This is a genomic window from Luteimonas sp. YGD11-2, from assembly GCF_004118975.1.
GTDB classification, from domain to species: Bacteria; Pseudomonadota; Gammaproteobacteria; order Xanthomonadales; family Xanthomonadaceae; genus Luteimonas; species Luteimonas muca.
The window spans coordinates 2,826,783-2,941,507 of record NZ_CP035376.1; the positions used below are offsets into that span (position 1 = coordinate 2,826,783).

Genomic DNA, 114,725 nt, shown 5'->3' on the forward strand with positions numbered 1-114,725 from the left:
CATTCTGCTGGCGATGTTCTTCGCCATGGTCGGCAACCCGATCCTGCGCGGCCTGCGGCGGCTGTACGTGCCGCGCTTCCTCGGCGCGCTGATCGTGCTGATCGGTGGCCTGGCGGCAACCGGCATGCTGGCCTGGCAGCTGGCGGGCCCGGTGCGGGTATGGATCGAGGAGGCGCCGCGGCAGCTGCGCTCGCTCACCCCGCGCCTGCAGCAGATGGCCAAGCCGGTGCAGTCGGCCAGCGCCGCGGCGGAATCGATCGCCCGGGTCGCCGATGTCGGCCCGAAGCAGCGCGTGCAACTGGTGGAGATCAAAAGCGGCGGCACGCTGGCGCTGCTGGCGGCCACGCCACGGATGATGGCGTCGGTGCTGGCGGTGGTGCTGCTGACGTTCTTCTTCATGGTCTACGGCGAGCGCCTGCAGCGGCATGCGATCGCGATCCTGCCCGACCGCCAGCGCAAGAAGCTCACCGTCGACATCATGTCCTCGATCGAGCGCGAGGTGTCGCGCTACATCCTCACCATCAGCATCATCAACACCCTGCTGGGCATGGCGCTCGCCGGCAGCCTGATGGCGCTGGGCGTGGGCGGCCCGGAGGCGCTGATGTGGGGCACGATCGTGGCGCTGCTGAATTTCGCCCCGTACGTCGGCGCCTTCATCGGCGCGTTCCTGATGTTGCTGATGGGCCTGGTGAGCTTCGACACGCTGGGCATGTCGCTGCTGCCGGTGGCGATCTATCTCGGCCTGCACACGCTGGAGGGGCAACTGATCACCCCGATCGTGCTCGGCCGGCGGATGGCGCTGTCGCCGCTGATCCTGATCATCGCGCTGATGGTGTTCGGGTTCCTGTTCGGCATCATCGGCCTGCTGCTGGCGGTGCCTCTGCTCGTCTGCGCCAAGATCGCGCTGGTGCGCGTGGAAGGCATGGACCGCTGGGCGCGACTGCTGGAGTAGTCCCCGGCGCGGGACGCTGCGTGCCTCACGGCACGGGTGCCGGTCAGCGGCCGCGGCCTACAATGGCCGCCATGGCTTTCGCCGTCCGCGCCATCACCCTCGACCTCGACGACACCGTGTGGCCGTTCGCACCGATCGGCGAGCGCATCGAGCGCGTGCTCGACGAGTGGCTGCGCACGCACAGCCCGGAAACCGCGAAGCGCTGGCCGCCGGAGGCGATGCGCGCGATGCGCGAACGGGTGTGGCGCAACAATCCGCACCTGGCCCATGACCTCTCCGCGCTGCGGCGGATGACGCTGGAAATCGCGCTGCGCGACAGCGGCGCCGACATGGCGCTGCTGGATCCCGCCTACGAGGCGTTCTACGCCGCGCGCAACGAGGTCGAGCACTACCCCGACAGCCTCGATGCCCTGGCGCGCATCAGCGCGCGGGTGCCGGTGGCGGCGCTGAGCAACGGCAACGCCGACCTCGCGCGGATCGGTATCGACTCGCACTTCGTGTTCCAGCTCGGCTCGCGGGAACACGGCAAGGCCAAGCCGTCGGCGTGCATCTTCCACGCCGCCTGCGCGCGGCTGGAATGCGCGCACGGCGAGGTGCTGCACGTCGGCGACCATGTGGATGCGGACGTCGCCGGCGCCTTCCGCGCCGGCCTGCGCACCTGCTGGATCAACCGCGACGGCCGCCGATGGACCAACCGCCAGCTGCGGCCCGACCTCGAATTCGACAGCCTCGCGGGGCTTGCCGACTGGATGGAAACGCACGACATCCGCGCTCCCGCCATCGCCCGCGCTGGCTGATCCATCACATCGCACCTCGCCGTTTTTTCAGGAGTCCGCATGACATCGACCGCCCCCACCCTGCCCGCCGGCCTGGTCGCCGCCACCGACGCCACGCAGCCGCGCCCGTTGCACGTGGTGCAGCGCGCCGATGTCGACAGCTGGCGCTCGCGCCAGGATGCGCGCACGCAGGCCTGGCTGGACGGCCACGGCTTCGACGGCAAGGGCTGGATCGCGCTGCCCGGCGATGACGGCCTGGCGGGCGCGCTGTGGGTGGTGGACGACGCCCGCGACCCCTACGCCTGGGCACAGGCCCCGACCGCGTTGCCGCAGGGCGACTGGACGGTGGACGTCGCCGACGACGCGCGCAGCGCCTGCGTGCTCGGCTGGGGGCTGGGGGCCTACCGCTTCACCCGCTACTGCAAGGGCGGCCGCGCGCCGGCGCGGCTGGTGCTGGACGGCGAGCATGCCGACATCCTGCACCTCGTCACCGCCTGCAACCGCGTGCGCGACCTGGTCAACACGCCGACCGAGGACATGGGCCCGGAGCAGCTGGAGCAGATTACCCGCGACATCGCCGCCGCGCACGGCGCAAGCGTGGAAAGCATCGTCGGCGACGAGCTGCTGGCGCGGAACTTCCCCGCGATCCACGCGGTCGGCCGCGCCTCGCACCGCGCGCCGCGGCTGCTGCAGCTGACCTGGGGCGACGCCGCACATCCGCAGCTGGTGCTGGTGGGCAAGGGCGTGTGCTTCGACACCGGCGGGCTCGACATCAAGCCGGCCGATGGCATGCGCAACATGAAAAAGGACATGGGCGGTGCCGCGCACGCGATCGCCATGGCCGAACTGGTGATGGCCCGCGCGTTGCCGGTGCGGCTGACGCTGCTGGTCCCGGCGGTCGAGAACGCCATCGGGCCGAACGCGCTGCGCCCGGGCGAGGTGATCGCCACACGCAAGGGTCTGAGCGTGGAGATCGACAACACCGACGCCGAAGGCCGCCTGGTGCTGTGCGATGCGCTGGCGCTGGCCGGCGAGCAGTCGCCGGACCTCATCGTCGACTTCGCGACGCTCACCGGCGCCGCGCGCATCGCGCTCGGCCCCGACCTGCCGGCGCTCTACAGCAACGACGACGGCGTGGCCGGTGCGTGGCTGGAGCAGGGCCTGGCCCACCGCGACCCGGTGTGGCGGATGCCGCTGTGGCGGCCGTACCTGCGCTATCTGCACAGCCGCATCGCCGACATGGCCAATGCCGGCTCGCGGATGGCCGGTTCGGTCACCGCCGCCCTGTATCTCGAGCGCTTCGTGCCGGAAGGCCAGCCGTGGGCGCACCTGGACGTGTATTCCTGGAACGACAGCGACCGCCCCGGCAAGCCCGCAGGCGGCGAGGCCCAGGGCCTGCGCGCGGCGTGGGCGATGCTGGAAGCGCGCTACCGCTGAACGGCACGCCGGAACAGCGCCCTCATCCGCCCCTGCGGGGCACCTTCTCCCGCAGGCGGGAGAAGGGTTGGTCCTGCCCCCCCCCGCCGGAGGGTAGGGCTTGCATGCCGCGCACACCGGCACGGGGGAGCAGGAATCAGTCGAGGCGGGCGGTGTCTCGACAGGCAAGGTCGCCCCCTTACGAGAGCCCCGCGACTGACAACCCTTCTCCCGCCTGCGGGAGAAGGTGGCGCGGAGCGCCGGATGAGGGCGGCTCGCCGGTCTGGTGGGTGACCCTGCCGCTCAGGCCGGCAGTTCCACCCGCAGGAGATCCGCCGGCCGTTCCGCTGCGGTGACCTCGGCCTGTGGATCCTCCTCACGATCCCACGCAAGCGCATCGCCAGCCGCCAGCGCGTGTTCGCCGATCGCGACGTTCCCGTGCAGCACCTGCAGCCACACCTTGCGCCCGGGCTTCACGTCGATCGCCACCCCCTCGCCCGGTGGCACCCTCGCCACCGAGATCCGCGCATCCAGACGCAGCGGCAATGCGTCCGGGTCGGCGTTGTCGGCATCGCCGGAATCGGCATCGCCAGCCGCCAGTACCTGCCAGCGTCCATCACGGCCCGTGCGGTCGAACCACGCCTCCAGCTTCCGCGGCGTGGTGTTGAGCACAGCCGGTTGCAGCCACAGGCGCACCATGTCGACCGGATGCTCCGCGGACGGGTTGTGCTCGACGTGGTCGATGCCATGCCCGGCGTCGAGCAGCTGCGCGCAGCCGCCATGCAGTTCGCCGGATGCGGTGCCATCGGACCACGCCAGCACGCCACAGCGCACCCAGGTCAACACCTGCATGTTGGCTCTACGTTGCGCCGGCAGCGCCACGCCCGCGCCGATGCATTCCTCGGCCAGTACGCGCAGCGCACCGAAGCCCATGCGGCTGCGATCGACAAAGCTGCCCGACGAGAAGCTGTGCACGCTGTCGATGCCGGCCTGCGCCAGGCGGCCGCGGGTGTGCGCGGGAAACAACACGGGCATGGAACCTCCGCAGACGAAGACGCCCCCGGGTCCGGGGGCGTCGCGATCTTACCGCTGCGCATCCTGCCGTTGCAGCGCGCTCACTCCGCGGCGACGCTGGCCTCGGTGGTGATGTGCAGTTCGATCTCGTCGGCCACGTGCGGCACGTGCATGCCCAGGCCGAAGTCGCTGCGCTTGATCGTGGCCTTCGCATCGAAGCCCGCGGTCGGCTTCCTGCTCATCGGGTGCGCACCGATGGTGTTGATGGTGGTGTCGAGCACCACCTCGCGAGTGATGTCCTTGATGGTGAGGTCGCCGGTGACCTTCAGCTTTCCCTCGCCTGCGGCTTCCACCGAGGTGCTGCGGAAGGTGGCCTGCGGGAATTTCTCCGCATCGAAGAAATCGTCGCTCAACAGGTGGTCGTTGAACGCCGGCACGTTGGATTCCAGCCCGGACAGCGGCAGGGTGACCTGGACGCTGGAGGCGGACACGTCGTCGGCGTCGTGGACGATGCGGCCCTCGGCATCGCCGAACAGGATCACCGGATTGGAGAAGCCGAAGTGGTTCCACTTCGCCACGACCGTGGTGTGCGACGGATCCATCGTGTAGGTGACCGGGGCGGCGAATGCGGCACCGGCGGCCACTGCCAGCGCGGCGACCAGCGCACTGCGTTGCAGGAACCTGCGGGAATGCATGTGCATGGCGGAACTCCTTGTGGCGGGATGAGTGCATGAGCCGGGTCGGTGGACCCGGCGGTCATGTCATGGGACACCGGATCACACGATCCGGCAGGCCTCGTCGAACGACAGCCGCGGCGAACGGTCGAAGATGCTGGCCGGGTCGCCATGGCCGATGTTGACGAGGATGTTGCTGCGGATGCTGGTGCCGGCGAAGAACAGCTCGTCGACCATCGCCGCGTCGAAGCCGGTCATCGGGCCGGTGTCGAGGCCCAGCGCGCGCGCGGCGAGGATCAGGTAGGCCGCCTGCAGGCTGCCGTTGCGCAACGCATGGTCGCGGCGTGCTTCCTGCGGGCCGTCGAACCAGCTCTTCGCATCGGTATGCGGGAACAGGTACGGCAGCTTCTCGTGGAAGTCGAGGTCATGGCCGACGATCACCACCACCGGCGCCGACAGCGTCTTCTCCCGATTGCCCTCCGACAGCGCCGGGGCGAGCTTCTGCTTCGCCTCGTCGGACCGTACGAACACGAAACGCGCCGGACACTGGTTGGCGCTGGTCGGCCCCCACTTCACCAGTTCGTACAGCCGCTGCAGGGTGGCGTCGTCGATCCCGCCGGTGAAGCGGTTGTAGGTGCGTGCGGTGCGGAAGAGCTGGTCCAGGGCAGTCGCGTCGAGCGCCTTCATCGTGCGTGGGTCCTTTGCGGCGATGCCGCGCGTGTGAACAGGCCCGCAGTGTAGAGTCCCGGCCGCAGGGCTGCCGAGCCCGGGTCGCAACGCAAGGTCATGCCACTGGAACGCACGCCCGCGCAATTCAAGGACCACGTCGTGGATGCGGCGATCTGGACCCTCACCGACGGCAACGCCGGCAACGTGCGCCAGGCCGATGCGCTGGCGGCCGCGCTCGGCGGGCCAACCCGCGGCTTCACGCTTGCCGCGCGCGCGCCATGGCGCGTGGCGGCACCGCGCATGCTGCCGCGTGCACGGGGTGCATTCGGCGATGCCTGGGCACAGGCGCTGGCGCAGCCGCCGCGGCTGGCGATCGGCTGCGGCCGCCAGGGCGCGCTGGCCACGCGGCTGGCCGGCCGTGCCGGCGCGCGCACCGTGCAGATCCTCGATCCGCGCATCGACCCGTGCCACTGGGACCTGGTGATCGCACCCGATCACGACGGTCTGCGCGGCGAAAACGTACTGACCGTGACCGGCAGCCTGCATCCGGTCGACGATGCCTGGCTCGACGCGGCCCGCGTTGCGCACCCCGCGCTGGGCGCGCTGCCCGGCCCGCGCACCGCGTTGCTGCTGGGCGGGCCGAGCCGGCATGTCGGGTTCGACGTGGCCGCGTTCGAGCGGCTGGCGGCGATGCTGCTGCCGCGCATCGCCGCCGAGGGCGGCAGCCTGCTGGCCACGGTGTCACGGCGCACGCCGGCCGACGTCGTCAGCGCACTGCGCGCACGCGTGGCCGATCTTCCCGGCGTGTGCTGGACCGGCCCCGGCGATGGCGCGAACCCCTATGCCGGACTGCTGGCCTGGGCCGATCGCATCGTCTGCAGCGCGGACTCGGTCAACATGCTGTCGGAGGCGAGTGCGACGCGGGCGCCGGTGTTCGTCGCCGAACCCGGGCGCGTGCGCGGACGTCCGCGGCAGTTCATCGATGCGCTGCTGTCGCGCGGGCGCGTGCGCGCGCTGGATGCGGCACTGGAACCATTCGACGCCGAGCCTCTGCGCGAGACCGCGCGCATCGCCGTGGTGGTGCGGGCACGCCTGGGGATCGACCCCGGCTGAGCTGACTGCAGGATCCTGCACGGAACGGATCCTGCGCAAGCGGATGCCTGGCAGCAGTCGTGCGGGGAGCGGCGTTTGGGCGATCGCGCTACCCGCAAGCCCGCCGTCACCGCAGGCATTTCGTGGCCGAAGCCGCTCCCACATGTCCATCCCAGGAGTACTCCATGGGTTCCCATGGGAGTTCGCCGGGCCGCTGCCGCGGGTGCTGCGGCCTTTGACGTACAATCGCCGCGCTTCAGGTGACCCGGCTTTGGCCGGGTTGGACACGCCAGTGTCCAACGGGAAGCCGGTGACGCGCGCGGAGATCTCCGCCGCCATTCCGGCGCTGCCCCCGCAACGGTAAGCGAGTCGAGGCGCCGCCTCCGCCACTGTGGTCCCGCGCAAGCGGCCCATGGGAAGGCGCGGCGCCGGGGCCGGTCCACGACCGGTCCACTCGCGAGCCCGGAGACCGGCCTGGAGCGGGCCCCGGCCCGAGCGGTTGCCGATGCGGTGGGCATCGAGGCTGCGCGATGCGCGTGCGCGTGCATCCGTGCCTCGCGCCTGTCTGTTGCGTGCACCCGTGCGGGTCGATCGCGGGCAGTCGCATCCAGCGCCTGCCTCCACACGACACGCGTGCGAGGGTGCGCGCGAGGAGTTTCCATGCACGTCCGACCGTTGTTCCTGGCGATCGCCGCCAGCGTCCCATTCGTTCCGATGACCGGCCACGCCGTGACTGCCGCGGCAGACCTGGATGAGATCGTCGTCACCGGCACCCGGCTGCCCGTCACGCTCGCCGACAGCATCTCGCCCACCGAGGTGATCGATCGCGCCGAGATCGAACGCACCCAGCCGCTGGACCTGCCGGAGCTGCTCCAAGGGCGTGCCGGCATCAACCTGGTGAACAACGGCGGGCCGGGCAAGCAGACCTCGCTGTTCATGCGCGGCGCGGGCTCCAACCAGATCCTGGTGCTGGTGGATGGCATCCGCATCGGATCCGCCACCGCCGGCCTGCCTGCGCTGCAGGACATTCCCGTCGAACAGATCGAACGCATCGAGATCGTACGCGGACCGCATTCCAGCCTGTACGGCGCCGATGCGATCGGCGGCGTCATCCAGATCTTCACCCGCCGCGACCGCGGTGCATTGCGGCCGCGTCTGCACCTCGGTGCGGGCAGCGACAACCTGCGCCGGGCCGGTGCCGGCATCGGTGGCGGCAGCGAACGTGCGTGGTTCGGTGCGGACGTCGCCTACACCCGCACCGATGGCATCAACTCGTGCCGCGGGCGCGGGCCGGATCCGGCTGATCCGTACGACTTCGGCGCCGGCTGCTTCACCGACGAACCCGACGACGACGGCTACCGCAACCTGTCGACCAGCGTGCTTGGCGGAGTGGCGCTGGCCGAACACTGGACCCTCGATGCGCATCTGCTGCGCGCCGAAGGAGAGAACGAATACGACGGCAGCTGGGCGAACTACTCGGAGGTCGTCCAGCAGGTGGCCGGCGCCACCCTGGACTATGCGCCGGCCAGCGGCTTCGGCCTCCGCTCGAGCGTGGGCCGCAGCACCGACCGGACCGACGACTACGCCGACGGCATCCACGTCGCCGAATTGCGCACCCGTCGCGACCAGGCCACCGTCCAGGCGAACCTGCCGCTGGGCACCACGCAGACCGCGGCGGTCGGCATCGACTGGCTGCGCGACCGGATCGACGGCACCTCCGGGTACGACGTGGCATCGCGGGACAATCTCGGCGTGTTCGCGGTCTGGACGGGCCGCTTCGGCGCACACCACATCGAGGCCAGCGCGCGGCACGACGACAACGAACAGTTCGGCGGCCACGCCACCGGCAGCCTCGGCTGGGGCCTGTCGCTCGCGCATGACCTGCGCCTCAATGCCAGCTTCTCAACGGGTTTCCGCGCTCCGAGCTTCAACGACCTGTACTACCCCGGCTTCGGCAACGCCGGCCTGCAGCCCGAGGAATCGAAGAACCTGAACCTCGGAGTCAGCCAGGCCCGCAACGCCTGGCACTGGGCGCTGGACGTGTACGAGAACCGCGTCGACGATCTCATCAGCTACGACGCCGCACTCGGCCTGCCCGGCAACGTGGCGAAGGCGCGCCTGCGCGGTGCCGAACTGGCCGGTGGGCTGGCACTGGGCGAGTGGCGCCTTGGCGCGCAGCTCAGCCACGTCGATCCGCGCAACCGCAGCGACGGGCCGGGCCACGACAACCTGCTCGCGCGGCGTGCGCGCAACACCGGCCGCGTCGACATCGACCGCGCGTTCGGCGCGCTGCGCGTGGGCGCAACGGTCAACGCCGCCGGCCACCGTTACGACGATGCCGCCAATCTCGACCGCGTCGGCGGCTTCGCCACCACCGACCTGCGCGTAGAGTACGCCTTCGCGCCCGCGTGGGCCCTGCAGGCGCGGGTGAGCAACGTGTTCGACCGCGACTACGAGACGGTGCGCTGGTACAACCAGCCCGGCCGCGGGTTCATGGTGACGCTGCGTTACGCGCCGGTACGCTGACCGCGCGACGCAGTTCCGCGTGCCCTTGCGGCCCGGGGAACAGTCGCGGCCAAAGCCGCTCCCACACCGCCTGTGGGAGCGCCTTCAGGCGCGAATGCCATCCGTGCGCAGGCATCGCGGCCAGGGCCCGACCGGCCCTTGCCTGTGGGAGCGCGTTCAGGCGCGACAGAGTATCCGCCGCCGGGCGACCGCCGCGGCGCCGCGCCTGGGTGCCTATGCCAGGCTCAGCAGTTCCTCGAAGCGGTCGAGCACCGCCAGGGCGCCGGCGCCGTGCAGGTCGAAGCTGCGCGGGTAGCCGTAGCTCACCAGCACCACCGGCATCGCCGCCGCATGCGCCGCGGTGAAGTCGGTTTCCGAATCGCCGACCATCAGGCACTGCTGCGGCGGCACGCCCAGCTGCGTGGCCAGGTGCAGCAGGGGACGCGGGTCGGGCTTGCGCCAGGCGAGGCTGTCGCCGCCCACCACCTCATCGAAAAAGCCGTCGATACCCATCGCCGCCAGCAGCGGCGGCACGAAGCGCGAGGGCTTGTTGGTGCACACGGCCATGCGCACGCCGCGTTCGCGCAGCGCCTGCAGGGTGTCGGCGACACCGTCGTACAGCCGCGGCGCCAGCAGCAGGCAGGCCTCGTAATGGACCATGAAGCGCGGATACACCTCATCCGCCGACAACGGACTGCCTGCATCGCGCAGCGCACTGGTGATCAGCTGCGGCGCGCCTTCGCCGATCCAGCCGCGGATGCGCGCTTCGGGCACGCGTGGCAGGCCGAGTTCGGCCAGCATGCGGTTGACCGCCTCAGCGATGTCGGAAGCGCTGTCGACCAGCGTGCCGTCGAGGTCGAACAGGACGGCGGGGAACGGAAACGTCATGGCGCTCTGCCGGTGCCGGCGGGCCATTCTCGCACCCGCGCGCGAGGGCGTCGCGCCGGCGACGTCAGTGCGCGGGACGCACCGCGTCGACGTCGCCGCGGATTGCATGCAGCACGCGCACCAGCTCGCGATAGCCGGCGGCCAGTTGCGCGAACAGCTCGCCATAGGCATCCCGGCTTGCAGCGGCCACGTCGCGGTAGGCGCCGCGGCCCAGGTCGACGAAGTAGTCCAGGCTGACCCGCCGGCGCTCCGCCAGTGCCGGATACAGCCCGGCGATCAGCAGGCAACGATCGCCGACATCGCGCAGCGCATCGGCACGCGCCCGCCCGAAGCATTCCTGCGCGTGCAGCCATTCCAGTGCCTGCGTGCGCGCCAGCAGCATGCCGTCGCGCTGGTGCCGCAACAGCACGAAGACCAGGTAACTCTCGCTTGCCTCGTCGAGCGGGCAACCGCCGCGCCGTGCGCCGTCGCGCACCAGTGCCTGGTAGAGCTCGGCCGCCGCGCCTTGGGTCAGGGTGTGCATGCATCGCCTCCTGTGTGTGTTCCGGGCAGCACCGACGCTAGCGCAACAGCTCGCGAAAACCTTGGCAGTCGCGCGGCGACGCTGCCAGTGCAGCGGAACACAGCTTCGCGCGCCGGCCCGTCCACGCCGGGTGACCGCGCGTTATGGTGCGGGCCCTGCAGTCCCCGGAGACGACGCATGTCCCAGACCACCTCCACCGCCGTCATCGCATCGCCGGATGCCGCACGCCTGCTGCGTACGCTGTGCAACCACTGGCGCCACAAGTTCGAGATCCGCCGCGACCATGACGGCCACGCCCATGTGCCGTTCACCGCCGATGGCGGCGCGGATTTCGACGTCGACGGCGAGCGCCTGCGCATCCGCCTGCAGCATCCCGACGCCGACGAGCGCGCGCGCCTGCAGCGTGTCATCGAGAACCACCTGCGGCGTTTCGAACGCGACGAGACGCTGGCCTTCGACTGGTCGCCCGACGGCGGCGCGTGACCGTCAGGCGACGCTGAACAGCTCGCGCTGGCCGGGCAGTTCCTCGCGTTCGCGAAAGCCCGACAGGCCCACGCCCACCAGCCGGTAGCGCGTCGTGGCCGGAAGCTCGACGCGGTGGCGCAGCGCGCTGGCGATCGTGGCGAGTTCCTGCGCCGAACGCGGCGGCATGTCCGGCGTCAGGCTACGGGTGAGGATGCGGAAATCGGCGGTCTTGAGTTTGAGCACCACGGTGCGACCGACCCGCTCCGTGCGCGTGGTGGCGGCCCAGGTCTTCTCCGCCAACCGCTGGATCTGCGACTCCAGTGCGTCCAGCGGCAGGTCCTCGGCGAAGGTGTCCTCCGAGGAGATCGACTGCACCGGCTGGTCGGGCTCCACGGGGCGCTCGTCGATGCCGCGTGCGCGCTCGTGCAGGCGCCGGCCCCAGGCGCCGAAGCGTCCGACCAGCTGCTCCAGCGGCAGCGCGCGCAGGTCGCCGACGGTGGCCACGCCGAGCTCGGCAAGCCTGCCCTGCATGACCTTGCCGACGCCGGGGATACGCCCCACCGGCAGGTCGGTGAGGAAGGCGGTGACCTGCGACGGCCGCACCACGAACAGGCCGTCGGGCTTGTTCCAGTCGGATGCGATCTTGGCGATGAACTTGTTGGGCGCCACTCCCGCCGATGCGGTCAGCGCGGTTTCCTCGCGGATCTGCGCGCGGATGCGCTCCGCGGTGGCGGTGGCACTGGGCGCGGCGATCTTCGGCTCGGTGACGTCGAGATAGGCCTCGTCGAGCGACAGCGGTTCGACGAGGTCGGTGTGCTGGTGGAAGATCGCCCGCACCTGCTTCGACACCGCCTTGTAGCGGGCGAAGTCGGGCGGCACGAACACCGCATCCGGGCACAGGCGCTCGGCGCGCAGCGCCGGCATCGCCGAGCGCACGCCATAGCGGCGCGCCTCGTAGGACGCGGCGCAGACCACCGAGCGCATCCCGCGCCAGGCCACCACCACCGGGCGGCCGCGCAGCGTGGGGTCGTCGCGCTGCTCGACCGAGGCGTAGAAGGCATCCATGTCGATGTGGAGGATCTTGCGCACCCGGCCATTATCCGCCGCGCCGACTGGCCATTTGCTGTCGGCGGCGTTTGCCCGGCGCCGGCGCCGGGAGCATCGCGCGTGAACGCTTTCACGGGCACGCCGGTGATGTCGTTCGCCCGCGGGCGGGCCTGGCCGCGGTTCCCCCGGCGCAGCAGCGCAACGGGCGTCCTTGACCTGCCGCTGACGTGCGGGGGGCGAGGATCCACCGGTACCGGGTGGATCCGCTTCGCGCACCGCCCGATGGCGTGGTGGCATCGGCCGCTCGCCCACCCACGCAATGCGGCGGCATCACGCGCCGCCGGAGATCAGGACCATGACCCAGCACACGCCCCAGCCGCAGCCCGACGCCGACGCCGACGAACAGGACCGCAAGGACCAGGTCGACGAGAACCAGGACGAGGCGCTGGAGGAGACCTTCCCGGCCAGCGACCCGGTATCGCCGTTCGTGCCGGCCAGGGTTCCGGAATAACGATCAGCAGGAACGCGGCGGTGGTGGCCGGGACCGGTCGCCACCGCCGCGGGGGAAGGGATCAGCGTTCCGGCGGCAACGGGCCGATCGGAAGCACCACACGCACCAGGGTGGCATCGTCGGGATCGGGCACCACCTCGAACCCCAGCTGCCGGCACATCGCGATCATGGTGCGATTCTCGCGCAGCACCTGGCCCTCGACCACGCGCAGCCCCAGCCAGTGCGCGTACTCGATCATCAGCCGCATCAGGCGCCAGCCGATCCCGTGGCCCTTGAGGTCGGAACGCACCAGGATGCCGTACTCGCCGCGGTCGAAGTCGGCATCCGCCAGCAGGCGTACCGCGCCGAGCATCTCGCCGGTGGCGGGATCGATCATCGCCAGCGCGATCGCACGCGCGTAGTCGAGCTGGGTCAGCCGGGCGATGAACTCGTGGCTGAAATGACGCACCGCGCTGAAGAAGCGCAGCCGGAGGTCCTCGGTGGTGACGTGGGCGAAGAACGCGCGGAACATCGCCTCGTCCTCGGGCCGCACCGGGCGCACGAACACCTCGCGGCCGTCGGCAAGCTCGACGGTGCGCTCCCATTCCTTCGGATACGGCCGTACCGCAAACCGCGGATGGCCGGGGCCCTTGTGCAGCGGCACGGTGGGCGCGATGCGCACCCGCGCATCGACGGCGACCACGCCGTCGCGATCGGCCAGCAGCGGGTTGATGTCGAGCTCGCGCACCTGCGGCAGGTCCGCGGCGAGCTGCGCCAGCTTCACCAGCACCAGCGCGACGGCATCGGTATCGGCCGCCGGCACGTCGCGATAGGCCCTGAGGATGCGTGACACCCGGGTGCGCCCGATCAGCTCGTGGGCCAGCCGCAGGTCGAGCGGCGGCAGCGCCAGCGCCTTGTCGTCGATCACCTCCACCGCGGTGCCGCCGCGGCCGAACACGATGACCGGTCCGAAGGTCGCATCGTCGGCGATGCCGCAGATCAGCTCGCGGGCCTTCTGCCGCACCACCATCGGCTGCACGGTGACACCGTCGATGCGCGCCTGCGGCTGCCGCTCGCGGGCGCGCTGCAGGATCCCGGCCGCGGCCTCGCGCACCGCATCGGCGCTGACCAGCCCCAGGCGCACGCCGTCGACGTCCGACTTGTGCTGGATATCGGGCGAGAGGATCTTCACCACGACTGCCTGGCCCTGGGCCAGCAGGTCTTCGGCGGCGGTTGCCGCGGCATCGGGATCGGCGGCGCGCACCACCGGCGTGATCGGGATGCCGTAGGCGGCGAACAACCGGCCGACCTGCAGCGGATCCAGCCACTCGCTGCCGGCCACCACCGCCTCGGCGATGACCGCCTGCGCCGCGCCGGCATCGGGTGCGAAATCCTCCGGCAGGCTCGGCGGCGTTTCCTTCAGCGCGTCCTGCGCTTCCTGGTGGCGCACCAGGTACATGAAACCGCGCACCGCGTCGGCCTCGGTGGCATAGGTCGGGATGTTGGCCGCATCCAGCGTGTCGATCGCATCCTGCTGCTTGCCCAGCCAGACCGCGAACACCGGCTTGTCGCCGGCGCGCCCGCGGCGACGACCGAGCACGTCGACCACCGCATGCGCGGCCTCGGACGCCGACGACAGCGCGGTGGGCACGTTCATCGTCAGCACCGCGTCGGTGGCGGGGTCGGCGAGCATGGCTTCCAGCGCGGCGGTGTAACGCGCGCCGTCGGCATCGCCGACGATGTCGACGGGATTGGCGCGCGACCAGGTGCCCGGCAGCACGCCGTCCAGGCGGGTGATGGTGTCTTCGGACAGCGTGGCGACGGTGCCACCCAGGTCCGACAGCGTGTCGACCGCGAGCACGCCGACGCCGCCGCCGTTGGTGAGCACGCCGAGGCGCCGCCCGGGCGTTCCGCGCACGTGGCGCAGGGTTTCCGCGGCAGCAAACAGTTCGTCGAGCGAGTGCACGCGCAGGAGCCCCGCGCGCCGGAAGGCGGCGTCGTAGACCGCATCGGAGCCGGCCAGCGCGCCGGTATGGGTGGCGGCGGCACGCGCACCGGCCGCGTGGCGGCCCGACTTCACCACCACCACCGGCTTGGCACGCGCCGCGGCACGCGCGGCGGACATGAACTTGCGCGCGTTACGGATCGATTCCACGTACAGCAGGATCGCGCGGGTGCGCGGGTCCAGCGCGAAATGGTCGAGCAGGTCGCCGAAGTCGACGTCGAGCGCATCGCCCATCGACACCACCGCGGAGAACCCGACCGAGCGCGCCAGCCCCCACTCGACCATGCCGACCGCGATCGCGCCCGACTGCGACACCAGGGCGAGGTCGCCCGGCGCGGCCGGGTTCGCGGCAAAGCTTGCGTTGAGCCCCGCGTGCGGCGACATCACCCCGAGGCAGTTGGGGCCGATCACGCGCAGGCCGGAGGGCCGCGCGGCGCTGGCGAGCTCTTCGGCGAACGAGCCCGGCCCCTGCCCGAGCCCGGCGGTGATCACGATCGCGGCCCTGACCCCGGCGGCCGCGGCCTCGGCCGCCACCCGCGGCACCATTGCCGGAGGCGTGGTCACCACGACCAGTTCCGGCACCCAGCCCAGTGCCGCGATGCTTGCCGCGGTGGCGATGCCGTCGATGTCCCGATGGCGCGGGTTGACCACGCCGAGTGGTCCGGCGAAGCCCCCATCGCGCAGGTTGCGCAGCACGATGCGGCCGACCGAGCGCTCGCGGGGGCTCGCGCCGACGACGGCGACCGACCGCGGATGGAAGACGGAACCGAGTCCGTAGGTGCTCATGTGCGTCCTCAGGATTGCCCGGGTCGACGATACACTGCCGCCCCCGCACGCCCGGCCACGCCGCTGACGATGCGCCACGCCGCAGGCGCGTCGAAGGGGGTGAGCAGCCCGCGCACGCGTGCTCGCGTACGCTGATCCGTTTCCGGGGATCCCACACGTCCATGGCTCCGCACGACCTTCTACGCGTCTTCGAGACCCTGCCCGGCCACGTCGCGGTGCTGCGCGTGGCGCCCGGCTTCCCGGTGGTGGCGATGAGCCGCTCGCTGCAGGCGATGTCGTCGGATCCCGACAACGTGGTGGGACGCCCGTTGTTCGAGCTGTTCCCCGAGTCGGAACAGTCGCGCGGAAGCATCGAAGCCCTGCAGGCCTCGTTCGAACGGGTGGTCCGCAGCCGGGCGCCGGAGCAGCACGAGCAGCGCTTCGACATCGCCGATCGCGCCTCCGGCCGCTTCGAGGAGCGCTACTGGCTGGTGGTCAACACCCCGGTGCTCGACGACGACGGCGCCGTGGAATACATCCTCCACCAGTCCGAGGATGCGGCGACCGGGCGCCGGCACGGCTCGATGGCCATCCTCGATGCGATGACCGAAGGGGTGTTCACCCTCGATCGCCAATGGCGTTTCAGCTACGTCAATCCGGAAGCCCACCGCATCCTGCGCGCGGAGCCCGGCTCGCTGGTCGGCGCGGTGATCTGGGAGCGCTTTCCCGGCTCCCGGAACTCCGCCTTCAGCGAGCACTACCGCCGCACCATGCATGAGCGCGTCGCCACCACGTTCACGGGTTTCTATCCCGGGCTGGAAGGCTGGTACGAGGTCACCGTCTATCCCGCACCGGAAGGCATCTCGGTGTATTTCCGCGACGTCACCGCGCGCGTGCTTGCCGAACAGGACCGCGAGCGGCTGGCCGCGGAATCCGAACACCAGCGCCGCGTCTACGAGACCGCGCTCGACAACACCCCGGACTTCGTCTACGTGTTCGGCACCGATCACCGCGCCATCTACGCCAACCAGGCGCTGCTGCGGGTATGGGGCGTGGACGACGTGCGCGGCAGGACCTGGCTGGACCTGGGCTACGAGCAGTGGCACGCGGACATGCACGACCGCGAGCTCGCCGAGGTGATCGCGACGCGGGCGCCGATCCGCGGCGAGATCCCGTTCACCGGCACCAACGGACGGCGCATCTACGACTACATCTTCGCACCGGTGTTCGATGCGTCGGGCGCGGTGGTGGCGGTTGCCGGTACCACCCGCGACATCACCGAACGCCAGGCGGCCGAGCAGATCATCCACGAGCACGCGCAGCGCCTCGCCGAGGCCGACCGCGCCAAGGACCACTTCCTGGCCACGCTGTCGCACGAGCTGCGCAACCCGCTGGCGCCGATGCGCTACGGGCTGGAAATCCTGCGCGCGAGCACCGAGCCGGGCGGCCAGCAGGCACGCATCCATTCGATGATGGAACGCCAGGTCGACCACCTGGTGCGGCTGGTCGACGACCTGATGGAGGTCTCGCGCATCACCCGCGGCACGCTGTCGCTGCAGGTGGAGCCTGTGCTGCTTGCCGAGGTCGTCGACAGCGCGGTCGAGGCGTCGCGACCGGTGATCGATGCCGGCCAGCACAGTCTTGTGCTCGACCTGCCTGCAACGCCGGTGGTCGTGCATGGCGACCGCGTGCGGCTGGCGCAGATCCTCGGCAACCTGCTCAACAACGCGGCCAGGTATTCAGCCCCGGGCGGCAGGATCGTGCTGCGCGCGCGCGTGGCCGGCGACGAGCTGACGCTGTCGGTGATCGATTCCGGCGTGGGCATGGAGCAGGCGGAGATTCCGCGACTGTTCGAGATGTTCAGCCGCGGCGAACACACGCGGGCGTCGCACCAGGGCGGGCTCGGTATCGGCCTGGCGCTGGCGCGGCGGCTGGCGGTGCTGCATGGCGGTTCGCTGGACGCGGTCAGCGGCGGGCCCGGCACCGGCAGCACCTTCAGCCTGGTCCTGCCGCTGCAGGGCACCGACGCGAGCCCGTCATTTCCGTGCGACGACCCCGATACCACCCGGCTCGGGTTGCGCGTCCTGCTCGCCGACGACGACGCCGACGTCGGCGGCAGCCTCGCCGAGGCGCTGCGGCTGTCGGGCGCCGAGGTGCATCTGTTCGACAACGGCGGCGACGCCCTGGCCCGGTTCGACACGGTCGATCCGCATGTCGCGATCCTCGATATCGGCATGCCGCACCTCAGCGGCTACGAGGTCGCGCGCGCCCTGCGCAGGCGCGGGGTCCGCACGCCCCTGGTCGCGCTGACCGGCTGGGGCCAGGCCCAGGACCGCGAGCGTGCGTTCGCCTCCGGCTTCGACCATCACCTGGTCAAGCCGGTGGCGATGCCGATGCTGGTGGACCTGCTCGCATCGATCGAAGGCGCTGCCCGGGCCGCACCTTCGCCAGGCACGCGCCATGACAGCGTGGCAGCGCCCGCCCCCGGCCCTTAGGCCCGTGGCACCCGGCGCCTACTCGACGGTGACGCTTTTGGCGAGGTTGCGTGGCTTGTCGACGTCGGTGCCGCGCGCCAGCGCGGTGTGATACGCCAGCAGCTGCACCGGGATGGTGTGCACGATCGGGCTCAGCACGCCGACGTGGCGCGGGGTGCGGATCACGTGCACGCCCTCGCTCGGCCCGAAATTGCTGTCGGCATCGGTGAACACGAACAGCTCGCCGCCGCGCGCGCGCACTTCCTGCATGTTCGACTTCACCTTCTCCAGCAGCCCGTCCTTCGGCGCGATCACCACCACCGGCATCTCCGCATCCACCAGCGCCAGCGGGCCGTGCTTGAGCTCGCCGGCCGGATAGGCCTCGGCGTGGATGTAGGAGATTTCCTTGAGCTTGAGCGCACCCTCGAGGGCGATCGGGTAGTGCACGCCGCGACCGAGGAACAGCGCGTTCGCCTTGGAGGCGAAGCGTTCCGCCCAGCCGGCGATCTGCGGCTCCAGGTTCAGCGCGTGCTGCACGCTACCCGGCAGGTGGCGCAGCGATTCGATGTGACCCGCTTCGTCTTCCGCCGACAGATTGCCGTTGAGCTTTGCAAGTGTCGCCGCCAGGGCGAACAGGCCGACCAGCTGGGTGGTGAAGGCCTTGGTCGAGGCCACGCCGATCTCGGCGCCGGCGCGGGTATAGAACACCAGCCGGCTGGCGCGCGGGATCGCGCTTTCGGGCACGTTGCAGATCGACAGCGTGCGCTCATGGCCCAGCGACTTCGCGTACTTCAACGCCTCCATCGTGTCGAGCGTTTCGCCCGACTGCGAGATGGTGACGATCAGGTGCTTCGGGTTCGCCACCGCCTTGCGGTAGCGGTATTCGCTGGCGATCTCGACCGAGCACGGCAGGCCCGCGATCGCCTCGATCCAGTAACGCGCAACTGAACCCGCGTAGTAGCTGGTGCCGCAGGCGAGGATCTGCACGCCTTCCACGCCGGCGAACACGTCGGCGGCATCGGCACCGAACAGCGTCGGCTCGAACGCCGCGGCGTCGATGATCGCCTCCATGGTGTCGGCCACCGCTCGCGGCTGCTCGTGGATCTCCTTCTGCATGAAGTGGCGGTACGGCCCGAGCTCGAGCGAGGCCAGCGACACGTCGGACAGGTGCTCGTTGCGCTGCACCGGTGCGCCATCGCCATCGAAGACCTCGACAGCGTTGCGGGTGACGCGCGCGGTATCGCCTTCCTCCAGGAACAGCACCCGGCGCGTGGCCTGGATGATCGCCGACACGTCGGAGGCGATGAAATTCTCGCCCTCGCCCAGGCCCACCAGCAGCGGGCAGCCCATGCGTGCGCAGATCATGGTGTCGGGCGCGTCGCGGCTGATCACCGCCAGCGCATAGGCGCCATCGAGCTCGCGGGTGGCGGCCTGCACGGCGGCCAGCAGTTCCAGGCCCCGGTCGAGGTGATGGTGGATCAGGTGGGCGATGACCTCGGTATCGGTCTGCGATTCGAAGCTGTAGCCGAGCTCCACGAGCCGCTCGCGCTGCTGTTCGTGGTTTTCGATGATGCCGTTGTGCACCAGCGCCACGCCATGGCTGACATGGGGATGCGCGTTGGATTCGGTCACCCCGCCATGGGTGGCCCAGCGGGTATGACCGATGCCGAGCGAGGCCTCGAAGCCCTCGGATTCGGCGGCACCGGCCATTTCGGAAACCCGCCCGGTGCGGCGCACCCGGCGCATCCGCCCCTCGGCCAGCACCGCGATGCCGGCGGAATCGTAGCCGCGGTATTCCAGCCGCTTCAGCCCCTCGACGAGGACCGGCACGACATCACGACCCGCGATGGCACCGACGATTCCACACATGGACTGACTCCGGACAGGGGCCGCACATTGTAGGACAGCGCCGTCGCGCGCCGGCTGCACCGCCGCTGTCCAATCCGGGCCGGCCATGCCTAGAATCGGGCGCACGCCACGGCCGGGGAAGCCCTGTGAGCGAACAACTGCAAGCCCTGATCGCCGCCGCCGGCAGCGCGGCGAATGCCCGTCGCTGGCACGACGCCGAACGACTGTGGTCGCAGGTGCGCGCGCTCGACCCCGGCAATGTGCAGGCGCTTTTCAGCCTCGGCGTGCATGCGCACCAGCGTGGCGACGCGGCTGGCGCCGTGGAGCTCCTGGAGGCCGCCCGCGCGGCCGCGCCCGGCGATCCGATGCTGGCGCTGACCCTGGCCGTCGTGCACCGCGATCTCGGCGACACCGCGCAGGAGTGGGCGGCCATCCACGCCGCACTGGCGCTGGACGCGTATTTCCTGCCGGCATTGCTGGCCAAGGCGGAATTCCTCGAACGTGAGCGCCGCGCCCGTGCAGCAGCGGGCGTGTTTCGCGACGCGCTGAAAGTCGCACCATCCGAGCCGCAGTGGCCACCTGCATTGCGCCGCCGCCTTGCCCACGCCCGTGACATGGTCGCCCGCGACACCGCGGAGCTCGAAGCCTTCCTGGCCCACGCGGTCGCCGCCCCGCGCCAGGCGGTGGCCCCGGCGGCCGGCGGGCGCTGGGACGAGGCGGTCTCCATCCTCGCCGGGCGGACGCGGCCCTATCCCTCGGAATGCAACCAGCTGCATGTCCCCAGGCTGCCGGCGCAGCCGTTCTACGACCGCGACCTGTTTCCATGGATCCCGGCACTGGAAGCCAGCACCGACGCCATCCGTGGCGAACTCGAGGCACTGGTGGCCGGCCAGCTGGACGGCTTCCAGCCCTATATCGCATTCCGCGCCGACCAGCCGGTCAACCAGTGGCAGGCCCTCAACCACTCGCGCGACTGGAGCTCCTTCCACCTGTGGGCGCACGGCGAACCGGTCGCGGAGAACATCGCGCGCTGCCCGGCCACGGCCGCGGCGCTGGCCGCGGTGGACGCGGTCTCGATCGCCGGCCTGTGCCCGAACGCGATGTTCTCCGCGCTCGCGCCGCACACCCACATCCCGCCGCATACCGGCGAAACCAATGCGCGGCTGGTCGCCCACCTGCCGCTGGTGGTGCCGCCGGACTGCAGCTTCCGTGTCGGCTACGACCGCCGCGGCTGGGAGCCCGGACGGGTGTTCGTGTTCGACGACACCATCGAGCACGAAGCCCGCAACGACAGCGACGCCCTGCGCGTGGTGCTGATCTTCGATGTCTGGAATCCGCTGCTGTCGCTGGAGGAACGGGCGATGGTGGAGACGCTCGCGCGGGCGATGCGCGATTACCGCAGCGCCGGCGACACCTGACCGTCGGCCGCGTCCGGCAGCTCCATGCCCGCCGCGCACAGCATCGCTTCCAGCGGCTGCAACTGCTCGTGGTAGCGGCGCCAGCGTCCCGACGCATCGGCATACAGCGGTTTGCGGACCTGCCAGGCGCTCGCGGTCTTGACCGTGTTGTCCAGGCGATGGAACCGCAGGCAGTCGGCATGCCAGGCCAGGTCCAGCTGCTCCAGCAGCGTGCGCAACGCGCGCTCCGGCGCGGCGACGAAGGCGTCGTAGTCGAACTCCAGCACGTCGCCCGGATACAGCGCGCGCCAGTGCGCGACCAGCCGCTGCTGCTCGAGGAAGTGGTGGCCGATCGCCTGCAGGTCCGCCGCCCATGGAAAGGCACGCGGGTTGAGGTGCTGCATCAGCACCGACAGCGCGATGTCGCGCGGATCGCGCACCGTGTGGATGATTTTCGCCTGCGGGAACAGCTGCTTGACCAGGCCGATCAACAGCACGTTGTCCGGTCGCTTGTCGGTCACCATCCTGCAGGCCGCGGCCTGCGGCGGCAGCCGCGCCATCAGCGCACGGTGGTACTCCGCGGCCAAAGCGTCCCGACCCCGGTCGTCGAGTCCGGCGACGGCCGCCGGGAACGGCGACAGCACGGTGGCGGCCATCCGCGGCAGCAGGTCCAGCTCGCCCGCCGCGGCGATGTCGGGATGCGCGGCAAGCACCTGTTCGAGCAGGGTCGAGCCGGAGCGGAACATTCCGCAGATGAACACGGGCGCCGGCTGCAGGCGCTGCGGACGTGCCAGCGCAGGCTGTGGAAACGCATCGATCAGCTGGCGCGTACGCGCTTGCGCTGCACCCGGGTCGTAGCCGCGGTGGCCGGCGTGCGCGAGCGCCTTGCCGGCAGCGAAGGCGGCGAATGCGGCAGTGGCGTCGCCGAGCGCATCGTGAGCCCTGCCGCGGGCGAAGCACAGGTTGGCGCGGGTCGCGGCCGGCACACGCGGGTCATCGGCCATGCGCCGCAGCTGCCCGAACAGCGGATCCTCCGCATGGCTCGGCGGCTGCAGCGAGGCCAGCCGTGCCAGCGCCTCGGCCGCCATGGGGTCGCCGGCGCCGCGTGCCAGCAATTGCCGGTAGCTGGTGACCGCGTCGTCGCGCCGGCCGCGCTCCTCGTGCAGGTTGCCGAGGTTGAGCAGCGCGTGCGGATGCGCTGGCGACAGCCCGAGCGCACGCTGCAGTTCGGCCTCGGCGGCATCGTCGCGGCGCAGGTGGTCGGCAAGGATCGCGGCACGGTTGACGTGGACCATCGCGGGGTCCGCAACGCCATGCCGCAGCGCCTGCTCGTAGGCGTCGATGGCCGCCTCGAACACGCCGGCATGCCGCAGCGCATAGCCGAGGTTGAACCAGCCATCGGCGTCCGCCGGCCGTCGCTCCAGCAGGCGACGACATGCCTCGACCGCGGCCGGCCAGTCGCGCGCGGCCAGTCGTTCGTGTGCATGCCGGCGCAGCGCCGCCACGTCGTCCCCTTCCCGCATGTGCGCTCCGCGCCTGCCGCGCCGACGCATACTCTATGCCAGCGCCACATCGACCACGCCGGAGACCGCGCAATGCCCAGTCGTCCCGTCCGCCTGTTGCCGTTGCTGTTCGCATGCGCCTGGCCAGTCGCGGTCTCCGCCCAGGGCACGGCCGATGGCGGCCATCCGTGTGCGGCCACCGTGGATCCCACGCAACGGCTGGCCTGCTACGACCGCGCCTTCCCGCCGCCACCCGCAGTGCGCGAAGCCGCCGCCGCGCGCGCGGTCGATGCCTTCGGCCTACCGCGCGCCGCCACGCCGTTGCGCGGTCCGGGCGCGTCCGCGGGGGATGGCGATCCGGATGCGATCGAGGCGCGCGTGACCGCTGTCGAACACGCGGGTGGCCGTCGCACGGTTCTGCTCGCCAACGGCCAGCGCTGGTCGGTGGAAGGCGGTGTCGCGGGCCCGCTGGCCGCGGGTGATCTGGTGACCATCCGCAAGGGCGCACTCGGCAGCCACATGCTGCGCACGCCGGGCGGCGTCAGCCTCCGCGCACGGCGCGTGCGCTGACCATGACGGCGCCGGTGGCAACGCGCGCGCTCACCCGCACGCAGGCGCAGCGTTTCCTCCAGGCCCAGGCACTGTTGCAACGCCGCGATGGCGCCGGTGCCTGCCGGATCGCGCGCACGCTTGCAGCCGAGGCGCCGGACGCCGCCGACGCGCAGCAGCTGCTGGCGATGTGCCTGGCCGACCAGGGTGATGCCGCGGGTGCGCACGCGGCGTTCGCACGCGCACGGGTGCTGGCACCGCACAGCGACGTCGTCGCACTGAACTTCGCCTCCTGGCTGCGCGGCAGCGGCAGGCTGCGCGATGCCCTGCAGGTGCTGGATTCGGCCCCGGTCACTGCGCAGACCCGGTTGCAGGCGGGCGCCATCCACCTGCAGCTCGGCGATGGCGTGGCAGCGCGCGCGGCGTTCGCGCAGGCGGTCGACCTGCAGCCGGGACTGGCGCAGGCCTGGCATGGGCTGGCCAGCGCGCTGCAGGCCGAGGGCGAGCTCGATGCCGCCGATGACGCCCTGCAGCGGGCGATTGCCCTGGCACCCGGCTATGCACCGGCGTGGGTCAATCGTGGCGCGGTGCTGCGCATGCTGGGTCGCCTCGACGCGGCCACCGGATGCCTGCGCCGGGCGCAGGCGCTGGGTCATGACACACCCGAGGTGCGCAACGCGTTGCTCGGCCTGCTGCAGGACCGCGGCGAGCCTGCGCAGGCACTTGCAGCCGCGCGCGACCTGGTCGCGGCTGCTCCCGACTTCGTCGCCGCACAGGAATCGCTTGGCCACCTGCTGTGGGAGCACGGCGATGCGCTGGCGCCCGGCGAGGACCCGTTCGCCGCCTTTCGCGAGGCCGCGCGCACGCGCCGCGGCCATCTGCCGCTGCAGCTTGCCTATGCGCGTGCGCTGCTGGAGGCGGGCCGCGCGGCAGACGCGCTGGACTGGCTGCAAGCGCTGCGTGCCGGTTGCGACGAGCCGGCGCTGGAGTGGCTGGTGGCGGATGTCCTCGACCGCCTCGACCGCCTGGACGAAGCCGGTGCGCTGTATGCACGCGTCGCCCGCCGGCTGGGCGACCGCCATGCCGGTTTCCTCAACGCGCACGCACGCCACGCCTTCCGCAGCGGCGACCCGGCGCTGGCGCGTGCCTGCGCCGAGCGGGCGGTGCGCTGCGATCCACGCAACCAGGAGGCCTGGAGCCTGCTCGGCACCGCCTGGCGGCTGGCCGGTGATCCGCGCGAGGACTGGCTGTTCGGCTACGAGCACCTGGTCGGCGTGGTGGAGATCGACACCCCGTCCGGCTACGAGGATCTGGCCACGTTCCTGCAGGCGCTCGATGCCCGGCTGGCCGCGCTGCACCTGGCCTCGCGGGCGCCGCGGGCACAGAGCGTGCGTGGCGGTACCCAGACCCCCGGCCGCCTGTTCGGTCGCGATGATCCGGTGATCGCCGCGGCGGAGCAGGCGTTGCGGGGCGCCGTCGAACGCTGGCTCGCGGGCCTGCCGCACGACGCCACCCACCCGTTCCTGTCGCGCCTGCGCCGCAGCGTGCGTTTCGTCGGTTCGTGGTCGGTGCGCCTGCGTGCCGCCGGGCACCACGCCAGCCACGTCCACGACGAGGGCTGGCTGAGCTCGGCGTTCTACGTGGCGCTGCCCGATTCGGTGCGCGACGCCGCGGAGGGCAGCCACGCCGGCTGGCTGCAGCTCGGCCAGCCGCTGGAGAGCCTGCGGCTCGACCAGCCGCCGCGCCGGCTGGTCCAGCCGCGGCCGGGCCGGCTCGCGCTGTTTCCCTCCTATCTCTGGCACGGCACGCTGCCGTTCGCCGACCCGCAGCCACGGGTCACCATCGCCTTCGACATGCAGCCCGCGGGCTGAGGCGGGGCACTCAGTCCACGACGATGCCGGCACTGGCCAGGCGATCGACCAGTGGCCCGAGACGATGCAGGTGCCGGCGCGAGCTGCCCACCGAGCGCGCATGCACCGGTTCGCGCACCTGCGCCGCGCTGGCCGTGGTGAACGCGGCGGCGGCCGGTGCGGTGCCGTAGGCGGCATCCGGATCCCAGGGCAGGCCGCACCACTCGAGCACGCGCCGGGCCTGGCCATCCGGATCGGCCACCACGTCCTCGTAGCGCACGTCGAGAATCGTGCCGGGCATCACCGCCTGCCAGTGCGCCATCGTCTGCCGGTACGCGAGGTAGTAGCGCGCCAGCTCGTCGAGATCGTAGGAGCAGTGGTAGGCGTTGAAGAACAGCGTCTTGTAGACCGCGTAGCAGCTGTCGAGCGGGTCACGCTCGAGGTGGATGATGCGTGCATTGGGCAGCGCCCTGCGGATCACCCCGCAGTACATGTAGTTCACCGGCAACTTGTCGATGAAACGCGGTGCGTCGGCGGCTTCGGCGACGCCGCGCATGTACTCGCGTCCAAGCGCCTGGAAGTCGATCCGCAGCGATGCGTCCGCTGCCGACAGGTCGGGATGCAGCGCGTGCGCGCGACGCGTATGCGCGGCGATCAGCTGGCCGAGATCGAGCGGCTCGCCGGCCGACTTCACCTGGCCGCCCTGCACGAGGATGCGCTCGACCAGCGTGGTACCGGTGCGTGGCATGCCGACGATGAAGATCGGCCCGGGTTCGCTGAATTCCACCACCGGGGCCTGCACGACTTCGGCGGTGTAGGCGGCGCGGATCGCGGCCTGTGCATCGCCTTCGGACTGGATGTCGTACTGCAGTGTCTGTCGCTGCAGGCGCGCGCCGGTCTCCAGCGCGTCGAAGGCGTCGTCGTGCTCGCCCAGGTCCTCCAGCTCCTTGGCCAGCGCATACCACGCCGCGGCCGCCCATTCCGGGCGGCCGAGACCCGCGGCAATGCGTGTGCGCAGCGCGTCGACGTGGTTGCGCGCAGGTGTCTGCCGCCGCAGCGTGCTGCGCAGGTACAGCGCATGCCCGGCCTGTGGTACCAGGGCCAGCATGCGGTCGAGCTGCTCTTCGGCCTCCTCGAATCCACCGGTGAAGAACTGCGCGACCGCAAGGTCGTACAGCAGGCCCGGCTGCGCACCCAGCAGCGTCAGTGCCTGCCGGTAATGGGCGATCGCCTCGCCGGGGCGGTTGCAGTTGGTGATGATGCTTGCCGCCTGCCACAGGCTGCGGCCATCGCCGCGCGCCTGCGCGGACGCAGCCGCTTCGAGCGCGAGCGCACGCGCGTCGTTGCGGCGGCGCAGATGCAGGTAGAGCCCGGCCAGCTTGATGCGCAGTGCATCGTCGCCACCGCTGGCGACGATCGCGCGCAGCATCGGGTCGACCGCGTCGTCGAAGGCACCACGTGCCACCGCGACCTCGCCGGCGAAGACCAGGGCATGCACGTCATCGGGGAACGCTGCCAGCAACTCCCGGGCAAGGTCCCCGGCATCCTCGATGCGTCCCTGGCGCAGCAGTTCGTACCCTTGCTCCGTCCGCGTACGTGCGCGCTCCATCACTGTCATCGAACCCGTCTCCCCCGGGGTTGGCGTGCATCGAGTCTAGCTGCTGGCGCCCGCCACGCATGCGCAGTGAGCCCGAAAAGCTTCTCCTTCCGAATCGGGGCGATGTCTCACGGCTGGCGTGCCTCCGGCGCGACGCATTGCTCATCGCAGCGCACGCCGGGCGTTGTCCTCGCTCTTCGCCACGCGGTGGTGGTGGCGCAAAGCCGGAGGGCCGAGTGTCGAGTGCCAGGTGCCAGGTGCCGGGTGCCGAGAGCTGGTGCCTCTTCGTTCTGAGCCGCGCCGCCCGTCGCGCGCACCGGGGGGCGTGCTCCCCCGGCCGGAGTCCGCGTCCAGTTACCACGGCCGGCCGCCGGCCATCCATGGCCGGCTGGGAGCACACCCCCCGGTGCACGCGACGGGCCTCCTGCATTCGCCGGCTCCGGCACGGAGAGCAACAGCGGTTGCTGCCGGCGTCTCCTGCAACCGGGCCACGCTCGTGCGCTCAGCGGTCTCCCGTCCTTCGCTTCTCAGGATCGGCACGTGAACAACGATGGCGGCAGGAAGTCGTCGACCGCCACGACGGTCCGACGTTCTTCGCCGTTGGATCTTCCCGAGCCGACGACGGTTCCGGGCCCGCCGTGGACGCAGGGGGATGTCCAGAGCCGGCCATGGATGGCCGGCGGCCGGATGTGGGAGCAGGACGCGGAGATATCCGGCTGGGCATCCCCCTGTGGACGCGGCGGGCCGCCCGCGCCCCCACCCGGCCCGTGCTCCGGCTCCAGCTCTGGCTCCAGCGCTGGCGCTGCTCTGGCTCCGGATCTGGCTCGTACCTGACTTCCGAGCTTCGCAGTCCGGGCACGAGGTTTCCGCGCTCGGATGGAACCCCTCAATCCAGAGAAGAACCAGAAAAAAACGGCGGGCCGAAGCCCGCCGTTCTGATCGCACGCGTTGCTGCCAGGCCTCAGAAATCGAACGCGAGGCTGGTGAACAGGTAACGGCCCGCCTGGTCGTAGCCACCCAGCGAGTTGGCGTTGGTCGGCGCCAGGTTGCCACCGATCATCGGCGGCTCCTTGTCGGCGATGTTGTTCACGCCCAGCGTCCAGGTGATGTTGTCACCGACCTGCAGCGAACCCGACAGGTCGAAGTAGTTGAACGCCTTCAGCTTGCCCGGGCCGCTCAGGAAGTAGTCGCCGGTCAGGTCGGTGCCGTCGGTGTCGCGGTAATCCATTTCGCCGATGTAACGCCAGCGCAGGCCGATGGTGAAACGGTCCAGCGCATAGCGGACGTTGGCGATGTGGCGCCACTCCGGCGTTGCGCAGATCGCGTTGATCAGGCCGTCGCAGGCGTAGTCCGCGGAGCTGTCGCCCGGCACCGGCTGGAACGAACGTTCGAGGATGTGGCTGCCGACGAACGACGTGGTGACCCGGCCGGGGCCGGCCTGGAAGTTGTACGAGCCGGTGAGGTCGATACCGCGGTACTTGCGGCTGCCGAAGTTGCCGTTGGTGTTGATCACCAGGCCCGAGCTGTTCGGGTCGCTGCCGCGGAACAGGTCACCGGTGGCGGCGTTGCGGCGGATCAGGTCGCACATCGCGTCCTGGCCGTTGGCGCAGAGGTTGATGATGGTGCGTGCGCCGATCGTGCCGATGACGTTCTCGAGTTCGATGTCGTAGTAGTCGACGCTGAGCTCGAGGTTCTCGATCGGACTGGCCGCGAAGCCGACGGTCCAGGTGTTGGCGATTTCCGGATCCAGGCTGGGGTTGCCGCCGATGAACTGGTTGTTCTGCCCCGCCGGGTTGGCGGCCACGTTGCCGTACTGCGCCGGGGTGATGCCGGTGCGCACGCACTGCTCGACACTGAACTCGGGATCGGGGCCCGCGCACGGGTCGTCGCCCACCCACAGCGCGATCTGCTGGTCGGCGAACAACTCGCCGACGTTGGCGCCGCGGATGGCGCGGTTGAAGCCGGCGCGGAAGCGGTACTGGTTGTCCATGAAGCCGGCACCCAGGCCCACCTTCCAGGTGTTGACGTTGCCCGAGGTACTGTAGTCGGTGTAGCGGTAACCCAGCTGCAGGTCGACGCTGTTGAAGCCGCCGCGGTCCGACAGCAGCGGCACGTTGGCTTCCGCGAACACCTCGTCGACGTCGTAACCGCCGGTGAGGTTGGTGGTCGGGCCACCGAGGCCGGTGAAGTTGCCGGTCTGCATGTTGGCATCGGCCACGCGACGGAAGCGCTCGTCGCGCTTCTCGTAGCCGATCACCGCGCTCACCGGGTTGTCCGCGCCCGGAATGCCGAAGCCGAGGTCACCGGTGGCGTAGGCGTTGAACACCTTCATGTCGGTCGTGTAGTTGACGATGCCCACGCCCTGCAGCGCCTGGGCCTGCTCCGGGGTCACGCTGTCGGACCAGACCTCGTACGGCACGCAGCCGTCGAAGGCGCCGGTCGGGCAGCCCAGCAGCGCATCACGCACGCGCGTGGTGATGAAGTCGTTGCGGTTCTCTTCCTTGACCGAGGTGCGCGCGTACTGCAGCGACGCATCCCAGGTCCAGCCGGAATTGAACAGCGCACCGGTGGCACCGGCGACGATGCTGTAGTTGGTGGACTCGTTGTCGGTGATGCGCGGGCCGCCCTCGACGTTGCGCTTGGCCACGTAGACGGTGAACTCGTCATCGACGATGCCGACGTCGGCACACATCGAGCCGATCACGTCGGTGTCGCAGTTGACGGTGATGTCGGTGAAGAACGCGCCCGACGGCGCGATCTGCGTGCCGCTGCGACGGTTGACGAACATCGTCTCCAGGTAGGGCTGGAAGTATTCGTTGACCTCGTACTTGACGCTGCTGCCGGCGGTGAAGCGCGTATCCGGGCGCTGGTAGTAGTTGACCGGCGCGTAGTTGTAGACATTGGGGCCATCGGGCAGGAACCAGCCCGATGCCGACGGCGCGACATAGGTGTACAGGCCCGAACCCGGTGCCACGATGTAGAAGTTTGCCGGATCGGCGGTCGGCGAGCCGCCGCAGGCGGTGCCGGCACCGTTGAGCGCACAGGCCGAGTAGTCGCGCTGGCCCTGCAGCAGGGCATTGCCCTTGCGCCAGGTGGCCCAGGCCATCGCGTGGCCGCCATCGCCGAACGCACCACCGATGGCGAAGTCGACGTTGCGGGTGGTGCCGTCCAGGCCGGAGCCACCGGTCGGATAGTCGAACCCGGCCTCGTCCATCAGGCCCTGGATGTAGCGGTTGTCGTTGTCGTGCTGGTAGCCGGAATAGCCGACGTTGACGCTGACGCCCTCGAACTCGTCGTCGAGGATGAAGTTCACCACGCCGGCGATGGCGTCGGAGCCGTACACCGCCGAAGCGCCACCGGTGAGCACGTCGACGCGCTGCAGCAGCCGCGCCGGGACGATGCTGATGTCGGCGGTCTCGAGCAGGCCCTTGGGGATGCGGCGGCCGTTGACCAGCGCCAGCGTGCGGTTTGGCCCCATGCCGCGCAGGTCGACGGTGGCGTAGCCGGTGGAGCCGTTGTTGAGGAAGTTGTCGAAGTCCAGCGCGAGCTGCGGGTACTGGTTGACCAGGTCCTCGACGGTCGTCGCGCCGGAATACTGGAACTCCTCGCGCGAGATTTCCGCGACCGGGCTCGAGGCCGTCATGGTCTGGCTGCGGATGCGGGTACCGGTGACGGTGATGCCGTCGAGGGTGGTGGCGGTGGGCGTGGGATCCTGCGAGGCCCCCTGGGCCTGGGCGAAGGCGGTGCCACTGCCTGCAATGCTCACTGCGCCTGCCGCGAGCGCGAAGACGATCGCGTCGCGCAGCTTGTGGGTCTTCAAACTCATCTCTCTCTCCAAAGTGATAAGGACCTGCTGCGACTGCTGTTGCGACTTCCCCCTGTGCCACGCCAGCCGGCGAACCGCCTGAATCGGCAAAGTGAACCGATACTAAGCGGACTTGAACCTGAAATAAACATATGTTTAACCCCGGATTCGCACTCCGGGGCGATCCCCTCCGCCCGGTGTGATCGGGCGCTGGCAGCGGACGTCTGCGGACGTCTGCGGACGTCCGCGAATGGGCTGCGGACACCCTTATTGCGCGAATAATTCGTTTGAATTCAGCTGGTTAGAAGTTGGCACGGGCCATGCTTGCCGATGGGCATCCACCGTTCCGGCCAGACCATGTCCCGCCCCACCCCCATCCGTGACACCTCCGCCCAGGACGCCCCCCGACCGGCCGGCGGGCATGCGCCGCTGCTCCGCCGCTGGCTGTGGCCGGGCGTGGCCGGCATCGCGGTGCTGGCGGTCGCCGGCTGGGTGGTGGCGTCCTGGGGCGATGGGGCGCGGTCGTACGACGCCTCGCGCCTGCGCATTGCCGAGGTCACCCGCGGCGACCTGGTGCGCGACCTCACAGCCGAGGGGCGCGTGATCGCCGCCAACAGCCCCACCCTCTACGCGATCGCCGGAGGCACGGTCACGCTGAAGGTCGTCGCCGGCGACCGCGTCGAGGCCGGCCAGGTGCTGGCCGAGATCGACAGCCCCGAGCTGCGCAGCCGGCTGGTGCAGGAGGAATCCACGCTGGCCAGCCTGCAGGCCGAAGCCGACCGCGCGACGCTGGACGCACGCATCGCCCGCGCCGAAGCACGCAAGCTGCTGGACCAGGCGCAGATCGACCGCACCGCCGCCGAGCGCGACCTGCAGCGCTACCAGCGCGCGTTCGATGCCGGGGTGGTCGCCCAGGTCGAACTGGCCAAGGCCGAGGACACCCTGAAGAAGACCGACATCGGCCTCGCCTCCGCGCGCGAGGACGCCGGCCTGCAGGGCCAGGGCGCGGGCCTGGATGCGCGCAACCGGCAACTGCTGGCCGATCGCCAGCGTGCGGTGGTGGACGAGGCGCGCCGGCAGGTGGAGGCGCTGACGCTGCGCGCGCCGTTCGACGGCCAGGTCGGCCAGGTGCAGGTCGCGCAGCACACCAATGTCGCCGCCAACGCGCCGGTGCTGGGCGTGGTCGACCTGTCGGTGTTCGAGGTGGAGGTCCGGGTGCCGGAAAGCTTCGCCCGCGACCTGGCCATCGGCATCCCGGCCGAGATCCGCTCCGGCAGCGAGGTGTATGCCGCGGCCGTATCGGCGGTCTCGCCCGAGGTGGTGAATGGCGAGGTCTCGGCGCGGGTGCGCTTCAGCGACGCGCAGCCGCCGGGCCTGCGCCAGAACCAGCGCCTGACCGCGCGCATCGTGCTCGATACCCGCCCCGACGTGGTGATGGTCGAGCGTGGCCCCTTCCTCGACCAGCTCGGTGGCCGCCATGCCTATGTCGTGCAGGGCGGTGCCGCGGTGCGGCGCCCGATCCAGGCCGGCGCCAGCAGCCTGTCCGCGGTCGAGATCGTCTCCGGCCTGGAACCCGGCGAACGCGTGGTCGTCGCCGGCAGCGAACTGTTCGACAACGCCGAACGCATCCGCCTTTCCGGAGAGTGACATGAACGCACCTGCCCCCGCCCTGCCGCAGTCCACGAACGCCTGCTTCCCCTTCGTCGTGCACTGGAATCCGCACCAGCTGGCCGATGCGGTGCCGCAGCGCCTGCACCGGCTCGACCTGCTGGCAGGACTCGATGGCACCGCGCACCACCCGCGCACCCTGCGCCAGGCCACGCGCCGCTACGCGCCGGCACCGCTGGCGTCCACCGACTTCCGCATCCACGGCTGACCGGCCGCCCGCCCTTTCCGGAGTGTTCCCATGCTGCACATGCAAGCCGTCTCCAAGGTCTACCGCACCGAGCTCGTCGAAACCCATGCCCTGCGCGCGCTCGACCTGCATGTGCGCGAAGGCGAGTTCGTCGCGGTTACCGGGCCCTCGGGCTCGGGCAAGACTACGTTCCTCAACATCGCCGGCCTGCTGGAGAGCTTCACCGGCGGCGAGTACCACCTCGACGGCGTCGACGTGAAAGGGCTCAACGACAACGCACGCTCGCGCCTGCGCAACGAGAAGATCGGCTTCATCTTCCAGGGCTTCAACCTGATCCCCGACCTCAACCTGTTCGACAACGTCGACGTGCCGCTGCGCTACCGCGGCATGCCGGCGTCCGAACGCCGGCTGCGGATCGAGGATGCGCTGGGCATGGTCGGGCTGGGCTCGCGGATGAAGCACTACCCGGCCGAACTCTCCGGCGGCCAGCAGCAGCGCGTGGCGATCGCCCGCGCGCTGGCCGGCAGCCCGCGCCTGCTGCTGGCCGACGAACCGACCGGCAACCTCGACTCGCAGATGGCGCGCAGCGTGATGGAACTGCTGGAGGACATCCACCAGCAGGGCACCACCATCGTGATGGTCACCCACGACCCGGAGCTGGCCGCGCGCGCGCAGCGCAACGTGCACATCGTCGATGGCATGGCCACCGACCTCGTCAGCGAGCCCGGGCTGGTGCGCCGCGAGCCCGCCGTCGCCGGCGCCGTGTAACGCGCGGACGACTGCGAACGCACGGATCCATCCACCAGGACGCGGCGCCCTTCCCGCGCTGCGACCGATCACGGAACCACCGCCATGTTCGGCTACTACTTCAACCTCGCGCTGCGCAGCTTCCGCCGCAACCGCGCGCTGACCGCGCTGATGGTGCTGGCGATCGCACTGGGGATCGGCGCCAGCGTGACCACGCTGACCGTGTTCCGCGTGCTGTCGGGCGATCCCATCCCGCACAAGAGCGACCAGCTGTTCTACGTGCGCATGGATCCGGGCACGCTGGACGGCTTCACCCCCGGCAACGAACCCGCCGAGCAGATGACCCGCTTCGATGCCGAGGCGCTGCTGCGCGAGGCACGTGGCGACCGCCAGGCGCTGATGTCCGCGGGCTCGGTGGCGGTGGAGCCCGACGCCGAAGGCCTGACCCCGTTCGTGCTGCAGGCGCGCTACACCTCGGCGGACTTCTTTGCGATGTTCGACACCCCGTTCCGGCATGGCAGCGGCTGGCAGCGCGGCGACGACGAGGCGCGCGCGCGCGTTGCGGTGATCTCGGGGGCGATGGCCGAGCGCCTGTTCGGCGACACCGACCCCACCGGTCGCAGCCTGCGCCTGGGGCGCACCGACTTCCGCGTGGTCGGGGTGCTCGACGACTGGCGGCCCGCCCCGCGCTTCTACGACGTGATCTCCGGCGAGTTCACCGAAGCCGAGGACGTGTACCTGCCGTTCTCCACCGCGCGCGACCTGCGCCTGCCCGTGCAGGGCAGCATGAACTGCTGGGCCGAGCCCACCGGCGAGGAAGGCTCCACCGGCCCCGATGCCCCGTGCACCTGGGTGCAGTACTGGGTGGAACTCGGCACCCCCGCCAAGGCCGCCACGTACCGCGCCTACCTGGACAACTACAGCGCGCAGCAGCGCCAGGCGGGCCGCTTCGAGCGGCCGGACAACAACGCGCTGACGCCGGTCATGGCGTGGCTGGCCGAACGCGAGGTGGTGCCGTCCGACGTGCGCCTGCAGGTGTGGCTGGCCTTCGGGTTCCTCGCCGTGTGCCTGCTCAACACCGTCGGCCTGCTGCTGGCCAAGTTCATGCGCCGCGGTGGCGAGATCGGCGTGCGCCGCGCGCTCGGCGCCAGCCGCCGCTCGATCTTCATGCAGTGCCTGGTGGAGGCCGGCACGGTGGGGCTGGCCGGCGGCGCGCTGGGCCTGGCGCTGGCGCTGCTGGGCCTGTGGGCCGTGCGCCGGCAACCGGCCGAATACGCCGAACTGGCACGCATGGACCCGACCATGCTGCTGGTGACCTTTGCGACGGCGCTGTTCGCGAGCCTGCTGGCCGGCGTGCTGCCGGCGTGGCGCGCGATGCAGGTCACGCCTGCCATCCAGCTCAAATCCCAGTAACGCTCCGCACGCGAAGAGACCTCCGCCATGGAACTCCGTCCGATCCTCTCCACCCTGTCGCGGCACAAGACCGCCGCCGCGCTGATCGTGTTCGAGATCGCGCTGTCGTGCGCGATCGTGTGCAACGCGCTGTTCCTGATCGCCGGGCGGCTCGAGCGCATCGACCGCCCCACCGGCGTCGACGAGCAGCACGTGGTCACCCTTCAGGCGCGCGGCCTGACGACCGACACCAGTGCCGATGCGGTGACGCAGACCGATCTCGCCGCACTGCGCGCGGTGCCCGGCGTGGCCAACGCCACCATCAGCGTGCAGGTGCCGTTCGGCAACTCGAACTGGAACAGCAGCGTGCGCACGACCCCCGACCAGCGCGGCGAAACCATGAACGCGTCGAACTACATCGGCGACGAGCACTTCATCGACACGATGGGCCTCGAGCTCGTGGCCGGGCGCAACTTCACCCGCGACGAGGTCGGTGACTTCGGCCGCATGCGCGCCGAAGGCGCGGTGCACTTCCCGGCGGTGATCCTCACCCGGGCCACCGCGGAGCGGCTGTTCCCGGCAGGCGACGCGCTCGGCAAGCCGCTCTACATCTGGGGCGAGGAGCCCAGCCGGGTCATCGGCATCGTCGAACGCCTGGTGAAGCCGAACGATTCCGGTTCGGCCGCGAGTTACGGCGAGTCGGTGCTCCTGCCGGGCCGGGTGCCCTATTCGAGCGGCAGCTATCTCGTGCGCGTGAACGATCCCGCACAGCGCGACGCGGTGCTGGAGCAGGCGCGCGAGGCGCTGATCGCACAGGGCCCCACGCGCATCGTCGATGCCGAACAGGCGCGCACGCTGGAAAGCATGCGCGACCGCTACTACCGCCAGGACCGCGCGATGGCGTGGATGCTGGTGGCGGTGATCGTCGCGCTGCTGGTGGTGACCGCGCTGGGCATCGTCGGGCTGGCCAGTTTCTGGGTGCAGCAGCGCAGCCGCCAGATCGGCATCCGCCGTGCGCTCGGCGCCACCCGCGGGCAGATCCTGCGTTACTTCCAGACCGAGAACTTCCTGCTGGCCACCATCGGCATCGTCATCGGCATGCTGCTGGCCTACGCGCTCAACCAGCTGCTGATGCAGCGCTACGAGCTGCCGCGGCTGCCGCTGTTCTACCTGCCGATCGGCGCCGTGGTGCTTTGGCTGCTTGGACAGGTCGCGGTCTACGGGCCGGCGCGGCGCGCGGCACTGGTGCCGCCGGCCGTCGCGACGCGCGGCGCCTGATGGCCAGCGCCGCCCGTTACGCGGTGGAGCTCGGCCTGCGCGGCCTGCTTCGCCACCCGCGCACCATGCTCCTCACCGTGATCCTGCTCGGCCTCGGGCTGGCCGCGGTGATGAGCATGTTGACGCTGCTGGCAATGCTGTCGGCCGATCCGCTGCCGGGCATCAGCGAACGCCTGCACCTGGCCTGGGTGGACTCGCGCGCCGCGCCCACCAGTGCGTCGGCGGCCGAACCCGATGCCGATGCGCCACCGTTTCTGTGGAAGCTCGCCGACGCGCAGGCATTGATGGACCTGCAGCCGGCGGTGCGGCAGACCGCGCTGGTATCGACACCGGTCACCGTGCAGCCCGGCGATGGCGACCGCAGCGACACCACCGTGGCGGTGCTGGCGCTGGGCCCGATGCCGTCGATGTTCGGGGTGCCGCTGCTGCGCGGCCGCTACTGGACCGCGGCCGAGGAGCAGGACCGCGTGCCGGTGGCGGTGATCGGCGACGCCACCGCGCGCGCACTGTTTGGCGACATCGACGCCGTCGGCCGCGACCTGCGCATCGGCAGCACGCTGTTCCGGGTGATCGGGGTGGCCGGCGCATGGGCGCCGCGGCCACGTTTCCATTTTCTGCAGGCCGGGCAGGCGGTGTGGAGCGAACGTTCGGAGTCGCTGTTCCTGCCGCTGCATGCGGCGCTGGATGCCGGTGTCGCGCCAATGGCCACGCGCGACTGCGATGGCCGCGGCGTCGGCGGTTTCGGCTTCGATTCGATCGACCTAGGCGCCTGCCGCTGGCTGGCGTTGTGGGCGGAGCTGCCGGACGAATCCGCCCGCGCGGCCTACGCCGATGCGCTGGCCGGCTATGCGCGCTCGCGCCACACCGCCGGCGTGTTCGAGCGCCCGGCGGCCAGCCGCCTCGACAGCGTGCCGGCGTGGCTTGCCGCCAACCGCGTGGTGCCCGACAGCGTGCTCCTGTACCTCTGGCTCGCGGTGGGCCTGCTGGCACTGTGCATGGTCAATGTCGCGGGATTGCTGGCGGCGCGCTTCCTGCGCCGCGGCAGCGAGCTGGGCGTGCGCCGCGTGCTGGGCGCGCCACGCCGTTCGGTGCTGGTGCAGTGCCTGGTCGAGGCACTCGCGGCCGGCACCCTGGGCGGTCTGCTGGCCTGGCCGCTGACGCTGTTCGGGCTGTGGGTGATCCGCCTGCAGGACCATGGCTATACCGACCTCGCGCGCTTCGAACCGCGGTTGTTCGCGCTGCTGCTGGCGCTGGCCATCGGCACCGGCCTGCTGGTGGGTCTGGTGCCGGCACTGCGTGCGGCACGCATCGAACCCGTCCTGCAGATCAAGAGTCCCTGAGGTGAGCATGCGCCTGCCCCTGCGCCCGATCGTGTCGGCCCTGCGCCGGCGCCCGTTGATGCCCTGGCTGGTCGCCGTCCAGGTGGCGGTCGCGGTGGCGATCCTCGCCAATGCGGTGTTCCTGCTGCAGCGGCAGGTCATGCCGCTGCTGGCCGACGACGGCATCGCCCGCGACCGCCTGCTGCTGGTCGACCAGATGGTCGCGCGACGGGGCAGCTGGACGGCGGCGCAGATCGATGCGGTCACCGCGCTGATCGATGGCATTCCCGGCGTGGAGGCGGCAGCGCCCGCGCTCGGGCTGCCGATGAAGCAGTCGATGACCTTCACCCTGTCGCTGCGCGGGCCCGGTGGCGAGAGCGTGGTCGCGAGCGGCTTTGCCGGCGAAGGCCTGCGCGAGGCGCTCGGCTTGGACCTCGTGCAGGGCCGCGACTTCGAGCCGGGCGAAGGCTTCCGCGTCGACCTCGCCTCCGGCGGCGTCGACATCCCCGCGGGCACCCCGGTGATCCTGACCGAAGCGCTGGCGCGGTTGTGGTTTCCCGATGGCGATGCACTGGGCGGACGGCTGGAACAGACCGACGGCGGGCGTCACCTGGTGGTGGTGGGCGTGGTCCGCCGCCTGCTGCGCTACCAGCTCGACGAGCTCGACGACGGCCGTGCGCAGTACTCGATCCTGCTGCCGGCGCAGATCGTGTCGGTGCCGGTGCTCAACTACGCGGTGCGGGTGGATCCGCAGCGTCGGGATGCGGTGGCAGACGCACTCCCCGCGATGCTCGAGAACGAGTACGGCGCGCTGATGCTGGCCGGCGTGCCGGTGCGGGTCGACAGTTACGAGGCGCTGCGCGATGCCGCGTTCCGCTCCCGGCGCGCCGCGGCCTGGCTGTTCGGCACGGTGATCGCGGTGATCCTGGCGGTGACCGGCATCGGCATCGGCGGGCTCTCGGCGTACTGGGTGGAAACGCGGCTGCGGCTGATCGGCATCCGCCGCGCACTCGACGCCAGCCGACGCGACATCATCGGCCACTGCCTCGCCGAGAACGCCGTCGTGGTCGGCATGGGCCTGGTACCGGGCCTGGTGGCTGCCTATGCGATCAACCAGTGGCTGATGCAGGCGCATGCGATGGCGCGCCTGCCACTGGCCTACCTGCCGCTGGCCGCGCTGCTGCTGTGGCTGCTCGGCCTGTACGCGGCCTCCGGCCCTGCGCGCCGTGCGGCGCGGGTGCCGCCTGCGATCGCCACCCGCAGCGCCTGAGCGCACGCGTGTGCCCATGCCGATAAGCTTCGATCACCGTTCACCGCCGGCCCCTGCGATGTCCACCGTCCTGATCATCGACGACAACCCGGCCGTGGCCATCGCGCTGGACGTGCTGTTCTCGCTGCACGACATCCGCACCGTGCATGCCGAGTCCCCCGAGGCCGGGCTGGCGGCACTGGAGAGCGGCGAGATCGACCTGGTGATCCAGGACATGAACTTCCGCGCCGACACCACCTCCGGTGACGAGGGCACCGCGCTGTTCGCGCAGATCCATGCACGACATCCGCAGCTGCCGGTGGTGCTGCTGACGGCATGGACACACCTGGAATCCGCGGTCGAACTGATCAAGGCCGGCGCCGCCGACTACGTGGCCAAGCCGTGGGACGACCACAAGCTGGTGACCACCGTCGGCAACCTGCTGGAGCTGTCGGCCAGCCGCCGCGAGCTGGGGCGACGGCGTGCACGCGAGCAGCGCGAGCGCCACGCGCTCGAACAGGGCCACGATCTGTGCGGCGTGGTGTGGGCCGATGCCAGCACCGAACGCGTGCTGGCGCTCGCGGTGCAGGTGGCGCGTTCGGAGCTGCCGGTGCTGGTGACCGGGCCCAACGGCGTGGGCAAGGAGAAGATCGCGCAGATCATCCACGCCAACTCGGCGGTGCGCGATGGCCCGTTCGTGGCGCTCAACTGTGGCGCGCTGCCGGCGGAACTGATCGAGGCGGAGCTGTTCGGTGCCGACGCCGGTGCCTACACCGGCGCCAACCGCGCGCGCGAAGGCAAGTTCGAGGCCGCCGACCGCGGCACGCTGTTCCTCGACGAGATCGGCAACCTGCCGCTGGCCGGGCAGATGAAGCTGCTGCGGGTGCTGGAAACCGGCCGTTTCGAGCGCCTCGGCTCCAACCGCGAGCGCCAGGTGCGGGTGCGCGTGGTCAGCGCCACCAACGCCGACCTGCCGGCGCTGATCGCCTCGGGCCGGTTCCGCGAAGACCTCTACTACCGCCTCAACGCGATCGAGCTGGCGCTGCCGCCGCTGGCCGAGCGACCGGACGACATCCTGCCGCTGGCCCGGCACTTCCTGCCGGCCGGCAGGCGCCTGCGCCGCGATGCCGAGCAGGTGCTGCTGCGCCACCGCTGGCCGGGCAACGTCCGCGAGCTGCGCAACGTGGTGCAACGTGCCGCGCTGCTGTCGGCCGGGGACGATATCGGCGCCGCCGCGCTGGGGCTGCCCGATGCCGCACCTGCCGTGGCTGCGGCCATGGACCCGGATCGCGCGCAGATCGAGGCGGCGATCGAGCGTGCCGGCGGCGTGCTTGCGCAGGCCGCCGCCGAACTCGGGCTGTCGCGGCAGGCGCTGTACCGGCGCATGGACAAGCTCGGCCTGCGCCCGGACTGATGCTGCTTCCGCGGCTGCCGATAAGCGTCCGCCTGACCGCGCTGGCGGCGCTGTTCGCCATCGCGTGCGCGTTGCTGGGCAGCTGGCTGACCCGCTGGCTGCTGCCGTGGGCCGCGGTGCTGGCCGCGGCCGCGCTGCTGCTGCCGCTGCTGGTCTGGCAGGTGCGGCGCCTGCTCGACCCCGTGCGTGCGCTGTTCCGCGCGCTGGCCGGCGCGGTCACCGCCTATCGCGATGGCGACTACAGCTTCGGCATCCGCTGGGACGGCCGCGGCGAGCTGGCCGAGCTGGTCGATGCCCACAACCGCCTCGGCGACGTGCTGCGCGAGCAGCGCAACACCCTCGTGCAGCGCGAACTGCTGCTCGACACCATCGTGCAGAACACGCCGGTGGCGATGGTGCTGCTCGACCCGGTGCGCCGCGTGGTGCTCGGCAACCTGGCCGCGCGCAAGCTGCTGGGTGGCGGCAGGCGCCTGGAGGGCCAGGATTTCGATGCCGTCATCGAGGCCGCGCCGGCCGCGCTGCGCGAGGCGCTCGCGCGCGGCGGCGACGGCATGTTCAGCGTCGGCGACGGCGAGGACCAGGAGGACATCTACCACCTGTCGCGGCGCGTGTTCCGCCTCAACGGCCGCCGCCACGAACTGGTGCTGCTGCGCCTGCTCACGGCCGAACTGCGCCGGCAGGAGGTGCAGACCTGGAAGAAGGTGATCCGGGTGATCAGCCACGAGCTCAACAACTCGCTGGCGCCGATCGCCTCGCTCGCGCACTCCGGTGCCGAACTGCTGCGCCGCGGCCAGGCCGAACGGCTGCCGGCGGCGCTGGCCACCATCGAGGAACGCGCACGCCACCTCGAGGGTTTCATCCGCGACTATGCGCGCTTCGCCAAGCTGCCCGCACCACGGCTGGAAACGGTGGAGTGGGAGCGCTTCATCGAGCGCCTGCGCGACCAGGTGGCCTTCGGCTTCGACGGCACCCGCGACGGCAATGCACGCTTCGATACCGCGCAGATGGAGCAATGCCTGATCAACCTGCTGCGCAACGCACACGAATCGGGCTCATCGGCGCAGGACGTGCGGCTGGCGCTGCGCCGGCTGCCCGATGCCTGGCGCATCGAAGTGCTCGACCGCGGCAGCGGCATGAACGATGCGGTGCTGGCGAACGCGCTGCTGCCGTTCTACTCGACCAAGCGCAACGGCACCGGCCTGGGCCTCGCGCTGGCGCGCGAGATCTGCGAAGCGCATGGCGGCCGCATCGCGTTGCAGAACCGCGACGGCGGCGGCCTCGCCGTCAGCCTCACCATCCCCCAATAGAGAACCGCGGCCCACGGCCGCCACCGACGTCCCTCTCCCGCCTGCGGGAGAGGGGGGGACCACCTGCAACGCAGGTGGTGGGGTGAGGGGAAACGCCGCAGCCAACCCCCTCATCCGCCCCCTGGCGGGGCACCATCTCCCGCGCGGGAGAAGGGTTTGCAACGCTTCTTCCAGGTTTCCAGCCCCTACTTCTTCTTCGGCCGCACCCAGCCTTCGATCACCGTCTGCCGCGCGCGCGCGACCGCGAGCCTGTCGTCCGGTACGTCGGCGGTGATCGCCGAACCCGCGGCCGTGGTCGCGCCTGCGCCGATGGTCAGCGGCGCCACCAGAGATGCGTTGGAGCCGATGAACGCGCCGTCGCCGATCACCGTGCGGTGCTTGTTCACGCCGTCGTAGTTGCAGGTGATCGTGCCGGCACCGATGTTCACCGACGCGCCCACGTCGGCATCGCCGAGATAGGTGAGGTGGTTGGCCTTGCTCGCCACGCCGATCGTGGTGTTCTTGGTTTCGACGAAGTTGCCGATGTGCGCGCCGTCGGCAAGCACGGTACCGGGCCGCAGCCGCGCGAACGGGCCGATGGTGACCGAACCTTCCGCGCGCACGCCATCGAGGTCGCAGTGCGCACGCACCTCGGTGCCGCCGCAGAGCGTCACGTCCTTCAACCGGCAGAACGGGCCGATGCGCACGCCATCACCCAGCTCGACGCGCCCTTCCAGGATCACGTCGACATCGAACTCGACATCGGTGCCGAGCACCACCTCGCCGCGGACGTCCACGCGTGCGGGATCGGCGAAGCGCGCGCCCTGCGCGCACAGCGCACGCACCGCGCGCTGCTGGAACGCGCGCTCGAGCTGCGCGAGCTGCCAGGGGTCGTTGGCGCCCTCGGCTTCCACCGGATCGTCGACCATCACGATGTCGGCGGGCGCGAACTCGTCGGCCGCCATCGCGAAGATGTCGGTGAGGTAGTACTCGCCCTGCGCGTTGTCGTTGGACAGTGCGCCCAGCCAGCGCTTGAGCGCGGTGGCTTCGGCGGCAACGATGCCGGTGTTGACCAGGCGGATGCGGCGCTGTTCCTCGTCGGCATCCTTGTGTTCGACGATTGCCGCGACATGGCCCTCGGAATCGCGCACCACGCGGCCGTAGCCGCGCGGGTCGTCGAGTTCGGCCACCAGCACCGCCAGCCGCGAGCCGCGCTCGCCGGTGAGCAGCCGCTGCAGCGTCGCCGCGGTGATCAGCGGCACGTCGCCATACAGCACCACCACCTCGGCGCCATCCGGCACCTCGCCCAATGCCTGCTGCACGGCATGCCCCGTGCCCAGCCGCTCCCGCTGCTCGGCCCACAGCAGGTCGGTCTGGTCGCCGAGTGCCGCGCGCACCTGGTCGCCACCGTGGCCGTAGACGACGTGGATCGCTGCCGGCGCAAGCTCGCGCGCGGTCGAGATCACATGCGTGAGCATCGGCCGCCCGGCGACCTTCTGCAGCACCTTGGGCAGCGCCGAGCGCATGCGCTTGCCCTCGCCCGCGGCAAGGATGACGACGTGGAGGGGAGCGGTCATGGAATCGCCTGTGCGGAGGAATCGCGGAATTCTAACGGGCGCGGCTGGTAGCATTCGCGCCGTGCCGCTCCGGCACGCCCACAGACCGCCGGTCCTCGCGTTGAGCATCGTCCGCCAGTCGCGCAGTTACCTGATGATCGGCGGCCTGCAGTGGGTGCTGGACTGGGCGGTGATGGTCGCGCTCAGCCACGCCGGATTGCCGGTACGCCAGGCCAACGTGGTCGGGCGCATCTGCGGCGCGCTGTGCGGCTTCTGGATGAACGGACGTTTCACCTTCGCCTGCGAGGACACCGCGGTGGGCCGCGTGCAGCTGCAACGCTTCCTGGTGATGTGGATCGCGACCACCGTGGTCAGCACCTGGGCGATCGGCCATATCGACGACTACCTCGGCCTCAAGTGGGCGTGGCTGGCCAAGCCGCTGGTGGAGATCGCGCTGGGCGTGGTCGGCTTCGTGATCTCGCGCAGCTGGATCTACAAGCGCTGACGTAGCACCTGCGCCGCGCAGCATCGGCAGCACACGTTCAAGCGGCAATGCGGGCACCTCGCCACGGTGGCCGCGCATGCCGTCGGCACGGAACATCGAGTTGAGGATCGCTTCCCCGGTCGCATCGGCGACGGCCACGAACAATGGCGTCATCGCCTCGTTGTCGAGCGTGGCGGCGCCCGCCACCGGCTGGCCGCGGATGCGGCGCATCGTCGGGGCGGTGGAGAACGCGATGACGTAGTCGCCCGAACCGTTGGACATCGAGGCACCCGTGCGCGCCAGGCCGACGATCGCGCGGCGTGCCAGCCGCTCGAGCTGGCGGGCGTCGAGCGGTGCGTCGGTCGCGACCACGATCATGATGCTGCCGTCGCCATCGGTGGGAGGTGCATCCGCCCCGGTCCGGGCGTCACTCCCGGGTCGCCACTGCGCCGGATCCGGCAGGCGTGGCCCCACCGGCACCCCGGCAATCGTCAGCGTGCCGCCGTAGTTGCTCTGCACCAGCACGCCGACGACGTGTTCGCCACGTGCATCGGCGACCACGCGCGAGCTGGTGCCGATGCCGCCCTTCCAGCCGAACGCGACCGTGCCGGTCCCGGCGCCGATCGCCCCTTCGTCGACGTTGCTGGTCGATGCGCCCGCCAGCGCCGCACGTACATGAGCCGCCTGCAGCGGACGTGCGCGGATGTCGTTGAGGAAGCCGTCGTTGGTCTCGCCGACCACCGGGTTGAGCGAGCGCACCGCCTCCATGCCCGGCCGCGCCAGCTGCCAGTCGACCAGTGCATCGGCGGCGGTCCAGACGCCGAGGGTGCCGGTCAGCAGGATCGGCGTTTCCAGTTCGCCAAGCTCGCGTACCTGGCTGATGCCCAGCAGCTTTCCATAGCCGTTGGCGACGTGGATCGCAGCGGGCACCCGCTCGGCGTAGAGGTTGCCGGCATGCGGAAGGACCGCGGTCACGCCGGTGCGCACCCCGTCGCCTTCGACCACGGTGGCGTGGCCGACAGCAACGCCGGCGACATCGACGATGGCATTGCGCGGCCCGGTGGGCAGGTTGCCGATGACGATGCCGGCGTCACGCGCGCGCGGCCGCTGCGAGGTCCCGTCCCTGGCGGCTGCCGTCCACGGTATTGCCACCGTCGCTGCCAGCAGTGCCAACAGCAGCGCGGCCCGCACGGAATCGTTTGGCATGTGGTGCTCTCCCGGAGAACAGCCATGACCCTAGGCTTGTGGGCCCGCGTCGGCAAGGGCGACGCGCCCGGCGCACAGGCAGTGCTCGGGTGCCGATCCTGCGCCAGCGCCCTTCCCTCGATGGCAACCCGTGCAGGCACGCGCAACGCTTTCCCGCACCGGCGTCGAAGCATCGAAGAGCATTCCCGGCCAGGGCCACCCCCATCCCGCGGGCGCGGGCCGAATGGAGCCGTCATCGAACCACCGGAGATCATCCGCAGCCTCGGCCTCGGGAGGGGCGGGCCGAAACGAGGAAAGCCGCCCGGAGGCGGCTTTCCTGGACGTGCAGGCCGGGACGCCTGCAGCGTGTGCACTCAGTGCTTGAGGTTCTTGCGCAGGCGCTCCAGCGCCTGCAGCTGCGCGGCCACCTCGGCCATCTTCTGCTGCGCCTCGGCGATTTCCATCGCCTCGCCGCGGCCGGCCAGCACGCGCTCGGCTTCTTCCTTGGCCTTGCGCACCGAGGCCTCGTCGATCTCGTCGGCGCGGATCGCGGTGTCGGCGAGGATCGTCACCACCTGCGGCTGCACTTCGAGCAGGCCGCCGGAGATCGCGAAGTCGAGCTTCTCGCCGTTGGCCTGGGTGATCACGACCTTGCCAGGCTTGAGACGGGTGATCAGCGGCGCATGGCGCGGCGCGATGCCGAGCTCGCCCATCTCGCCGGTCGCCACGATCAGCGTGGCCTCGCCGTGGAAGATCTCCGCCTCGGCGCTGACGATGTCGCAACGGATGGTGGTGGTCATGGACAGTTACTCTTCAAAGGACGCGTGGATCAGGCCTTCTCGGTCATCTTGCGGGCCTTCTCGACGGCCTCGTCGATGCTGCCGACCATGTAGAACGCCTGCTCGGGCAGGTGGTCGTACTCGCCGTCGACGATGCCCTTGAAGCCGCGGATGGTTTCCTTCAGCGGCACGTACTTGCCCGGCGAGCCGGTGAAGACTTCGGCCACGTGGAACGGCTGCGAGAAGAAGCGCTCGATCTTGCGCGCGCGCGACACGGCCTGCTTGTCCTCTTCCGACAGCTCGTCCATGCCCAGGATCGCGATGATGTCCTTGAGTTCCTTGTACTTCTGCAGCGTCGACTGCACGCGGCGCGCGGTGTCGTAGTGCTCGGTGCCGATCACGTTCGGGTCCAGCTGGCGCGAGGTCGAGTCGAGCGGATCGACCGCCGGGTAGATGCCCAGCGAGGCGATGTTGCGGCTCAGCACGACGGTGGCGTCGAGGTGGGCGAAGGTGGTCGCCGGCGACGGGTCGGTCAGGTCGTCCGCGGGCACGTACACGGCCTGGATCGAGGTGATAGAACCCGACTTGGTCGAGGTGATGCGCTCCTGCAGCACGCCCATTTCCTCGGCGAGCGTGGGCTGGTAACCCACCGCCGACGGCATGCGGCCCAGCAGCGCCGACACTTCGGTACCGGCCAGGGTGTAGCGGTAGATGTTGTCGACGAACAGCAGCACGTCCTTGCCCTTGCCGCTCTCGTCCTTCTCCTCGCGGAAGTACTCGGCCATGGTCAGGCCGGTCAGCGCGACACGCAGGCGGTTGCCCGGCGGCTCGTTCATCTGGCCGTAGACCATCGCCACCTTGTCGAGGACGTTGGAGTCCTTCATCTCGTGGTAGAAATCGTTGCCCTCGCGGGTACGCTCGCCCACGCCGGCGAACACCGACAGGCCCGAGTGCGCCTTGGCGATGTTGTTGATGAGTTCCATCATGTTGACGGTCTTGCCCACGCCGGCGCCGCCGAACAGGCCGACCTTGCCGCCCTTGGCGAACGGACACATCAGGTCGATGACCTTGATGCCGGTCTCGAGCAGCTCGGTGGACGAGGACTGGTCCTCGTAGGACGGCGCGGCGCGGTGGATTTCCCAGTGCGCGGTGGCGTCGACCGGGCCGGCCTCGTCGATCGGGCGGCCCAGCACGTCCATGATGCGGCCGAGCGTGCCGGCGCCGACCGGCACCGAGATCGCGGTCCCGGTGTTGGTGGCGACCAGGTTGCGCTTGAGGCCATCGGTCGAGCCGAGCGCGATGGCGCGCACGATGCCGTCGCCGAGCTGCTGCTGCACTTCCAGCGTGATCTCGGTGCCGTCGACCTTCAGCGCGTCGTACACCTTCGGCACTTCGTTGCGCGGGAACTCCACGTCGACGACGGCGCCGATGATCTGAACGATCTTGCCCTGACTCATTTTGATTTCCTCGGACTCTAGATTTTTCCGCGACCCGGGTCGCTGGTGTGTTTCTTTCGGAAGCCCGCACGTGGACGTGCGGGCTCTTGCGAGGGACTCGCTATACGGCCGCGGCGCCGCCCACGATCTCGGAGATTTCCTGAGTGATCGCGGCCTGGCGGGCCTTGTTGTAGACCAGGTTCAGCGTGTCGATCAGCTTGGTCGCGTTGTCGCTGGCGGCCTTCATCGCCACCATGCGCGCGGCGTGCTCGGAGGCGACGTTCTCCATCACCGCCTGGTACACCAGAGACTCGACGTAGCGGGTCAGCACGTGTTCGAGCACCGACTCCGCGTCCGGCTCGTAGATGTAGTCCCAGTCGTGCTTGACGATGGTCTCGTCGGATGCCGGCAGCGGCAGCAGCTGGTCGAACGCCGCACGCTGGGTCATCGTGTTGACGAAGTCGTTGTAGGCCAGGAACACGCGGTCCAGCGAACCCTCGGTGTAGCCATCGAGCATGACCTTGATCACGCCGATCAGCTGCTCGACCTCGGGGTTGTCACCGAGGTGGGTGACGCTGGCCAGCATGCGCACCTTGAGGCGGCGGAAGAACACCGTCGCCTTCTGGCCGATGGTGACCACGTCGACCTCGACGCCCTTCTCCTGCCACTGGCGCATTTCCACCAGCAGCTTGCGGAACAGGTTGTTGTTGAGGCCGCCGGCCAGGCCGCGGTCGGACGAAACGATGATGTAGCCCACCCGCTTCGGCGCCGGGCGCTCGATGAGGTAGGGGTGCTGGAACTCCGAGTTCGCCTGCGCCAGGTGCCCGATCAGCTGCTTCATCGCCCGTGCGTACGGGCGTGAGGCCTTCATCCGGTCCTGCGCCTTGCGGATCTTGGAGGCCGAGACCATTTCCAGCGCACGCGTCACCTTGCGGGTGTTCTGCACGCTCTTGATCTTGGTCTTGATTTCTCTGCCGCCAGCCATTGCTCGCTCCGCTGCGGTGATCCGGTCGGGGAAGCCCGGTTGCCCGGTCTGCCTCCCCTCGCCTCACCTGTGTCGAATCACCAAACCATCAGACAAGCCAACCGGTTCAGAACGAACCGGTCTGCTTGAAGTCCGCGATGCCCTTCTTGAAGACCGCCTCGATCTCGTCGTTCCACGCACCGCTCGCGTTGATCTTCTCGATCAGCGCACCCTCGGTGTTGTCGAAGTGGGCGTGCAGGCCCGATTCGAACGCGAGGATCTGGTTGACCGGCACGTCGTCGAGGTAACCCTCGTTGACGGCGTAGATCGACAGCGCCTGGTGGGCGATCGACATCGGCAGGTACTGCTTCTGCTTCATCAGCTCGGTGACGCGCTGGCCGCGCTCGAGCTGCTTGCGCGTGGCATCGTCGAGGTCGGACGCGAACTGCGCGAACGCGGCGAGCTCACGGTACTGCGCCAGCGCGATACGGATGCCGCCCGAGAGCTTCTTGACGATCTTGGTCTGCGCCGCGCCACCCACGCGCGACACCGAGATACCGGCGTTCACGGCCGGGCGGATGCCCGCGTTGAACAGGTCGGTTTCCAGGAAGATCTGGCCGTCGGTGATCGAGATCACGTTGGTCGGCACGAACGCGGAGACGTCGCCGGCCTGGGTCTCGATGATCGGCAGCGCGGTCAGCGAGCCGGTCCGGCCCTTGACCTCGCCATTGGTGAACTTCTCCACGTACTCCTCGGACACGCGCGCGGCGCGCTCGAGCAGGCGGGAGTGCAGGTAGAACACGTCGCCCGGGTAGGCTTCGCGGCCCGGCGGGCGGCGCAGCAGCAGCGAGATCTGGCGGTAGGCCACGGCCTGCTTGGACAGGTCGTCGTACACGATCAGCGCGTCCTGGCCGCGGTCCATGAAGTACTCGCCCATGGTGCAGCCGGAGTAGGCCGAGATGTACTGCATCGCAGCCGACTCGGAGGCGGTGGCGGCGACCACGATGGTGTGCGCCAGGGCGCCGTTCTCTTCCAGCTTGCGCACGATGTTGGCGACCGTCGAGGCCTTCTGGCCGATCGCGACGTACACGCACTTGATGCCGGTGCCCTTCTGGTTGATCACCGCGTCGATGGCCATCGCGGTCTTGCCGGTCTGGCGGTCGCCGATGATCAGCTCGCGCTGGCCGCGGCCGATCGGGATCATGGCGTCGACCGACTTGTAGCCGGTCTGCACCGGCTGGTCGACCGACTTGCGCCAGATCACGCCCGGCGCCACGCGCTCGACCGGTGCGGTCTGCGTGGCGGCGATGGGGCCCTTGCCGTCGATCGGCTCGCCGAGCGCGTTGACCACGCGACCCAGCATTTCCGGGCCCACCGGCACTTCGAGGATGCGGCCGGTGGTCTTGGCCACGTCGCCCTCGCGCAGGTGCTCGTAGTCACCCAGGACTACGGCGCCGACCGAATCACGCTCGAGGTTGAGCGCGAGCGCGAACGTGTCGTTCGGCAACTCGATCATTTCGCCCTGCATCACGTCGGCCAGGCCGTAGATGCGCACGATGCCGTCGGACACGGAGGTGACCGTGCCCTCGTTGCGCGCCTCGGCGGCCAGCTTGACCTTCTCGATGCGGCTCTTGATCAGTTCGCTGATTTCAGAGGGGTTGAGCTGGGTGCTTGCCATTTCCGGATCCTCGGCGCGCCGGATTCGACGACGCGCGGTCAATGAAACTGTGGTGGGCGCGGGCGCCTGTGGGCGGCGTCCGCGTCCTGGTTACTGGCTCAGCGCCGACTGCAGGCGTGCGAGCTTGCCGCGCAGGGAGCCGTCGATGACGACATCGCCGGCGCTGATGACCGCGCCACCGATCAAGGCGTCGTCGACCGCGACCGACAGCTGCACCTCGCGGCCGAAACGGCGTGCGAGGGCGGCGCGGATGGCGTCGAGTTCGGTTGCCGGCAGGTCGGTCGCCGAGGTCACCGTCGCGCGCACCACCTGTTCGGCGTCCGCACGCAGGTCCTCGTAGAGGCCGGCGATCTCGGGCAGCAGCGCCAAGCGGCCGTTGCGGGCGAGCAGTGCCAGGAAGTCACGGAAACCTTCCTGCGCACCTTCGGGTGCCAGCAGCGCCACCGCGTCTTCGCGGGCCAGGCCCGGATGGCCGAGCAGCGGCTGCGCCTGCGGATCCACCGCCACGCGCGCGGAGAACGCGAGCGCGTCCGACCATGCAGCGAACGCACCGGCGTCGCGGGCAAGGCCGAATGCGGCACGCGCATAGGGACGGGCGAGGGTGATCTCCTGGCTCACGCTCAGATCTCCGCGGCCAGTTCGTCGAGCAGGGCCCTGTGGGCGTTGGCGTCGATCTCGCGACGCAGCAGCTTCTCGGCGCCGGTCACCGCCAGCATCGACACCTGGCGACGCAGGTCCTCGCGGGCACGGTTGGCCGAAGCCTCGATCTCGGCCTCCACCATCGCCTTCTGGCGCGCGGCCTCGGCCTGCGCCTCGGCGCGCGCCTGCTCCACGATCTGGTTGGCGCGCTGGTGGGCCTGGTCGATGATCTCGTTGGCCTTGGTACGCGCCGTCCTGAGTTCTTCGTTGACCTGTTCCTGCGCCTGCGCCAGCGCACGCTGGCTGTTGTCGGCGGCGGCGAGGCCTTCTGCGATCTTCTGCTGGCGCTCCTCGATGGCCTTGAGCAACGGCGGCCAGACGTAGGTCGCGATCAGCCAGATCAGGCCGGCAAAGGCCAGAGCCTGGGCGATCAGGGTCAGATTGATGTTCATGGGTGTGCCACTGCCTGTCGTGATGGTCCGGGCATGCCGTGCATGCCAGCTGTCATCCGGGAAGCGGGCGGCCGCTCACGGCTGCCCGCTTTCCTGCGGCTGGATCAGCCGCCCAGCTGTGCGGCGACCGGGCCGATGAACGGCGAGGCGAACGCGAACAGCAGGCCGACGGCGACCGAGATGATGAACGCGGCGTCGATCAGGCCGGCGGTGATGAACATGCGGACCTGCAGGACCGGGATCAGCTCCGGCTGGCGGGCGGCCGACTCGAGGAACTTGCCGGCCATGATGGCCAGACCCAGACCTGCGCCCAGCGCGGCCAGGCCGATCATGATGCCGATGGCCAGAGCGGTCGAAGCCTGGATCTGGGCGAACGAGGTCAGAGCGATTTCCATGGTTTTCTCCGGAACGGATGTTGCGAGGGTTGGATGTTGAGGGTGAAGCGGAAAACGGGACGCGTGCCTGCCGTCAGTGGCTGTCCTCGGCGAGGCTGAGGTAGACGATCGACAGCATCATGAAGATGAAGGCCTGCAGCGGGATCACCAGAATGTGGAAGATCATCCAGCCGAGGCCGAACACCGCGCCGCCGAGCAGGCCCAGAAGGCCGGCACCGCCGAGGACCCAGATCAGCAGGAACACGATCTCGCCGCCGAACATGTTGCCGAACAGTCGCATCGCCAGCGAAATGGGCTTGGACACCCACTCGACGATGTTGAGGATGAGGTTGAACGGCATCATCCACTTGCCGAACGGCGCGGTCAGGAATTCCTTGGTGAAGCCGCCCAGGCCCTTGGAACGCAGGGCGAAGAACAGCATCAGGAAGAACACGCTGATCGACAGGCCGAGCGTCGCGTTGACGTCGGCGCTCGGCACCGGCTTCCAGTAGTTCACGCCCAGCCAGCCCAGCGGCACGGCGAAGAAATCCGCCGGGATGAACTTGAGCATGTTCATCAGCAGGATCCAGAAAAACAGGGTGATCGCGATCGGCGTCACCAGCTTGCTGGACCCGTGGTAGGTATCGCGCGCCTGGCGGTCGACGAACTCGAGCAGGATCTCGACGAACGCCTGCCACCTGCCCGGCACGCCCGAGGTTGCCCTGCGGGTGGCGATCCAGAACAGGAAGGTCACGATGAGACCCATCGTGACCGAGGTCAGGATGGTGTCGAGGTTGATCGACCAGAAGCCGTCGGTCGCGGTCGACCCACGCACGCCGCCAGCCTCGCTGTAGACGAGGTTCTGGAGATGGTGCTGGATGTAGCTGGTGGGGGTTTCCGCCTCGCCGGCCATGTGCCTGTCCGCCTCTGACTGTCTGTACGTGTTCGAATCAACGACTGGCCATGGCCAGCATCTGTGTCACCAGTGCCACGATGACGCCGACTCCGACCGCGACGGGTGGCAGACCGCCCACACCCACTGCCAGCACCAGCACCACCAGCACGACCGCCCACTTCGCCAGCGCCCCGACCAGTACGCGCGCAAGCGCGCCACCTGCCGGTGCAACCCCGCCACCCAGCGCGATCGCGCTGTGCAGCCAGCCACCGAGCGCGACCGAACCACCGCCGGCCAGCGCTGCCAGCGCCCAGGGCCACCCCTTGACGAGGAAGGCCAGCGCGGTCAGCGCCACCGCGACCGCCTGCCAGGCGAGTGCGCGCTGCGCCAGCCGCCGACCCGCAGCGAAGGAACTCAACACATGGGGGTCCTGTGACGATGGACGGCCCGGGCCGATGAAACCGCCCGGCGAAGCCGCAGAAGTATAGCAGTGGGCAGCTTTGAGGGACAACCGGCGGAGGTCCCGGGGCCCCGTATCGTTGCCGCACAACAGGCTTGGCCGGCCGTGGCGCGCATTCAGAAAATTCATGCGGATTTCCGGGAACTCCGCGCCGGACCCGCAGTCCGACCTCCCGCGCGGCCTGCCTCTTCCTCGTCGATCCAGCAGGCCCCACCGAAGCCCCGGCATGCCGGGGCTTCCCCTTTTCCGGGCCCCTGGCAGCCCTGCAAGCGGGCCTTCCGGCCGCGCAGCGCAGGTGCGCGGCCGCGGTCGCTTGCGTTCCATACGCCACCGTCTTCACGGCAGGAAGACCCTGTGTGAACGGACACTGCCGCCTCGCCGCCGGTCGTGGCGGCGCTTCCGTCCCCCAGAACGCATAACGAGACCCACGATGTCCGCACCCACCCCCCGTCTGCTTGCCATCGCCCTGCTCGCGGTCGCCACGGGCGTGGCCGCTTCCCCGGCCCACGCCCAGCAGTCCGACAGCGAGGAGCGCTTCACCCTGCGCCTGAGCGCATTCAACCCGGAAGCGCAGCTGCGCTTCACCGGCGACGGCGTCGCCACCAACGGCACCGAGACCGAGGACTTCTTCGCCGCCGAGACCTTCGATGTCGGCAGCGAATGGCGCCCGCGTGGCGCGATCGGGTTCCGGCTGAGCGAGCGCCAGGCGCTGGTCGGCAACTATTACGACTACAGCCGCGACAACGACTGGGGCTTCGAGGGCGACTGGCTGAACCCGGGCGGCCTCCTGCGCGGTATCGGCGTCGACGTGCCCGATGAACTGCCCGATGGCCCGGTGGAACTGCCGGAAGTGGACCTCTCCGGCCGGGTCAAGTTCTCGCTCGCCAGCCTCAACTACGAGTACGCGGTGGTCTCCACCGAGACCTTCGAATGGGGCCTGGGCCTGGGCGTGACCTATGCCGAGCTTGAGGCCCGCGCCAACGGCAGCTGGACCGCCACCGCCGAGATCGATGCCGGCGAGGCCGAGTACCAGTGGAAGAAGTCCGGCTGGTCGCCGGGCCTGCACACGCGCCTGTCCTGGCGGCCGGCCGAGCGCTGGAGCGTCGGCCTGGAAGGCCAGTATCTCGACACCGAATGGGGCGACTTCCTCAACGAGCGCGGCCACTTCGAGCGTGCCGGCCTGGTGGTCGAGTACATGGTCAACGAGCGTGTCGGCGTGCATGTCGGCTACGACTGGTTCCGCCTCAAGCTCAAGGACGATTACAACGCCCGCTTCGAAGGTGCGTCCGAACTCGACATCGACCCGGTCGACGTCAACGGCGAGCTCAGCGGCCAGCTCAAGGTGCATGGCCCGATGGCCGGCGTGACCTTCCGCTTCTGATCCGGCACATCCGTGTGTGACACGAAGGCCCCGGCACATGCCGGGGCCTTCTGCGTCGGGGGTCAGTTGCGGATCTGCACGTCGTCGATATAGACGTTGACGTCGTAGCTGGTCTGCGCACGCTGGATCCAGATCGCGTCGAGGGTGACGCTGGCGGCATCGATCGCCCCGTTGGCGGTGCCGGCCCAGGCGTTCCACTGCGCGGCGTCGGTGAGGCTCCACTCGACATAGGTCCACTGGTTGGCCGGCACGCTGCGCACGGTGGAGCGTTCGGTGCCGCCGCCGTCGTCGATGCCAACGCCCACGCTCATGCCGCTGCCGCCGGTATAGACCCAGAAGCCGATGCGGCCGTTGGCGCGCGACAGCGTTGTGTTGCTGCCCGGGTTGCCGGTGCCCGACAGCAGCCGCACGGCCCAGGCCGCCGATGACGATGCGTTGTCCTTCAGCAGCACGCGCAGCGAACAGCTGCCGTTGCGGCGGGTGGCGCAGTCGCGCGTGGCGGTGGAGGCGCTCGAGATGCCGGTGGTGCTGCCGGAGTAGGCCGGCGGGGTGTTGAAGTGGCCGACGCTGCCCTCGAACGAATCGAGGATGCGCGTGCCGCCGCCGCTGCCGGGGTTGAGCAGGCCGTAGTAGTGGCTCCAGTTCCAGTTGATGCCGGGATCGGTGTGGGTCTGCCCGCTGAAGTGCTGGTGGCCCTTGATGCGCACGCTGTCGGGCTGCACGTTGATGCCGCTGCTGGCGGCGCCGCGGTATGCGCTGGCACAGCTGATCGCGCTGTAGCGCGAACACCAGTGCCGCACCAGCGCGGCCGATGCGTTGTACATCGCGCTGGTGTACCAGCTGGCGTTGTTGACGTAGCCCTCGTGCTCGATGCCCAGCGTGTAGCCGTTGTGGTTGCGCACGTGCCAGGCGGTATGCGCCTCGCGCACCATCTGGGTGACCTGGCCGTCGGAACTGCGGATCACGTAGTGCGCGCTGACGTTGGAGGACGAATTCCTGAACCAGCTGATGGTGCCGGCGTAGCTGCCCTGCGCGGTATGCAGGGTGACCGCGCTGACGGCGGCACTGCGCGACGCGTTGTAGTTGCTCGAATGCGCCGGATTCCAGATCGCCGGGCCGTAATCGGTGCTTTTGATTCCGGCATCGATGCTCGTGCCGGCGTCGCGGCGGACCAGCTGCTCGCTGACCGGATCGATCGCATGGCTGTCGGTCTCGATGCTGTCGGTGGCCACATCCAGGCGCACGAACGGCGCCTGCAGCCGCACCAGCTGGCCGGCATCGAACGCGGTCTCCCACGCCACCGGGCGCACCGGCACGCGCACGCCTTCATCGTCGACGCCGCGATCGAGCGCCAGCAGCACGTCGAAGGCGAACGCGGCACGCGCATGGTCGTCGATCGCACTGGTGCCCTGCGGCGTGCCGAAGCCGGCATAGCGCGCGAGTGCCTGTGCGAGCACGGCATCCTCCTCTGCATCCAACCCGCGCAGCTCGCGCGCAAGCAGCGCAGCCGCGGCCAGGATGTTGGCGGACGGATCGCGCCTGACGCGGTCCGCCGGCAACCCGGTCAATGCCGCCGCCTCGCCGACCTGGTCGGCAAAGCCGTCGCCGGCATACAGGCCCATCGGGCCCCAGGCGGTGGGCATGTGGTGGTGGCCCGCATCGCCGTCGACCGCCGCTTCAAGCGGCTGCCAGCGGCTCTGCGCCCAGGCCACAGCCTCCAGTGTGCCGCGCGGGATCTGCGGATAGGCGCGATAGGCGCGCGCGAACAATGCCGGATAGCGCGCACGCTGGCGCAGCAGTGCATCGCGCTGGGCGCTGCGCTGCAGCTCGATGCGTGCATCCACGCCACCCTGGGTGACCGGCTCGACCGCGCCGGCATTCCATGCCATTCCCGCAGCGACGGCGAGCGCCGCTGTCCAATGCATCCTTCCCATGAATCCTCCCGTGGCGCGTGGCGCCGGTGCGGTCCCCCCTGCAGGGCGCGAGCCCTGTGGACGGCTTACGCCTGCACAGGAGGTGCCACAACCCGGGTAAACCCGCGTCCGCGCGGAATTGCAGACGTGCGCACACGCGAAGCGGATGGCGGTCGCGGATGGGAGCAACGGACCGGTGGGGCATGGGGGTGGAGTGGCGCGGCCGCGACCCTTGCCCGCCCGCGACCGGAAGGTCGGAGCGGGGGCTGCGGGGCCCCCATCCGCACACGGCGGGAGGGGCCGGGACACGCAGCCGCGACGCCTGGAGCTGCGGCGCGGGCGCCGGGGGGCGGCCCGCCCGAAGCCCTACTTGCGCCTGGGCAGGTAGAGGTCGGTGATCGTTCCGTCGTAGACCTCGGCGGCCATCGCCACCGATTCGCCGAGCGTCGGGTGCGGGTGGATGGTGTGGGCGATATCGGCGACTTCCGCGCCCATCTCGATGGCAAGCGCGGCCTCGGCAATGAGCTCGCCGGCGTGCACGCCGACGATGCCGGCACCGAGGATGCGATGCGTGGCCTCGTCGAACACCAGCTTGGTGAACCCTTCGGTACGGTCGAGGCCGATCGCGCGGCCGCTGGCGGCCCACGGGAACTTGCCGACGCCGACCTTGAGCCCCTTGGCCCTGGCCTCGTTCTCGGTGACACCGACCCAGGCGATTTCCGGGTCGGTGTAGGCGACGGACGGGATGACCCGTGCCACCCATTCCCGGCTCTTATCAGGATCGCCTTCGCCGGCGGCCACTTCGGCGGCGAGCTTGCCCTCGTGCGTCGCCTTGTGCGCCAGCATCGGCTGGCCGACGAGGTCGCCGATGGCGAAGATATGCGGCACGTTGGTGCGCATCTGCCGGTCGACCTCGATGAAGCCGCGCTCGGTGACTTCGACGCCGGCCTTGTCGGCAGCGATCTTCCCACCGTTCGGGCTGCGCCCCACGGCCACCAGCACGCGGTCGAACCGCGTTGCCTGCGGGACGTTCTCGCCGTCGAAGCTAACCTCGATGGCCTTGCTGGCGGCCTTCGCCTCGACCACCCTGGTCTTCAGGTGCACCGACACGCCCTGCTTCTTCAGGCGATCGGCCAGCGGCCTGACCAGGTCACGGTCGGCGCCAGGCATCAGCTGGTCGGCCAGCTCCACCACCGTCACTTCGGCGCCCAGCGCGCGGTACACCGTGGCCATTTCCAGGCCGATGATGCCGCCACCGACCACCAGCATCCGCTTCGGGACCTCGGCCAGCTGCAGTGCATCGGTGGAATCCATGATCCGTGGGTCGTCCCACGGGAAGCCGGGCAGCTTCAGCGCCTGCGAACCGGCGGCGATGATGCACTGCTCGAAGCGCACGAGCTGCGTATTGCCATCGGCGCCGGTCACCTCGAGCTCGTTGGGCGACACGAAACTGCCGGTGCCGGCCACCACCCGCACCTTGCGCTGCTTGGCCATGCCGGCCAGCCCCCTGGTGAGCTGGCCGACGACCTTGTCCTTGTAGGCGCGCAGGCGGTCGAGCTCGATCTTCGGCGTGCCGAAGTCGACGCCGTAGACGCTGGCGTGCTGCGCCTGGTCGATGACATCGGCAGCGTGCAGCAGCGCCTTGGACGGAATGCAGCCGACATTGAGGCAGACGCCGCCGAGGTTGTCGTAACGCTCGATCAGGACGGTATCGAGGCCGAGGTCGGCGGCACGGAAGGCGGCGGTGTAGCCGCCAGGGCCGGAGCCGAGCACGACGATGCGGCACTCGACGTCGGCCTTGCGGCCGCTCGAAGGCGCCGCGGTGGACGGCTTCGATTGCGCACGCCCAGCCTTCGCATCGGCGGGCTGCGACGTGCTGCCGTAACCCTTGGCGGTGCTGCCCTCGCCCGACGCGCGGCGCGCGTCGACCTCTCCCGCAGGCGGCAGAGGTGTGCCGCCTGCTTTGCCGCCGTCCGATCCAGCCGCGGCATCAGGCGCACCGCGTGGGTTGCCCGCGTCACTGGCTTCGGCCGCCTCGATCACCGCGACCACGCTCCCTTCGGACAGCGTGTCGCCGACCGCGACCTTCAGCTCGCGCACCACGCCCGCCACCGGGGACGGGACCTCCATCGTCGCCTTGTCGGATTCCAGCGTGACCAGTCCCTGGTCCTTCGCCACGGTGTCGCCGACGGCGACCAGCACTTCGATCACCGGTACATCGGCCTGGCCGCCGATGTCGGGCACCTTCACTTCCTGGGTCTTGGCCATCACAGGTCTCCGCGCATCACAGCAGGACACGGCGCATGTCGCCCAGCACCTGGGCGAGATACGCGGTGAAGCGCGCGGCGGCGGCGCCGTCGATCACGCGGTGGTCGTAGGACAGCGACAGCGGCAGCACCAGCCGCGGCTTGAACTTCTCGCCATTCCAGACCGGCTTCATGGCCGCCTTCGACACGCCGAGGATCGCCACCTCCGGTGCATTGACGATCGGGGTGAACGAGGTGCCGCCGATGCCGCCGAGCGAACTGATCGAGAAGCAGCCGCCGGACATGTCGGCCGGGCCCAGCTTGCCTTCGCGCGCCTTCTTCGCAAGCGCCGAGGTCTCCTGCGCGATCTCGATCACGCCCTTGCGGTCGACGTCGCGCACCACCGGCACCACCAGCCCGTTGGGCGTGTCGGCGGCGAATCCGATGTGGAAGTACTTCTTCAGCGTGAGCGTTTCGCCCGAAGCATCCAGCGAGGCGTTGAACTCGGGGAAGGTCTTCAGCGCGGAGGCGCTGGCCTTGATCAGGAACGCGAGCATGGTCAGCTTGATGCCGGCCTTCTCGTGTTCCCGGTTGAGCTGCACGCGCAGGTCTTCGAGCGCGGTGATGTCGGCATCGTCGTGCTGGGTGACGTGCGGGATCATCGCCCAGTTGCGCGCGAGGTTGGCGCCGGAGATCTTCCGGATCCGCGACAGCGGCTTTTCCTCGACCTCGCCGAACTTCGAGAAGTCCACCTTCGGCCACGGCAGCAGGTCGAGCCCGCCACCGCCCGCGCCCGCCTTGCCGGCCGGCTGCGTAGCACCTCCGGCGAGTGCGCCCTTGACGAACTTCTGCACGTCCTCGCGGGTGATTCGGCCACCGCGGGCACTGCCGCTGACCTGCGCGAGGTCGACGCCAAGCTCGCGCGCGAACAGGCGCACGGCCGGACTGGCATACGGCACCTTGCCGGGCATGACGGCCTCGGCGTCGAAACGCACCGGCGGCTCGGCACGACCGGCCGGGCGATGGTCCATCGAGGCGCGCGCGATATTGTCCGGGCGGGTGCCGGGCGAGGCCGGCTCCACCACCGGATCGTCGCTCTCCTCGGGCGCCTGGGCCTGCGGCTGCGCCGGCCCCCTGTCGGCCGGGGCGGTGTCGCCGCCCTGGCCTTCGATCCGCGCGACCACGCTGCCGGCGGACACCGTGTCGCCGACCTTCACCGTCAGCTCGACCACGGTGCCGGCGAACGGTGCCGGGACTTCCATGGTCGCCTTGTCGGATTCCAGCGTGACCAGGCCCTGGTCCTTCTCGACGCGGTCGCCCACCGCCACCAGCACCTCGATGACCGGCACGTCGTCCTGGCCGCCGATGTCGGGCACCGCCGCATCCTGGACGCCGGCGGACGCGCCCGCATCGGGCGTACCCGCAGCCGGCGCTGCGGAAGGTCCGGAGGGGGCGGGCGCGGACGCCTGCGACTTCGGCGCTTCGGCCTTCGATGCGGCAGCGGGCGCGGCCTGTGCGGGCGCTCCGTCCGCTGCATCGGGCTCGATCATCGCCACCACCGTGTCCTGCGAGACCCTGTCGCCCTCCTTGACCCGGAGTTCGCGCACCGTGCCCGCGAACGCGGCCGGCACCTCCATCGTCGCCTTGTCGGACTCCAGCGTCAGCAGGCCCTGGTCCTTGTCCACGCGGTCGCCCACCGACACCAGCACTTCGATCACGGGCACATCGTCATAGCCGCCGATATCCGGCACACGTGCTTCTTTGAGGTCGGCCATGCGGCGCTCCGCGCAAACATAAGGGGGTGGCTATTGTGTCCCCCCGCGCTGCCCCCGCCAACCGCGCTCCGGCGCGCGGCCGCGTACATGCGCGTATGGCCGGGCGGCCGCGGCCTCCGCAACCCAGGTGGTGCCGGGTGGAAAATGCTGAAGTGCCTGTGAAGCCGTTTCTGTCGATTCACGAAATGGCACAGGGCGGTTCATCCGCCCGTCGATAGGGTGGCCGCGCCCTCTCCCCGGGGCGACAGAACAAGATCGAGGAGATACCCATGACCATTTTCCGCAGCCTGACGCTTGCATCCGCACTGGCCCTTGCCGCCACCCCCGCCCTCGCCCAGGACAGCGACACCGCCTCCGGCAAGCGCTTTTCGGTGGTGGGCGGCGTGACCGTGCTCGACCCGCATTCCGATCCCGCCACCGGGCTGGACATCGACGGCGGCCCCGCGCCGACCCTGAGCGCCACCTGGCACGCCACCGACAACTGGGGCGTCGAACTCTGGGGTGCGGCCGACAAGTTCAACCACCGCGTGCGCGGCCCGGAAGGCAAGATCGGCACCATCGAACAGCAGCCGATCGCGCTCAGCGGGCAGTACCACTTCGGTGAGGCCGACAACACCTTCCGGCCGTTCGTGGGCCTGGGCGTGTTCGAGTCCAACATCAGCAACGAGGACATCGCCGGCGGTGGCGACCACGTCGGCCTGACCACCCCGCGCGGTGCGATCGGCACCGTGGGCGTGGACCTCAACATCACCCCGACCTGGTTCGCCCGCGCCGACGCACGCTATATGCGCGCACGCTCCGACGCCCGTGTCGGCAGCACCGGCGAGACCGTGGCCGAGGATCTGAAGCTCGATCCCTGGACCGTCGGCGTCGGCATCGGCGCGCGCTTCTGACCCTCCAACGACGTTTCATCCACACGCGGACGGACCCTTCGGGGTCCGTCCGTCGTTTCAGCGCCCGCGCGGCCGTGGGCGCAGGACGCGGCCCTCGCGCAGCCGCCAGCGCAGGCCCCACGCGTAGCCCAGCGACTGCCCGAGCACCAGCCCGCCGAGTGCGAACAGCGTCGCCCGGGTGGCGCGCCAGGTTTCCAGCGGGATCGCGCCCTGCCAGGCCTGCCACCCCTGCCAGAGCGTCCACACCACTTTCGCCGTGACCAGCAGCGACAGCGCCAGGGCGATCCAGCGTTCCGGCGTGTACCAGCGCAGGCCATCCGGCGACCGGCCGACGCGAGTCATCGCCATCCGCACCGCGCCGATCGCGATGCCGGCAAGCGCGCCGGCGGCCGCCCATGCCGTTGCGGCCGGTGCCCACCACTGCTGCGCAACCCAGGCGCCGAGCAGCAGCATCGGCAGGGCCGGCAGCAGCAGCCACGCCTGCAGTGCCAACTGCCAGTCACGCACCGGCCGCAGCGCCGGGCCGGTGCGGTAGCGCCACCACAACGACAGCGGCCATGCCGCCACAACCAGTACCGGCAGCAGCAGGATCGCCAGCGGAATCAGCAGCCAGGGCATCGTGGCCGGGCTCCGGTTGCGGGCATCAGGGCGGCGGGCATCAGGGTGGCGTGTCCGCGGGGCCGGAGGCGAGATGGTCCTGCGCGCGGATGCGTTCGCGGCGCAGCAGGTACAGGCCGCTGGCGATGATGATGGCCGCGCCCAGCCAGGTCATGCCATCGGGCAGCACGCCCCAGACCGCGAGGTCCAGCAGCACCACCCAGAGCAGGCCGGTGTATTCCAGCGGCGCCAGCTGCGAGGCCTCGCCGAGGCGGAAGGCATGGGTCATCGCCACCTGCCCCAGTGCACCGCTCACCCCGACCACCATGATCGGAAGCAAATCGCGCATCGCGATCGGCTGCCAGTCCGGCAGCGCCAGTGCGCCGGCGCCGACCGCGATCATCGCCAGGAACCAGAACACCATCGACTGCACGCTGTCGCGCTGCGCCAGCATGCGCACGGTGATCGCCGCGCCGGCATAGCAGGCGGCCGCCAGTACCAGCACCAGGCCGGCGCCGGTGGCGATGCCGTCGGCCGTGGGGCGCAACACCACCAGCACGCCGGCCAGGCCGACCACGATCGCCGCCCAGCGCCGCGGCCCGACCTTCTCGCCGAGCAGCGGCACGGCCAGCGCACTGACCATCAGCGGCGACACGAACACGATCGCGTAGGCGGTGGTCATCGGCATGCGCGCAAGGCCGTAGACGAAGCCCCACATCATCAGCACGCCGAGCACGCCGCGCAGCAGATGCAACCGCCAGTGCACACGCAGCAGACCGCGCACCGCGCCGCTCCAGACCACCCAGGCGAACACCAGCGGCAGGGCGGCCGCACCCCGCAGCGCGGCCACCTGCAGCGGCGGATAGTCGTCCGACAGCCACTTCATGCCGCCATCCATCAGCGCGAAGAGGCCGACCGCCAGCAGCATCCACAGCGTGGCGCGGGTGGGATCGAACTGCGACGCGGTGGCGTTCGACGCGGAGGCGGCAGGCATGCGGGGCAGCGGCGTGGGCGGGCCAGCTTAGCGCCGGCCCGCGCGCCTGCGCTATCGTGCGCCGCCCGTACGAGCCCACCATGATGTCCGACGCAGCACTCCCCGCAGACCCGATCGCCACCACCCGCCGCTGGCTGGAGCGTGCGGTCATCGGTCTCAACCTGTGCCCGTTCGCGAAGGCGGTGATGGTCAAGGAACAGGTGCGCTTCGTGGTCAGCGCGGCCACCACCGGGGAGGCGCTGCTGGAGGATCTCGCTGCCGAACTGCTGCATCTGCGCGACACCCCGGCCGAGGTCACCGACACCACCCTGCTGATCCACCCGCAGGTGCTGGGCGATTTCCTCGAATACAACGATTTCCTCGCCATCGCCGAGGCGCTGGTGGCCGAGCTCGACCTCGAGGGCGTCTTGCAGGTGGCGAGCTTCCATCCGCACTACCGCTTCGACGGCACCGCCGACGACGACATCGCCAACTACACCAACCGCTCGCCGTTCCCGACCCTGCACCTGCTGCGCGAGGACAGCGTCAGCCGCGCGGTGGATGCCTATCCGGATCCGGACGTGATCGTGGAGCGCAACGTGCGCACCCTCGACCGGCTCGGCCATGACGGCTGGCGGGAGCTGTTCGCCGAGGCCGCGCCGGATTCGCCGCGCTTTCCTCCTGTCACGCAGGAGTGAGAGAGGCAAGGGTGAGGGCGCCGTTGTCCGGCGCTCCCAGCAACCATCGTGCGTGTGCGGATTTGCGGGTCTGCGAGCAATCGAGGGAGATGTTCGAAGGAGTCCCGGCGGCCCGCCGCGGCCACAGGGGGATGCCCAGCCGGATATCTCCGCGTCCTGCTCCCACATCCGGCCGCCGGCCATCCATGGCCGGCTCTGGACATCCCCCTGCGGCCACGGCAGGCCCCGAACCGTCGTCGCGTCCGGAGGAAGTCAACGGCGAAGAACGTCAGGCCGTCGTGGTGATCGACGACTTCCGTATGCCACCGCTGTCGACCTCCATTCCGGAACTGCCCAATCCACAGCGCGGTCGGCTGCAGGCGACACCGCCAGCACCGCTACTGATTTCCGTACCGGACCCGGCGGATGCCCGGTCCCGTCGCGTGCATCGGGGGGTGTGCGGACAGCCGGCCATGGATGGCCGGCGGCCGGCCGTGGTAGCTGGACGCGGACTCCGGCCGGGGGAGCACACCCCCCGGTGCACGCGACGGGCGGCGCGGATCACAACGAAGCGCCCACCCGCTGCCCCAATCGCATCCGGTCGCCCCGGAATCCGGAGAGCACCCCCTGTTCTTCGTTACTTGAGGAGCAGTCCCGGCGCCCTGTCCCGCGTTGAAACATAAACATATGTCGATATCATGGCGGCGACTGCCCGAGTTCCGCTGACCATGACCCACGACCCCGACCACCCGCATCGGCCCTGCACCGCCGCGGCATCGCCGTGCGGTGGGACGCACGGACACGCGGCTGGCGGCGATCACCACCACCCCGCGAACCATGCGCACCCCGGCCACGACCATGGCCATGCCCACGCCGTGTCGGCACGCAACGAGAAGGTGGTGCTGACGGCGCTGGCGCTGACCGCGACCTTCATGGTGGTCGAAGTGATCGGCGGGGTGGTCTCCGGCTCGCTGGCGCTGATCGCCGATGCCGGCCACATGCTCACCGACGCCGCCGCGCTGGCACTGGCCTGGGCGGGCTTCCGCATCGGTCGCCGCGCGTCGGATGCGCGCCGGACCTTCGGCTACATGCGCCTGGAGGTGCTGGCGGGCCTGATCAACGCACTGACCCTGTTCGCGCTGGTGGCATGGATCTTCCGGGAAGCCTTCCAGCGCCTGCGTGACCCGGGCGAGGTGCTGGCCGGGCCGATGCTTGCGGTCGCCGTGGCCGGGCTGCTGGTGAACCTGGCGGTGTTCGCGATCCTGCACCGCGGCGACCGCGACCACGTCAACATCCGCGGCGCGATGCTGCACGTGCTGGGCGACCTGCTCGGTTCGGTCGCGGCGATCATCGCCGCACTGGTGATCCACGCCACCGGCTGGATGGCGATCGACCCGATCCTGTCCGCGCTGGTCTGCCTGCTGATCCTGAGGAGCGCATGGTCGCTGCTGCGCGGCGCGTTCCACATCCTCATGGAGGGTGCCCCGCCGGACATCGACGTCGACGCGCTGCGCGCGCACCTGCTCGCCGCGGTGCCGGGCGTGGCCGAGGTGCAGCACGTGCACGTGTGGTCGATCACCTCCGGGCGGGTGCTGGCGACGCTGGAACTGGGCCTTGCCGACGGTGTGGACCCCGGCGCCAGCGTGGCCGCGGTCAAGCACGAACTCGCCGAACGCTTCGGCATCGGCCACGCCACGGTGGAGGTGCTGTGCGAACCGCGCGCCGGCTGCACGCTGGAACGTGCGCGGCCACCGACGGAGTGCGGGCATTGATCGCGACCGACGACAGCCGCATCGGGACCATCGCCGCCACCTACCGGCTGCTCGGCGACCCCACCCGCCTGCGCGTGCTGCTGGCCTGCCTCGATGCGCCGATCTCGGTCGGCGACATCGCCACGCGCACCGGTGCCTCGCAGCCGCTGGTCAGCCACCATCTGCGCCTGCTGCGCGGTGCGCGCCTGGTACGCGGCGAGCGCCGCCAGCGCCAGGTCTTCTACACCACCGCCGACGCGCATATCCGCGACATGCTCATCGACATGCTCGAGCACGCGGCCGAACCGCAATAGGGGAAGGCCGGCCAGGCGTTGGGACGCATCGGCAGCAACCCGTTTCCGGGGTTCGTTGCGCTTACTGCGGGCTGCATGCAGCGGCGTGCGTGGCCGATCTCCACGGGCGCTTTGCGCGCACTGCACCAAGCTGGGGCGACCAACGCCCCGCGAGCATCGTCATGTCGATCGTTCCCGCATTGCAGCCCTGGCCCTCGCACCCGCTGGAGGGGCGCGTCGTGCTCGTCACCGGCGGTGCGCAGGGCATTGGCCGCGCGATCGCGCAGGCGGTGCTTGGTGCCGGCGGCCGGGTGGCCATCGGGGACCTCGATGCGGATGCCGGACGTGCGTGCCTCGAGGAATGGAACGCCGGCGATGACGCGCTGTTCCGGCGCGTGGACGTGATGCGCGAACGCAGCGTGGAGCGTTTCGTGGATGCGGCGCTGGCCCGCTTCGGCCGCATCGACGGGCTGGTCAACAATGCCGGCATCGTCGACCCGGTGGTGCCGCCACTGCCGCAACTCGATTTAGCCGAATGGAACCGGCGGCTCTCCAGCCTGCACGGCGCGTTCCTGTGCAGCCGGCATGCGCTGCCCGCGCTGGCGCGCAGCGACGGTGGCGGCGCGGTGGTCAATATCGCCTCGACCCGCGCGCACCAGTCCGAGCCGCATGGCGAGGCCTATGCGGCGGCCAAGGGCGGGCTGGTGGCGTTCACCCATGCGCTGGCGCTCAGTGCCGGCCCGCAGGTGCGGGTGAACTGCATCAGTCCCGGCTGGATCGCCACCGATGCGTGGCGGGCCCCGTCGCGGCGGCGGAAGCCGAAACTCTCGCGCGGCGACCATGCGCAGCATCCGGCCGGCCGGGTCGGCACGCCCGAGGACATCGCCGCGCTTGCGGTGTACCTGTTGGCGCCGACGCTGTCGGGCTTCACCACCGGACAGGAATTCATCGTCGACGGCGGCATGTCGCGGAAGATGCGGTACATCTGAGCGCTGCGTCCCGCAAGTCCGGCGCCGCACGCGGTCATGTGCGTGATGCCGTGGGCATCGGCGGTCGCGTCGTCAGCAGCGGCTCCAGCAAAGCCTGCGCATGGGCCAGCGAATCGACGATGCGATGGCCCAGCGCGCGCACTCCGTCATCCGGCGCCAGCAGGTCCGGGACCTGCACTGGCGTCATCCCGGCCGCCAGCGCGGCGCGCACGCCGGTCGGCGAATCCTCCAGCACCAGGCAGTGCACAGCATCCACGCCGATGCGTCGTGCCGCCAGCAGGTAGACATCGGGTGCAGGCTTGGGCCTGGCGACATCGCTGCTGGTGCACACCACGTCGAACCGCCACAGCAGGTCCGCCGCCTCCAGCTTGCGCAGCGCCAGCGGGCGGCGCGTCGACGTGGCGACCGCGCGCGGGATGCCGTGCGTCGCCAGCAGCTCGAGCAGCGTGACGATGCCCGGCCGGTGCGCGATGCCGGCTTCGGCCGCCGCGATATACAGCGCATGCCCGCGTGCCAGCACAGCGCTCGCGGCCTCCTCACCGATGAGCGCCCCGAGGCGTTGCCGGCAGACCTCGTCGGAATGACCGATCAGGCCCAGCCACCAGTCAGGGTCGATGCGCGCACCGTGCTCGTGCGCGGCCTGGCGCAGCGCATCGATGATTGCACGCTCGCTGTCGAGCATCAGGCCGTCCATGTCGAAGATCACCGCCGCCGGCAGGCACGGCAGGGGCGCCACCGTGCTCATCGCGACGCGAACAAGGCCTGGATGTCGTCGGACGTGAGTGCGCGCCAGTGGCCTTCCTCGAGGCCGTCCAGCGCCAGGCCGCCGACGCGCTCGCGGTGCAGCGCGACCACATGGTTGCCGACCGCGGCGAACATCCGCCGCACCTGGTGGTAGCGGCCTTCGTGCAGCACCAGCCGCGCCTGACGCGGCGCGAGCACCTCCAGCTCCGCGGGCAGCAGCGGCTTGTCGTCGGATTCGAGCAGCAGCGTGCCGCTGGCGAAGCGCTCCACTTCGTCGCCACGCAGGTCCGCGTCGAGCGTGGCGACATAGACCTTTGGCAACGCCGACTTCGGCGAGATGATCCGGTGCAGCAGCGCGCCGTCATCGGTCATCAGCAGCAGCCCGGAGGTCTCGCGATCGAGCCTGCCGACCGGAGACAGCACCGGGTTGCGCAGGCGGAAGCGTGGCGGCAGCAGGTCGTAGATCACCCGCCCGGGGTCCTTTGTCGAACAGGTGTAGCCGACCGGCTTGTGCAGCATCAGCGCCAGGCCCTGCGGCGGGTCCAGCGGCTCGCCATCGACCAGCACGCCGGCCGGATCGACGACGTCGTCGGCATACAGCACCTCGCCGGCGGCATCGGTCACCCGGCCCTGGCGGCACAGCAGCATCGCCTGCTTGCGGCTGCCGTAACCGAGGTTGGCAAGCAGGCGCAGCAGCTTCATGCGCGACGCCTCGCGGTGATCACCTTGAACGCGCCGCGTCCGGCGACGCTGCGTATATCGGTGAAGGCATCCGCCAACACCTCTTCGTACGGCAGCTGCCGGTTGGCGACCAGCCACAGCTCGCCACGCGGGCGCAGCGCCTGGGCCGCGGCGCGGATGAACGCCTGGCCGAGTTCCGGTCGCGGCTGCCGCTGCTGGGCATGGAACGGCGGATTGCTGACGATGACGTCGTAACGCCGCGGCAGGCCGGTGGTCACGTCGTGCCAGTGGAAGCCCAGGGCGGCGCGTTGCGCATGCGGCGCGAGATTGCGTTCGGCCAGTGCCAGCGCGCGCGCGTCCGCCTCGTACAGATCGACCGCGCGCACCGCGGGGCAGTTGCGCAACAGCGCATCGGCGATCACCCCGCTGCCTGCACCCAGATCGGCGACCTCGCCGGCAAGCGTCGCCGGCAGGTGTTCGATCAGCAGTGCGGTGGCGGCATCGATGCGGTCCCATGCGAACACGCCGGGGCGGCTCCACCAGCCGGGCGCGACTTCACGCACGGCGTCGGCCTGGCGCCAGCGGGCGGCGAGTCCGGCATCGCCACCGGCACCGGCACGCGCCCAGAACACCCGGCACTTGTGCTTGGACAGCGAGGCGACCGGGCCGGCGACGCGCGCGAAATCGGCTTCGGCCGACTTCGCGCCCTCGTCGTTGGCCACGCTCACCACCACCGTGGCGCCATCCTCGGCCAGCGCCAATGCCTGCGCGTACAGCGCGCGCGCCTCGTCGCGCTGGCGCGGCGGCAGCAGCAGCACCAGCGGCCAGCGACGCGATGCGTCGGCTTCCAGCGACACCACGAAGCCGTCACGCTCGAGTGCCTGTGCCCGTGGCCGGAACGCCTGCACGCAGGCCAGCCCGGGCCACTGCGATGCATGCAGCGCCACCCCCGCGCGCGCCTGCAGGAACAGCGCGCCGGGCACGCGCGCGATGCGTCCTTCGGCGAACGGCAACATCAGCGCATCGAGGGCGGAATCACTGGCCACGCGGGCACCGGCAGGCGGAAGAGGCCGCACATTCTACGCGCCGGTGTGACGGCACCCGCACCGCAACGCGGCCTGCGCGCCGTTTTCATCGTTCGGCAACGCCAGCGCCGGCACCCTGCAGCCATCCAACACGGAGACTGCATATGCGCGCTCTTTTCGTCGGCGGCACCATCGACAACAGCGAGGTCGACATCGAGTCCGACTCCCCGCCGACCCACTATCCGCCGGACACCGGCACCGGTACCCAGCGTTACCGCCTGCGCCGCATCGGGCGCCACGACGGCATCATCGCCTACGCGGTCTACGGTGCGCAGGAACTGCCCGACGAGGAGGTCGAGCGCGTGGCCGACGAGCGCGCGTACGCACGGCGCTTCGAGGCCGAGGAGGCCGCGGTGGAGGGCTGAACCGGCACGGATGGGGTATCCAGCACATCCACCAGGATGCGCTTCGCCTATCCGCGCGGGCTCGCCGTTGCTGCGCTCAACCCTGCAGTTCGCGCAGCGTCAGCGCAGGGGGCACGTCGACCACCCGCCGGGTGGCGATGAGCCCGGCCACCAGCGTCACCACCATGCCGAGTGCGCCGCCGACCGCGGCCATCGCCCAGTTCGGCTCCCACGCGAGGTCGAACACGCGGGTGGCGACCACGCCCGACAGCACCGAGGCCGCGATCGCCGCCACCAGCCCCGACAGCAAACCGATCGCGGCGAACTCCGAGGCCTGTGCCGAGCGCAACTGGCGGCGGCTGGCGCCGAGCACACGCATCACCCCGCCTTCGAGCAGGCGCTCGTCCTGGCTGGCGCTGACCGCCGCCAGCAGCACCAGGACGCCGGCGACCATCGAGAACCAGAACACCGCCTGCACCACCACCGAGACCTGGTCGGCGGTGGTGCGCACCTGTGCAAGCACCGCGTCGATGTCGATCACCGACAGGTTGGGGAAGGCGCCGACCAGCTCGGCGGTGAAGCGCAGATCGTCCGCCGGCACGTTGACCGCGGTGATATGGCTGGCGGGGAAGCCATCGAGCGTACCCGGCGATGCGAGCACGAAGAAGTTCGGCCGGAAGCTCTCCCAGTCGACCTTGCGCAGGCTGGTGACCGGCGCCTCCACGGTGCGCCCGGCGATATCGAAGGTGATGCGGTCGCCGACCTCCCAGCCGAGCTGGCGGGCGAAGTTCTCCTCCACCGAGAACTCGGGCGCCGCGGCGTCAGGCGCCCAGATGCGGCCCTCGACCACGCGGTTGTCGTCGCGCAGTGCGGCCGCCATCGACAGGTTGAACTCGCGTTCTGCGCGCCGCCGGGTCTGGCCGTCCTCGTCGGCGTAGGTTTCGGGCGTGACCGCTTCGCCGTTGCGGGCCACGAAGCGCGCGCGGACCATCGGGAACAGTTCGGGCGCATCCAGCCCGCGCTCGGCCATGAACGTGCGTACCGGGTCGAGCTGCGGCGGCTGCACGTTGACGATGAAGCGGTTGGGCGCGGTTTCGGCCAGTTGCAGCTGCCAGCGGTCGAGCAGATCGGTGCGCACGAAGGTCAGCAGCAGCAGCGCCATCAGCCCGAGGCCGAGCGCCGACACCTGCGCGATGCTGGTGCCGGCGCGGCGGCTGACATTGGCCAGCCCGTAGCGCAGCCCGCCACGCAGGCGTCCGCGCAGGCGGCGCACGGCGAGGATCAGCACCCATGCCAGCAGCGCCAGCACCGCCAGCGTGGCGACGATGCCGGCCAGCATCGCCGCGGCGAGATCCGCCGAACCCGCCTTCCACCACAAGATCGCGCCAAGGCCGCCGAACCCGGCAAGCGCGACCACCAGCGCCGCGGGTTCCACCGGGTCGAGGTCGCGGCGGATCACCCGCAGGGCAGGCACCCGGCGCAGCGCGAGCACCGGCGGCGCACCGAAGGCCAGCAGCACCACCAGGCCCACGCCCAGGCCCTGCAGCGCCGGCAGCAGGCTGGCCGCGGGCAGATCGAGTTCGAGCTCACGCGCGATCCAGCCGCCCACCAGCCACTGCAGCGCGAACGCCAGCGCGATGCCAATGGCGCTGGCGAGCACGCCCAGCAGCACCAGCTCGCCGACATGGATGCCGACCAGGGTGCGCTGGCTGGCACCGAGGCAGCGCATCACCGCCGCACCCGAGAGGTGGCGCTCGCTGTGGCGACGTGCGGCCATCGCCACCGCCACCGCCGCCAGCACCACCGACACCAGCGCGGCGAGGCCGAGAAAGCGCCCGGCACGGTCGAGGCCGGAACGCACTTCCGGGCGCGCGTCCTGGATGGTCTCCAGCCGCTGGCCGCGGCCGAGGTTGTCGCGCATCGCGCTGGCGAAACCTTCCACCGCGGCGCTGTCGCCGGCGACCACGAGGCGGTAGCGGATGCGGCTGCCTTCCTGCACCAGGCCCGTGGCGGGCAGGTCGGCAAGGTTGAGGAACACCTTCGGGGCGACGTTGAAATAGTCGATCGATGCGTCCGGTTCCTGCGCCACCAGTGCCGCCAGGCGGAACTGCGCCTCTCCCAGGGTGACCGTGTCGCCGACCCGCGCATCCAGGGTGTCGGCTCCGGCGCGACTCAGCCACACGCTGCCGGGCTCCGGGATCCCGGTGGCATTGCGCTCGGCGCCGCCTGCCGCATCCACCAGCCGGAATGCGCCCCGCAGCGGATACCCGTCCCCGAGCGCGCTGAGGTCACCCAGCCGCAGGTCGTCGCCGACGCGGATCATGCTGTCGAGCGCGACGGTCTCGGTCTGCTGCAGGCCGGCGGCGCGCGCGGCCTCGCGCACGCTGTCGTCGATCGGTGCATCGGAACGCAGGATGGCGTCGCCGCCAAGCAGGCGGTTGGCCTGTTGCGCCAGCGCGCGCTCGGCGCGGTCGGTGACGAAGCCGACCGCGGTCACCGCCAGCACCGCCAGCACCAGCGCGGCGAGCATGATGCGCACCTCGCCGGCGGCAAGGTCGCGGGTGAACTGGGTCCACGCCAGCCGTGCGGTCCTCATGCCACCAGCCGCCCGCTGTCGATGCGCAGCACCCGCGCGCAGCGGCTGGCGAGATGGTCATCGTGCGTGACCAGCACCAGCGTGGTACCGGCGTCCTGGTTCATCGCGAACAGCAGGTCGATCACCGCCTGGCCGGTGCGCGTATCCAGGTTGCCGGTGGGCTCGTCGGCGAACAGCAGCGACGGCCGGGTCACGAAGGCGCGCGCCAGCGCCACGCGCTGCTGTTCGCCACCCGACAGCTGCCGCGGATAGTGCTGCAGGCGCTCGCCCAGCCCGACGCGGGCGAGTTCCGCCTCGGCCGGGCCGCGCGCATCGGCATCGCCACGCAGCTCCAGCGGCAGCATCACGTTCTCCAGCGCGGTCAGCGAGGGCAACAGCTGGAAGTTCTGGAACACGAAGCCGACCTTGTCGGCGCGAACGCGGGCGCGGCCGTCCTCGTCGAGGCTCGACAGCACGGTGCCGTCGAGTTCCACGGTGCCGGAAGACGGTACGTCCAGGCCGGCCAGCAGCGAGAGCAGCGTGCTCTTGCCGGAGCCCGAGGCACCGACCACCGCCACGCTGTCGCCGCGGGCGATGTCGAAACCGATGCCGTCGAGGATCACCAGCTCGCCTGAGGCCAGCGCAACGCGTTTGCCCAGGCCCTGCACGCGCAGGACCGGACCGGCGGTGGTGGTGGACGGCGGGACGGCGGAAGGCGACGAATCGGGCATGCGGGATCCTGTGATGCGGCGCGGCTGCATGCGCGCGGCACGAAATGCGGGGGCGTCGAGTGTACGGGCGGCTGCGCACGGCCATGCATGTGCCACATGGGATGGAGCGGACCGCATCGCCGTCCACGCGCGGTTGCAGGCAGGGCCACTACGCTGTGCCGGCCCCAGCTGAATGGAACGACCCGGATGTCCCGACGCCTCACGCCCATCGCCTTCCTGCCTACCCGCTGGCTGCTGGCCGCCTGGCTGCTGCTGGCCGTGCTGCCGGTGCAGGGATTCGCCCAGGCCACACCCGCGGCCGTGCCGCCACCGCCCACCCGCACGCTGCTGGTGATGGGCGATTCCCTGTCGGCCGGCTACGGCATGGCGGCGAACGAAGGGTGGGTCGGCCTGCTGGCCGACCGCCTGCGCGACAGCCATCCGGACTGGACCGTGGTCAACGCCAGCATCAGTGGCGAGACCTCGGCCGGCGGCTCGGCGCGCGTGGTCGACGAGGTGCTGCGCCACCGCCCCGCGGTGGTGATGATCGCGCTCGGCGCCAATGACGGACTGCGCGGACTGCCGCTGCGCGAGATGCGCCGCAACCTCGCGCGGATGATCGGCGCATCACAGTTCGTCGGCGCCGAGGTGCTGCTGGTGGGCATGCGCATGCCGCCGAACCTGGGCGCCGATTACACCCGCGGCTTCGAGGCCGTCTATCGCGACCTGGCGAAGCTGTTCGACGTGGAACTGCTGCCATTCCTGCTCGAGCCGGTGGCGCTTGAACGCGCCAGCTTCCAGCCCGACAACCTGCATCCCACCGCGCAGGTGCAGCCGGCACTGCGCGACCACGTGTGGCGCTCGCTTGCTCCGATGATCGGGCGCGCGGACGCGGCGATCGGCGAATGAACCCGCCGACAACCACGCGCCGCGAAGCGTTGGCAGTGCGCCCGGATCGCTTGAAAGGCCCCTGCCCCGCTCGCACACTGCCTGCACCCACCCGCCGGAGCGTCGCGATGAAACCGCCCGCCTTCCTGCATGCCGCAAAGCCCGCGTTCATCCTGGCCTTCGCGCTGTTGCTCGCCGCCTGTGCCGGCACCCCGCTGCGCGACGTCACCGATCCCGATGCCCCGCGTTCGCTGCCCGGGACCTCGCAGGTCGCGGTGTCGTGGAACGACCCGGCAGGCTTCTCCGACCTGCGTCGCAGTTCCAACCGCTGGGAATCCAGGCGTGGCGACTGGGTGCGCGATCTCGCCGCCTACCTGCAGCAGTCGGTCGCCCGCGCGCTGCCGCCCGGCGAACGTGCCGAAATCACCATCACCGATATCCGCCGCGCCGGCGAGTACGAGCCCTGGCACGGCCCGCAGATGGACGACGTGCGGATCATGCGCGACATCTACTGGCCGCAGATCACCCTGCAGCTGCGCCGTACCGATGCGACGGGCCGCGAACTCGAGGGTGGCGAGCGGGTGCTGCGCGATCCTGCGTATCTCACCTCCGGCGTGCGCTCGCCGCGTGGCAACGAGGCGCTGTATTACGAGAAGCGGCTGGTCGACGACTGGGTGCGCCGCGAGTTCGGAGCGCGTTGAGCGGCGGATGGCGGTCTATGTCGATGATGCGGTCACCCTGTGGCGCGGCCGCAGGTGGGCGCACCTGATGGCCGACACCCTCGACGAACTGCATGCGTTCGCGGCCAGGCTGGACATCCCGCGCCACGCCTTCCAGAACCGCACCAGCGGCGCGCACTACGACGTGCCTGCGGAACTGCGCGAACGCGCACTGGCGTTGGGGGCGGTGGCGATCTCGCGGCATCGCGACCGCGAACAGGTGCGCGCGGTGATCGCTCGTGCGCGTGCACAGGGGCGCGGCGAGGCGCCCTGAGCATCGACCCGCCGCGAGCCGCGGTCCCCAGCCGGTATGCTGCCCCGGCCATGGCCGCACGCACCATCCACGTCACCCGCTACGTCACCCCGCTGCGCGAAGGCGGCTCGATGCCCGCCGTCGTGGAGGCGGACGATGACGGCCTCTACGTGCTGAAGTTCCGCGGCGCCGGGCAGGGTGCCAGGGCGCTGGTGGCGGAGTGGATCGCCGGGCGGCTGGCGCAGGTGCTGGGACTGCCGATGCCGGACCTCGTGTTCGCCGAGCTCGACCCGGTGCTCGCCCGCACCGAGGGCGACTCCGAGATCCAGCACCTGATCCAGGCCAGCGCGGGCCTCAATCTCGCCCTCGACTACCTGCCCGGCGCGATCAACTTCGATCCGCTGGCCTGGCAGCCCGACCCGGCACTGGCCTCGCGCATCGTCTGGTTCGATGCGTTCATCAGCAATGTCGACCGCACCGCACGCAATCCCAACCTGATGCTCTGGCACCGCAGGCTGTACCTGATCGACCACGGCGCCTCGCTGTACTTCCACCATGGCTGGGACGGCGACGCGGCAGCGGCCACCGGCGCGTTCCCGCTGGTGCGCGACCACGTGCTGCTGCCGTGGGCCGATGACCTCGACGGCGCTGACGCCGAACTCTCCGCGCGCCTGGACCGCGCCACGCTGCGGGCGATCGTCGATGACCTGCCCGACGCCTGGCTGCAGGGCCCGGATGCCTTCGGCGCCCCGGCGGCGCAGCGCGACGCCTATGTGGAGTGGCTGTGCCGGCGCCTCGACGGACGTGCGGCCTTCGTCGCGGAGGCGCGCCGTGCACGCGCCTGAGACCTACGACTACGCGGTCGTACGCGTGGTCCCGCGCGTGGAGCGCGGGGAGTTCATCAACGCCGGGCTCGTGATGTCGTGCGAGCGCCGCGGCTGGCTGCAGGCGCGCATCGAGCTCGACCACGGCCGCCTGCGCGCGCTGTGGCCGGACGTCGACGTGGAGGCGGTGGAGCACGCGCTTTCGGCGATCCCGCGGATCTGCATCGGCGGCGCCGACGCCGGCCCGATCGGCCTGCTGCCACTGCGCGCGCGCTTCCACTGGCTGACCGCACAACGCAGTGCGGTCATCCAGACCTCGCCCGTGCACATGGGCCGCTGCGCCGACCTCGACGCCACGATGGAACGCCTGCTGCAGCGGATGGTCCGGACCTGACGGTTCCACGGGCCGTGCTCATCCCGCGTTCGGAAGCGTGAAGGCCGGAAGCGTTTACCGTTCATGCTGCGCGCCGTGCGGTCACGTGCCTTGAACGGCGGGAGGGAAAGACTGGCTGCACACATTCGCAGCACAAGGAAACCGCCATGAACCGCACTCCGAAGACCGCACTCGCCCTGGCCCTTTCCGCCGGCCTGGTGTTCGCCGCCGGCAACGTGATGGCCGATGACACCCGTGCGCAGAACACCGACCGCCTGGCCGCGGCCGACTCCGACCAGCCGGTCAACGACACCTGGATCACCACCAAGGTCAAGTCGAGCCTGCTGGCCGACAGCGATGTCGCCGGCATGGATATCCGCGTGGTCACCAACAATGGCGTCGTCGGCCTGTCCGGCAATGTCGACAGCCAGGCCCAGGCCGATCGTGCCCGGCAGATTGCACAGGACATCGAGGGCGTCGCACGCGTGGATGATTCCGGCCTCACCGTCGGCAGCGCCGCCGGCAATCACGGCAATACCACCGGCGACCGCGCCAACACCACCAGTGACCGCGCCGGCGACCGTGGCAACACCACCGGCCACACCGGCCACGGCAACACGCGCGACGGCAACAACGCCGCCACGCGTGACACCACCGGCGACAACTGATCGCGCACATCACCGCGCCCGACGGGCGCTGTGGAGCAGTACCCGGCGCGGCGCCCCCAAGGGCGCCGCGCTGCTGTTCGGGTCCTGGTCGTCGGGAATCGGACCTGCGACCCGGAGCACCCACCGCCGGGCACCGGCGGCGCGCCCGGCCGGCGACGCGGAGGCCGCGCCCAGCGCATGCGCAGCAGTCAGCGCGGGCCTTTTCGCAGCCAGGCTGCATGCCACGTTCACGCGCCCTGCCCATCGGCGTCGCTAGCGTGTGACGGCGCCTGCAGTTGGCGCGGGGACAGCACGAGGACGACCCGACCACGATGCGGCGACACCACCGCTCCTTCCTGATTGCGTGCGCGACGCTCGCGCTGCTGGCCGCATGCGTGCAGGGGCCACAGTCGACGCTCGACCCTGCTGGCCCCGCCGCCGAGGGCATCGCGCTGACCTGGTGGGTGATGTTCGGGCTGTTCTCGGCGATCTGGCTGCTGGTGATGGTGCTGGTGTGCTGGGCGCTGTTCCGCGGCCGCAACACGCGTGCGCTGGGTCGGCCCACCCACCTGATCGTGGCCGGCGGGCTGCTGATGCCGCTCATGGTGCTGACCGGCCTCCTCGTCTGGGGCACCGCCACCAGCGGCCGCGTCACCGGGCTGGACGAGACACCCCGGCACGTGATCGATGTGATCGGCCGGCAATGGGAGTGGGAGTTCCGCTACCGCGACGACGAGGGCCGCGTGCGTGCCACCAGCGACGTGGTCCTGCACCTGCCGCGCGGGGAGATGGTGGAATTCAACATCACCAGCGAGGACGTGATCCACAGCTTCTGGATCCCGCGGCTGGGGGGCAAGCGCGACGCCGTGCCCGGACGGATCAACACCCTGCGCCTGCGCGTGGACGACGACGGCGGTCGCCCGCTGCGCGGCCAGTGCGCGGAGTTCTGCGGTCTCGAGCACACCCACATGATCTTCGCCGTCGAGGTGATGGAGCCCGATGCGTGGCGCGCGTGGCGCGACAGCGGTGGCATGACCGCGGGAGGCCTGCGATGACCACGGCGCACGGCCCGGGGCGCATCGACGAGGCCGAGAACCGCCGTCGGCTCGACCTGCTGTCGCGCATCTGGGACTCGGAACGCAGCTGGCGCGGCCAGCTGACCGTGGTCAACCACACCACCATCGGTCTGCGTTTCATCGTCGCCGGGCTGGCCTTCATGCTGGTCGGCGGCATGCTGTCGATGTTCATCCGCCTGCAGCTGGCCTGGTTCGGCATGGAGGTGCTGGACCCGCAGCGTTACGCGCAGTTCGTGACCATGCACGGCACCACGATGATGTTCCTGTTCGCGGTGCCGATCATGGAAGGCTTCGCGATGTACCTGGTGCCGAAGATGCTGGGCACGCGCGACCTGCCGTTCCCGCGCATGTCGGCGTTCGGCTGGTGGTGCTACCTGTTCGGCGGCCTGTTCCTCTACTCCAGCTTCCTGTTCGGTGCCGCGCCCGACGGCGGCTGGTTCATGTACGTGCCGTTGACCGACAGCACCTACTCGCCGGGCCTGGGTGCGGATTTCTGGCTGATCGGGGTGACGTTCGCCGAGATCGCCGCGGTCACCGCCGCGGTGGAGCTGATCGTCGCCATCCTCATCACCCGCGCACCGGGCATGGGACTGCAGCGCATCCCGCTGTTCTGCTGGGCGATCCTGGTGATGGCCTTCATGATCGCGTTCGGCTTCCCGCCACTGATCCTGGCCAGCATCCTGCTGGAGATCCAGCGCGCGTTCGACTTCGCCTTCTTCGACGTGCCACGCGGCGGCGACCCGCTGCTGTGGCAGCACCTGTTCTGGCTGTTCGGCCACCCCGAGGTCTACATCATCTTCCTGCCGGCCTCGGGCGTGGTGTCGATGCTGGTGGCCACGTTCGCGCGGCGCCCGATGGTCGGCTACACGTGGATCGTGCTGGCCTATGTCGGCACCGGCTTCCTGAGCTTCGGGCTGTGGGTGCACCACATGTACACGGTGGGCATCCCGTTGCTGGCGCTGGCGTTCTTCAGCGCGGCGAGCATGGCGGTGGCGATCCCGATGGGCATCCAGGTGTTCGCGTGGATCGCCACGCTGTGGGCGGGGCGGCCACGGTTCCGGCTGCCGATGCTGCACCTGTTCGGGTTCTTCTTCGTGTTCGTGCTGGGCGGGCTCACCGGCGTCATGCTCGCGTTCGTGCCGTTCGACTGGCAGGCGCACGACACCCACTTCGTGGTCGCGCACCTGCACTACGTGCTGATCGGCGGGCTGATGTTCCCGATGTTCGCCGGGCTGTACTACTGGTTGCCGATGGTCAGTGGGCGGATGCCGTCGGAGAGCATCGGCCGCACCGCGTTCTGGATGGTCTTCATCGGCTTCAACCTCGCGTTCCTGCCGATGCACCTCACCGGCCTGCTCGGGCTGCCGCGCCGGGTGTACACCTACCCCGCCGATCTCAATGTCGAGTGGCTCAACCTGATCTCCACGGCGGCCGGCTTCGTGCTCGCAGCCGGCATCCTCGCGATCCTGGTCGACCTCGGGCTGTCGTTCCGCCTCGGCCGGCGCGCACCGCAGCGCAACCCGTGGGAAGCGGGCACCCTGGAGTGGGCGCTGGCGTGGCCGGTGCCGACGTACAACTTCGCCTCGATACCGGTGGTCGACGACCGCTACCCGGTGTGGTCGCGCCCGGCGCTCATCGACGAGACCGCGCGTGCGGAGGGCCTGCTCGGCGACCCGCGCGACGGCCGGCGCGAGATGCTCGGTACCGGCATGCTGGGCGCGGAGCCCGAGCAGGTCATCCGGATCTCGCATTCGACCTGGTGGCCGCTGCTGGCGGCGATCAACATCGCGGCGCTGCTCGCGTGTTTCATCGCCAAGGTCTACTGGGGCGCCGCGCTGCTGGTGCTGCCGCTGCTGGGCATGTTCGCCGGCTGGCTGTGGACGACGGGGGACCGCCACGCCACGGCCATGGTGGACATCGGCGACGGCCGCCTGCTGCCGACCCAGTACAGCGCGCGCAACGCGCCGGGCTGGTGGGCGCTGGTGATCAGCCTGCTGATCGACGGCTCGCTGTTCGCGTCGCTGGTGTTCGCCTACTTCTACCTGTGGCTGGGCACCGAAGCCTGGCCACCGGCCGGCATCGCGCTCGGCGGACTGGCGCTGCCGCTCATCGCCCTCGGGCTGCTGCTGTTGCAGGGCGCGGCCACCTGGTGGGCCGGGCGCGCATTGCGAGCCGGCGCCATCGCGCGGGTGGTGGTCGCGATGCTGGCCGCCGCGGCGCTCGGAACCGGATTCATCGTGGTCGAATCCTGGGCGCTGGCCGGACCGGTGGGTACGCCGCAGGCGCATGCCTACGCCTCGGTGGTGTGGACCCTGGCCGGCTTCCACATGCTGCACGTGGCGATCGCGGTGCTGATGTCGGTGTTCGTGGCCGCGCGCGCGCGGGCCGGCTACGTGACCGCGGCCCGCCCGCTCGAACCACGCGTGGTCGCCGGGTTCTGGCGCTACACGGTGGGCATCGGGCTGGTTGCCTGGGTGGTGATCCACGTGTTCCCGAGGGTGATCTGATGCAGGCCCTGTCGCCGCACCGGCTGACCGGCATCGCCGCCCCGTGGGCGGTGTGGGCGGTGCATTTCGTCACCGTCTACAGCCTGCAGGGCGTGGTGTGCGCCGAGGAGGTGTTGCGGCGCGACGTGGCGGGTGTGGAGATCGCCACCTGGATCCTCGCCGCGATCGGCATCGTGGCGGTGGCGGCCACTGTCTGGCTGGGCGTGCGTGGGCTGCACGCGTGGCGGCACGCGCGTCGCGACGTACAGCCCGACGTGGCCACCCGCCGCGAGCGCTTCGCGTCGGCGATCACCGCGCTTTCCGGCCTGCTGGCCAGCATCGCGATCACCTTCACGACAATTCCCGTCCTCATGCTGCCCCCCTGTGCCTGATGCGCAAGACCCTCGAACAACCCAAGCCCAGCACCACCACCCACTCGGTGCGCAGCCGGGTGGCGATCGCCAAGCATCCGCTGCATCCGATGCTGGTGGTCTATCCGGTGGCGCTGCTGAGCCTGGTGTTCCCGGCGGACCTGCTGTCGCTGTGGTTCGACACCGTGTTCTGGTCGCAGACCGCGTTCTGGTTGAACGCGGTGGGCCTTGCGATCGGCATCGTCGCGGGCATCGCCGGCACCGCCGACATGTTCCTGATCCGGGTGGTGCGCCGGCACGTCTCCGCATGGAACCACTTCATCGTCGCGGTGATGGTGCTGGCGATGGCGGGCCTGGGCGTGTGGCTGCGCGCCCCCGACCCCGCCGCCGCGGTGTGGCCCTGGGGCCTGCTGCAGTCCGGCGTGCTGCTGCTGCTGGTGATGATCGCCGGCTGGCTGGGCGGCACGCTGAGCTTCCGCCATGGCATCGGCGTCTACGGCGAGGGCAATCCACACGAGCACGAGGCCGACGACAGGCCGCCGGCGGAGTGACCCGGCGGCCGTTCCGGCGCGCCCCCGGTGCTGGCATAGTCGGCGCCATTCCCACCTGCATGGATCGCAATCATGGAAGTCTCTTCCGGCCCCGGTCTCTGGCTCATCCTTCTGAATTTCGTGCCGGTGCTGCTCGTGCTTGGCGCGCTGTGCCTGGCCGTACTGGTGGTGATGGCACTGGTCCGCCTGGTGCAGGCACAGCAGCGCACGGCCGCGGCCGTCGAACGCATCGCCACCTCCCTGCAGGACCCTCGCCGATGAGCCTCATCCTGCTGATGGTGCTGGCCTGCCTGCTGGTGCTGGGCAACAGGGTGGTGCACGCACAGCAGCGCATCGCCGCCGCGCTGGAATCGATCGCGGTGCAGCTGGAGAGGCGACCGGATTGACGACGGCTCTCCCTCCCGCGCCTTTCCGTTGCCCCCGCGCAGGCGCGGCCATGATGGGCGGAATGAGCGTCTGATTGTTCTCCAGACCGGGCGGCGTTCCGGTCGAACCGGCGGCGTTTTCGACTGGAACCGGGGGTCGGTTTCGACTGGAACCGGCGGTCGGTTTCGACTGGAACCGGCGGTCGGTTTCGACTGGAACCGGCGGTCGGTTTCGACTGGAACCGGCGGTCGGTTTCGACTGGAACCGGGGCGGCCCGCCACGGCCACAGGGGGATGCCCAGCCGGATATCTCCGCGTCCTGCTCCCACATCCGGCCGCCGGCCATCCATGGCCGGCTCTGGACATCCCCCTGCGTCCGCGGCGGGCTCCGACCTGTCGTCGCGTCGGGAAGAAGGTCAAGGGCGAAGAGCGTCAGGCCGTCGTGGCGGCGACTCTCGGGCCGACACCCTTGTCGGAACGGCCGAACGCACGAGCGTGGCAGCCGCTGGCGACGACCGCGCCAACCGCCGTCGACTTTCGTACCGGACCGACGAATGCCGGAGCCCGTCGCGTGCGCCGGGGGGTGTGCTCCCAGCCGGCCATGGATGGCCGGCGGCCGGCCGTGGTAGCCGGACGCGGACTCCGGCCGGGGGAGCACACCCCCCGGTGCGCGCGACGGGCAGCGTGGACTACAACGGAGCCCCCGATCCTCCGTGCATGGGTTCCATCGGCGGAGCCCGGAGTCCAGCGTGGAAGCGGGTCCTTCACGCCTGCGACCGGGCACGGCTCGCTGCAATCAGGGTGGACCGCGCCCACCCTGGAGCTCAGTCCTCGCGGTCGACTCCATGCATTGGCGGGGGCGGCAGGTCGCCGAGGGTGCGCGGCTTGGCGCCGGTGATCGCGGCGATCGCCAGCAGCAGCAGCAACGGCACCCAGCCGAGCGTGCGGAAGAACCATGCGCCGTGGCGGTCGTTGCCCTTGCCGAGCTGGTACAGCAGCAGCCCGAAGTAGAGGTGGAACAGCACCGCCACCGCGACCACCGTGAGCTTCAGCACCAGCCATGCACCATCCGGGCGCCATGCGATCAGCACCAGCCCGAGGGTGATGGTGACGATCGCCGCCGGCGTGGCGATGCGGAAGAACAGCACGTTGGCGACGGGGTTGAAGTACGCCGCCTCGCCGTCGGCCTCCTTGCGCTGGAACGCCACGAACAGGCGCGGCAGGAAGAACAGCCCGGTGAACCAGATGGCCATCGCGGCGATGTGGAAGAACTTCAGCCAGAAGTACATGGGGTCTCCGGAAAGCGCGTGACTGGCGGAACCTTCATGCGGGCCGTCCTCGCCTCGCCCCGGCCTTCGCCGGCGGCAGTCTTCCCGGCACGCGTGAAAAGCGCGGGAACCACCGTGGGCATCGGCTGCAGTCGATCGACGTCCTGCGCCGGAACCGTTGTGGAAGTGGAAGCGTGCCGGTGTGGTCCGCTTCCGGCATGCACGGCCGGGAACGTTAGTGCATCCACCGCCGGTGCCACGTGTACGCGCCGTGCACAGGGTGAAGCCGACCGGATTGTTACCGTGTTGCGCATGCCTCGACCCCTACGCGCCGTGCCGTTTCCGGTGACTGCCGCCCTTGCGTTGTTGATGCCGGGAGCGGCGTTTGCGCATGGCAGCCACGCCCATCCGCCCACCCTTGCGCAGGCGTGGACGCTCTCGCCGATGGTGCTGGTGCCGTTCGTGCTGCTGGCGGTGCTGTACGCGGTGGGGCTCGCCGGGTTGTGGCGGCAGGCCGGCATCGGCCGCGGCGTCAGCATTGCCGGCGTCGCCGGTTTCTGGGCCGGGATGCTGGCGCTGGCGCTGGCGGCGATCTGGCCGCTGGATGCATACGGTGCCTGGTCGCTGGCCGCACACATGGCCCAGCACATGCTGCTGCTGGCACTGGTGCCGCCGCTGCTGCTGGCCGGCAAGCCGTTCGCGGTGGTCGCCTACGCGTTGCCGCGACGCTGGTCGAGCGCCCTGCACGCCGGCCTGCATGCGCCACTGATGCGGATATCGGCCTGGCTGGTGCCGGCCGCGGTGGCCCACAGTGCGGTGATGTGGGCCTGGCACCTGCCCGGTGCGCTCGAGGCGGTGCTGGCCAGCGAACCGCTGCACCACCTGATGCATCTGTCCTTCCTGCTCGCCGGCATGTGGTTCTGGGCGGCGGCGTGGCGGCGGCTGCGTGACCCCGGCAGCGGCGCCGGCGGCGGGGTCGTGGCGCTGCTGGCGGTGATGATGCAGATGGGTTTCCTGGGCGCGCTGCTGGCGTTCTCGCCACGCACGCTGTACCCGGTGTATGCCGTGCGCGCACCTGAAATCGGCCTCGCCGCGCTGGCCGACCAGCAACTGGCGGGCATCCTGATGTGGGTGCCGAGCTGCATCCCCTACCTTGCGGGCGGGCTGTGGCTGCTGTGGCAGGGGCTTGCACGCAACGAGCGACGCAGCCCGACCCGGGACGCCGGGCCGTGAACCTCGGCTGGCTGCGCTTCACCGGCTGGATCGCGGCGTGGATGGCGCTGGTGCTGCTGCCGATGGCGATCGCGCTGGCAGGCGAGCTGCCGGCCACCCGCACCCGGTTGAAGGAAGCCGCCGCACTGCTCGGCTTCGTCGGCCTGGGCCTGCTGGCGATGCAGGCGGTGGTGTCGGGCCGCCAGCGCTGGTTCGCGCGCGGACTGGGGCAGGACGACCTGCTGCAGTTCCATCGCCGCACCGGCGAGACCGCATGGCTGCTGGTGCTGGTGCATCCGCTGGCGATGTTCGCCGCCGATCCATCGCAGCTTGCCTGGCTGGACCCCCGCGAGGACCTGCTGCGGGCGGGATCGCTGTGGTTGCTTCTGGCCGCGGTGAGCCTGCTGCTGGCGACGTCGCTGTGGCGGCAGCAATTCGGGCTTTCGTACGAGCGCTGGCGTGCACTGCACGGCGTGCTGGCCTTCGGCGTGGTGGCGCTGGCGCTGGGGCACGTGCTGCTGGTGGACCACTACACCGCGCAGGCCTGGAAGAAGGTGGCGCTGGTGGTGGTCGTGGGCAGTGCGCTGTGGCTGACCGTCGAAACCCGGCTTCGGCGCCCCTGGCAGCGACGCAGGCGGCCCTGGACGGTCGTGGACGTGGCGCCGGAACCCGGCGCCGCCACCACCCTGCGGCTGCGCCCGGACGGCCACCCGGGGCTCGCCTTCGTGCCCGGCCAGTTCGCCTGGGTGACCCTCGGCGATTCGCCATGGCGGATGCAGCAGCATCCGTTCTCGATGACCTCGCCGGCGGACCAGGCCGAAATCTGGTTCACGATCAAGCCGGCGGGCGACTTCACCGGCGGCATCGCCAGCACCCGGATCGGCAGCCGCGCCTGGATCGAGGGGCCGTACGGGGTATTCACCTGGCAACCCGGCTTCGCCCCGCACGGTGCGGTGTTCGTGGCCGGCGGCGTCGGCATCACCCCGTTCCTGTCGATGCTGCGCACCGCGCGCGCGCGCCGTGGCCAGGACCGCCTCTGGCTGTTCTATGCCAACAGCGATGCCGACAGCATCATCGCCCGCGAGGAACTCGATGTCCTTGCACGCGAGCTGCCGCTGCGGGTCGTCCACGTGCTGGACGATCCACCCGACGGATGGACCGGCGAGGCCGGCCACATCGACGCGGACATGCTGGAACGCCACCTGCCGGCCGAGGTCGGCACGATGCTGGCCTATGTGTGCGGTCCCGCCCCGATGGCCGACGCGGTGGAACCCGTCCTGCTCGAACGCGGCATCCCGGCGAAGAATCTCTATTCCGAACGCTTCGACATGGTGTGACCGATGATGCATCGACATGCCCGCCGCGCAGGCACCATCGCCAGCCTGCTGCTGGTCGCCATTGCAATCGCGGTGGCCTGGCTGCGCTGACCGCCTTCACCGCGCAGTTGCGGACGGGGGCCGAGGATCGGGGCCTGTCCCGGAGGAGCTTTCCATGCGCCTGCTTGTGCTGATTGCCGCCATCGCCATGCCGGTGGTGGCGTGGTTCTCCAACCAGGGCACCTTCGGGCCCGACCAGGCGGAGATCTCCGCGCGTTATCCGCTGCTGGTGCAGCCGGCCGGCTATGCATTCTCGATCTGGAGCCTGATCTTCCTGCTCGACGTGGTCTACGCGCTGCGCCAGGCCACCGGCGTGCGCAAGCGCGACCGGCTGCTGGCGCGGATCGCCCCCGCGACCGCGCTGGGCTTTGCCTGCACCGCGGTATGGATGCCGGTGTATTCGCAGGAATGGCTGTGGCTGTGCGTGCTGCTGATCTTCATCGCGCTGGGCACGCTGCTGTGGGCCGCCTGGACCGCATACCGTGGCAATGCCGACCTGTGGACGCGCACCGCGCTCGGGCTGCATGCCGGCTGGCTGTCGATCGCGGCGATCCTCAATCTCGGGCAGGCCCTGCTGGGTGCAGGCGTGCTGCCGGCCGACAACCAGCTGGACTGGAGCTTCGGCCTACTGGCGGCGGCGGCCGGGCTGGCCTTCGCCGCGAATGCGGCGTTGCGCGGCGCCTTCAGTTACGCACTGGCGGCGGCCTGGGGCTTCGTCGCGGTGACCGTGGCGCTGGCCCGTGGCGATGACGCACCCACCGCAGGCTGGGCCGCGCTGGCGCTGGCGATCGCGCTGGTGGTGCAGACGGTATGGCTGCGCATGCGCGGACGGGGTCGCAATCGCGGCTTCGCGCGCTGACCGGCCCGCCCCCGGATCGCGCATACGGAAATGCCCGGCGCTGGCCGGGCATTTCCACCATCGACCCGGTGAGGCGTCAGTCGATGCGTTCGTGCAGCACGCGTCCGTCGGTGGGCGCGATACGCAGGTTCAGCTTCTGCCCCTGCGCATTGCGTGCCTCGGCCTTCCAGATGCCGTCATCGAACTCCACGTCGTCGATGTGCTGGTAGCCGCCCGCGGTGAGCCGGGCGCGCACTTCGTTCTCGGAGATCCGCGCGGTGGCGTTGTCGGGGAAGACCTCGCCGCTGGCCGGATCGAGGTAGACGTCGATCTTGTTGCCGTCGGCGCTGTCGACATCCGCGCTCCACAGGCCGTGTTCGAACTCGAGGTCGCGCACGTTGCGGAAGCCCTCGCCCTCGAGCGCGGCGCGCACCTGCGCCTCGGTCATCGTGGCCTGGTGGGCACCGTGATGGCTGGTATCGGCCTGCATGGCGCCGGCATTGCCGGTCTGCTGGGCGACGGCGGTGCCGGCGGCCGACAGCGCCAGCGCCAGCAGCGCGACGCGGACGTGGGGGACATGACGTTGCTTCATCGAAGTCGCTCCTGGGTGGGGTGACCGGAGTGTCCTCCCGCCCCCGGCAATCCACGGTGAAGCCGCACGCTGCGATGCCCGCGAGGGCATCCCGGCCGTACGGCGGCTGCCTGGGACGCCGGCAATCGCGCCAGCACGGGTGGCAAAGCACGGCCGCCGGCGCCACTACGGCGTGGCGCCAACCCCCACCAGCAGGCGCAGGTCGTCGACGAAGCCGGCATACGCGGCCTCGCGTGCGCCCGGGTCCGGCTGGCGCAGCACCCAGGCGGGGTGCACGGTCGCGAGCCCGCGCGCGGCCTCGAGTGGAAGCCAGCGTCCGCGCGCTTCCATCAGCCGGAAGCCGCTGCCGAACACCGCCTGCGCCGCGGTGGCGCCCAGGCAGACGACGATGTCCGGCTGCAGCGCCGCCAGCTCCTGCTGCAGCCACGGCCGGCACGCACGCACGTGCGCGACATCGGGATTGCGATGCAGGCGACGCTTGCCGCGCGGCTCGAAGCGGAAATGCTTGACCGCATTGGTCAGCCACAACCGCGAGCGATCGATGCCGAGCTCGCCCAGCGCGCGGTCAAGCAGGCGCCCGGCGGGGCCGACGAACGGGCGCCCGCTGAGGTCCTCCTCGTCGCCGGGCTGCTCGCCGACCACCACCACCCGTGCGTCGTGCGGCCCCTCGCCGAACACCGTGCGCGTGGCCGGCTCCCACAGCGGACAGCGCCGGCATGCGGCGGCGGCGTCACGCAGGGCGTCGAGGCCCTCGATCACCTGCAACGGTTCCGGCGCAGGCGCGGGGATGCGCCGCCGCGGCGGCTCCGGCGCGCGTTCGGCCATTGCCTGCACGCGCGGCCCGGCCTCGCGCAGCAGCGTCGGCAGCAGCGCGGCCTCGGGCAGGTGTTTCCAGTATTTCTGCGGCATTTCCGACCGCATCATCGTCGGGTTGAGTCGCGCGGGATTGAAGATGCTGGCGTAGTAGGTGCGCCACAGCGCCTCCTGCGCGTCGTCGGCCGGCGCGTCGCCACGGGTGGCACCCGCCGCGAACGCCAGCGCCTCGCCCTCCCAGGCCACGCTGCGGTACGGGGTGAGGATCGCCCAGTGCATGCCGGCGAAGCGCCGGGCGAAGAACGGCGCGACGCGATCGAGGATGCGATGCGCCGGCTCGAACCAGGCGATGTAGTGGTTGTCGCGCCCCGGCACCTCGCGGAAGCGCACGAACGCCTTCATCTTGTGGCTGTCGCGGCGCACCGCCTGTTCCAGCATGCGCACCCGCTGCACATCCGGATCGCTGGCGCGCTCGAGCAGCCGCGGCTGGCCCGAGGCCATGCGCCACAGCAGCCGGTACAGCAGGGCGAAACGCTGCGGGTCGGTGTGGCAGGCGACCGCTGCGGCCAGCGCGGGAAAGTCCGCCGCCACGCGCGGCGGCGGACGCGTTGCCGGCAGCGCCTGCAGCGCAGGGCCGGCCGCCAGCATCGCCTGCGGGTCGCCATCCCAGACCAGGTCTTCCGGAGCGAGGCCGGCGCACCACGCCTGGCGCGCCAGCGTGCGCCACGCATCGCCATCCCAGGGTGGATCGACGACCGCCTGCACCGCGCCGGCCGCGAGCACCGCATCGCCGAACAGGTCGCCGCTCACGCGAACAGGTCCGCCTGCCGCGGCGGTGGCGCCAGCTGCGCACGCAGCCGTGCAGGGTTGTCGAGGCCGCCGCGCGGCACATGGTCGGGCAGCAGCAGGAATGGAAGCGCCTTGCGCAGCGGCACCCGCAGCCGCGTCAGGTCGTCCACCCGCAGCGCGCCGGTGCGACGCGAGGCGACGATGCGATCCACGTTGCGCGTCCCCAGCCCCGGCACCCGCAGCAGCAGTTCGCGCGAGGCGCGATTGACGTCCACCGGAAACTGCTCCGGATGGCGCAGTGCCCAGGCGAGCTTGGGGTCGATATCGAGATCGAGCATGCCGCCGGCTTCGGCGGGTGCGATGTCGTCGACACCGAAGCCGTAGAAACGCAGCAGCCAGTCGGCCTGGTAGAGGCGATGCTCGCGTACCAGCGGCGGCGCCTGCGACGGCAGCCGGATCGAGGCATCGGGGATCGGCGAGAACGCCGAGTAGTACACGCGCTTCAGGCGGTAATTGCCGTAGAGGTTGTCGCTGGTGTGCAGGATGCTGCGGTCGTTGGCACCGTCGGCACCCACGATCATCTGCGTGCTCTGCCCGGCCGGCGCGAAACGCGGCGGCTTCGCACGCAGCAGCTTCTGTCCGCGGTGCTGCTCGCGGTTCTCCTCGATGCGCCAGCGCAGTTCGCCCATCGCCGCACGGATGCCGGGCAGCTTCTTCTCCGGCGCAAGTTCGGCAAGCCCGGCCTCGGTCGGCAGTTCGACGTTGATGCTCAACCGGTCGGCGTAGCGCCCTGCGGCCGCCAGCAGTTCGGGCGCCGCGTCGGGAATGGTCTTGAGGTGGATGTAGCCGGCGAAGCGATGGTCCTCGCGCAGGCTGCGCGCGACTTCCACCAGCTGCTCCATGGTGTAGTCGCTCGAGCGGATGATGCCGCTGGAGAGGAACAGCCCCTCGATGTAGTTGCGCTTGTAGAAGTCGAGCGTGAGCTTCACCACTTCATCGGTATTGAAGCGGGCGCGGCGCACATTGCTGCTGACGCGATTGACGCAGTAGGCGCAGTCGTAGATGCAGAAGTTGGTGAGCAGGATCTTCAGCAGCGAGACGCAACGCCCGTCCGGGGTGTAGGAATGGCAGATGCCCATGCCTTCGGTACTACCGATGCCGCCGGTGCCGAGCGAATGGCGCTTCGACGCGCCGCTCGACGCGCACGACGCATCGTATTTGGCGGCATCGGCCAGGATCGCAAGCTTGTCGACGGTTTCCACCGTGCAAGGGTGGCGGCTGCATGTCTCAGTCCGTGAGACAGGCGGCGCCGTTCATCCGACTGAACACGTGCGGCGCGCAAACCGCTGATTCCACGCGGTTTTTCACACCGCCGTACACACCCCGGGGTAGCTTGGGACACGCGCCGCGCCCGCCTGTCATCCGTGTCACACGGCCAGTCCCGCGCAGCGCGACCAGATTCCCCGCCGGGCCGATCGTTGCCACCATCGCGCCCGATGCCCTGCAACAGAGGTTTGTCATGTCACGCCCCGAACTCGATCGCCGCCTGAGCGATCTCCACCAGCGCCTGCCGCAGATGCGCCAGCAGAACCCCCACGACAGCGACTTCTGGGCCGCGTTCTCGCACGAGACCCGCTCGTTGTTGCGCGGCAAGATGTCGCCCGAAGACACCAGCTGGCTGCAGAACCGTATCGTCTCGATCCTCGCGGCGCCCTGAGGTCCAAGGGGCGCTTCGCGCGCCCGCCGCGTCCGGCGCCCTGTGCTGCTGGAATCGCGCAGGGTCCGCCCCCACCATGCGGGGATGACCAACCCTCTGCTCGACTTCTCCGCTCTGCCGCGCTTCGACGCGATCCGCCCGGAACATATCGCGCCCGCGATCGATACCCTGCTGGCGGATGCCGATGCCGCCGTCGCCCGTGCCACCACCACCGCGGCAGTCACCTGGGACGACTTCGTCGAACCCCTCCATGACGCCACCGAACGTCTCGGGCGCGCTTGGAACCAGGTCGGCCACCTCAACGCCGTGGTCAACACGCCCGAACTGCGCGAGGCCTACAACGCCGCGTTGCCGAGGGTCACGCGCTTCCACAGCGCGCTGCAGCAGAACCAGGCGCTCTACGAGCGCTTCAGGGCGCTGTCGAACGCGCCCGAAGCAACCGGCTGGAGCCCGGCGCGCCGGCGCGTGGTCGACAACGCCCTGCGCGACTTCCGCCTCGGCGGCGCCGAGCTCGAACCCGACGCAAGGGCGCGCTTGGCGCAGGTCCAGCAGGAACTGGCGGAGCTTTCGGCGAAGTTCTCCGAGCACGTGCTCGATGCCACCGATGCGTGGTCATACACCACCACCGACGAAGGCGAACTTGCCGGCCTGCCGGACGATGTCCGTGCGCAGTGCCGTGCCGCCGCGGACGCCGCAGGCGAAGCCGGCTGGCGCCTCGGCCTGAAGATGCCCTGCTACCTGCCGGTGCAGACCTGGGCCGACAACCGCGCCCTGCGCGAACGGCTGTACCGCGCCTATGGCGTGCTTGCCTCGGAAACCGGCCCCGCCGAACTGGACAACGGTCCACTGATCGACGCGATCCTCGCGCTGCGTGCCGAGCAGGCGCGACTGCTCGGGCATGCGCACTACGCCGAGCTGGCACTCACCACGCGGATGGCGCGCACCGCCGACGAGGTGCTGGCGTTCCTGCGCGACCTCGCCTCGCGCGCGTTGCCGCATGCGCGCCGCGACCGTGCCGAACTGGAAGCCTTCGCCCGCGACAGCCTCGGCATCGACACCCTGCAGCCTTGGGACCTCCTCGCCTGGGCATCGCAGAAGCTGCGCGAGGCGCGCTTCAGCTACTCCGGGCAGGAGGTCAAGCGCTACTTCACCGAGCCGCGCGTGCTGGCCGGCTTGTTCGACGTGATCGAAAGCCTGTACAGCCTGCGCGTCGAGCAGGACAGCGCACCGGTCTGGCATGAGGACGTGCGCTTCTACCGGCTGGTCGATGGCGCTGGACGACTGGTCGGGCAGTTCTACCTCGACCTCTACGCGCGCGAAGGCAAGCGTGGTGGTGCCTGGATGGACGACTGCCGCAACCGCCGCCATCGCGCCGACGGCAGCACGCAGACGCCGATCGTGTATCTCGTCTGCAACTTCGGGCGCGGCGTCGACGGCGCACCGGCAACGTTCACCCATGACGAGGTGACGACCCTGTTCCACGAGATGGGCCACGGCCTGCACCAGCTGCTGACCGAAGTCGGCGAACTGCCGGTGGCCGGCATCAACGGCGTGGAATGGGACGCGGTGGAACTGCCCAGCCAGTTCATGGAGAACTTCTGCTGGGAATGGCCGTGGGTGGAGGCGATGACCGCGCACGTCGATACCGGCGAGCCGCTACCGCACGCGCTGTTCGAGCGCATGCTCGCCGCGCGCAACTTCCAGAGCGGCATGCAGACGGTACGCCAGCTGGAATTCGCGCTGTTCGACATGGAGCTGCATGCCGGCGAGCCCCCGGCCGACGTGCTGGCGCTGCTGGAGCGCATCCGCGAGGAGGTCGCGGTGAACCGGCCGCCGGCCTGGCACCGCTTCCCGCACCAGTTCGCGCACATCTTCGCGGGCGGCTACGCGGCGGGCTATTACAGCTACAAATGGGCCGAGGTGCTGAGCGCGGACGCCTATGCCGCGTTCGAGGAGCAACCCGATGCGCTGGCCGGCACCGGCGCGCGCTTCCGCCGCGAGATCCTCGCGCGTGGCGGCAGCCGGCCCGCACTGGAGAACTTCCGCGCCTTCCGCGGCCGCGACCCGCAGATCGACGCGCTGCTGCGGCACAACGGCATGGCGGCCTGAGCGGATCGCGCCAGGCCCATTGCGCCGCATACCCGATCGCGCGCGCGCCCACGGTCACCAGGCGTCGCACCCTGGCCTGCGGGCGGCACGCCCGGGCTTCCGGTCGGGTCGCGCCCGCCTGCGCGCGATGCCCGCCGGCGGATCGAACAGGCATTGACAGGGCCCGGCCTAGACTCGGATGGCATCACCCGCGATCGCGGACCCATCATCTCTGGAGGCCCTGCCATGACCATGCCCCGCTACAGCCTCGCCCTCCTCGCGCTGCTGCCGCTTGCGGCCTTCGCGCAGACGCAGACCCGCCCCCTGCCGCAGGCAGACAACGCGCCGGCCCGCGCCAGCGCGCAGGGCTCGCAGACCGGTATCACCACCTTCGGAAACCCCGGCGAGCAACAGGTCATCGTGCGCTCGTACGAGCCGGACGCGGTGCTGCGCGACCAGTACCGGGTCGACTTCGACGCGCTCGACAGCAATGGCGATGGCTATCTGGACCGCCGGGAGGCCGCCGCCCATCCGACCCTGGCGGCGGAGTTCGCCGGCGTCGACACCGATGCCGACGGGCGCCTGGGCCGCGAGGAACTGCGCGGCTGGATCCGTTGAGGCAATGCGCGGGTGTGGCGCGGGGCGCCCCCGCGCCGTCAGCGCTCGTCGTCGACGGTGCGTATGTGCGCGGGCAGGTAGCTCTGCACGCGCTCGAAGAACCGCGCATAGAACTCCGCATCCTGCACGGTGCTGCTGGCGACGCGCACCAGCGAATCCTCGGTGCTGCCGATCGGCAATGACACCGACCCCAGTGCGCTGACGCCCAGGCTTGCCGAGTTGGCACTGCGGCGCAGCGCATAGCGGTCCTGCAGCGCGCTGACGAACACCAGCGCCTTGCCTTCCTGCGGCACGCACGACACGCGCACCGCGAGCTGCAGGTGCGAATCCGATTCCGGCTGGAAGTTCTTGCTCGCCTCCACCGAGGCGGCCTCGGCGCGACCGACGGCGTAGCCCTGCCCCAGCAGCGCGCGGCGCGCGGCCTCGCAGGCCACCTCCGGCCGGGTGGCGAAGACCCGCGAGTACATGTCGTCGAACTCGAAGGTCTCGCCGAGCAGGGCCGGCCGGGGCTTGCCGGCCTGGCCGCCACCACAGGCGGTGAGCACGGACGCGACGAGGCAGATCGGCAGGACAAGGCGCAACAGGGAGTAGGGCATGGCAGATGATCCGGGACGACCGCATAGCTTAGGACGGCGCATCCCCGCCGGATGGTGAATGGCGGCGCGCCGGCAGCGGCGGCAGTGCACGTCGCCTGCACGCCGCGGTGGCGGACAGTGGCAACGACCCCCATCCAGCGAGCCCCGCCATGCGCGACAAGCACACGCCCCGCCAGCCCGACGCCAACCGTGACCCGATCTCCGGCGCCCCGGGCGCACATCCCGGCGGCGTCGCCGCGGGCGGGACCCTGGGCGCGGTCGCCGGCGCCGCGGTCGGCAGCCTGTTCGGCCCGATCGGCACCCTGGTGGGCGGCGCGATCGGCACCGTCGGCGGCGCTGCCGGTGGCAAGGCGGTCGCCGAACGCGTGGACCCCACCGTGGAGGTCGAGTACTGGCGCGACAGTGCCCCGACCCGCGACTACTACCGCGGCGACGCCGACTACGAGCGCGACTACGCGCCCGCATACCGTTACGGCACCGAGGCACGCAATGCGGATATCCGCGCCTTCGACGAGGCCGAGCCGGAACTGCGCGAGCGCTGGGACACCGCGCGCGGCGCGTCGATCCTGTCGTGGAACGAGGCACGTCCCGCGGTGGCCGACGCCTGGCAACGCACCGACCAGACCTGGCGCACCTATACCGACGTCGACGCCTATTACGGCGAGCACTACAGCCGCGCCGACTACTACAGCGACGACTACAGCTATGACGACTACCGCGCCGCCTACCGCTACGGCACCCGGGCGCGCGCCACCGACCGCGATGCGCGCTGGGACGAGGCCACCGAGGCCCGGCTCGGACGCGACTGGGAACGCGAGCGCGGCGGCTCGCGGCTGTCGTGGGAACAGGCGAAACACGCGGTGCGCGATGCCTGGCACCGCGTCGAGCGCGCCCTGCCCGGCGACGCCGACCGCGACGGCCGCTGAGGCGCCGTCAGCACCAACCGGCGGCGGATCGGCGACGCGCCCCCGGCGGTCACGCGGCTTTCCGCCGCGGACGGGGACGCGGCACCGCTGCATCGCGCCATGACCGCGCGGTGGGTCAGCCCGCCGCCTCGAGCGCGCGCAGGCGCCGTGCGTCGTGGCGCGCCCAGGCATAGAGCAGCAGTCCCGCCACCGCGGTGGCCGCACCGACGTAGCCGGTCGAGGTCCAGCCCCAGCCGGCGTTGATCGCCAGCCCACCCAGCCACGGGCCCAGCGCATTGGCGGTGTTGAAGGCGGAATGGTTGGAGGCGGCGGCGAGCGTCTGCGCACCGCCGGCGACATCCATCAGATGCGCCTGCAGCACGGTGGCCAGCGCCCCCATGCTGCCCACGGCCACCACCGCCAGCAGGATCGACCACGCCGAGCGGGTCGCCAGCGGGAACAGCAGCAGCACCACCAGCGACCACACCAGCACGATGCCGGCGGCGCGGAAGCGGTAGCGGTCCGACAGCCAGCCGCCGACCAGGTTGCCGACGATCGCACCCACGCCGAACGCCACCAGCCCCAGCGGCACATGGCGTGGGGCGATGCCGGTGACCTCGATCATCGTCGGCGCCAGGTAGCTGAAAACGCAGAACATGCCGGCGAAGCCGATCGCGCCGATCGCCAGCGCCAGCCACACCTGCGAGCGGTTGAAGTCACGCAGTTCGCGGCGGATGTCGTGCCGGGGTTCGTGCGGGTCGGGCGGCAGCAGCCGTGCCACCAGCACCATCGTCAGCACGGCGAGCACCGCCACCAGCGCGAAGGTCCAGCGCCAGTCCGCCACCTGCGCAAGCCAGGCCGCGAGCGGATTGCCGACCAGCAGCGCCACCGACAGGCCCAGCATCACCCGCGCCATCGCCGTGCCGCGGCGACCGGGGGGGCTGATCGAGGCGGCCACCAGTGCGGCCACGCCGAAATAGGCGCCATGCGGCAGGCCGGCCAGAAAGCGCATCGCGGTCAGCGACAGATACCCCGGCGCCAGCGCGCTGGCCAGGTTGCCGAGCACGTACAGCGCCATCGTCGCCAGCAGCAGCGCGCGCCGCGACAGGCGTGCACCGAGCACCGCCAGCAGCGGCGCGCCGACCACCACGCCCAGCGCGTAGGCGCTGATGGAGTGGCCCAGCTGCGGTTCGCTGACGCCGAGGTCGGCGACCATGTCCGGCATCATCCCCATCGGCGCGAACTCGCTGGTGCCGATGGCGAAGCCGCCGATCGCCAGCGCGAACAGCACCCGGCCCTGCTGGCGCGGGTCGAGTGGATGGTGGTGGTGGGCGGTCGGGGTCATCGCAGCGGCATCGGACGGCCGCATTATTGTGCGATGCAGCACCGGCGCTGCCTACCCGCGTCCCGTCCGGCCGCAGGCGGGGTTCAGCCCACCGGATGGCTACCGCTCAGCCGTCCTGCGCGGCGTCGCTTGCGACAGGGTCGGCCAGCTCGCGGTGCGCCTCCTGCAGCAGCGACCGCAGCAACGCGATATCCGGCGGCTTGGTCATGTGGTGGTCGAAGCCGGCCGCCTCGGTGCCGGCACGGTCACGCGCCTGCCCCCAGCCGGTGATCGCGATCAGGCGCATGTCCGCGGCACCGGGCACCGCACGCAAGCGCTGCGCCACTTCCAGCCCGCTCAGCTCCGGCATGCCGAGGTCCAGCAGCGCGACATGCGGCAGGTGCATCTGCGCCATCGTCAGCGCCGCGTGGCCGTCGTGGACGACGATGGTCTCGGCACCGAATGCGCTCAGCCACTCGCCCATGCTTTCCGCGGCGTCGCGGTTGTCGTCGGCCACCAGCACACGCAGCCCGGAGAACGGCTTGGCGGTGCCATCCGCGGGTGTCGCCGCGGCCTGACCCGGCGCGTGCAGCGGCAGGCGCACGATGAATTCCGCACCCTGCCCGCGGCCTTCGCTGCGTGCGGTGACATTGCCGCCGTGCATCTGCACCAGGCTGCGCACCAGCGCCAGGCCGATGCCCAGCCCGCGGGTGTCGGCACTGTGCTGGCGGTCGACCTGGGTGAACAGGTCGAAGATGCTCTGCAGGTGCTCGCGCGCGATGCCCATGCCCTCGTCGCGTACCGAGACCACGGCGTCGGTGCCCTCGGCGCTGGCAACCACGCGGATGGTGGTGTTCTCGCGGCTGTAGCGGGCGGCGTTGTTGAGCAGGTTGATGAACACCTGGCCCAGCCGCACCGGGTCCGCGCGCAGCCACAGCGGCTCCGGCGGAACGTCGATCTGCAGGGATTGCCCACTCTGGGCGAGGGTGGGCTGCACGCTCTCGGCGGCGTTGCGCAGCACCGAGGCCAGCGGGATGTCGACCGCACGCAGCTCGATGCGGCCACGGGTGATGCGCGAGACCTCGGTGAGGTCGTCCACCAGATGGGTCAGCTGGTCGACCTGTCGCATCAGGATGTCGAGCATGCGGGTGGCCGTTTCCGGGTCCTGGTTGAGCTTGAGCACGTACAGCGAGGTGCGGATCGGCGCCAGGGGATTGCGCAGCTCATGGGCCAGGGTGGCGAGGAACTCGTCCTTGCGCTGCTCGGCATCGCGCAGCGCCTGCTCCTGGCGGCGGCGCGCGGTGATGTCGGTGAACAGCAGCGCCACCGTGTGCCCGGCGGGGTCACCGATGCGGAACGCATAGACCGAGAACCAGCGCCCCATGGCGTCGGAACCCTGCTCGAAGCGTTCCGGCTCGCCCGACATCGCCACGCGGCCATAGATCTCGAACCAGTGTTCCTCCAGGTCGGGCAGCATCTCGCGCGCGGTGTGCCCGACGGGGTCGGCCAGCCCGGTATGGCGGGAAAAGGCCGGGTTGACCTCGAGGAAGCGGTAATCACGCGGTTGCTGCCTGCCATCGAACAGCACCTGCAGGATGCAGACGCCCTCTTCGATCGAATTGAACAGCGCGCGGTAGTTGTCCTCGGAGCGGCGGCGGTCGTCGATGTCGATGACCGAGCCCGCGAAGCCGGCGAAACTGCCGTCGTCGGCATGGCGCGGGTTGGCGGCGTCCAGCGCCCAGCGGTAACCGCCATCCCGGCAGCGCACGCGGTAGTCGAGGGCGAACGCCTTGCCGGTACGGCTGGCACGTGCGAAGCGCGCCCGCATCGCCGGACGGTCGTCGGGATGCAGGGCTTCGAGCCACCCGTAACCCAGCGCTTCGGCCTCGTTCTGCCCGGTCATCTCGTACCAGCCGCGTGACAGGAAGGTGCACTGGCCGCTGGCGTCGGTTACCCACAGGATCGCCGGCGCGGTGTCGGCAAGCCGGCGGAATTCAAGGGACTCGTTGGGGCGCATACCGGATCCGGTGGGGCCGCTGACATCCGTAACGTGACCGCTGCAGCGGCATCGCCGGGCGTGTGGCAGGACGGCCAATGTAGCCGACCGTGCCGGGCGCGGCGAGTACGCGCCGCGCCCTGCCCGCTTCGCCGCAAGCCGCGCACACCGGGCCGCGACGGAGCATGCCGGATACGTGCATCTGCGCTATACATCGGCGTCACCCTGTTCCGGGAATGTGCGTATGCGTGATCTCCGCCGTCGGCCGTTGCCCCTGGCCTGCAGCCTGCTGGCCCTGCTGCTGGCATCCACCGTGGCGCATGCCACCACGCCGGTGGCATCGGTGCGGATCGCCTTCGACCGCGACCACGTCACCGATGTACGTACGGCTGGACATGCGGATCTGCAGGCGGGGCGTACGGTCACCGCCGACGACCCGGTGCGCATCGCCTCGATCTCCAAGCTGGTGGTCGCGCTTGGCGTCATGCGCCTGGTCGAGGCCGGTGCGCTGGACCTCGACGCCGACGTCTCCACGCTGCTCGGATGGAAGCTCCGCCACCCCGACCATCCGGAGGTGCCGATCACCCTGCGCCTGCTGCTGTCGCACCGCGCCGGGCTGACCGACGATGCCGGCTACTGGCAGGTGCCGCTGGACGGCGCGCTGGCGGATCTGCTCGCCGATCCGCGCGCGTGGGACAGCGCACATGCGCCCGGCCGGTACTTCCGCTACGCCAACCTCAACTTCCCGGTCGTCGCCTCGGCCATGGAACGCGCCACCGGCGAGCGCTTCGACCGGCTGATGCAGCGCCTGCTGTTCGAGCCCCTGGGATTGTCGGCCTGCTTCGGCTGGTCCACCTGCGACGATGCGCAACGCTCACGGGCGGTGATCCTCTACGACACCGGGCGCGAATCCGGCACCGACGACACCCGCAGCGCGCGTCCCGCGTGCCCGGTGCGCGCGGCCTCCGACGGCAGCTGCGACCTCGCGCAATGGCAACCGGGCCGCAACGGTGCGCTGTTCTCGCCGCAGGGCGGCCTGCGCATTTCCGCGCGCGACCTGGCAACCATCGGCCGGCTGCTGCTGGGCGAGGGTGAGGTCGACGGCATGCGCCTGCTGTCACCGGCCTCCGTGGCGACACTGCTGGCACCCGCCTGGGTGCGCACCGGCGACAACGGCGTGACCGCCGAGGAGGACGCCAGCGGTCAGTCGCGCGAGGGTTTCTTCTGCCGCTACGGCCTGGCCGCGCAGACGCTGTCCACCCCGGTGGAAGGGTGCAGGGACGACCCGTTCGGTGATGGCCGCGAGCGCGTCGGCCACGCAGGGTCGGCCTATGGCCTGCTGTCGGGGCTGTGGGTGGACCGTCCCGCCGGCAGCGGCGTGGTGTATTTCGCCACGGGGATGCAGGACGCACCACCCGGGACACGCTCGGCGTTCACCGCCATCGAGGAACAGCTCGCCGCGGGCGACCTGCCGGCGGCAACCGTCACGGCCACCGCGGACCCGTAAGCCGCGTCAGGCGAGGCCTCCGCGGGCAACACCCGCGGAGGTACCTGGTCGCCTTACAGGATCGGCGTGCCGCCGGTGACCGCATAGCGCCCGCCGGTCATGTAGCTGGCCTCGTCGGACGCCAGCAGCACGTAGATCGGCGCGCACTCCGCCGGCTGGCCGGGGCGCTTGAGGGGCACCTGCTGGCCGAAGTCCTTGACGGAATCCGGCGGCAGCGTGGCCGGGATCAGCGGCGTCCAGATCGGGCCCGGCGCCACCGAATTCACGCGGATGCCCTTCTCCGCCAGCATCTGCGCGAGCCCCGCGGTGAAGTTGGCGATCGCACCCTTGGTGGCCGCATACGGCAACAGGCCCGGGTTGGGCTTGTCGGAGTTGATCGAGCTGGTGTTGATGATGGACGCGCCAGCCTTCATGTGCGGCAGCGCGGCCTTGCACAGGTGGAACATCGCGGTGACGTTGACCTGGAAGGTGTAGTCCCATTCCTCGTCGGGGATGTCGTCCAGCGATTCACGCGACATCTGGAAGGCGGCGTTGTTGACCAGCACGTCGATGCGGCCGAATGCATCCACCGCCTGCTGCACCACCGAGCGGCAGTGCGCGGGGTCGGCGAGTTCGCCACGCACCAGCACACAGCGGCGCCCGGCCTCCTCGACCCAGCGCTTCGTCTCTTCCGCGTCTTCGTCCTCGCACAGATAGCTCACCAGCACGTCGGCGCCTTCGCGTGCATAGGCGATGGCCACCGCGCGGCCGATGCCGCTGTCGCCACCGGTGATCACCGCGACCTTGCCGTCGAGCCTGCCGCTGCCGCGATAGCTCTTCTCGCCGTGGTCGGCGGGCGGGTCGAGTTTCTTCTCGACGCCGGGGACTTCCTGCTGCTGCTCGGGCTGGTTCATGTCGCCTCCGGACGGTTGGGGGGCACCACGCTAGGACCGCCGCCGTCCAGATCCCGTGAGCCGGTGGATCCGTGCATCGCCGCGAACGGGCAGCCGGTGACGAACGGGCCCATCCGGTCCTCGCGGAACGCCTGCGAGCGCTCATAGGTGCGCCGGCGCAGGCGCATGATCTGCCCCAGCGGACGGTGCGCCTGCACGCCGAGCCACGGGCTGAAACCCATGCCATCGTCGATCACCGCACTGCGCGCCTCACTCCAGGCCGTCTGCGGTGCCACCCGCACGGTGGCGATGGTGCGGTAGGGGCTGCGCCGGGTATCCCATTCGGCGCTGGCATCCTCCACCGGCATCTCCTCGAGCGAGGTGCACAGCTGCGCACGCAGTTCCCACTCCGCGCCATGGCGCGCGAAGTAATCGCCGAGCGCTGCGCGCAGGGCGTCGTCATCGGCGAGGTCGATGGCGTCGCCGGCAAGCGCCTGCATCGCGGGCGTCACCGGCACCAGCTGCAGCCTGGCGATGTGCGCGCCGAAGCGGTGCGGCACCTGGGTGAAGTAGGTCTCGCCCAGCGGATGCACCGGCGGCTGGCCGCCCATCGCCTTGAGCGCGCTGCTCTCGCCGCCCAGCGTCTCCAGTGTGCGCTCGGCGCCACGCGCGATCGCCGACACCAGTTGCTTGGTGCGCGGCACGCGGTCGGTGGTCTTCGCCAGCAGTCGCAGGCTGCGCAGGAAGGCATGGCCATCGGGTGCGTTGAAGCGTGGCGCGTTGACCAGCAGGAAGTCCTGGCTGCGCAGATGGTGGGCGCCGTCGAGTCGCTCGCCGGGAACGTCGAACAGCCGCAACGCGATGCCGCGCGGCGTCGATACCCGATCGGGCAGCAGATCGCCGGGGGTAGTCGAAATCCGGAGTACCGCGCGGTAGCACGCCGGCGTCGCGAACACGCCCTGGGCGAGCTCCGGCGGCAGCGCCGGCACTTCAACTTCGGCTTCGAGCAGCGCATGGCTCTTGGCATGCACGGCGCGCAGTGCGCGACCTTCGTCCTGCCAGGTCGTGCGCACGATCTCCATCAGCACATGGCCGAGTTCGAGCTCGAGTTCCGGCTCGTCCCCGCGCGATTCGGCCATGCGCTCGTCATAGCGTGCGTAGCGATCCGCATCGGCTGCAGGCATCGGAGTGCTCCTCGGGGGGTGATCACAGAGTGCTGCGCGACCGGTCACGGGATCGTGCACGTCGGAACCGACGACGACCGCCCATCGCCAAAGAAGCCGCGCAAGCAAAGGGCGATGCGGCGTCGGTGGCGGGGTATGCGGATAGCAGGCCATGGATGGCCTGCGGCGGCGAGTCAGACATGGATGTCTGACCGGGCCGAGGTGCAGGCCCCGCCACCGACGGCGTCCACACCGGAGCCCCGGGGCTGACGTCTTGACCTGCTCGCACGATCGCCGAAATGGGGAACGGGCGCCACACGTGGCGCCCGTTCGGAACCGCTGACCGTTGGATCAGAACGCGTATTCGGCGGTCAGGCCCAGCAGTGCGGTGGAGCGCTTGGGCCCGTCGAAACGCACCCCGGTCACCGGGTCGCGCACCTCGCCGGACTTGGCGCGGAAGTAGTCGTAATGCACGCCGACGCTGAAGTTCTCGGTGGCGTTCCAGCCGGTGCCGACGCCGGCATACCAGCTGTTGCGGCCGTCACTGCCGCCGCTCTCCAGGCCGAGGTCCTGGCCGACCGAGTTGTAGTAGTCGAGGTTGTTGTCGGATGCGCGGAAGTAGCCCCCACGCGCACCCACGTACCAGGCCGGGGTCACGTTCCAGCGTGCATTGCCGCCGACGTGCCAGCCACGCAACGCATTGGTGTCGTCGCGCTGGTTCACCTCTTCGTCGCTGCGGAAGGCGTTGCTCACCTTGATGTTGCCGAGGTCGGTGTAGCCACCTTCCACGCCCAGGCCGAAGTTGGGGCTGAGCTTCCAGCGGTAACCCGTCGCGAGCCCGTAGCCGGTGCGGCGGCCATCGCGGCTTTCGAACACGTTGAAGTCGCCGCTGCCGAAGGTGTCGGCCGTGCCGCCATCGGTGCGGCCGACATTGCCGGCAAGGAACCAGTTCCCCTGGCCCACGGCCAGGTCGGGACGATAGGTATCGCCACCGCGCGATTGCGCGAACGCGGCGGGGCTGAGGGCGACGGCCGCAAGTGCAACGGGGAGCAGGGCTTTCTTCATCGGGACTCTCCTGATTTTTATGACGCGACCCGTTGGGGGATGGACGGGTCGGGCGGAGGCGCATGCAGGTGGCCATCCGCGGCCGCAGTTAAGAGGGCCCGAACTGAAGCGCGTCACAACGTTCACACCTCCACCACGCAGCGCTAACAGGCAGGTTCAAGGCGCATTCAACGTGATGAGCAACCGGTGAGCACCGGCCCATGCCCCGGCGTGACCGGCGACACATCACTGGATCCGGCATGTCGCGGTTACGATGCGCGCCCGTCATCCGATTGCCTCCATGCGCCGATACGCCGGACCCCTGGTCACCCGCGACATCGCGTCCGCGCTGATGGCGGCACGCGCCGCCGGCAGCTGGACCGGCTCCTTCGACCTGGGTCGCAGCGAAGACACCGTGACGCCGTGCGCCGAACACTGGGTGTGGCGCGGCCAGCCACAGCCGTATCCCGGTGCATTGAAGGACCGCACGATCTACCTGCGCGAAGGCGACGAATGGTTGCCGGTGTCGCGGTACGCGCGGTCGCTGATCAAACTGGTGCCGACGCCATGGGGCGTGCCGACGTTCGAGATCGACGGCATCAAGATGCTGCCCACCGCCCGCGAGTCGCCGCTGGCTGATGCGCGCCGCAAGGTCGCGCTGGTGGCACCACGCGGCAAGGTGGTACTCGACACCTGCGGCGGGCTCGGCTACTTCGCGGCGTGCTGCCTGGAGGCGGGCGTGTCGCGTATCCATTCGTTCGAGAAGAACGAGGACGTGCTGTGGCTGCGCAGCATCAACCCGTGGTCGCCGGATCAGGCGTCCGCCGATGCCGGTGGTCGCCTGCAGCTGCAGCATGCCGACGTCACCGCGGCGATCACCGCGTTGCCGGATGCCTCGATGGATGCGGTGCTGCACGATCCGCCGCGCTTCGGCATCGCCGGCGAGCTGTACTCGAAAGCCTTCTACGAACAACTTGCGAGAGTGCTGCGCCGCGGCGGGCGCCTGTTCCACTACACCGGCAGCCCCAACCGCCTGACCAGCGGCCGCGACGTGCCGCGCGAGGTGGTGCGCCGCCTGCAGGCCTGCGGCTTCGAGGCGCGTCCGGAACTCGACGGCGTGTTCGCCACGCGCCGCTGAACCGCGGCAGCGTCAGCGCTGGAACATCACCCGTTCCGGTTCGTGCAGGGCAAAGCCCTGGCCGTAGTCGACGCCGAGTTCGTCGAGCACCCCGCGCGCCCCGTCGTTGTCGACCCATTCGGCGACCACCTTCAGGCCGCGCTGGTGGCCGATCTGCACGATCGCGCTGACGATGGTGCGGCTCATCGGATCGGTATCCACCTCACGGATGAAGCTGCCGTCGATCTTGATCACGTCCACCGGCAGGTTCTTGAGGTATCCGAACGACGACATGCCCGAGCCGAAGTCATCCAGCGCGATGCGGCAGCCGGCGCTGCGCAGGCGCTCGATCACCCGGGTCACCCGCAGCAGGCTGCGCACCGCCACCGTCTCGGTGATCTCGAGGCAGACCCGGTGCGCCGGCACCCCGTGGCGCGCGATGCAGTCGAGGATGAAGTCGGCAAGATCCTCGTCGTCGATGCTGGCGCCGGACAGGTTGATCGCGCAGGTCTGCAGCTCCGCCCCGGCCGGGTGCAGGCGCGCGAAATTGCCCAGCACGGTGCCGATCACCCAGCGGTCGACGGTGGGCATCAGCCCATAGCGTTCGGCCGCGGGCATGAAGGCGCCCGGCAGCACCACCGCACCGGTCTCGTCGCGCAGGCGCAACAGCAGTTCGATATGCGGGCCGTCGGCGACGGCCGTGGTCAGCGCCACCACCTCCTGGTAGTCGAGCAGCAGGCGCCCCTGCTCGATGGCGCTGCGCATGCGGCTGGCCCACTCCATCTCGCTGCGGCGGCGCGTGCTGTCGTCGTCCTCGCGGTACAGGTGCACACGGTTGCGGCCGTTCTCCTTGGCCTGGTAGCAGGCGCTGTCGGCCCAGGCCATCACATCCTGCAGGGTCGCGCCGGCACGGTCGGACATCACCACGCCGATGCTTGCGCTGACCGAATGCGTCCGGCCCTGCCAGACGAAGCGCACGCTGTCGATGCAGCGGCGCAGGCGTTCGGCAAGCGCAAGTGCTTCCGTCTCGTTGACGCCATAGGCGAGCAGCCCGAACTCGTCGCCGCCCAGGCGCGCGAACAGGTCGCCCTCGCGCAGGTTCTGGCCGATCGCCAGCACCATCTCCACCAGCATCTGGTCGCCGGCCCGGTGCCCGGACAGATCATTGACCAGCTTGAACTGGTCGACATCGAAGTACAGCAACGCGAACGGCGGCGTCTCCGGGTGCGCGCGGCGCCCGGCCAGTGCCAGCGCCAGCTGCCGCTCGAACTCGCGGCGGTTGCACAGCTCGGTCAGCGCATCGTGCGAGGCCTGGTAGCGCAGGCGCGCGTTGAGCTCGCGCTGCTCGCTGATGTCGGTGGCGGTCAGCAGCATGTGCGGCTGGCCATCCACGACCACCGGCGCCAGTGATACGCGCGCCCAGAAGCTGCCTTTGCCGGTGGTGATCTCCATCTCGCGCTCTTCCCAGCCCGCCTCGCGGCCGCTGGCGTCGGCCACCGCCATGCGCGGGCCCGGGTCGCTGTACAGCGCGTCCAGCCGGGTGCCGACCACGTCGCCCAGCCGCCGGCGTGCGAACTGGTTGGCATAGGTGATGGTGCCGTCGGCGTCGGCCAGCAGCACCAGCGCCGGCAGCAGTTCGTTGAGGGTGCGGAAGCGCGCCTCGCTCTCGCTGAAACGCGTGCTCATCCGCTGGCCCAGCGCCAGCGCACGGCGATGGGTGCCGGCGATCGACCACAGCAGCAGCGCGGCGAGCACGCTGATCAGCGTGCCGAGCATGATGATCGACCGCGAACGGTTACCGTCGGGCGGCGGCGGCAACGGCTGCATGCGCAGCTCCCAGCGGCGGTCGCCGAACTCGAGCACGCGGGTGTATGCCGGTGCATCCGCCGGCGGCGACCCGCTCGCGAAGACATGGCCGTTCCCGGCGGCGCCGAGGTCGCGCAGGCCGACGTGCATGTATTCGAGGATCCGCCCCTGCAGCGCGTTGCGCACCAGCGGTTCCAGCCGCAGGCTCATCGCCAGCGCACCGGTTTCGCGGGCACGGCGTTCCTCGACGGTTTCCGGAACGCGCCCGCGCGAGTACACCGGCAGCCGCACGGTGATGCCGAGTCCGGCGTCGCCCGTGTCGCTGAACTGCGTGAGCTGGAACGGCGCCGACATCGACGGCTGGTCGGCATCGCGCGCACGCTCCAGCGCGGCGAGGTTGTCCGGCTGGGTGGTGATGTCCAGCCACAACAGCATCTCGTTGCCCTCGAGGGGGGCCAGCAGCTCGTAGCGGTACAGCGGCGTGCCGTCGGCGGCGGTCACCGCGTGCCGACGCGCGAACGCGGTGGCGAGATACCCGGGCAGGTCATCCACCGCGCGCAGGTTGTCGTGGTAGTGGGCATAGGTGGTCTGGTCGAGGTCACCCGCCGACAGCAGCACCGTCTGCATCGCCCGCAGCGCCACGGCGGCGGTGTCGAGCGCATCGTCGAGCCGCACCTGCGCGGCATCGGCGAGCGAGTTGTAGAGCATGTCGGCGCGCTGCCGGCTGTCGCGCAGGTCGCGCCGCGCCAGCTCGGCGGTGAGCAGCAGGCCGGCCACCAGCACCAGCAGCGCCCAGGCCAGTGGCGGCAGCGCCTGGAACACGCTGCGGCGGTCCTTGCGCTCACCGGCCGGCGGGGGGACCGGCGGATCGTCCTGTGTGTCCTGGGTACGCATGCGTCACTCGATCGGCAATCAGGCCGACCCGTCGCTCCTGCGGCCACCCGCGGGCCGTCGCCATGGCGGTATCGGGACGAACAGGACTTTCTTGATCATCGGCAGGGTTCTCCGGAAGCAGGGGCGGACGACATCGGCACCCGCCCCGCATCCTAGCCCGCGCCCCGTGGGCGGGCGCGCGCCTTCCGGCGTTGGATGCCCGCCGGGCTGAACACGCGGGTCGTATTCCGGCCTGCACGCGCGGGCTTGAGCGGCGACTAAACGCACCCGTGCGAAGTCACGTCGGGATCACCGCCCCCGTGCCCATTCTGCGCACCCATCCAACACAAGGAGGCCGACATGGGACTCTTCCGATTGATCGCAGCGGGCGCGGTGGGCATGGTCGCCTACCGTGCGTGGCAACGCCGCCAGGGCAGCGGCGACTCGATGTTCTCCAGCAAGGGCAGCAGCACCGATCGTGGTGACCGGACCCCGCCGCATGGCGATCCGGTCGGTGACATGGAAGGTTCGACCTACGGCAAGTCCGGGTCGTCCTCCGGCAATGGCGGCCAGTCCGCCAGCAGCATGGGCGGCAGCAGCAGCACGTCTTCGGGCGGCATGGGTGGCTCCGGTTCCTCGGGCGCCAGTTCCGGCGGCTCGGGCTCGGGCTCGGGCGGCAGCATGGGCTCCGGCAGCTCCGGCGGCATGGGCTCGAGCGGCGGCATTTCCGGCGGCAGCGCGTCGGGCGGCGCGGGTACCAGTGGCCTGGGTGGATCGGGTGGTTCGGGCAGCAGCGGCTCGTCGGGTGGCTCGACCGGCGCCGGTGGTTCGATGGGCTCCAGCGGTTCCACCGGCTCGGGCGGCGCCATGGGCTCCACCGGTTCAGGCAGTTCCGGCAGCTCCGGCAGTTCGAGCAGCTCCGGCGGCTCGAGCTCGACCGGCTCCAGCACCAGCGGCGGCTCCAGCAGCACCGGCTCCGGCAGCCGGATCTGAGTGCCTGTCACCTGCCCGGCGTGTGCCGGGCAGGTGCCGTCGGGCGGCGCGCGTTGCGCTCAGCCGCCGTAGTTCCAGCTTTGCACCTGTCCGCCGTGGTCGCGTACGCGCCACAGGGACCGCGACAACTCTCCCTTCGAGCGGCTGCGCGTCAGCAGTCTTCCCGCGATCCGTGCGGTGGCGGTCGCCTCCACGATCGCCCGGCGTCCGCCGGGTGCGATGTCGATCCGGGTGATCTCGTAGCTGAAGTCGATCCCGACCAGGCCGCCGGTCTGGTTGTGGAGTACGCGCATCAGCGCCAGCGCGTCCTCCATCTGCCGGCAGCCCGTGGTGCGGTCCAACGTGTGCCGCAGTGACCTGCCGTCGAGGTGCTCGACACTGCGGACCGCGTAGTCCGCCGCCATCGGTTGCAGAGCGCTTCGCTGTCGAAGTCCGTGAGTGCCTGCATCTGCTGCCGGTAATGCGCGTGCACATCGGCTTCCGAGATGCGCCCGCCATGACCCGGTGAATGCCGTCGTGAAGGAAGTGTGAGCCCGAACCCGCGACCCTCCGCACCTTCCGCCGCGCCCGCGGCCCGCCGTGCCCCGCCGGCCGGTCCTGCGGCCGCCTACCAGTCGATCATGTAGCCGACGCCGCGCACCGCGCACCGCGCGCAGCGGGAGCGGATGCTTCGACGCTTGTTCGCACTTGCGGCGCAGCCGGTACACCAGCATGTCGAGGCGATGCGGGTCGAAGGCCTCCACATCCGCGGTCAACCGTTCGATCAGGCCGCTGCGGTCCACCGGCTTGCAGGCGTTGGCCACCAGCTGGATGCCGAACCCGCGTGAGACCCGCGCCGGGCTCAAGCGCCAGCGCACCATGCGTTCGGCCGACCGAGCAGCAGGCCATGGGGCGAGCCCCAGCTGACGCCGGCACGCCCGGGTGTGGCCGACTGCAGGCGCAGGGGAGCACTCACGGGAAGGGATATTCGATGAACAGGTTGATGATGTCGGCGGTCGCCATTGCGCTGCTGGCCGCGGCAGTACCGACGGTCGCGGAGGAACGCGCACCGACCGCCACCGGACTGCGGCTCTTCGAACGCGAACGCCAGGATGCACAGGCGCTGCAGGCGCGGCAGCGCGCGCAGTACCCGCTCTACTTCCGCCGCGCCTACGAGCGCTTCCCGGAAATCCCGCGCGGCGTGCTGGAAGCGATCGCGCTGGTGGAAACCAACTGGGTGCACGTCGAACCCGATGCCCACGGCAATGCCGGCCACCACCATATGCCCGCCTCGTACGGCGTGATGGGCCTGTACCGCGGCGGCGGCTTCGACAACCAGGTGGCGGATGGCGCTGCGTTGCTCGGGGTCGGCGAAACGCTGGTGCTGCGTGACCCGGAAACCAACATCCTCGCCGCGGCCGCACTGCTGGCGCGCGCGATGCAGCGCGACGGCACGCGCACCTCGCGCGACGCCGGCGTGGAAGCGGTGTCCGGTGCGCTGGCGCGTTACGCGGGCTACGGCCGCGGCGACGGCAACATCGAAGGCTTCGCGCGCCAGAGCTTCGCCTACGAGGTGCTGCAGACCCTGTCGCGCGGCGCCGATGGCAACGGAATACGGGTGCCGAAGCTGCCGATCGAGATGCAGCAGGCGTTTCCTGCCGAACGCCTGCGCCTGTTGAGCGCACCGGCACTGAAGCTGGACCACGCCCGCGATGCGGTGTCCGCAGACGACGACGCCGTGGCGCGACCTCCCGCCGTGCAAGGCACCGCACGCACGCCCGATGCCGCGATCCAGGCACTCGATTTCGGCGAGGCGCTGTGGAATCCCGCGCACGGCAGCAATTACAGCACCGCCAACAACACCCGCTCGGCGGTGATCATGCACACCATCGAAGGCAGCTACGCCGGCGGCATCTCGTGGTTCCGCAACCCGTCGTCGAACGTATCGGCGCACTACGTGATCCGCCGCTCCGATGGCCAGATCACCCAGATGGTGCGCGAGCACCACCAGGCCTGGCACGCCGCGTACCACAACCACTACACCATCGGCATCGAACACGATGGCCGCGCCGGTGATGCCGGCAACTGGACGGCAGCGATGGTCAACGCATCCGCGCGCCTGGTGCGCAGCATCTGCGCACGCCAGCCGGTCAACTGCGCGTCGGCCTGGCGGGGGCCGGGCTACGACTACTGGAACGTCGTGCCCGACAGCGTGCGCATCAAGGGCCACGGCATGCTGACCAGCAACCAGAACCGCTACGACCCCGGCCGCTACTTCCCGTGGGCGAGCTTCTACACCCTGATCAACAACGGCGCGCCGCCACCGCCGGCCGCCACGCCCACCTACTGGGTGGACACGTTCGCCAACGCACCCGGCTTCCCCTCGTCCACCAGCACCACGCAGAGCGGCACGCTCAACACCGGCCGGCACTACGTGTACTGCAAGACCTGGGGCCGCGAGATCCGCAGCGGCGCAAGCTTCAATCGCTGGTGGCTGAAGACCGACCTCGACGTGGGCCCCGCCAACCAGTTCGTGTCCGCCTACTACCTGTCGCGCTGGGGCAACGACGAGGCGCGCGACAACGACGGCTACGACCTGCCGCGCTGCGAGGTGCTCCCGCATGGCGAGATCGGCCGCAAGTACTACGCGATGGGCGGCGTGCGCAGCCACCTGGGCGTGCCCGAGTTCGCCGAGGCCGCCGCGCAGCTGGGCGGGCGCTACCAGCAGTTCAGGAACGGCATGATCCTGTGGCATTCGCGCACCGGCGCGTATGCCGTCAACGGGAAGATCCTCGAGCACTACCGCGCCACCAACTCCGAGACGCGCTGGGGCTTCGCGTTGATGGACGAGCTCGATGCCGCACCGTCACCGGTCTCCGGCCAGCGCGGCAAGTACCAGTACTTCGAGAACGGCCTGTTCCTGTGGACCCCGGCCACCGGTGCGCACGCCGTGCATGGCGCGATCCTCGCCCACTTCGAGACCAACGGCCGCGAGGCGGCGCTGGGCTACCCCAAGACCGACGAACAGGCCCACGGCAGCACCGGCCGCAAGCAGCAGTTCGAACGCCGCACGCTGTACTGGACGCCCGAACGCGGCGTGTGGGCGGAGTGATGCGTCGCCCGTGACCTGTGAGCGGACGGCAGCCGGCGCGTGCCGGCTGCCGTCTCGCGCCGCATCCAACGCCTGCAACGATGCAGGGGACGCTACAGGCGTACAGGCCCCCCCGGCGCTGCTCGCCGTACGGCAGGAAAGACCGCGCCGGGTCCCGCGGAAGCCACCGGCCTGCCGCCGCTCTCAGGGCCGGTCCTGGCCACTGGGCCGGCTCTAGGGTCCGCCCCAACTGGGCAGCTGCGTACGACTGCGGACAATCGGGATCAATTCCCGAACACCGTGAAGACCATGACCGAAATCCAGCAGAAGGCCGCCGAGATCCTCGATGTCGGTGTGCGTTGGGGGCCGATCACCGACAACTATGAGCAGCGCATGGATGTTTTCGCGCAGGAACTCGAAAAGCTGTCCCCGCAACAGCGCGACGACCTGTTCGCCGAAATCCTGTCGCAGGATCGCGGCGCGCTGAATTCATGGCTCACCGTGGATCGCCTGAACACGCTTGTTTCCGAAGGCACGATCACCCCGCGCGAGCGCGACGCGATCTTCGACGCCTTCGGCGAGGCGTACGTCAACGGATCCATCAGCTACGAGCAGGCATTCGTCTTCGTCAACGTGTTGGGCGATGCCACCGGGCCTCTTGCCAACGAGGACAACATCAACGCACTGCTCGATACCCTGACCGGTGCCAACGGCCCCAATTCCAGCGCCTTCATCGAGAAGTTCGCCGGGGAATTCCTGGCCAACCATGTGCTCCTGGACAACATGCCGGAACCCTGGGCGCGCGCTGGCTGGGGCGCGATGGTCCTCAATGCGCTGGAGCAGTCAGGCGGCACGCAGTCGGTGCAGAACGTGCTCTCGGGCCTGACCGCCGAACAGCGCGCCGACCTGCGTAACGCCATGTCGGAGTACGGCGCCAAATACGACGCGGCGAATGGCGGCCCCGGCGACGTGCGCGATCCGATGGCGATCCTGATCGACACCACCTCGGCCCACGGCAGCACCGACGAGGTCATCGACCTCATCCACTACATCAATGACCACGCCACCGGCAATGGGCCAGGTAACCACTACTACACCCATGACAACCGCCCACTGGGCGAACGCGCCGAGGCGCTTGCGGGCCTGTTCCTCAACCACTCCGATGCCGTCCTCGACCGCCTGACGTTGCCGAGCCCGACCCAGACACCCGGCGCCACCAACGAGGGCAGCACACTGGTCGGCGAGAACCTCGCCGCGCTGTCCAACCTGGTGCGCATGACCGCCCTCAATCCTGACAACCCGCGCGGCGGCGAGGTGATGGACCGCATCAGCGCATTCACCAGCGAGAACATCCGTGTCGGCAGCATGTCCGACGCGACCGACGTGAACGGCGATGGCGTGGTCGACGGCGACGACAAGCGCGCGGTGGATGCCGGCGAAGGACGCACCGCGATGATCGGCGCGGTCATGCAGGACGCCGTCTCTTCCGGCTATGTGGACCTGCGCACCGACATCGCCGCACGCGATGCGTTCGTGGGCTTCCTGCTCGACACCGCCATTTCAGCCATCCCGGTGGGTGGCAAGCTCGCATCCGGTGCAATCTCCGAAGCAGTCTCCGATGCCCTGGGCGGCCTGTCCGAGGAAGTGCAGGAGGCCATCACGAAGAAGCTGACCGAACTCGGCACCAAGGCCCTGACCGATGCGCAGGGTCGCCTGACCGCCGAGGCGAAGTCGGCCATCATCGAGGCACTGCCGGAGGACTACGCGTATCTCGAAGGGATCAAGAGCGAATCCAACAGCTTCATCCAGACCGTGATCCTGAACTCCAGCAGCTTCCCCTACGAGTTCACCGAAGCGATGTCGGACTACGGCAGCTATATCGACGCTGCGAAGAACGCGCCGTAGCAGGCCCGGACGTTTCCGGATTCATCACAGAAAAAGGCGGCCCATGGCCGCCTTCTTCTTGCGCAACAACTTCGGTCAGACCGAGATCGGATTCGGCTTGTCGCTGTCGATCCGGTACAGCTTGATCGCCCGCGCCACGTCCTTCGCCGTCATCTTGCCGTCCTTGGCCAGCGCGTCGATCGCCGCGCGGGCGATGTGGAAGCGGTCCACCTCGAAGTGGCGGCGCAGATTGGCGCGGGTGTCGGAGCGGCAGAAGCCGTCAGTGCCCAGCACGGTGTAGGTCATCGGCACGATGGCGCGGATCTGGTCGCCCACGGCGCGCACGTAGTCCGTCGTGGCGATGGCCGGCCTTGGCGGCCTTCAAGCAACTGCGTCACGCACGGCGTGCGCTGTTCGCCTTCCGGGTGAAACAGCTGCCTCTCTGCATCAAAGCGATCCCGTCTGGAATTGGTGAAGCTCGGCAGAACCAGATTCAGTACACCGATCTAATCAGACTGAGTGCAGCGGAGGCTATGGAACCCGCCTACTGCTTTCGCCTGAACAGACGATCTCTCAAAGAAAACACCAGAAAGGGCTGCGGAACCAACACGAAGCCCAAAAATATAATGAGAGCAGCCTCCCAGCCTTTGGTCATTAAGTATGACATGGCAGCGATGCTTGCAAATATCAGTATCACAAGCTCCGCTTTAATCAGCATTCTTACACCCAATGAAATCATTCTTCTATTCTCCGCTGTACCGCCTTATCTACCGCACCCGCAGTTGCATCTACGACTACCTGCGCTGCGCTTTGGCCAGTCGTCGTCATTACCTCCCCTGCTCGGTTCGCAGACAAGGTCGTAGACGCAATATTCGGTGCTCCTGGCGCAGATGACGCTGCTGCTCGCTCTAGTTCTGCTAGTTTAGTGAGACCCACTCTGGCACCAACACCTCCCGCAACCCCGCCAATAATCGCGGATGCACCCATCTTAAGACCGTTTGGACTTTCACCGTTCGCCACATCTTGTGCACCGCTGCCGAGAGCAGCTGCCGACCCCGCAGCTTTCCCAGTATCTGCCGCTGCACGAGCAACAGCAATGGTCCCCGCGGAGGCTTTGGTAGCGAGCCCTCCTGCTATACCGCCAGTTACAGCACCGACTACGCCAGCGATAGCCACGTCGCTTTTATCAATATTGCGAATGCGATTTGCGAAGGATCCCTCGCCGTTTGCGATCTGCTGGACAGTCTCGAGACCTGCCCCTATGAAAAAACCGGCAATGCCGAACTCTCCATCGGGATCGATGTACTTGTAGGGATTTCCGTTAGCGTATCGGTACCGATTAAACAGAACGACTGGCTGCCCGATGGTCTCCACCGGATCGGTACTGAGAAAGACGCCGAGTTGCGGATGGTAATAACGCTGCTGCATGTAGACGAGGTTCGTCGCGGCATCCTGCACATGTCCCGTGTACCCGGGGCCATCCTGAACGGCTGGAGTCAGCTGCGAACCATATGGCTCGTATTCCCGCCGCTCGATGACGTTGGCGCTTGCATCAGTTACAGCCACGACGCTCCTGAGGGCGTCGGTGTGTATGTACTTGACGACCGTCTGGCCAGCTGCGGGCAAGGAGACGATCAGTAGCAATGCGCTGAAGAAGTAGATCCAGTAGGCGCGCATCACAGGCCCTCCCCCTGCGTGTCACGGATGGAACGCGGTACACCTGGGTCGCCGGGACTTCCGAACTCCATGAGTTGCTGGGGCTTCGGGGGAGATGACCACGCTGAGCAGCCAGCGGAGTTGCAGGCTCGAACCTCATGGGATGGCGCGCAATACGCCGCGCTGCTCCGCACACCGTCCACCTGCGTGGCTGGACCGGAGTACATCATCAGCCCGTTACCCGCGACCCGCAGCTCATACGTTTGGGCGGAGACCGAAGCGGTCCACTTCAGGTTGCAAGCGATCTCCGTGCGTCCTTGCACGTACCACTGCCTTTTAAGGTTTTCCGTAATCGTGGGCACCGGGGGTGGGAGCGTGACCACCACACTTTTCGCCGACGACCAGCCACCACAACCAGCTGCGTTACAGGCACGCACCTGATAGGACCAGGTTCCAGCCCCACGCCCCGCGACCGATGCGGTTGCAGCCGCGCCGTCGTGGATCGTGGACCAGCCGCCAGCGCCGAGACGCTCCTGCAACTGGTACTTCGTGGCATGCGATACGGCTGTCCAGCTGAGGGCATACGCGCCCGAGGTGCTACTGGAAGGCGCCGTCAACGCAGGTGCCGCGGTAGGCGGACGGGTCACTACGGTCGACTGGACAGCCGACCACGCCCCACAGCCCGCGTCGTTGCAGGCCCGCACCCGGTAGCCCCAGGTGCCGGTGGTCTTGCCGGTAACGGAGCGCGCAGTGCCCGCCGTGTTATGGATTGTCGTCCAGGCGCCGGTTCCCAAGCGTTCCTGCAGTTCGTATCGGCCGGCCCCCGCCATGGTTGACCACGTCACGTCGTAGGCGCTTGCGTGGATGGCTGCCGGCACGGTGAGCAGCGGCACACCAGCGGGCGGATGCACGGATGTCACGGTGCCCGTAGTTGACCATGGACCGCAGCCAGCCGCGTTGCAACCACGCACCTGATAGCCCCAGGCGCCGGCCGCTTTGCCAGTGAAGGCTTTGCTCGATCCGGCTGCATCATGCACCGTCCAGCTGCCGCTACCGAGGCGCTCCCGCAGCTGGTACGTCGCGGCTGCGCCTACCGAGCCCCAGCTGACCGTGTAGCTTCCATTGAGGCCAGTCGCCGGCACGGACAGGGATGGTGCCCCGGATGGAGGCAACTGGACCGTGGCCTCCCGGACGGCACTCCAAGTGCCGCAGCTGGCTGCGCTGCACGCCCTCACCCGGTATCCCCAGGTGCCAGCCGACTTGCCGCTCACCGCCTTCGTGGTGCCCGCAGCGTCATGGATGGTCGCCCAGGCGCCTGCGTTCAATCGTTCCTGGAGCTGGTACTTGCTCGCGAGCGGCGCGGGAGTCCAGCTGACCCCGAAGCTCCCGGTGGCGCTGTATGTGGGCACCGTCAGGGTCGGCGTGGAGAGCGGTATCGGATCCTCGAGCTGCGCGATCAGGGTGCTGCCCAGATGGACGTATTCGATGGTCTTTCCGGCGCGTTCGTCGCGCTGGAACCGCAGCGTGCCGTCCTTGCCGTATACCGAGTAGATCGCCGCGCCACCCTGCCGGGTCGCCTTCACGCGACGCCCGTGCCCGTCATAAAGGTAGGTTTCCAGGGCACCCGCGGTGCGCAACCTGTTCCCGTAGTCGAACACGTAAGGGTTGCCACTCCGGCTGCTCAGGTTGCCCTGGGGGTCATACGCGAAGGAGGAAACGGTCGCGCCGGTCGTGGTGTTGGTGACGAGGCTCAGCTGATTCGCTGCGTTGTACGTATAGCTATTGTCCCTCGCCCTTGGGCCTGCTCCGACGCGTACCCGCGTGAGGTTGTCCAGAGGGTCATAGGTGTACGCCGCAGTACCGAACACGGGCGACACGGTCTGCGTGAGGCGATCGAGACCGTCGTAGGCCATGGTCCTGTTGCCTCGCCCGCCTGCCAGGCCATCGCTGATGGCAGCCACATTGCCGTGGCCGTCATAGTCAATGCTTTCGTCATGGACGGCGTTCGCACCGATGGCATCGCGTCGACGATCAGGTAACCCTCGAGCGTTCTGCGCCAGCGTGTGCACCACCCCGTTGCCGTAGGTGAACTGCTTGACCGCGCCATTCGGGAAATAGCTCACGCCCGTGGCATGTGCGCCCGCCCGGGTCGGCTGGCCCAGCGCATTGGGTGCCTGCGCCAGCGTTTCGCCGCCGGGCAGGGTCAGCGTGGCCAGGTGGCCGTTTGCGTTGTAGCCATAGCCGATGCCCCACTGATGGGCGCCCACTCCAATGGCCTCACCCGTCAGCAGGCGTCGCCTGTTGTAGGTATAGGCAGCGGAGACGATATCGGCCCCGCCGTTGTCGACGGCGATCGTCGCCAGCAATCCATCGGCCGTGTAGCTGTAGCCCGTACTGCCAAGATTGTCCGGAAACGCGAGGGACTGCACACGGTTGCGCGCGTCGTATCCCCGTACGGTGCGCTGAACCACCGGTATATCCGCCGTATTGCAAACGGAGGTGGACGTCAACGTCGCACCGGCCCTGCTCCAGGCCAGGTTGCCGGCACCGTCGTAGGCCATGATCGTTGCGCCGGTCTCCGGTTCCACGGTCTTGCACAGCTGCTGGTGCGCGTCGTACACGTAGCTACGGGTGAGGCTGGTGCTTCCGCTGCTGTTCTGCCGCACGATCGAGGTCGGCTTAC

Annotated in this window: 97 protein-coding genes, 2 pseudogenes and 1 riboswitch (2 of these 100 cut by a window edge); of the genes and pseudogenes, 51 read left to right on the plus strand and 48 right to left on the minus strand. The window is 70.1% G+C overall.

The window, feature by feature from the left end; genetic code table 11:
- From ERL55_RS13120 to ERL55_RS13130, 3 genes are all read left to right on the plus strand, one after another.
- A protein-coding gene (locus tag ERL55_RS13120) for an AI-2E family transporter (protein ID WP_129136811.1) crosses the window boundary here: on the plus strand, positions 1-952 show its 3' portion. It extends 140 nt beyond the left edge of the window; only the last 952 of its 1,092 coding nucleotides appear in the window; its start codon lies off the left edge, out of view; its stop codon occupies positions 950-952.
- 71 nt (positions 953-1,023) lie between these two features.
- Positions 1,024-1,749: an HAD-IA family hydrolase gene (locus ERL55_RS13125; RefSeq protein ID WP_129136812.1), complete on the plus strand. Its 726-nt coding sequence runs from the start codon at positions 1,024-1,026 to the stop codon at positions 1,747-1,749.
- Positions 1,750-1,788: 39 nt separating this feature from the next.
- Positions 1,789-3,165, plus strand: a complete 1,377-nt coding sequence (locus ERL55_RS13130) for a leucyl aminopeptidase family protein (protein ID WP_129136813.1) — start codon at positions 1,789-1,791, stop codon at positions 3,163-3,165.
- A 282-nt stretch (positions 3,166-3,447) separates the two neighbouring features.
- Here ERL55_RS13130 and ERL55_RS13135 read toward each other — a convergent pair whose 3' ends face one another.
- From ERL55_RS13135 to ERL55_RS13145, 3 genes are all read right to left on the minus strand, one after another.
- Positions 3,448-4,179 (minus strand): pirin family protein, encoded by a 732-nt coding sequence (locus ERL55_RS13135; protein WP_129136814.1) that lies wholly within the window; start codon positions 4,177-4,179, stop codon positions 3,448-3,450.
- A gap of 80 nt (positions 4,180-4,259) precedes the next feature.
- Positions 4,260-4,859 (minus strand): YceI family protein, encoded by a 600-nt coding sequence (locus ERL55_RS13140; RefSeq protein ID WP_129136815.1) that lies wholly within the window; start codon positions 4,857-4,859, stop codon positions 4,260-4,262.
- 75 nt (positions 4,860-4,934) lie between these two features.
- Positions 4,935-5,519, minus strand: coding sequence for a malonic semialdehyde reductase (locus tag ERL55_RS13145; RefSeq protein WP_129136816.1), 585 nt, complete (start codon positions 5,517-5,519; stop codon positions 4,935-4,937).
- A 99-nt stretch (positions 5,520-5,618) separates the two neighbouring features.
- On the opposite strand from ERL55_RS13145, the gene ERL55_RS13150 reads away from it, so the two are divergent.
- Together ERL55_RS13150 and ERL55_RS13155 are read left to right on the plus strand one after the other, a co-directional pair.
- Positions 5,619-6,614, plus strand: a complete 996-nt coding sequence (locus tag ERL55_RS13150) for a mitochondrial fission ELM1 family protein (RefSeq protein WP_129136817.1) — start codon at positions 5,619-5,621, stop codon at positions 6,612-6,614.
- Between the two features lie 220 nt (positions 6,615-6,834).
- A riboswitch (cobalamin riboswitch) is annotated at positions 6,835-7,086 on the plus strand.
- A gap of 167 nt (positions 7,087-7,253) precedes the next feature.
- Positions 7,254-9,119, plus strand: coding sequence for a TonB-dependent receptor (locus ERL55_RS13155; RefSeq protein WP_129136818.1), 1,866 nt, complete (start codon positions 7,254-7,256; stop codon positions 9,117-9,119).
- A gap of 213 nt (positions 9,120-9,332) precedes the next feature.
- Here ERL55_RS13155 and ERL55_RS13160 read toward each other — a convergent pair whose 3' ends face one another.
- Entirely contained in the window at positions 9,333-9,986 is a 654-nt protein-coding gene (locus tag ERL55_RS13160) for a phosphoglycolate phosphatase (RefSeq protein ID WP_129136819.1), read from the minus strand.
- Between the two features lie 64 nt (positions 9,987-10,050).
- On the minus strand, positions 10,051-10,509 hold the full coding sequence (locus ERL55_RS13165; protein WP_129136820.1) for a hypothetical protein: 459 nt from the start codon (positions 10,507-10,509) through the stop codon (positions 10,051-10,053).
- Positions 10,510-10,686: 177 nt separating this feature from the next.
- Here ERL55_RS13165 and ERL55_RS13170 point away from each other — a divergent pair, with 177 nt between their 5' ends.
- Complete coding sequence (locus ERL55_RS13170) at positions 10,687-10,992, plus strand: DUF2218 domain-containing protein (protein WP_129136821.1); 306 nt, start codon at positions 10,687-10,689, stop codon at positions 10,990-10,992.
- 3 nt (positions 10,993-10,995) lie between these two features.
- Here ERL55_RS13170 and dinB read toward each other — a convergent pair whose 3' ends face one another.
- Positions 10,996-12,063, minus strand: a complete 1,068-nt coding sequence (dinB, locus tag ERL55_RS13175; protein WP_129136822.1) for a DNA polymerase IV — start codon at positions 12,061-12,063, stop codon at positions 10,996-10,998.
- Positions 12,064-12,376: 313 nt separating this feature from the next.
- On the opposite strand from dinB, the gene ERL55_RS14980 reads away from it, so the two are divergent.
- On the plus strand, positions 12,377-12,532 hold the full coding sequence (locus ERL55_RS14980; RefSeq protein WP_164972206.1) for a hypothetical protein: 156 nt from the start codon (positions 12,377-12,379) through the stop codon (positions 12,530-12,532).
- Between the two features lie 61 nt (positions 12,533-12,593).
- On the opposite strand, the gene ERL55_RS13180 is transcribed toward ERL55_RS14980, so the two are convergent.
- Complete coding sequence (locus ERL55_RS13180) at positions 12,594-15,302, minus strand: bifunctional acetate--CoA ligase family protein/GNAT family N-acetyltransferase (protein WP_129136823.1); 2,709 nt, start codon at positions 15,300-15,302, stop codon at positions 12,594-12,596.
- Positions 15,303-15,463: 161 nt separating this feature from the next.
- Here ERL55_RS13180 and ERL55_RS13185 point away from each other — a divergent pair, with 161 nt between their 5' ends.
- A complete protein-coding gene (locus ERL55_RS13185) occupies positions 15,464-17,776 on the plus strand; it encodes a PAS domain-containing protein (RefSeq protein WP_129136824.1) in 2,313 nt (770 codons plus the stop codon).
- 18 nt (positions 17,777-17,794) lie between these two features.
- Here the strand turns inward: ERL55_RS13185 and glmS are convergent, their stop codons facing one another.
- The gene (gene glmS, locus ERL55_RS13190) at positions 17,795-19,624 is read right to left on the minus strand and encodes a glutamine--fructose-6-phosphate transaminase (isomerizing) (RefSeq protein WP_129136825.1); all 1,830 of its coding nucleotides are present in this window, start codon (positions 19,622-19,624) and stop codon (positions 17,795-17,797) included.
- A 125-nt stretch (positions 19,625-19,749) separates the two neighbouring features.
- On the opposite strand from glmS, the gene ERL55_RS13195 reads away from it, so the two are divergent.
- Positions 19,750-21,021, plus strand: coding sequence for an aspartyl/asparaginyl beta-hydroxylase domain-containing protein (locus ERL55_RS13195; RefSeq protein WP_129136826.1), 1,272 nt, complete (start codon positions 19,750-19,752; stop codon positions 21,019-21,021).
- Here ERL55_RS13195 and ERL55_RS13200 read toward each other — a convergent pair.
- A complete protein-coding gene (locus ERL55_RS13200) occupies positions 20,997-22,523 on the minus strand; it encodes a sulfotransferase (protein ID WP_129136827.1) in 1,527 nt (508 codons plus the stop codon). The two genes, ERL55_RS13195 and ERL55_RS13200, sit on opposite strands and share 25 nt — an antisense overlap.
- A 72-nt stretch (positions 22,524-22,595) precedes the next feature.
- On the opposite strand from ERL55_RS13200, the gene ERL55_RS13205 reads away from it, so the two are divergent.
- Complete coding sequence (locus tag ERL55_RS13205) at positions 22,596-23,072, plus strand: hypothetical protein (protein WP_129136828.1); 477 nt, start codon at positions 22,596-22,598, stop codon at positions 23,070-23,072.
- A gap of 2 nt (positions 23,073-23,074) precedes the next feature.
- The gene (locus tag ERL55_RS13210) at positions 23,075-24,922 is read left to right on the plus strand and encodes a putative 2OG-Fe(II) oxygenase (protein WP_129136829.1); all 1,848 of its coding nucleotides are present in this window, start codon (positions 23,075-23,077) and stop codon (positions 24,920-24,922) included.
- Positions 24,923-24,932: 10 nt separating this feature from the next.
- Here the strand turns inward: ERL55_RS13210 and ERL55_RS13215 are convergent, their stop codons facing one another.
- Both ERL55_RS13215 and ERL55_RS13220 read right to left on the minus strand, forming a co-directional pair.
- Entirely contained in the window at positions 24,933-26,519 is a 1,587-nt protein-coding gene (locus tag ERL55_RS13215) for a sulfotransferase (protein ID WP_129136830.1), read from the minus strand.
- A 940-nt stretch (positions 26,520-27,459) separates the two neighbouring features.
- Positions 27,460-30,324: a TonB-dependent receptor gene (locus ERL55_RS13220; RefSeq protein WP_129136831.1), complete on the minus strand. Its 2,865-nt coding sequence runs from the start codon at positions 30,322-30,324 to the stop codon at positions 27,460-27,462.
- Between the two features lie 336 nt (positions 30,325-30,660).
- Between ERL55_RS13220 and ERL55_RS13225 the strand changes: the two genes are divergently transcribed.
- The 9 genes from ERL55_RS13225 (at position 30,661) to ERL55_RS13265 (ending at position 40,864) form a co-directional block, all read left to right on the plus strand.
- Entirely contained in the window at positions 30,661-31,950 is a 1,290-nt protein-coding gene (locus tag ERL55_RS13225) for an efflux RND transporter periplasmic adaptor subunit (RefSeq protein ID WP_129136832.1), read from the plus strand.
- Position 31,951: 1 nt separating this feature from the next.
- Positions 31,952-32,179 carry a hypothetical protein gene (locus ERL55_RS13230; RefSeq protein ID WP_129136833.1) on the plus strand — a complete coding sequence of 76 codons (228 nt, stop codon included), beginning with the start codon at positions 31,952-31,954 and terminating at the stop codon, positions 32,177-32,179.
- 30 nt (positions 32,180-32,209) lie between these two features.
- Positions 32,210-32,926: an ABC transporter ATP-binding protein gene (locus tag ERL55_RS13235; protein WP_129136834.1), complete on the plus strand. Its 717-nt coding sequence runs from the start codon at positions 32,210-32,212 to the stop codon at positions 32,924-32,926.
- A gap of 84 nt (positions 32,927-33,010) precedes the next feature.
- Positions 33,011-34,318: an ABC transporter permease gene (locus ERL55_RS13240; protein ID WP_129136835.1), complete on the plus strand. Its 1,308-nt coding sequence runs from the start codon at positions 33,011-33,013 to the stop codon at positions 34,316-34,318.
- A 27-nt stretch (positions 34,319-34,345) separates the two neighbouring features.
- Positions 34,346-35,575, plus strand: coding sequence for an FtsX-like permease family protein (locus tag ERL55_RS13245; protein WP_129136836.1), 1,230 nt, complete (start codon positions 34,346-34,348; stop codon positions 35,573-35,575).
- Positions 35,575-36,915, plus strand: coding sequence for an ABC transporter permease (locus ERL55_RS13250; RefSeq protein WP_129136837.1), 1,341 nt, complete (start codon positions 35,575-35,577; stop codon positions 36,913-36,915). The genes ERL55_RS13245 and ERL55_RS13250 overlap by 1 nt, the downstream gene beginning before the upstream one ends.
- A 7-nt stretch (positions 36,916-36,922) precedes the next feature.
- A complete protein-coding gene (locus tag ERL55_RS13255) occupies positions 36,923-38,164 on the plus strand; it encodes an FtsX-like permease family protein (RefSeq protein ID WP_129136838.1) in 1,242 nt (413 codons plus the stop codon).
- A 58-nt stretch (positions 38,165-38,222) separates the two neighbouring features.
- Positions 38,223-39,557 carry a sigma-54 dependent transcriptional regulator gene (locus tag ERL55_RS13260; RefSeq protein WP_129136839.1) on the plus strand — a complete coding sequence of 445 codons (1,335 nt, stop codon included), beginning with the start codon at positions 38,223-38,225 and terminating at the stop codon, positions 39,555-39,557.
- Positions 39,557-40,864 carry a HAMP domain-containing sensor histidine kinase gene (locus tag ERL55_RS13265; protein WP_129136840.1) on the plus strand — a complete coding sequence of 436 codons (1,308 nt, stop codon included), beginning with the start codon at positions 39,557-39,559 and terminating at the stop codon, positions 40,862-40,864. Before ERL55_RS13260 ends, ERL55_RS13265 begins: the two co-directional genes overlap by 1 nt.
- A gap of 185 nt (positions 40,865-41,049) precedes the next feature.
- Here the strand turns inward: ERL55_RS13265 and glmU are convergent, their stop codons facing one another.
- Positions 41,050-42,420: a bifunctional UDP-N-acetylglucosamine diphosphorylase/glucosamine-1-phosphate N-acetyltransferase GlmU gene (gene glmU / locus ERL55_RS13270; protein ID WP_129136841.1), complete on the minus strand. Its 1,371-nt coding sequence runs from the start codon at positions 42,418-42,420 to the stop codon at positions 41,050-41,052.
- A gap of 172 nt (positions 42,421-42,592) precedes the next feature.
- Here glmU and ERL55_RS13275 point away from each other — a divergent pair, with 172 nt between their 5' ends.
- A complete protein-coding gene (locus ERL55_RS13275; protein ID WP_241685898.1) occupies positions 42,593-42,904 on the plus strand; it encodes a GtrA family protein in 312 nt (103 codons plus the stop codon).
- A gap of 69 nt (positions 42,905-42,973) precedes the next feature.
- Here ERL55_RS13275 and ERL55_RS15210 read toward each other — a convergent pair.
- From ERL55_RS15210 to ERL55_RS13325, 10 genes and pseudogenes are all read right to left on the minus strand, one after another.
- A pseudogene (locus ERL55_RS15210) lies at positions 42,974-44,089 on the minus strand (P1 family peptidase); the annotation flags it as partial.
- Between the two features lie 353 nt (positions 44,090-44,442).
- Positions 44,443-44,868, minus strand: a complete 426-nt coding sequence (locus tag ERL55_RS13285) for a F0F1 ATP synthase subunit epsilon (protein WP_129136842.1) — start codon at positions 44,866-44,868, stop codon at positions 44,443-44,445.
- A 29-nt stretch (positions 44,869-44,897) separates the two neighbouring features.
- Complete coding sequence (gene atpD, locus ERL55_RS13290) at positions 44,898-46,304, minus strand: F0F1 ATP synthase subunit beta (RefSeq protein ID WP_129136843.1); 1,407 nt, start codon at positions 46,302-46,304, stop codon at positions 44,898-44,900.
- A 100-nt stretch (positions 46,305-46,404) separates the two neighbouring features.
- Entirely contained in the window at positions 46,405-47,268 is an 864-nt protein-coding gene (atpG, locus tag ERL55_RS13295) for a F0F1 ATP synthase subunit gamma (protein ID WP_129136844.1), read from the minus strand.
- 106 nt (positions 47,269-47,374) lie between these two features.
- Positions 47,375-48,925 carry a F0F1 ATP synthase subunit alpha gene (atpA, locus tag ERL55_RS13300; RefSeq protein WP_129136845.1) on the minus strand — a complete coding sequence of 517 codons (1,551 nt, stop codon included), beginning with the start codon at positions 48,923-48,925 and terminating at the stop codon, positions 47,375-47,377.
- Between the two features lie 90 nt (positions 48,926-49,015).
- Entirely contained in the window at positions 49,016-49,543 is a 528-nt protein-coding gene (locus ERL55_RS13305; protein ID WP_129136846.1) for a F0F1 ATP synthase subunit delta, read from the minus strand.
- Positions 49,544-49,545: 2 nt separating this feature from the next.
- Entirely contained in the window at positions 49,546-50,016 is a 471-nt protein-coding gene (locus ERL55_RS13310) for a F0F1 ATP synthase subunit B (protein ID WP_129136847.1), read from the minus strand.
- Positions 50,017-50,120: 104 nt separating this feature from the next.
- On the minus strand, positions 50,121-50,411 hold the full coding sequence (atpE, locus tag ERL55_RS13315; RefSeq protein WP_129136848.1) for a F0F1 ATP synthase subunit C: 291 nt from the start codon (positions 50,409-50,411) through the stop codon (positions 50,121-50,123).
- Positions 50,412-50,484: 73 nt separating this feature from the next.
- Complete coding sequence (gene atpB / locus ERL55_RS13320; protein WP_129136849.1) at positions 50,485-51,303, minus strand: F0F1 ATP synthase subunit A; 819 nt, start codon at positions 51,301-51,303, stop codon at positions 50,485-50,487.
- Between the two features lie 37 nt (positions 51,304-51,340).
- Positions 51,341-51,706 (minus strand): ATP synthase subunit I, encoded by a 366-nt coding sequence (locus ERL55_RS13325; RefSeq protein ID WP_129136850.1) that lies wholly within the window; start codon positions 51,704-51,706, stop codon positions 51,341-51,343.
- 469 nt (positions 51,707-52,175) lie between these two features.
- Between ERL55_RS13325 and ERL55_RS13330 the strand changes: the two genes are divergently transcribed.
- Positions 52,176-53,126 (plus strand): hypothetical protein, encoded by a 951-nt coding sequence (locus tag ERL55_RS13330; protein WP_129136851.1) that lies wholly within the window; start codon positions 52,176-52,178, stop codon positions 53,124-53,126.
- Positions 53,127-53,188: 62 nt separating this feature from the next.
- On the opposite strand, the gene ERL55_RS13335 is transcribed toward ERL55_RS13330, so the two are convergent.
- The 3 genes from ERL55_RS13335 to aceF form a co-directional block, all read right to left on the minus strand.
- A complete protein-coding gene (locus ERL55_RS13335) occupies positions 53,189-55,015 on the minus strand; it encodes a peptidoglycan recognition family protein (protein WP_206733324.1) in 1,827 nt (608 codons plus the stop codon).
- Positions 55,016-55,405: 390 nt separating this feature from the next.
- On the minus strand, positions 55,406-57,307 hold the full coding sequence (lpdA, locus tag ERL55_RS13340) for a dihydrolipoyl dehydrogenase (RefSeq protein WP_129136852.1): 1,902 nt from the start codon (positions 57,305-57,307) through the stop codon (positions 55,406-55,408).
- 16 nt (positions 57,308-57,323) lie between these two features.
- Positions 57,324-59,060 (minus strand): dihydrolipoyllysine-residue acetyltransferase, encoded by a 1,737-nt coding sequence (gene aceF, locus ERL55_RS13345; RefSeq protein WP_129136853.1) that lies wholly within the window; start codon positions 59,058-59,060, stop codon positions 57,324-57,326.
- A 269-nt stretch (positions 59,061-59,329) separates the two neighbouring features.
- Between aceF and ERL55_RS13350 the strand changes: the two genes are divergently transcribed.
- Positions 59,330-59,953, plus strand: coding sequence for an OmpW family outer membrane protein (locus ERL55_RS13350; protein ID WP_129136854.1), 624 nt, complete (start codon positions 59,330-59,332; stop codon positions 59,951-59,953).
- A gap of 57 nt (positions 59,954-60,010) precedes the next feature.
- Here the strand turns inward: ERL55_RS13350 and ERL55_RS13355 are convergent, their stop codons facing one another.
- Both ERL55_RS13355 and ERL55_RS13360 read right to left on the minus strand, forming a co-directional pair.
- Positions 60,011-60,571 carry a DUF1453 domain-containing protein gene (locus tag ERL55_RS13355; protein WP_129136855.1) on the minus strand — a complete coding sequence of 187 codons (561 nt, stop codon included), beginning with the start codon at positions 60,569-60,571 and terminating at the stop codon, positions 60,011-60,013.
- Between the two features lie 40 nt (positions 60,572-60,611).
- Positions 60,612-61,478, minus strand: coding sequence for a DMT family transporter (locus tag ERL55_RS13360; protein WP_241685899.1), 867 nt, complete (start codon positions 61,476-61,478; stop codon positions 60,612-60,614).
- Positions 61,479-61,627: 149 nt separating this feature from the next.
- Between ERL55_RS13360 and ERL55_RS13365 the strand changes: the two genes are divergently transcribed.
- The 4 genes from ERL55_RS13365 to ERL55_RS13380 all read left to right on the plus strand — a co-directional run bounded on the left by ERL55_RS13365 (position 61,628) and on the right by ERL55_RS13380 (position 65,233).
- A complete protein-coding gene (locus tag ERL55_RS13365) occupies positions 61,628-62,221 on the plus strand; it encodes a DUF1415 domain-containing protein (protein ID WP_129137355.1) in 594 nt (197 codons plus the stop codon).
- Between the two features lie 854 nt (positions 62,222-63,075).
- Positions 63,076-63,972, plus strand: a complete 897-nt coding sequence (locus tag ERL55_RS13370) for a cation diffusion facilitator family transporter (RefSeq protein ID WP_241685777.1) — start codon at positions 63,076-63,078, stop codon at positions 63,970-63,972.
- On the plus strand, positions 63,960-64,265 hold the full coding sequence (locus ERL55_RS13375) for a metalloregulator ArsR/SmtB family transcription factor (protein ID WP_241685778.1): 306 nt from the start codon (positions 63,960-63,962) through the stop codon (positions 64,263-64,265). The genes ERL55_RS13370 and ERL55_RS13375 overlap by 13 nt, the downstream gene beginning before the upstream one ends.
- A 161-nt stretch (positions 64,266-64,426) precedes the next feature.
- Complete coding sequence (locus ERL55_RS13380) at positions 64,427-65,233, plus strand: SDR family oxidoreductase (RefSeq protein ID WP_129136859.1); 807 nt, start codon at positions 64,427-64,429, stop codon at positions 65,231-65,233.
- Positions 65,234-65,267: 34 nt separating this feature from the next.
- Here the strand turns inward: ERL55_RS13380 and ERL55_RS13385 are convergent, their stop codons facing one another.
- From ERL55_RS13385 to ERL55_RS13395, 3 genes are read right to left on the minus strand one after another with little or no spacing between them, the layout of a single operon-like run.
- Positions 65,268-65,978, minus strand: a complete 711-nt coding sequence (locus ERL55_RS13385) for an HAD family phosphatase (RefSeq protein WP_129136860.1) — start codon at positions 65,976-65,978, stop codon at positions 65,268-65,270.
- A complete protein-coding gene (locus ERL55_RS13390; protein ID WP_129136861.1) occupies positions 65,975-66,679 on the minus strand; it encodes a 16S rRNA pseudouridine(516) synthase in 705 nt (234 codons plus the stop codon). The genes ERL55_RS13385 and ERL55_RS13390 overlap by 4 nt, the downstream gene beginning before the upstream one ends.
- Positions 66,676-67,674, minus strand: a complete 999-nt coding sequence (locus tag ERL55_RS13395; protein ID WP_129137356.1) for a class I SAM-dependent methyltransferase — start codon at positions 67,672-67,674, stop codon at positions 66,676-66,678. The genes ERL55_RS13390 and ERL55_RS13395 overlap by 4 nt, the downstream gene beginning before the upstream one ends.
- A gap of 173 nt (positions 67,675-67,847) precedes the next feature.
- Between ERL55_RS13395 and ERL55_RS13400 the strand changes: the two genes are divergently transcribed.
- Positions 67,848-68,108: a hypothetical protein gene (locus ERL55_RS13400; RefSeq protein WP_129136862.1), complete on the plus strand. Its 261-nt coding sequence runs from the start codon at positions 67,848-67,850 to the stop codon at positions 68,106-68,108.
- Positions 68,109-68,184: 76 nt separating this feature from the next.
- On the opposite strand, the gene ERL55_RS13405 is transcribed toward ERL55_RS13400, so the two are convergent.
- Positions 68,185-70,683 carry an FtsX-like permease family protein gene (locus ERL55_RS13405; RefSeq protein ID WP_129136863.1) on the minus strand — a complete coding sequence of 833 codons (2,499 nt, stop codon included), beginning with the start codon at positions 70,681-70,683 and terminating at the stop codon, positions 68,185-68,187.
- Positions 70,680-71,393, minus strand: a complete 714-nt coding sequence (locus ERL55_RS13410) for an ABC transporter ATP-binding protein (protein WP_129136864.1) — start codon at positions 71,391-71,393, stop codon at positions 70,680-70,682. Before ERL55_RS13410 ends, ERL55_RS13405 begins: the two co-directional genes overlap by 4 nt.
- 186 nt (positions 71,394-71,579) lie before the next feature.
- Between ERL55_RS13410 and ERL55_RS13415 the strand changes: the two genes are divergently transcribed.
- The 12 genes from ERL55_RS13415 (at position 71,580) to ERL55_RS15250 (ending at position 79,946) form a co-directional block, all read left to right on the plus strand.
- Complete coding sequence (locus tag ERL55_RS13415; protein ID WP_129136865.1) at positions 71,580-72,281, plus strand: arylesterase; 702 nt, start codon at positions 71,580-71,582, stop codon at positions 72,279-72,281.
- 107 nt (positions 72,282-72,388) lie between these two features.
- Positions 72,389-72,961: a DUF3016 domain-containing protein gene (locus ERL55_RS13420; protein ID WP_129136866.1), complete on the plus strand. Its 573-nt coding sequence runs from the start codon at positions 72,389-72,391 to the stop codon at positions 72,959-72,961.
- Positions 72,962-72,968: 7 nt separating this feature from the next.
- Positions 72,969-73,253, plus strand: a complete 285-nt coding sequence (locus ERL55_RS13425; RefSeq protein ID WP_129136867.1) for a DUF4031 domain-containing protein — start codon at positions 72,969-72,971, stop codon at positions 73,251-73,253.
- Positions 73,254-73,303: 50 nt separating this feature from the next.
- Complete coding sequence (locus ERL55_RS13430; protein WP_129136868.1) at positions 73,304-74,077, plus strand: HipA family kinase; 774 nt, start codon at positions 73,304-73,306, stop codon at positions 74,075-74,077.
- Positions 74,064-74,450 carry a DUF3037 domain-containing protein gene (locus ERL55_RS13435; protein WP_129136869.1) on the plus strand — a complete coding sequence of 129 codons (387 nt, stop codon included), beginning with the start codon at positions 74,064-74,066 and terminating at the stop codon, positions 74,448-74,450. The genes ERL55_RS13430 and ERL55_RS13435 overlap by 14 nt, the downstream gene beginning before the upstream one ends.
- 146 nt (positions 74,451-74,596) lie before the next feature.
- Positions 74,597-75,097 (plus strand): BON domain-containing protein, encoded by a 501-nt coding sequence (locus ERL55_RS13440; protein WP_241685779.1) that lies wholly within the window; start codon positions 74,597-74,599, stop codon positions 75,095-75,097.
- A gap of 311 nt (positions 75,098-75,408) precedes the next feature.
- On the plus strand, positions 75,409-76,131 hold the full coding sequence (gene coxB, locus ERL55_RS13445) for a cytochrome c oxidase subunit II (RefSeq protein WP_129136870.1): 723 nt from the start codon (positions 75,409-75,411) through the stop codon (positions 76,129-76,131).
- Positions 76,128-78,659, plus strand: coding sequence for a cytochrome c oxidase subunit I (gene ctaD / locus ERL55_RS13450; protein ID WP_129136871.1), 2,532 nt, complete (start codon positions 76,128-76,130; stop codon positions 78,657-78,659). Before coxB ends, ctaD begins: the two co-directional genes overlap by 4 nt.
- Positions 78,659-79,030 (plus strand): hypothetical protein, encoded by a 372-nt coding sequence (locus ERL55_RS13455; RefSeq protein ID WP_129136872.1) that lies wholly within the window; start codon positions 78,659-78,661, stop codon positions 79,028-79,030. Before ctaD ends, ERL55_RS13455 begins: the two co-directional genes overlap by 1 nt.
- Positions 79,030-79,560, plus strand: coding sequence for a DUF2231 domain-containing protein (locus ERL55_RS13460; protein ID WP_129136873.1), 531 nt, complete (start codon positions 79,030-79,032; stop codon positions 79,558-79,560). Before ERL55_RS13455 ends, ERL55_RS13460 begins: the two co-directional genes overlap by 1 nt.
- A gap of 72 nt (positions 79,561-79,632) precedes the next feature.
- Complete coding sequence (locus tag ERL55_RS13465) at positions 79,633-79,821, plus strand: hypothetical protein (protein ID WP_129136874.1); 189 nt, start codon at positions 79,633-79,635, stop codon at positions 79,819-79,821.
- The gene (locus ERL55_RS15250) at positions 79,818-79,946 is read left to right on the plus strand and encodes a hypothetical protein (protein WP_256386128.1); all 129 of its coding nucleotides are present in this window, start codon (positions 79,818-79,820) and stop codon (positions 79,944-79,946) included. Before ERL55_RS13465 ends, ERL55_RS15250 begins: the two co-directional genes overlap by 4 nt.
- 803 nt (positions 79,947-80,749) lie before the next feature.
- Here ERL55_RS15250 and ERL55_RS13470 read toward each other — a convergent pair.
- Complete coding sequence (locus ERL55_RS13470; RefSeq protein WP_129136875.1) at positions 80,750-81,214, minus strand: CopD family protein; 465 nt, start codon at positions 81,212-81,214, stop codon at positions 80,750-80,752.
- A gap of 291 nt (positions 81,215-81,505) precedes the next feature.
- Here ERL55_RS13470 and ERL55_RS13475 point away from each other — a divergent pair, with 291 nt between their 5' ends.
- From ERL55_RS13475 to ERL55_RS13485, 3 genes are all read left to right on the plus strand, one after another.
- Positions 81,506-82,426, plus strand: a complete 921-nt coding sequence (locus ERL55_RS13475; RefSeq protein ID WP_241685780.1) for a cytochrome c oxidase assembly protein — start codon at positions 81,506-81,508, stop codon at positions 82,424-82,426.
- Positions 82,423-83,742 carry a ferredoxin reductase family protein gene (locus tag ERL55_RS13480; RefSeq protein ID WP_129136876.1) on the plus strand — a complete coding sequence of 440 codons (1,320 nt, stop codon included), beginning with the start codon at positions 82,423-82,425 and terminating at the stop codon, positions 83,740-83,742. The genes ERL55_RS13475 and ERL55_RS13480 overlap by 4 nt, the downstream gene beginning before the upstream one ends.
- Positions 83,743-83,896: 154 nt before the next feature.
- Positions 83,897-84,640 carry a hypothetical protein gene (locus ERL55_RS13485; protein ID WP_129136877.1) on the plus strand — a complete coding sequence of 248 codons (744 nt, stop codon included), beginning with the start codon at positions 83,897-83,899 and terminating at the stop codon, positions 84,638-84,640.
- 76 nt (positions 84,641-84,716) lie between these two features.
- Here the strand turns inward: ERL55_RS13485 and ERL55_RS13490 are convergent, their stop codons facing one another.
- The 3 genes from ERL55_RS13490 to ERL55_RS13500 all read right to left on the minus strand — a co-directional run bounded on the left by ERL55_RS13490 (position 84,717) and on the right by ERL55_RS13500 (position 88,075).
- On the minus strand, positions 84,717-85,211 hold the full coding sequence (locus tag ERL55_RS13490; RefSeq protein ID WP_164972207.1) for a PepSY domain-containing protein: 495 nt from the start codon (positions 85,209-85,211) through the stop codon (positions 84,717-84,719).
- 165 nt (positions 85,212-85,376) lie between these two features.
- Complete coding sequence (locus ERL55_RS13495) at positions 85,377-86,789, minus strand: UdgX family uracil-DNA binding protein (RefSeq protein WP_129137359.1); 1,413 nt, start codon at positions 86,787-86,789, stop codon at positions 85,377-85,379.
- Between the two features lie 41 nt (positions 86,790-86,830).
- Positions 86,831-88,075, minus strand: coding sequence for a putative DNA modification/repair radical SAM protein (locus ERL55_RS13500; protein ID WP_129136879.1), 1,245 nt, complete (start codon positions 88,073-88,075; stop codon positions 86,831-86,833).
- A 257-nt stretch (positions 88,076-88,332) separates the two neighbouring features.
- On the opposite strand from ERL55_RS13500, the gene ERL55_RS13505 reads away from it, so the two are divergent.
- The 3 genes from ERL55_RS13505 (at position 88,333) to ERL55_RS13515 (ending at position 91,236) form a co-directional block, all read left to right on the plus strand.
- The gene (locus tag ERL55_RS13505) at positions 88,333-88,530 is read left to right on the plus strand and encodes a hypothetical protein (protein ID WP_129136880.1); all 198 of its coding nucleotides are present in this window, start codon (positions 88,333-88,335) and stop codon (positions 88,528-88,530) included.
- Between the two features lie 84 nt (positions 88,531-88,614).
- Positions 88,615-90,639, plus strand: a complete 2,025-nt coding sequence (locus ERL55_RS13510) for a M3 family metallopeptidase (RefSeq protein WP_129136881.1) — start codon at positions 88,615-88,617, stop codon at positions 90,637-90,639.
- A gap of 225 nt (positions 90,640-90,864) precedes the next feature.
- On the plus strand, positions 90,865-91,236 hold the full coding sequence (locus ERL55_RS13515) for a hypothetical protein (protein WP_129136882.1): 372 nt from the start codon (positions 90,865-90,867) through the stop codon (positions 91,234-91,236).
- A 38-nt stretch (positions 91,237-91,274) separates the two neighbouring features.
- Here ERL55_RS13515 and ERL55_RS13520 read toward each other — a convergent pair whose 3' ends face one another.
- Complete coding sequence (locus ERL55_RS13520; RefSeq protein ID WP_129136883.1) at positions 91,275-91,832, minus strand: DUF2242 domain-containing protein; 558 nt, start codon at positions 91,830-91,832, stop codon at positions 91,275-91,277.
- A gap of 149 nt (positions 91,833-91,981) precedes the next feature.
- On the opposite strand from ERL55_RS13520, the gene ERL55_RS13525 reads away from it, so the two are divergent.
- Positions 91,982-92,758 (plus strand): hypothetical protein, encoded by a 777-nt coding sequence (locus tag ERL55_RS13525; protein ID WP_129136884.1) that lies wholly within the window; start codon positions 91,982-91,984, stop codon positions 92,756-92,758.
- 115 nt (positions 92,759-92,873) lie between these two features.
- Here ERL55_RS13525 and ERL55_RS13530 read toward each other — a convergent pair whose 3' ends face one another.
- Positions 92,874-94,082 (minus strand): MFS transporter, encoded by a 1,209-nt coding sequence (locus ERL55_RS13530; protein WP_129136885.1) that lies wholly within the window; start codon positions 94,080-94,082, stop codon positions 92,874-92,876.
- Between the two features lie 106 nt (positions 94,083-94,188).
- The gene (locus tag ERL55_RS13535) at positions 94,189-96,078 is read right to left on the minus strand and encodes an ATP-binding protein (protein ID WP_129136886.1); all 1,890 of its coding nucleotides are present in this window, start codon (positions 96,076-96,078) and stop codon (positions 94,189-94,191) included.
- A gap of 223 nt (positions 96,079-96,301) precedes the next feature.
- Between ERL55_RS13535 and ERL55_RS13540 the strand changes: the two genes are divergently transcribed.
- Entirely contained in the window at positions 96,302-97,564 is a 1,263-nt protein-coding gene (locus ERL55_RS13540; protein ID WP_129136887.1) for a serine hydrolase domain-containing protein, read from the plus strand.
- A 53-nt stretch (positions 97,565-97,617) separates the two neighbouring features.
- Here ERL55_RS13540 and ERL55_RS13545 read toward each other — a convergent pair whose 3' ends face one another.
- The 3 genes from ERL55_RS13545 to ERL55_RS13555 form a co-directional block, all read right to left on the minus strand.
- Positions 97,618-98,457: an SDR family oxidoreductase gene (locus ERL55_RS13545; protein WP_129136888.1), complete on the minus strand. Its 840-nt coding sequence runs from the start codon at positions 98,455-98,457 to the stop codon at positions 97,618-97,620.
- Positions 98,454-99,620 carry a catalase family protein gene (locus ERL55_RS13550; RefSeq protein ID WP_129136889.1) on the minus strand — a complete coding sequence of 389 codons (1,167 nt, stop codon included), beginning with the start codon at positions 99,618-99,620 and terminating at the stop codon, positions 98,454-98,456. The genes ERL55_RS13545 and ERL55_RS13550 overlap by 4 nt, the downstream gene beginning before the upstream one ends.
- A gap of 330 nt (positions 99,621-99,950) precedes the next feature.
- On the minus strand, positions 99,951-100,664 hold the full coding sequence (locus ERL55_RS13555) for an outer membrane beta-barrel protein (protein WP_129136890.1): 714 nt from the start codon (positions 100,662-100,664) through the stop codon (positions 99,951-99,953).
- Between the two features lie 280 nt (positions 100,665-100,944).
- Here ERL55_RS13555 and ERL55_RS13560 point away from each other — a divergent pair, with 280 nt between their 5' ends.
- Positions 100,945-101,781 (plus strand): SAM-dependent methyltransferase, encoded by an 837-nt coding sequence (locus ERL55_RS13560; RefSeq protein ID WP_129136891.1) that lies wholly within the window; start codon positions 100,945-100,947, stop codon positions 101,779-101,781.
- Positions 101,782-101,793: 12 nt separating this feature from the next.
- Here the strand turns inward: ERL55_RS13560 and ERL55_RS13565 are convergent, their stop codons facing one another.
- The 3 genes from ERL55_RS13565 to ERL55_RS13580 all read right to left on the minus strand — a co-directional run bounded on the left by ERL55_RS13565 (position 101,794) and on the right by ERL55_RS13580 (position 106,292).
- Positions 101,794-104,460 (minus strand): EAL domain-containing protein, encoded by a 2,667-nt coding sequence (locus ERL55_RS13565; RefSeq protein WP_129136892.1) that lies wholly within the window; start codon positions 104,458-104,460, stop codon positions 101,794-101,796.
- Positions 104,461-104,972: 512 nt separating this feature from the next.
- Positions 104,973-105,443 (minus strand): hypothetical protein, encoded by a 471-nt coding sequence (locus ERL55_RS13570; protein WP_164972208.1) that lies wholly within the window; start codon positions 105,441-105,443, stop codon positions 104,973-104,975.
- Positions 105,444-105,491: 48 nt separating this feature from the next.
- Positions 105,492-106,292: a helix-turn-helix domain-containing protein gene (locus tag ERL55_RS13580; RefSeq protein ID WP_129136895.1), complete on the minus strand. Its 801-nt coding sequence runs from the start codon at positions 106,290-106,292 to the stop codon at positions 105,492-105,494.
- Between the two features lie 110 nt (positions 106,293-106,402).
- Here ERL55_RS13580 and ERL55_RS13585 point away from each other — a divergent pair, with 110 nt between their 5' ends.
- The gene (locus ERL55_RS13585; RefSeq protein WP_164972209.1) at positions 106,403-108,523 is read left to right on the plus strand and encodes an N-acetylmuramoyl-L-alanine amidase; all 2,121 of its coding nucleotides are present in this window, start codon (positions 106,403-106,405) and stop codon (positions 108,521-108,523) included.
- A 288-nt stretch (positions 108,524-108,811) separates the two neighbouring features.
- A complete protein-coding gene (locus tag ERL55_RS13590) occupies positions 108,812-110,407 on the plus strand; it encodes a hypothetical protein (RefSeq protein WP_164972210.1) in 1,596 nt (531 codons plus the stop codon).
- 75 nt (positions 110,408-110,482) lie between these two features.
- Here the strand turns inward: ERL55_RS13590 and aceE are convergent.
- From aceE to ERL55_RS13605, 3 genes and pseudogenes are all read right to left on the minus strand, one after another.
- Positions 110,483-110,868 (minus strand): annotated as a pseudogene (aceE, locus tag ERL55_RS13595) (pyruvate dehydrogenase (acetyl-transferring), homodimeric type); the annotation flags it as partial.
- A gap of 253 nt (positions 110,869-111,121) precedes the next feature.
- A complete protein-coding gene (locus ERL55_RS13600) occupies positions 111,122-112,063 on the minus strand; it encodes an RHS repeat-associated core domain-containing protein (protein WP_129136898.1) in 942 nt (313 codons plus the stop codon).
- Positions 112,063-114,725, minus strand: the 3' portion of a protein-coding gene (locus tag ERL55_RS13605) for an RHS repeat protein (RefSeq protein WP_129136899.1). The gene runs 2,686 nt beyond the window's last position; the window shows 2,663 of its 5,349 coding nt (coding positions 2,687-5,349); the start codon falls outside the window, past its right edge — the gene reads right to left on this strand; its stop codon occupies positions 112,063-112,065. Before ERL55_RS13605 ends, ERL55_RS13600 begins: the two co-directional genes overlap by 1 nt.

Bases quoted from the DNA above. Each gene is read 5' to 3' on its own strand.
- ERL55_RS13125 (WP_129136812.1), top strand. From the start codon at position 1,024: ATGGCTTTCGCCGTCCGCGCCATCACCCTCGACCTCGACGACACCGTG.
- ERL55_RS13130 (WP_129136813.1), top strand. From the start codon at position 1,789: ATGACATCGACCGCCCCCACCCTGCCCGCCGGCCTGGTCGCCGCCACC.
- ERL55_RS13135 (WP_129136814.1), bottom strand. From the start codon at position 4,179: ATGCCCGTGTTGTTTCCCGCGCACACCCGCGGCCGCCTGGCGCAGGCC.
- ERL55_RS13140 (WP_129136815.1), bottom strand. From the start codon at position 4,859: ATGCACATGCATTCCCGCAGGTTCCTGCAACGCAGTGCGCTGGTCGCC.
- ERL55_RS13145 (WP_129136816.1), bottom strand. From the start codon at position 5,519: ATGAAGGCGCTCGACGCGACTGCCCTGGACCAGCTCTTCCGCACCGCA.
- ERL55_RS13150 (WP_129136817.1), top strand. From the start codon at position 5,619: ATGCCACTGGAACGCACGCCCGCGCAATTCAAGGACCACGTCGTGGAT.
- ERL55_RS13155 (WP_129136818.1), top strand. From the start codon at position 7,254: ATGCACGTCCGACCGTTGTTCCTGGCGATCGCCGCCAGCGTCCCATTC.
- ERL55_RS13160 (WP_129136819.1), bottom strand. From the start codon at position 9,986: ATGACGTTTCCGTTCCCCGCCGTCCTGTTCGACCTCGACGGCACGCTG.
- ERL55_RS13165 (WP_129136820.1), bottom strand. From the start codon at position 10,509: ATGCACACCCTGACCCAAGGCGCGGCGGCCGAGCTCTACCAGGCACTG.
- ERL55_RS13170 (WP_129136821.1), top strand. From the start codon at position 10,687: ATGTCCCAGACCACCTCCACCGCCGTCATCGCATCGCCGGATGCCGCA.
- ERL55_RS14980 (WP_164972206.1), top strand. From the start codon at position 12,377: ATGACCCAGCACACGCCCCAGCCGCAGCCCGACGCCGACGCCGACGAA.
- ERL55_RS13180 (WP_129136823.1), bottom strand. From the start codon at position 15,302: ATGAGCACCTACGGACTCGGTTCCGTCTTCCATCCGCGGTCGGTCGCC.
- ERL55_RS13185 (WP_129136824.1), top strand. From the start codon at position 15,464: ATGGCTCCGCACGACCTTCTACGCGTCTTCGAGACCCTGCCCGGCCAC.
- glmS (WP_129136825.1), bottom strand. From the start codon at position 19,624: ATGTGTGGAATCGTCGGTGCCATCGCGGGTCGTGATGTCGTGCCGGTC.
- ERL55_RS13200 (WP_129136827.1), bottom strand. From the start codon at position 22,523: ATGCGGGAAGGGGACGACGTGGCGGCGCTGCGCCGGCATGCACACGAA.
- ERL55_RS13205 (WP_129136828.1), top strand. From the start codon at position 22,596: ATGCCCAGTCGTCCCGTCCGCCTGTTGCCGTTGCTGTTCGCATGCGCC.
- ERL55_RS13210 (WP_129136829.1), top strand. From the start codon at position 23,075: ATGACGGCGCCGGTGGCAACGCGCGCGCTCACCCGCACGCAGGCGCAG.
- ERL55_RS13215 (WP_129136830.1), bottom strand. From the start codon at position 26,519: ATGACAGTGATGGAGCGCGCACGTACGCGGACGGAGCAAGGGTACGAA.
- ERL55_RS13220 (WP_129136831.1), bottom strand. From the start codon at position 30,324: ATGAGTTTGAAGACCCACAAGCTGCGCGACGCGATCGTCTTCGCGCTC.
- ERL55_RS13225 (WP_129136832.1), top strand. From the start codon at position 30,661: ATGTCCCGCCCCACCCCCATCCGTGACACCTCCGCCCAGGACGCCCCC.
- ERL55_RS13230 (WP_129136833.1), top strand. From the start codon at position 31,952: ATGAACGCACCTGCCCCCGCCCTGCCGCAGTCCACGAACGCCTGCTTC.
- ERL55_RS13235 (WP_129136834.1), top strand. From the start codon at position 32,210: ATGCTGCACATGCAAGCCGTCTCCAAGGTCTACCGCACCGAGCTCGTC.
- ERL55_RS13240 (WP_129136835.1), top strand. From the start codon at position 33,011: ATGTTCGGCTACTACTTCAACCTCGCGCTGCGCAGCTTCCGCCGCAAC.
- ERL55_RS13245 (WP_129136836.1), top strand. From the start codon at position 34,346: ATGGAACTCCGTCCGATCCTCTCCACCCTGTCGCGGCACAAGACCGCC.
- ERL55_RS13250 (WP_129136837.1), top strand. From the start codon at position 35,575: ATGGCCAGCGCCGCCCGTTACGCGGTGGAGCTCGGCCTGCGCGGCCTG.
- ERL55_RS13255 (WP_129136838.1), top strand. From the start codon at position 36,923: ATGCGCCTGCCCCTGCGCCCGATCGTGTCGGCCCTGCGCCGGCGCCCG.
- ERL55_RS13260 (WP_129136839.1), top strand. From the start codon at position 38,223: ATGTCCACCGTCCTGATCATCGACGACAACCCGGCCGTGGCCATCGCG.
- ERL55_RS13265 (WP_129136840.1), top strand. From the start codon at position 39,557: ATGCTGCTTCCGCGGCTGCCGATAAGCGTCCGCCTGACCGCGCTGGCG.
- glmU (WP_129136841.1), bottom strand. From the start codon at position 42,420: ATGACCGCTCCCCTCCACGTCGTCATCCTTGCCGCGGGCGAGGGCAAG.
- ERL55_RS13275 (WP_241685898.1), top strand. From the start codon at position 42,593: ATGGTCGCGCTCAGCCACGCCGGATTGCCGGTACGCCAGGCCAACGTG.
- ERL55_RS13285 (WP_129136842.1), bottom strand. From the start codon at position 44,868: ATGACCACCACCATCCGTTGCGACATCGTCAGCGCCGAGGCGGAGATC.
- atpD (WP_129136843.1), bottom strand. From the start codon at position 46,304: ATGAGTCAGGGCAAGATCGTTCAGATCATCGGCGCCGTCGTCGACGTG.
- atpG (WP_129136844.1), bottom strand. From the start codon at position 47,268: ATGGCTGGCGGCAGAGAAATCAAGACCAAGATCAAGAGCGTGCAGAAC.
- atpA (WP_129136845.1), bottom strand. From the start codon at position 48,925: ATGGCAAGCACCCAGCTCAACCCCTCTGAAATCAGCGAACTGATCAAG.
- ERL55_RS13310 (WP_129136847.1), bottom strand. From the start codon at position 50,016: ATGAACATCAATCTGACCCTGATCGCCCAGGCTCTGGCCTTTGCCGGC.
- atpE (WP_129136848.1), bottom strand. From the start codon at position 50,411: ATGGAAATCGCTCTGACCTCGTTCGCCCAGATCCAGGCTTCGACCGCT.
- atpB (WP_129136849.1), bottom strand. From the start codon at position 51,303: ATGGCCGGCGAGGCGGAAACCCCCACCAGCTACATCCAGCACCATCTC.
- ERL55_RS13330 (WP_129136851.1), top strand. From the start codon at position 52,176: ATGTCCGCACCCACCCCCCGTCTGCTTGCCATCGCCCTGCTCGCGGTC.
- ERL55_RS13335 (WP_206733324.1), bottom strand. From the start codon at position 55,015: ATGGCATGGAATGCCGGCGCGGTCGAGCCGGTCACCCAGGGTGGCGTG.
- lpdA (WP_129136852.1), bottom strand. From the start codon at position 57,307: ATGGCCAAGACCCAGGAAGTGAAGGTGCCCGACATCGGCGGCCAGGCC.
- aceF (WP_129136853.1), bottom strand. From the start codon at position 59,060: ATGGCCGACCTCAAAGAAGCACGTGTGCCGGATATCGGCGGCTATGAC.
- ERL55_RS13350 (WP_129136854.1), top strand. From the start codon at position 59,330: ATGACCATTTTCCGCAGCCTGACGCTTGCATCCGCACTGGCCCTTGCC.
- ERL55_RS13355 (WP_129136855.1), bottom strand. From the start codon at position 60,571: ATGCCCTGGCTGCTGATTCCGCTGGCGATCCTGCTGCTGCCGGTACTG.
- ERL55_RS13360 (WP_241685899.1), bottom strand. From the start codon at position 61,478: ATGCTGCTGGCGGTCGGCCTCTTCGCGCTGATGGATGGCGGCATGAAG.
- ERL55_RS13365 (WP_129137355.1), top strand. From the start codon at position 61,628: ATGTCCGACGCAGCACTCCCCGCAGACCCGATCGCCACCACCCGCCGC.
- ERL55_RS13380 (WP_129136859.1), top strand. From the start codon at position 64,427: ATGTCGATCGTTCCCGCATTGCAGCCCTGGCCCTCGCACCCGCTGGAG.
- ERL55_RS13385 (WP_129136860.1), bottom strand. From the start codon at position 65,978: ATGAGCACGGTGGCGCCCCTGCCGTGCCTGCCGGCGGCGGTGATCTTC.
- ERL55_RS13390 (WP_129136861.1), bottom strand. From the start codon at position 66,679: ATGAAGCTGCTGCGCCTGCTTGCCAACCTCGGTTACGGCAGCCGCAAG.
- ERL55_RS13395 (WP_129137356.1), bottom strand. From the start codon at position 67,674: ATGTTGCCGTTCGCCGAAGGACGCATCGCGCGCGTGCCCGGCGCGCTG.
- ERL55_RS13400 (WP_129136862.1), top strand. From the start codon at position 67,848: ATGCGCGCTCTTTTCGTCGGCGGCACCATCGACAACAGCGAGGTCGAC.
- ERL55_RS13405 (WP_129136863.1), bottom strand. From the start codon at position 70,683: ATGAGGACCGCACGGCTGGCGTGGACCCAGTTCACCCGCGACCTTGCC.
- ERL55_RS13410 (WP_129136864.1), bottom strand. From the start codon at position 71,393: ATGCCCGATTCGTCGCCTTCCGCCGTCCCGCCGTCCACCACCACCGCC.
- ERL55_RS13415 (WP_129136865.1), top strand. From the start codon at position 71,580: ATGTCCCGACGCCTCACGCCCATCGCCTTCCTGCCTACCCGCTGGCTG.
- ERL55_RS13420 (WP_129136866.1), top strand. From the start codon at position 72,389: ATGAAACCGCCCGCCTTCCTGCATGCCGCAAAGCCCGCGTTCATCCTG.
- ERL55_RS13425 (WP_129136867.1), top strand. From the start codon at position 72,969: ATGGCGGTCTATGTCGATGATGCGGTCACCCTGTGGCGCGGCCGCAGG.
- ERL55_RS13430 (WP_129136868.1), top strand. From the start codon at position 73,304: ATGGCCGCACGCACCATCCACGTCACCCGCTACGTCACCCCGCTGCGC.
- ERL55_RS13440 (WP_241685779.1), top strand. From the start codon at position 74,597: ATGAACCGCACTCCGAAGACCGCACTCGCCCTGGCCCTTTCCGCCGGC.
- coxB (WP_129136870.1), top strand. From the start codon at position 75,409: ATGCGGCGACACCACCGCTCCTTCCTGATTGCGTGCGCGACGCTCGCG.
- ctaD (WP_129136871.1), top strand. From the start codon at position 76,128: ATGACCACGGCGCACGGCCCGGGGCGCATCGACGAGGCCGAGAACCGC.
- ERL55_RS13455 (WP_129136872.1), top strand. From the start codon at position 78,659: ATGCAGGCCCTGTCGCCGCACCGGCTGACCGGCATCGCCGCCCCGTGG.
- ERL55_RS13460 (WP_129136873.1), top strand. From the start codon at position 79,030: ATGCGCAAGACCCTCGAACAACCCAAGCCCAGCACCACCACCCACTCG.
- ERL55_RS13465 (WP_129136874.1), top strand. From the start codon at position 79,633: ATGGAAGTCTCTTCCGGCCCCGGTCTCTGGCTCATCCTTCTGAATTTC.
- ERL55_RS15250 (WP_256386128.1), top strand. From the start codon at position 79,818: ATGAGCCTCATCCTGCTGATGGTGCTGGCCTGCCTGCTGGTGCTGGGC.
- ERL55_RS13470 (WP_129136875.1), bottom strand. From the start codon at position 81,214: ATGTACTTCTGGCTGAAGTTCTTCCACATCGCCGCGATGGCCATCTGG.
- ERL55_RS13475 (WP_241685780.1), top strand. From the start codon at position 81,506: ATGCCTCGACCCCTACGCGCCGTGCCGTTTCCGGTGACTGCCGCCCTT.
- ERL55_RS13485 (WP_129136877.1), top strand. From the start codon at position 83,897: ATGCGCCTGCTTGTGCTGATTGCCGCCATCGCCATGCCGGTGGTGGCG.
- ERL55_RS13490 (WP_164972207.1), bottom strand. From the start codon at position 85,211: ATGAAGCAACGTCATGTCCCCCACGTCCGCGTCGCGCTGCTGGCGCTG.
- ERL55_RS13505 (WP_129136880.1), top strand. From the start codon at position 88,333: ATGTCACGCCCCGAACTCGATCGCCGCCTGAGCGATCTCCACCAGCGC.
- ERL55_RS13510 (WP_129136881.1), top strand. From the start codon at position 88,615: ATGACCAACCCTCTGCTCGACTTCTCCGCTCTGCCGCGCTTCGACGCG.
- ERL55_RS13515 (WP_129136882.1), top strand. From the start codon at position 90,865: ATGACCATGCCCCGCTACAGCCTCGCCCTCCTCGCGCTGCTGCCGCTT.
- ERL55_RS13520 (WP_129136883.1), bottom strand. From the start codon at position 91,832: ATGCCCTACTCCCTGTTGCGCCTTGTCCTGCCGATCTGCCTCGTCGCG.
- ERL55_RS13525 (WP_129136884.1), top strand. From the start codon at position 91,982: ATGCGCGACAAGCACACGCCCCGCCAGCCCGACGCCAACCGTGACCCG.
- ERL55_RS13530 (WP_129136885.1), bottom strand. From the start codon at position 94,082: ATGACCCCGACCGCCCACCACCACCATCCACTCGACCCGCGCCAGCAG.
- ERL55_RS13535 (WP_129136886.1), bottom strand. From the start codon at position 96,078: ATGCGCCCCAACGAGTCCCTTGAATTCCGCCGGCTTGCCGACACCGCG.
- ERL55_RS13540 (WP_129136887.1), top strand. From the start codon at position 96,302: ATGCGTGATCTCCGCCGTCGGCCGTTGCCCCTGGCCTGCAGCCTGCTG.
- ERL55_RS13545 (WP_129136888.1), bottom strand. From the start codon at position 98,457: ATGAACCAGCCCGAGCAGCAGCAGGAAGTCCCCGGCGTCGAGAAGAAA.
- ERL55_RS13550 (WP_129136889.1), bottom strand. From the start codon at position 99,620: ATGCCTGCAGCCGATGCGGATCGCTACGCACGCTATGACGAGCGCATG.
- ERL55_RS13555 (WP_129136890.1), bottom strand. From the start codon at position 100,664: ATGAAGAAAGCCCTGCTCCCCGTTGCACTTGCGGCCGTCGCCCTCAGC.
- ERL55_RS13560 (WP_129136891.1), top strand. From the start codon at position 100,945: ATGCGCCGATACGCCGGACCCCTGGTCACCCGCGACATCGCGTCCGCG.
- ERL55_RS13565 (WP_129136892.1), bottom strand. From the start codon at position 104,460: ATGCGTACCCAGGACACACAGGACGATCCGCCGGTCCCCCCGCCGGCC.
- ERL55_RS13580 (WP_129136895.1), bottom strand. From the start codon at position 106,292: ATGGTGCGCTGGCGCTTGAGCCCGGCGCGGGTCTCACGCGGGTTCGGC.
- ERL55_RS13585 (WP_164972209.1), top strand. From the start codon at position 106,403: ATGAACAGGTTGATGATGTCGGCGGTCGCCATTGCGCTGCTGGCCGCG.
- ERL55_RS13590 (WP_164972210.1), top strand. From the start codon at position 108,812: ATGACCGAAATCCAGCAGAAGGCCGCCGAGATCCTCGATGTCGGTGTG.
- ERL55_RS13600 (WP_129136898.1), bottom strand. From the start codon at position 112,063: ATGCGCGCCTACTGGATCTACTTCTTCAGCGCATTGCTACTGATCGTC.